Annotated in this window: 96 protein-coding genes and 2 pseudogenes (1 of these 98 cut by a window edge); 48 read left to right on the top strand and 50 right to left on the bottom strand. The window is 62.0% G+C overall.

Annotated elements, in window-relative coordinates; all coding sequences use genetic code 11:
• The 5 genes from trxB to CGLAUT_RS12090 all read right to left on the bottom strand — a co-directional run.
• Positions 1-209: the beginning of a thioredoxin-disulfide reductase gene (trxB, locus tag CGLAUT_RS12110; RefSeq protein WP_290185497.1), read on the bottom strand. The gene continues 814 nt to the left of window position 1, outside the view; 209 of the gene's 1023 nt are visible here — the first part of the coding sequence; it begins with the start codon at positions 207-209; its stop codon lies beyond the left edge, outside the window.
• Between the two features lie 62 nt (positions 210-271).
• Positions 272-823: a sigma-70 family RNA polymerase sigma factor gene (locus CGLAUT_RS12105; protein WP_095660930.1), complete on the bottom strand. Its 552-nt coding sequence runs from the start codon at positions 821-823 to the stop codon at positions 272-274.
• A 112-nt stretch (positions 824-935) separates the two neighbouring features.
• Positions 936-4574, bottom strand: a complete 3639-nt coding sequence (locus CGLAUT_RS12100; RefSeq protein ID WP_290185495.1) for a murein biosynthesis integral membrane protein MurJ — start codon at positions 4572-4574, stop codon at positions 936-938.
• Positions 4575-4601: 27 nt separating this feature from the next.
• Positions 4602-7241, bottom strand: a complete 2640-nt coding sequence (locus CGLAUT_RS12095; protein ID WP_290185493.1) for a hypothetical protein — start codon at positions 7239-7241, stop codon at positions 4602-4604.
• On the bottom strand, positions 7238-8197 hold the full coding sequence (locus CGLAUT_RS12090) for an NUDIX hydrolase (RefSeq protein WP_290185491.1): 960 nt from the start codon (positions 8195-8197) through the stop codon (positions 7238-7240). Before CGLAUT_RS12090 ends, CGLAUT_RS12095 begins: the two co-directional genes overlap by 4 nt.
• Positions 8198-8338: 141 nt before the next feature.
• Between CGLAUT_RS12090 and CGLAUT_RS12085 the strand changes: the two genes are divergently transcribed.
• From CGLAUT_RS12085 to CGLAUT_RS12065, 5 genes are all read left to right on the top strand, one after another.
• Positions 8339-9769, top strand: a complete 1431-nt coding sequence (locus CGLAUT_RS12085; RefSeq protein WP_290187157.1) for a CCA tRNA nucleotidyltransferase — start codon at positions 8339-8341, stop codon at positions 9767-9769.
• The gene (locus tag CGLAUT_RS12080; RefSeq protein WP_290185489.1) at positions 9762-10370 is read left to right on the top strand and encodes a YqgE/AlgH family protein; all 609 of its coding nucleotides are present in this window, start codon (positions 9762-9764) and stop codon (positions 10368-10370) included. The genes CGLAUT_RS12085 and CGLAUT_RS12080 overlap by 8 nt, the downstream gene beginning before the upstream one ends.
• Before the next feature lie 13 nt (positions 10371-10383).
• A complete protein-coding gene (locus tag CGLAUT_RS12075; protein ID WP_290185488.1) occupies positions 10384-11100 on the top strand; it encodes an AzlC family ABC transporter permease in 717 nt (238 codons plus the stop codon).
• A gap of 38 nt (positions 11101-11138) precedes the next feature.
• The gene (locus CGLAUT_RS12070) at positions 11139-11447 is read left to right on the top strand and encodes a branched-chain amino acid transporter permease (protein ID WP_290187155.1); all 309 of its coding nucleotides are present in this window, start codon (positions 11139-11141) and stop codon (positions 11445-11447) included.
• A gap of 130 nt (positions 11448-11577) precedes the next feature.
• Positions 11578-11982 carry a hypothetical protein gene (locus CGLAUT_RS12065; protein WP_290185487.1) on the top strand — a complete coding sequence of 135 codons (405 nt, stop codon included), beginning with the start codon at positions 11578-11580 and terminating at the stop codon, positions 11980-11982.
• A 73-nt stretch (positions 11983-12055) separates the two neighbouring features.
• On the opposite strand, the gene CGLAUT_RS12060 is transcribed toward CGLAUT_RS12065, so the two are convergent.
• The 5 genes from CGLAUT_RS12060 to CGLAUT_RS12040 all read right to left on the bottom strand — a co-directional run bounded on the left by CGLAUT_RS12060 (position 12056) and on the right by CGLAUT_RS12040 (position 16073).
• A protein-coding gene (locus tag CGLAUT_RS12060; RefSeq protein ID WP_290185486.1) for an IS3 family transposase occupies positions 12056-13398 on the bottom strand; the annotation gives its coding sequence in 2 pieces (ribosomal slippage) (positions 12056-12957 and positions 12957-13398; 1344 coding nt in all).
• Between the two features lie 111 nt (positions 13399-13509).
• Entirely contained in the window at positions 13510-13815 is a 306-nt protein-coding gene (locus tag CGLAUT_RS12055; protein ID WP_290185485.1) for a hypothetical protein, read from the bottom strand.
• Between the two features lie 12 nt (positions 13816-13827).
• Positions 13828-14796, bottom strand: a complete 969-nt coding sequence (locus CGLAUT_RS12050) for a bile acid:sodium symporter family protein (protein ID WP_290185483.1) — start codon at positions 14794-14796, stop codon at positions 13828-13830.
• 21 nt (positions 14797-14817) lie between these two features.
• Positions 14818-15489, bottom strand: coding sequence for a VIT1/CCC1 transporter family protein (locus CGLAUT_RS12045; protein WP_290187153.1), 672 nt, complete (start codon positions 15487-15489; stop codon positions 14818-14820).
• Between the two features lie 233 nt (positions 15490-15722).
• A complete protein-coding gene (locus CGLAUT_RS12040) occupies positions 15723-16073 on the bottom strand; it encodes a Rieske (2Fe-2S) protein (RefSeq protein ID WP_343898721.1) in 351 nt (116 codons plus the stop codon).
• Between the two features lie 104 nt (positions 16074-16177).
• Here CGLAUT_RS12040 and CGLAUT_RS12035 point away from each other — a divergent pair, with 104 nt between their 5' ends.
• A complete protein-coding gene (locus CGLAUT_RS12035; RefSeq protein ID WP_290185481.1) occupies positions 16178-17260 on the top strand; it encodes an NADH:flavin oxidoreductase/NADH oxidase in 1083 nt (360 codons plus the stop codon).
• A gap of 8 nt (positions 17261-17268) precedes the next feature.
• Here the strand turns inward: CGLAUT_RS12035 and trpA are convergent, their stop codons facing one another.
• The 7 genes from trpA to CGLAUT_RS12000 form a co-directional block, all read right to left on the bottom strand.
• Positions 17269-18111 (bottom strand): tryptophan synthase subunit alpha, encoded by an 843-nt coding sequence (gene trpA, locus CGLAUT_RS12030; protein WP_290185479.1) that lies wholly within the window; start codon positions 18109-18111, stop codon positions 17269-17271.
• Positions 18112-19419 carry a tryptophan synthase subunit beta gene (gene trpB / locus CGLAUT_RS12025; RefSeq protein ID WP_290185478.1) on the bottom strand — a complete coding sequence of 436 codons (1308 nt, stop codon included), beginning with the start codon at positions 19417-19419 and terminating at the stop codon, positions 18112-18114. It abuts the gene before it with no gap.
• Positions 19420-19430: 11 nt separating this feature from the next.
• On the bottom strand, positions 19431-20855 hold the full coding sequence (gene trpCF, locus CGLAUT_RS12020) for a bifunctional indole-3-glycerol-phosphate synthase TrpC/phosphoribosylanthranilate isomerase TrpF (RefSeq protein ID WP_290185477.1): 1425 nt from the start codon (positions 20853-20855) through the stop codon (positions 19431-19433).
• Positions 20848-21873, bottom strand: coding sequence for an anthranilate phosphoribosyltransferase (trpD, locus tag CGLAUT_RS12015; protein WP_290185475.1), 1026 nt, complete (start codon positions 21871-21873; stop codon positions 20848-20850). Before trpD ends, trpCF begins: the two co-directional genes overlap by 8 nt.
• Positions 21860-22513: a glutamine amidotransferase-related protein gene (locus tag CGLAUT_RS12010; protein ID WP_290185473.1), complete on the bottom strand. Its 654-nt coding sequence runs from the start codon at positions 22511-22513 to the stop codon at positions 21860-21862. The genes trpD and CGLAUT_RS12010 overlap by 14 nt, the downstream gene beginning before the upstream one ends.
• Positions 22510-24078, bottom strand: a complete 1569-nt coding sequence (locus tag CGLAUT_RS12005; RefSeq protein WP_290185471.1) for an anthranilate synthase component 1 — start codon at positions 24076-24078, stop codon at positions 22510-22512. Before CGLAUT_RS12005 ends, CGLAUT_RS12010 begins: the two co-directional genes overlap by 4 nt.
• Positions 24079-24289: 211 nt before the next feature.
• A complete protein-coding gene (locus tag CGLAUT_RS12000; protein WP_290185469.1) occupies positions 24290-24751 on the bottom strand; it encodes an SdpI family protein in 462 nt (153 codons plus the stop codon).
• Positions 24752-24863: 112 nt separating this feature from the next.
• Here CGLAUT_RS12000 and CGLAUT_RS11995 point away from each other — a divergent pair, with 112 nt between their 5' ends.
• Positions 24864-26171 (top strand): dicarboxylate/amino acid:cation symporter, encoded by a 1308-nt coding sequence (locus tag CGLAUT_RS11995; RefSeq protein WP_290185468.1) that lies wholly within the window; start codon positions 24864-24866, stop codon positions 26169-26171.
• Between the two features lie 537 nt (positions 26172-26708).
• Here the strand turns inward: CGLAUT_RS11995 and CGLAUT_RS11990 are convergent.
• The 7 genes from CGLAUT_RS11990 to CGLAUT_RS11960 all read right to left on the bottom strand — a co-directional run bounded on the left by CGLAUT_RS11990 (position 26709) and on the right by CGLAUT_RS11960 (position 34648).
• Entirely contained in the window at positions 26709-27341 is a 633-nt protein-coding gene (locus CGLAUT_RS11990) for a MusI family membrane protein (protein ID WP_290185466.1), read from the bottom strand.
• An 11-nt stretch (positions 27342-27352) separates the two neighbouring features.
• Positions 27353-28291 carry a carbohydrate ABC transporter permease gene (locus CGLAUT_RS11985; RefSeq protein WP_290185464.1) on the bottom strand — a complete coding sequence of 313 codons (939 nt, stop codon included), beginning with the start codon at positions 28289-28291 and terminating at the stop codon, positions 27353-27355.
• Positions 28292-28294: 3 nt separating this feature from the next.
• Positions 28295-29140: a carbohydrate ABC transporter permease gene (locus tag CGLAUT_RS11980; protein WP_290185462.1), complete on the bottom strand. Its 846-nt coding sequence runs from the start codon at positions 29138-29140 to the stop codon at positions 28295-28297.
• 27 nt (positions 29141-29167) lie between these two features.
• Complete coding sequence (locus tag CGLAUT_RS11975; RefSeq protein WP_290185460.1) at positions 29168-30511, bottom strand: ABC transporter substrate-binding protein; 1344 nt, start codon at positions 30509-30511, stop codon at positions 29168-29170.
• Positions 30512-30534: 23 nt separating this feature from the next.
• Positions 30535-31803 carry a DUF4032 domain-containing protein gene (locus CGLAUT_RS11970; protein ID WP_290185458.1) on the bottom strand — a complete coding sequence of 423 codons (1269 nt, stop codon included), beginning with the start codon at positions 31801-31803 and terminating at the stop codon, positions 30535-30537.
• A 133-nt stretch (positions 31804-31936) separates the two neighbouring features.
• Positions 31937-33400 (bottom strand): integrase core domain-containing protein, encoded by a 1464-nt coding sequence (locus tag CGLAUT_RS11965; protein ID WP_290184422.1) that lies wholly within the window; start codon positions 33398-33400, stop codon positions 31937-31939.
• A gap of 114 nt (positions 33401-33514) precedes the next feature.
• Positions 33515-34648: an ABC transporter ATP-binding protein gene (locus tag CGLAUT_RS11960; RefSeq protein ID WP_290185456.1), complete on the bottom strand. Its 1134-nt coding sequence runs from the start codon at positions 34646-34648 to the stop codon at positions 33515-33517.
• A 198-nt stretch (positions 34649-34846) separates the two neighbouring features.
• Between CGLAUT_RS11960 and CGLAUT_RS11955 the strand changes: the two genes are divergently transcribed.
• Positions 34847-35794: a YwqG family protein gene (locus CGLAUT_RS11955; protein ID WP_290185454.1), complete on the top strand. Its 948-nt coding sequence runs from the start codon at positions 34847-34849 to the stop codon at positions 35792-35794.
• Positions 35795-35985: 191 nt separating this feature from the next.
• Positions 35986-37278, top strand: a complete 1293-nt coding sequence (locus tag CGLAUT_RS11950) for a DUF5129 domain-containing protein (RefSeq protein ID WP_290185452.1) — start codon at positions 35986-35988, stop codon at positions 37276-37278.
• A gap of 230 nt (positions 37279-37508) precedes the next feature.
• On the opposite strand, the gene CGLAUT_RS11945 is transcribed toward CGLAUT_RS11950, so the two are convergent.
• Positions 37509-40334: an FAD-binding and (Fe-S)-binding domain-containing protein gene (locus tag CGLAUT_RS11945; RefSeq protein ID WP_290185450.1), complete on the bottom strand. Its 2826-nt coding sequence runs from the start codon at positions 40332-40334 to the stop codon at positions 37509-37511.
• Between the two features lie 11 nt (positions 40335-40345).
• Here CGLAUT_RS11945 and CGLAUT_RS11940 point away from each other — a divergent pair, with 11 nt between their 5' ends.
• Entirely contained in the window at positions 40346-41053 is a 708-nt protein-coding gene (locus CGLAUT_RS11940) for a GntR family transcriptional regulator (RefSeq protein WP_290185448.1), read from the top strand.
• On the opposite strand, the gene CGLAUT_RS11935 is transcribed toward CGLAUT_RS11940, so the two are convergent.
• Together CGLAUT_RS11935 and CGLAUT_RS11930 are read right to left on the bottom strand one after the other, a co-directional pair.
• Entirely contained in the window at positions 41050-41409 is a 360-nt protein-coding gene (locus CGLAUT_RS11935) for a hypothetical protein (RefSeq protein ID WP_290185446.1), read from the bottom strand. The genes CGLAUT_RS11940 and CGLAUT_RS11935 overlap by 4 nt on opposite strands.
• 2 nt (positions 41410-41411) lie before the next feature.
• Positions 41412-42767, bottom strand: coding sequence for a TRAP transporter large permease subunit (locus CGLAUT_RS11930; RefSeq protein WP_290185444.1), 1356 nt, complete (start codon positions 42765-42767; stop codon positions 41412-41414).
• A gap of 185 nt (positions 42768-42952) precedes the next feature.
• On the opposite strand from CGLAUT_RS11930, the gene CGLAUT_RS11925 reads away from it, so the two are divergent.
• The 3 genes from CGLAUT_RS11925 to CGLAUT_RS11915 all read left to right on the top strand — a co-directional run bounded on the left by CGLAUT_RS11925 (position 42953) and on the right by CGLAUT_RS11915 (position 51475).
• Positions 42953-43879: an ornithine cyclodeaminase family protein gene (locus tag CGLAUT_RS11925; RefSeq protein ID WP_290185442.1), complete on the top strand. Its 927-nt coding sequence runs from the start codon at positions 42953-42955 to the stop codon at positions 43877-43879.
• Between the two features lie 183 nt (positions 43880-44062).
• On the top strand, positions 44063-46909 hold the full coding sequence (locus CGLAUT_RS11920; RefSeq protein ID WP_290185440.1) for a DEAD/DEAH box helicase: 2847 nt from the start codon (positions 44063-44065) through the stop codon (positions 46907-46909).
• A 3-nt stretch (positions 46910-46912) separates the two neighbouring features.
• The gene (locus tag CGLAUT_RS11915; RefSeq protein WP_290185438.1) at positions 46913-51475 is read left to right on the top strand and encodes an Eco57I restriction-modification methylase domain-containing protein; all 4563 of its coding nucleotides are present in this window, start codon (positions 46913-46915) and stop codon (positions 51473-51475) included.
• A 33-nt stretch (positions 51476-51508) separates the two neighbouring features.
• On the opposite strand, the gene CGLAUT_RS11910 is transcribed toward CGLAUT_RS11915, so the two are convergent.
• Positions 51509-52543 carry a hypothetical protein gene (locus CGLAUT_RS11910; RefSeq protein ID WP_290185437.1) on the bottom strand — a complete coding sequence of 345 codons (1035 nt, stop codon included), beginning with the start codon at positions 52541-52543 and terminating at the stop codon, positions 51509-51511.
• Positions 52544-52640: 97 nt separating this feature from the next.
• Here CGLAUT_RS11910 and CGLAUT_RS11905 point away from each other — a divergent pair.
• The 4 genes and pseudogenes from CGLAUT_RS11905 to CGLAUT_RS11895 all read left to right on the top strand — a co-directional run.
• A pseudogene (locus tag CGLAUT_RS11905) lies at positions 52641-52997 on the top strand (type II restriction endonuclease subunit M); the annotation flags it as partial.
• 77 nt (positions 52998-53074) lie between these two features.
• Entirely contained in the window at positions 53075-53386 is a 312-nt protein-coding gene (locus CGLAUT_RS11900) for an antitoxin (RefSeq protein ID WP_290185426.1), read from the top strand.
• Complete coding sequence (locus CGLAUT_RS12215) at positions 53386-53802, top strand: type II toxin-antitoxin system VapC family toxin (protein ID WP_353959447.1); 417 nt, start codon at positions 53386-53388, stop codon at positions 53800-53802. The genes CGLAUT_RS11900 and CGLAUT_RS12215 overlap by 1 nt, the downstream gene beginning before the upstream one ends.
• Positions 53803-53827: 25 nt before the next feature.
• A pseudogene (locus CGLAUT_RS11895) lies at positions 53828-54214 on the top strand (type II restriction endonuclease subunit M); the annotation flags it as partial.
• Between the two features lie 208 nt (positions 54215-54422).
• Here CGLAUT_RS11895 and CGLAUT_RS11890 read toward each other — a convergent pair.
• Together CGLAUT_RS11890 and CGLAUT_RS11885 are read right to left on the bottom strand one after the other, a co-directional pair.
• Positions 54423-55292, bottom strand: a complete 870-nt coding sequence (locus CGLAUT_RS11890) for a DNA adenine methylase (protein WP_290185422.1) — start codon at positions 55290-55292, stop codon at positions 54423-54425.
• On the bottom strand, positions 55289-56776 hold the full coding sequence (locus CGLAUT_RS11885; protein ID WP_290185420.1) for a hypothetical protein: 1488 nt from the start codon (positions 56774-56776) through the stop codon (positions 55289-55291). The genes CGLAUT_RS11890 and CGLAUT_RS11885 overlap by 4 nt, the downstream gene beginning before the upstream one ends.
• Positions 56777-57011: 235 nt before the next feature.
• Between CGLAUT_RS11885 and CGLAUT_RS11880 the strand changes: the two genes are divergently transcribed.
• A complete protein-coding gene (locus CGLAUT_RS11880; RefSeq protein ID WP_290185418.1) occupies positions 57012-63368 on the top strand; it encodes a DEAD/DEAH box helicase in 6357 nt (2118 codons plus the stop codon).
• Complete coding sequence (locus CGLAUT_RS11875) at positions 63365-65761, top strand: 3'-5' exonuclease (protein WP_290185416.1); 2397 nt, start codon at positions 63365-63367, stop codon at positions 65759-65761. The genes CGLAUT_RS11880 and CGLAUT_RS11875 overlap by 4 nt, the downstream gene beginning before the upstream one ends.
• A gap of 44 nt (positions 65762-65805) precedes the next feature.
• On the opposite strand, the gene CGLAUT_RS11870 is transcribed toward CGLAUT_RS11875, so the two are convergent.
• On the bottom strand, positions 65806-66792 hold the full coding sequence (locus CGLAUT_RS11870; protein WP_290185414.1) for an FRG domain-containing protein: 987 nt from the start codon (positions 66790-66792) through the stop codon (positions 65806-65808).
• Between the two features lie 346 nt (positions 66793-67138).
• On the opposite strand from CGLAUT_RS11870, the gene CGLAUT_RS11865 reads away from it, so the two are divergent.
• The 4 genes from CGLAUT_RS11865 (at position 67139) to CGLAUT_RS11850 (ending at position 72673) form a co-directional block, all read left to right on the top strand.
• Positions 67139-68548: an aromatic amino acid transport family protein gene (locus CGLAUT_RS11865; protein ID WP_290185412.1), complete on the top strand. Its 1410-nt coding sequence runs from the start codon at positions 67139-67141 to the stop codon at positions 68546-68548.
• A 19-nt stretch (positions 68549-68567) separates the two neighbouring features.
• The gene (locus tag CGLAUT_RS11860) at positions 68568-69098 is read left to right on the top strand and encodes a flavodoxin domain-containing protein (RefSeq protein ID WP_290185411.1); all 531 of its coding nucleotides are present in this window, start codon (positions 68568-68570) and stop codon (positions 69096-69098) included.
• A gap of 91 nt (positions 69099-69189) precedes the next feature.
• A complete protein-coding gene (locus CGLAUT_RS11855; RefSeq protein WP_290185410.1) occupies positions 69190-71355 on the top strand; it encodes a LamG-like jellyroll fold domain-containing protein in 2166 nt (721 codons plus the stop codon).
• Positions 71356-71509: 154 nt separating this feature from the next.
• Entirely contained in the window at positions 71510-72673 is a 1164-nt protein-coding gene (locus CGLAUT_RS11850) for a Fic family protein (RefSeq protein WP_290185409.1), read from the top strand.
• Here the strand turns inward: CGLAUT_RS11850 and CGLAUT_RS11845 are convergent.
• The 3 genes from CGLAUT_RS11845 to CGLAUT_RS11835 form a co-directional block, all read right to left on the bottom strand.
• A complete protein-coding gene (locus CGLAUT_RS11845) occupies positions 72670-72993 on the bottom strand; it encodes a hypothetical protein (protein ID WP_290185408.1) in 324 nt (107 codons plus the stop codon). The two genes, CGLAUT_RS11850 and CGLAUT_RS11845, sit on opposite strands and share 4 nt — an antisense overlap.
• Before the next feature lie 90 nt (positions 72994-73083).
• Positions 73084-74508: a C4-dicarboxylate transporter DcuC gene (dcuC, locus tag CGLAUT_RS11840; protein WP_290185407.1), complete on the bottom strand. Its 1425-nt coding sequence runs from the start codon at positions 74506-74508 to the stop codon at positions 73084-73086.
• A gap of 90 nt (positions 74509-74598) precedes the next feature.
• A complete protein-coding gene (locus CGLAUT_RS11835) occupies positions 74599-74922 on the bottom strand; it encodes a hypothetical protein (RefSeq protein ID WP_290185405.1) in 324 nt (107 codons plus the stop codon).
• 189 nt (positions 74923-75111) lie between these two features.
• Here CGLAUT_RS11835 and leuS point away from each other — a divergent pair, with 189 nt between their 5' ends.
• The 4 genes from leuS to CGLAUT_RS11815 all read left to right on the top strand — a co-directional run bounded on the left by leuS (position 75112) and on the right by CGLAUT_RS11815 (position 80599).
• Positions 75112-77973, top strand: a complete 2862-nt coding sequence (gene leuS, locus CGLAUT_RS11830; protein ID WP_290185403.1) for a leucine--tRNA ligase — start codon at positions 75112-75114, stop codon at positions 77971-77973.
• 13 nt (positions 77974-77986) lie between these two features.
• On the top strand, positions 77987-78826 hold the full coding sequence (locus tag CGLAUT_RS11825; RefSeq protein WP_290185402.1) for a hypothetical protein: 840 nt from the start codon (positions 77987-77989) through the stop codon (positions 78824-78826).
• A gap of 87 nt (positions 78827-78913) precedes the next feature.
• Positions 78914-80077, top strand: a complete 1164-nt coding sequence (locus CGLAUT_RS11820) for a hypothetical protein (protein ID WP_290185400.1) — start codon at positions 78914-78916, stop codon at positions 80075-80077.
• A gap of 66 nt (positions 80078-80143) precedes the next feature.
• Entirely contained in the window at positions 80144-80599 is a 456-nt protein-coding gene (locus CGLAUT_RS11815) for a VanZ family protein (RefSeq protein WP_290185398.1), read from the top strand.
• 18 nt (positions 80600-80617) lie between these two features.
• Here CGLAUT_RS11815 and CGLAUT_RS11810 read toward each other — a convergent pair whose 3' ends face one another.
• Both CGLAUT_RS11810 and CGLAUT_RS11805 read right to left on the bottom strand, forming a co-directional pair.
• Complete coding sequence (locus tag CGLAUT_RS11810) at positions 80618-81943, bottom strand: IS1096 element passenger TnpR family protein (RefSeq protein WP_290185396.1); 1326 nt, start codon at positions 81941-81943, stop codon at positions 80618-80620.
• A gap of 100 nt (positions 81944-82043) precedes the next feature.
• Positions 82044-82748: a pirin family protein gene (locus tag CGLAUT_RS11805; RefSeq protein ID WP_290185394.1), complete on the bottom strand. Its 705-nt coding sequence runs from the start codon at positions 82746-82748 to the stop codon at positions 82044-82046.
• On the opposite strand from CGLAUT_RS11805, the gene CGLAUT_RS11800 reads away from it, so the two are divergent.
• Entirely contained in the window at positions 82743-83921 is a 1179-nt protein-coding gene (locus CGLAUT_RS11800; protein WP_290185393.1) for a Bcr/CflA family efflux MFS transporter, read from the top strand. The two genes, CGLAUT_RS11805 and CGLAUT_RS11800, sit on opposite strands and share 6 nt — an antisense overlap.
• 11 nt (positions 83922-83932) lie before the next feature.
• On the opposite strand, the gene CGLAUT_RS11795 is transcribed toward CGLAUT_RS11800, so the two are convergent.
• Entirely contained in the window at positions 83933-84895 is a 963-nt protein-coding gene (locus tag CGLAUT_RS11795; RefSeq protein WP_290185392.1) for an acrylyl-CoA reductase family protein, read from the bottom strand.
• Between the two features lie 103 nt (positions 84896-84998).
• On the opposite strand from CGLAUT_RS11795, the gene CGLAUT_RS11790 reads away from it, so the two are divergent.
• Positions 84999-86117 (top strand): hypothetical protein, encoded by a 1119-nt coding sequence (locus tag CGLAUT_RS11790; RefSeq protein WP_290185390.1) that lies wholly within the window; start codon positions 84999-85001, stop codon positions 86115-86117.
• A gap of 2 nt (positions 86118-86119) precedes the next feature.
• Here CGLAUT_RS11790 and CGLAUT_RS11785 read toward each other — a convergent pair whose 3' ends face one another.
• Together CGLAUT_RS11785 and CGLAUT_RS11780 are read right to left on the bottom strand one after the other, a co-directional pair.
• Positions 86120-87256: an MFS transporter gene (locus CGLAUT_RS11785; protein WP_290187151.1), complete on the bottom strand. Its 1137-nt coding sequence runs from the start codon at positions 87254-87256 to the stop codon at positions 86120-86122.
• A gap of 356 nt (positions 87257-87612) precedes the next feature.
• A complete protein-coding gene (locus tag CGLAUT_RS11780) occupies positions 87613-89202 on the bottom strand; it encodes a bifunctional ADP-dependent NAD(P)H-hydrate dehydratase/NAD(P)H-hydrate epimerase (protein WP_290185388.1) in 1590 nt (529 codons plus the stop codon).
• A 34-nt stretch (positions 89203-89236) separates the two neighbouring features.
• Here CGLAUT_RS11780 and CGLAUT_RS11775 point away from each other — a divergent pair, with 34 nt between their 5' ends.
• The 3 genes from CGLAUT_RS11775 to trhO all read left to right on the top strand — a co-directional run bounded on the left by CGLAUT_RS11775 (position 89237) and on the right by trhO (position 92177).
• Complete coding sequence (locus tag CGLAUT_RS11775) at positions 89237-90730, top strand: DUF1846 domain-containing protein (RefSeq protein WP_290185386.1); 1494 nt, start codon at positions 89237-89239, stop codon at positions 90728-90730.
• A 162-nt stretch (positions 90731-90892) separates the two neighbouring features.
• Entirely contained in the window at positions 90893-91240 is a 348-nt protein-coding gene (locus CGLAUT_RS11770) for a helix-turn-helix domain-containing protein (protein ID WP_095660889.1), read from the top strand.
• Positions 91241-91283: 43 nt separating this feature from the next.
• Positions 91284-92177 carry an oxygen-dependent tRNA uridine(34) hydroxylase TrhO gene (trhO, locus tag CGLAUT_RS11765; RefSeq protein WP_290185383.1) on the top strand — a complete coding sequence of 298 codons (894 nt, stop codon included), beginning with the start codon at positions 91284-91286 and terminating at the stop codon, positions 92175-92177.
• Here the strand turns inward: trhO and CGLAUT_RS11760 are convergent.
• The 3 genes from CGLAUT_RS11760 to CGLAUT_RS11750 are packed head-to-tail and all read right to left on the bottom strand — an operon-like array spanning position 92174 to position 94214.
• Positions 92174-92656, bottom strand: a complete 483-nt coding sequence (locus tag CGLAUT_RS11760; protein WP_095660887.1) for a hypothetical protein — start codon at positions 92654-92656, stop codon at positions 92174-92176. The genes trhO and CGLAUT_RS11760 overlap by 4 nt on opposite strands.
• A gap of 43 nt (positions 92657-92699) precedes the next feature.
• Positions 92700-93671, bottom strand: a complete 972-nt coding sequence (locus CGLAUT_RS11755) for a universal stress protein (RefSeq protein ID WP_290185381.1) — start codon at positions 93669-93671, stop codon at positions 92700-92702.
• 51 nt (positions 93672-93722) lie between these two features.
• Entirely contained in the window at positions 93723-94214 is a 492-nt protein-coding gene (locus CGLAUT_RS11750; protein WP_095660885.1) for a MarR family winged helix-turn-helix transcriptional regulator, read from the bottom strand.
• A 76-nt stretch (positions 94215-94290) separates the two neighbouring features.
• On the opposite strand from CGLAUT_RS11750, the gene CGLAUT_RS11745 reads away from it, so the two are divergent.
• The 8 genes from CGLAUT_RS11745 to rplI all read left to right on the top strand — a co-directional run bounded on the left by CGLAUT_RS11745 (position 94291) and on the right by rplI (position 100799).
• On the top strand, positions 94291-94653 hold the full coding sequence (locus CGLAUT_RS11745; RefSeq protein WP_198304943.1) for a DUF5318 family protein: 363 nt from the start codon (positions 94291-94293) through the stop codon (positions 94651-94653).
• 61 nt (positions 94654-94714) lie between these two features.
• Positions 94715-97111: a transglycosylase domain-containing protein gene (locus tag CGLAUT_RS11740; protein WP_415877137.1), complete on the top strand. Its 2397-nt coding sequence runs from the start codon at positions 94715-94717 to the stop codon at positions 97109-97111.
• A complete protein-coding gene (locus CGLAUT_RS11735; RefSeq protein ID WP_425551726.1) occupies positions 97095-98633 on the top strand; it encodes a glycosyltransferase family 87 protein in 1539 nt (512 codons plus the stop codon). Before CGLAUT_RS11740 ends, CGLAUT_RS11735 begins: the two co-directional genes overlap by 17 nt.
• On the top strand, positions 98630-98812 hold the full coding sequence (locus CGLAUT_RS11730) for a hypothetical protein (RefSeq protein WP_095660882.1): 183 nt from the start codon (positions 98630-98632) through the stop codon (positions 98810-98812). Before CGLAUT_RS11735 ends, CGLAUT_RS11730 begins: the two co-directional genes overlap by 4 nt.
• A gap of 19 nt (positions 98813-98831) precedes the next feature.
• Positions 98832-99146 (top strand): hypothetical protein, encoded by a 315-nt coding sequence (locus tag CGLAUT_RS11725; RefSeq protein WP_157731388.1) that lies wholly within the window; start codon positions 98832-98834, stop codon positions 99144-99146.
• Between the two features lie 140 nt (positions 99147-99286).
• Positions 99287-99583: a 30S ribosomal protein S6 gene (rpsF, locus tag CGLAUT_RS11720; protein ID WP_095660880.1), complete on the top strand. Its 297-nt coding sequence runs from the start codon at positions 99287-99289 to the stop codon at positions 99581-99583.
• 75 nt (positions 99584-99658) lie between these two features.
• The gene (locus tag CGLAUT_RS11715) at positions 99659-100276 is read left to right on the top strand and encodes a single-stranded DNA-binding protein (protein WP_290185373.1); all 618 of its coding nucleotides are present in this window, start codon (positions 99659-99661) and stop codon (positions 100274-100276) included.
• A gap of 70 nt (positions 100277-100346) precedes the next feature.
• Positions 100347-100799 (top strand): 50S ribosomal protein L9, encoded by a 453-nt coding sequence (rplI, locus tag CGLAUT_RS11710; protein WP_095660878.1) that lies wholly within the window; start codon positions 100347-100349, stop codon positions 100797-100799.
• Positions 100800-100921: 122 nt separating this feature from the next.
• On the opposite strand, the gene CGLAUT_RS11705 is transcribed toward rplI, so the two are convergent.
• Entirely contained in the window at positions 100922-101359 is a 438-nt protein-coding gene (locus tag CGLAUT_RS11705) for a hypothetical protein (protein WP_290185370.1), read from the bottom strand.
• Positions 101360-101557: 198 nt separating this feature from the next.
• Here CGLAUT_RS11705 and CGLAUT_RS11700 point away from each other — a divergent pair, with 198 nt between their 5' ends.
• A complete protein-coding gene (locus tag CGLAUT_RS11700; protein ID WP_290185368.1) occupies positions 101558-101731 on the top strand; it encodes a hypothetical protein in 174 nt (57 codons plus the stop codon).
• Here CGLAUT_RS11700 and CGLAUT_RS11695 read toward each other — a convergent pair.
• On the bottom strand, positions 101700-102434 hold the full coding sequence (locus tag CGLAUT_RS11695) for an AAA family ATPase (protein ID WP_290185367.1): 735 nt from the start codon (positions 102432-102434) through the stop codon (positions 101700-101702). The genes CGLAUT_RS11700 and CGLAUT_RS11695 overlap by 32 nt on opposite strands.
• Positions 102431-103123, bottom strand: coding sequence for an AAA family ATPase (locus CGLAUT_RS11690; protein WP_290185365.1), 693 nt, complete (start codon positions 103121-103123; stop codon positions 102431-102433). Before CGLAUT_RS11690 ends, CGLAUT_RS11695 begins: the two co-directional genes overlap by 4 nt.
• Positions 103124-103499: 376 nt before the next feature.
• On the opposite strand from CGLAUT_RS11690, the gene dnaB reads away from it, so the two are divergent.
• Both dnaB and CGLAUT_RS11680 read left to right on the top strand, forming a co-directional pair.
• Entirely contained in the window at positions 103500-104969 is a 1470-nt protein-coding gene (gene dnaB, locus CGLAUT_RS11685; protein WP_290185363.1) for a replicative DNA helicase, read from the top strand.
• Positions 104970-105109: 140 nt separating this feature from the next.
• Entirely contained in the window at positions 105110-105301 is a 192-nt protein-coding gene (locus CGLAUT_RS11680; RefSeq protein ID WP_095660873.1) for a hypothetical protein, read from the top strand.
• A 22-nt stretch (positions 105302-105323) separates the two neighbouring features.
• On the opposite strand, the gene CGLAUT_RS11675 is transcribed toward CGLAUT_RS11680, so the two are convergent.
• From CGLAUT_RS11675 to CGLAUT_RS11660, 4 genes are all read right to left on the bottom strand, one after another.
• Entirely contained in the window at positions 105324-106670 is a 1347-nt protein-coding gene (locus CGLAUT_RS11675; RefSeq protein WP_290185361.1) for an MFS transporter, read from the bottom strand.
• Complete coding sequence (locus CGLAUT_RS11670; RefSeq protein ID WP_095660872.1) at positions 106667-108907, bottom strand: heavy metal translocating P-type ATPase; 2241 nt, start codon at positions 108905-108907, stop codon at positions 106667-106669. The genes CGLAUT_RS11675 and CGLAUT_RS11670 overlap by 4 nt, the downstream gene beginning before the upstream one ends.
• 78 nt (positions 108908-108985) lie before the next feature.
• A complete protein-coding gene (locus tag CGLAUT_RS11665) occupies positions 108986-109186 on the bottom strand; it encodes a heavy-metal-associated domain-containing protein (protein WP_095660871.1) in 201 nt (66 codons plus the stop codon).
• Between the two features lie 45 nt (positions 109187-109231).
• Positions 109232-109432, bottom strand: a complete 201-nt coding sequence (locus CGLAUT_RS11660; RefSeq protein ID WP_095660870.1) for a transporter — start codon at positions 109430-109432, stop codon at positions 109232-109234.
• Between the two features lie 113 nt (positions 109433-109545).
• On the opposite strand from CGLAUT_RS11660, the gene trxA reads away from it, so the two are divergent.
• Positions 109546-109938, top strand: coding sequence for a thioredoxin (gene trxA / locus CGLAUT_RS11655; protein WP_095660869.1), 393 nt, complete (start codon positions 109546-109548; stop codon positions 109936-109938).
• Between the two features lie 126 nt (positions 109939-110064).
• Entirely contained in the window at positions 110065-111048 is a 984-nt protein-coding gene (locus tag CGLAUT_RS11650; RefSeq protein WP_095660868.1) for a PspA/IM30 family protein, read from the top strand.
• A gap of 36 nt (positions 111049-111084) precedes the next feature.
• On the opposite strand, the gene CGLAUT_RS11645 is transcribed toward CGLAUT_RS11650, so the two are convergent.
• A complete protein-coding gene (locus CGLAUT_RS11645; protein ID WP_095660867.1) occupies positions 111085-112476 on the bottom strand; it encodes an NYN domain-containing protein in 1392 nt (463 codons plus the stop codon).
• A gap of 227 nt (positions 112477-112703) precedes the next feature.
• On the opposite strand from CGLAUT_RS11645, the gene CGLAUT_RS11640 reads away from it, so the two are divergent.
• Genes CGLAUT_RS11640 through CGLAUT_RS11630 form a run of 3 tightly spaced genes read left to right on the top strand, consistent with a single transcriptional unit; the run spans position 112704 to position 114908 of the window.
• A complete protein-coding gene (locus CGLAUT_RS11640) occupies positions 112704-113078 on the top strand; it encodes a GntR family transcriptional regulator (protein WP_290185357.1) in 375 nt (124 codons plus the stop codon).
• Complete coding sequence (locus CGLAUT_RS11635) at positions 113075-113890, top strand: ATP-binding cassette domain-containing protein (protein ID WP_290185356.1); 816 nt, start codon at positions 113075-113077, stop codon at positions 113888-113890. The genes CGLAUT_RS11640 and CGLAUT_RS11635 overlap by 4 nt, the downstream gene beginning before the upstream one ends.
• 1 nt (position 113891) lies before the next feature.
• Positions 113892-114908, top strand: a complete 1017-nt coding sequence (locus CGLAUT_RS11630) for a hypothetical protein (protein WP_290185355.1) — start codon at positions 113892-113894, stop codon at positions 114906-114908.
• Positions 114909-115343 lie beyond the last annotated feature (435 nt).

The raw sequence follows: 115343 nt of genomic DNA, 5'->3' as shown, positions 1-115343 counted from the left end.
TACTCGTAGCCCTCGAACACGAGCGGGTTGAGCTCGGCGCGCGCAGCGTAGATCGCGGCGGTGTAACCGGACGGCCCGGAGCCGATGATGATCAGGTCGTGCACCTTGCCGGTGCCCTCAGCGGCCTTGGTGCTCTCAGTACTCTCGGAATGAGTCTCGGTCGCAGCGTCGCTACCGGTGTTCAAGGTGATAAAGCCGGGGTTAGTCATGATGGGGGGTTCAGCCTGCTTTCGCGTATGGATATCACTTCCAAACGCCCGCAAGTGTAGCGCTATTCCCCGTCAGCCATGGCAGCCGCCACGAACTCGCGCGCACGGTACCGGCGTGACTTCACGGTCCCCGGTCGCACCCCGAGTTCGTCGGCGGCGGAATCAACGCTCATCCCTTGGACGTCGATAAGCTCTAAAGCTCTTCTTTGAGCTGCGGGCAGCTTCGCGACTGCTTGCCGGAGCGCGAGGAACTGCTCGATGGTCGCGGTGGGATCGTGCGCGAGATAGCGGTTGGCGTCCTGCGCGACCACGTCGTCGTCGTAGCTCACCGTCGGCCCGCGCCTGGCCATACGGCGTTGATGGTCCAGCGCCGCATTGGTCACCGTGCGATGCAGCCACGTTGACAGCTGTGCTTCCCCGCGATAGGTGTGCAGGCTGCGGCTCGCGCGAAACAGCGCTTCCTGCACGATGTCCTGAGCGTCTTGCTCATTGCGCGCGTAGTTGCGTGCCACGTAATACATCCGCTGGCGGTGGCGGCGCACAATCAGCTTGAACGCGCGCACATCCCCCGCCACATAGTCCCGCGCCAGCTCACGATCCGTTCGATGCGGCATGCTGTCTCCCCCGATCCCCCGTTCCCCCAATACCTTCCAGGTCAATTGTGCCGGGTAAGGCGCAGCTTGGGAACCCCTCGCGTGCCCACTTCAGTGGGCAAGGGCAGGGTGCTTATCGACGGTCCGTGTACCCAATCACCGAGACTTCCCGCAAGGTGGCGCGGCCGGGGCCAGCGTCATCATCCGCGTCGTCCCGGGGCGGCAGGTAGACCAGCACCGCTTCGAGGCGTGTGGCGGAGAGCTCGTCCGACTTCACGTCGATATTGTTCTGCCCCGTGTGGAAGGTGCCGTCTGCGAGCTGCGGCAGCCCGTCGAAGTCGATCGTGTCCAGGCCGCGGCCCTCGGGTACGCCGTAGACCTCGTAGGGCCCGCCTTCGCTGGCTGCGTTGATAAGCAGGTGTTCAAGGGTGAACGCTCCGGTGTCATCGCTTTCGGGGCGGAGGACGAGCACAGTGTCGCGCTTGGTCACCCAGGTGGTGCTGGTGTCATTGTCGACGGTGTTGGCGACGTCGTTGGGCGGGGTATTGGCTTGATCGGAGTTCCCGTTGCTGAACTCCTCGCTTTTGGGGGCGGGGTCACCGTCCGGTGTCAGTGCCGTGGCGGTCAGCGGACCGATGACCACGGGCAGGCCGGTGGCGCGCTCCGATTCGTCGACAGTTTCGCTCGGTGCTTCGCTGGGGTCTTGCTCACCCTGGATTGACTCCGGGTTCAGTGGCCCGTCCGTCTCGTCGCTGGAGAAGAATCCGACGAGGTATGCGGTGAGGGCAGCAATGGTCACCACCGAGGCCACTGCGGTCGCCATGAGGATGACAACGGCCACCGGGCTGTAGCGTCGCGAGCCGAAGCCCCCGCGCAGCTCGTCCGGATCGTCGTAGACGGTTTCTTGCGGCCCGACCTGGTTGAGGCGTACCGGGTCGTCGGTAGGTGTCGACGCCGGCGCCGAATCCTGCTGCTCCCCACGGGTCGGATGATCGGTGACCGTACCGGGGAGGTTGGCTTCTCTGCGGAGCGCTGCCTGGATGTCTTGGAAGTCGTGGGCTTCGATCGCCTGGGCTTCGACAAGCGCACGGGTGTTTCGGGTCAGCTCCGCCAGCGCGTCGGAGTTGGTGTTCGCCGTGAGTAGCTCTAACCCGGAGGCGAACGCTGCGGCATCGCCCGCTGGGGTGGAATCGGGCAGCACGGCGGGGAATGCGAGGCGGATTTTGCCCTCGGTGTCGATACGCAGGCGCTGTCGGTTGTCTAGGCCAAGCGGTGCGTCTTGGCTCTGCGCGAGTGCCAACAGGCCAGCAAGCGGCGCGAGCGCGTTCGCCACTGCTTCGGTGTGCAGGGTCAGACCGGAGTCGGTGACCGCTTTGACCGAGCTGCCCTCGATCCAGTCCGCGACCACGAGTGCGCCTGTGCGGTACGACAGCACCTCGATGTTGTCTGCGACAGCGGGGTGCTTGAGCTTGGCAATCTTGCTGGTGCGCTGGACCACGCCTCCGGCATTGATCGCAGCGTCGCGGGGGGTTGCCGGTGCCATCGGGGATGCGCCTGTGGTGTCGACGAAGGTGAGGGCCACTTTCCTGCCGGTGGTGACTTCGCGGGCCTGCCAGAAGCGGGCCCCGGTCGTGGCGCCGTGCTCGCGAATGAGGCGGAAGCGGCCGTCGGATACTCGTGCGCCGGGCACCAGTCGTGGGCCGCGCACCACACCTGCGGACATCGGCGGCGGGACCGGAGAGGCGTTAAAGAAATCGGTGGCCAGGAACTGGGTGGAGACGTCGCGCGGATCCACCTGGCCGGTGTCGATTGCGCGCTTCTCGTCCGGGCTGATGAAGCGGGACAGGCCTGGGACCCTGGTGAGCGCGCGGCCGAGGTTCTGCACCTCGGGGAGGCCGGAGCGGGCGAGCACGAGGCCCGTGATCACGAGGAAGACCAGGCCGAGGAGCATGACCTCAATGAGCAGGCCGAGCGACGGCGTGCCGATGAGCGAACCCAAAAAGGCCGGCATGTCCACACCAAAAGCGCCGCGGACGACCCAGCGCAGCACGAAGGTCGCCGCCAAGCCCACGAGTGACGCAGCAAGTGCCCAGGTTGAGGTGTAGAGGATTGTGCCCACCTGTAGTGTGCCCAGTTTGCGTTTGAGTAGCTGCGCACCGATGACCGCGCCGGCGACGAAGCCGAAGCCATTCGCGGCGCCGAGCAGCACCACTACCTGCTCCGGGCTGCTCGCCACCGTGGGCGCCAGGTAAGACAGGAAGATCTTGGTCAGCGTGATGCCGGCGATGATGAGGGTTGGCGTCCACGCTTCTTCGCGTGCGTAGAAGACACGTAGGTGCAGCATTACCAGCGCGTAGGGAATTAATGTGAACGCGGAGAAGCTCACCGTCAGACCGAGGATGTGCGCGGCCTGCGGCGAGAAGTCGCCGTACGCAAAGAGCGCGTTGCCGATCTCGGGGCCGAGACCCGTCATGAAGACGATGATGGGAATCAGCGCGATGAAGGTTAGCTTGGTGCCCAGCGTGAGGTCGCGGACCACAGCCTGGTCGTCTCCATCGGCCGCGTTGCGGCTCATACGCGGCATGATCGCAGTCAGCAGCGTGACGCCGATGATGCCGTAGGGCACCTGCAGCAGCATCCAGTGCTGTTGGTAAATGAACGGCGCGGCTTCCGATGCCATCGACGCGATGCGGGTGGTCACGATGTAGCCGGCCTGGCTGACCGCGACGTAGGCGATGATCGCCAGCGCCATGCCGCCGAATTGCTTGAGCCTGTCGTCGAGACCCCACAGCGGAGTGAGGTTGATGCCCAGCTTGCGCAACGCTGGGAGCATGATGGCGCACTGCACCACCACACCAAGCGTGGTGCCCAGGCCCAGCAGTAGCACGTGAGGGTTGCTGACCGTGGTCGGTGCCGCCGGGTTAAGGCTTCCCGGGATGGCCATGTACATGATGAGCACCGCGATGGACACGACGTTGTTCGCCACTGGGGCCCACGCGCCTGGACGGAAATGCTCCTTCGTGTTCAGGATTGCCATAAACAGCGAGAACATGCCGTAGAAGAAGACTTGCGGCAGCACGAGGTAGGCGAATGAGGTGGCTTGGATGACGTTGACTTTGCCTTCGTCGTCAAGAAACAGCCTTGTGAGCAGCGGCGCTGCGACTACGGTGAGCACGGTTACGGTGACCATCAACGTCAGCGTGAGCGTGAACAGCTGCCGCACGAAGCGCTCACCGCGGTCGGCGTCTTCCTTCTCCGCGCGCACGAGCACTGGTACCACGAGAGCGGTCAACACGGAGCCCAGCACGATTTCCGTGATCAAGTTCGGCAGCTGGTTCGCGGTGTTGAACGCGGAGGCGACTGCCGGCCCGAGGGCCGCACCGATGAGCACGGTGCGGATAAATCCCGTGATGCGTGAGATGAGCGTTGCCACCGCCATCGAACCGGTAGCGCGCACAACGGACTCGTTCGAAGTGCTTGCCCCCTCCTCCCCCGAAGCCTTGGTGGCTACCGCAGATTCGGTGGCGACTCCGGGGGCCTCACCGGCCATCACGCCGCCTGCGGCGGTTTCCGCTGGCGTGGAAGGTGCGATGGTCTCGCCCTTCGGGCTGGTGGTCAGCAGGGAGCGGTCCGGGGCGCCTGTCTCCTCGGCCGGTGTTTGCTTCCGAACGCGAGGGGCGGGAACCGGTGCAGGCGGAGCTGGGGTGACGATGCGGCGGCGCAGGCCAGCATCCGGCTGGGTGCCGTCCTGCTGATTCACGTCGTTGTCCATTGGATTGCTTTTTAGCTACCTTTCTAGCTACTGGGTACTACCGCGTCGTGGTAACTCGTTGTCACGGGGTTCTGGTGGAGGGTTGGGCGGCTTACGCGGTGGAGCCTTCCTCGACGCTATGCGCCAAGGCGGAGATTGCGAGCGCGCCGCCGTGCTGCGCTTTTGCCGCTTCCCCACCGAGTACAGCAAGAGCAGGGCAGCGCCGACTGTGCCGATCGCTAGCAGCACCCAGCCTGGCACCGCAGAACTTGGGGTGCGTACCGAGATTTCCACTGGCTGGGAAATCGCATGGCCCTGCGGCCCGGCGAGGTAGAGCTTCAAGTCGGTGCTGCGTGCTTGGCGCGGCAAGTCTGCGGTCATCTGGAGAGTGACTGAGCCGCGCGCCGGGATGCGCACGCTGTCCGGAACGTTGAGACGAGCGCCGTCGGGGGCGGTGTACAAAATCGCGGTGTCCACCGGCAGCGGCATCCCGTTTTGCGCGACAATGAGCAGCGGACTCGACGGAGAGGTGCGCGTGTAGACGTTGCCCGGCGGGATCAGGTTGACTGCGGAGCGGAGCTCTCCGAGCACACCGCGTGACTCGGTTAACCGGGCGGCGCTCGCCTCCGTCGCGGTGGTGTGCTCCGCCATCGACTGCCTGCGCGTCAGCGAAAACGCGGTGAGAATGTCGCGCCGCAGCGGCAGCGTGAACCCGTAACGGGTAAGCGCGATCGACGGGTCAGGCGCTAACAGCGTCGAGAGGTCGTTAATAAACCGCGTCTGCTGCGTGGCGTTGAGGATTTCGCTGTCGGAAAAGACAGTCGGGTCCGCATACTCGGTGCCCACTCGCTCGGCAGGAGGCACGGCAGTGTCAGCGGGCACCTCGAGGTATGCATCGAACGCTACGGGCGCGGCCGTACCGGAGTGCAGCACGTCGGCAACAGTTCCCAGGAGCACAGCCGCAGCATCGGCATCCCAATGGGCCGGAGCGTTCACTAGTACCGGTTGCGCCGCCGGCTCGCTCTCGAACGACACCGCGTTCTGCAGCGCCAACCGCACCGCAGCCGCGGCGTTGACATTCCGCGCGGCGGGAGAATCCAGCGCGTAGTCGTAGCGCAGAGGCTCGTTGGAGTAACCCACCGTCGCTGGCTGCTGCCCCATTGCGGCCAGCGTCGCGCCCAGCGAATCTTGAAAGCGCACCGCCATCACGCCCGGCGCCATCCACGCAAAACGCTCGTCGCTGCCGCCGGCTGGAACTGCAGTATCCGCGGCGACGAGCACCCGCACCGGCGACACCGGTTCAGGTGCGGCAGCCCAGGCGGGAGTCACCGTATCGAAGCGCTCCAGCGAGCTGCGCGACCCTTCACCCGGAAACAGGGGGCGATCGTTGTCCTGCGGTCCCTCCGCACCAGGGTTGGCGGTGGCGCTCGCTACCGCGCGCTCCCAAGAACCGCTGAGTCCCTCTTCGGGGATGGTGGAACGTGAGTGATCCCCCCACCCGAGCACAGGCACAGCGTCTGCTTCCGTATACCCGGCGGGCGGTACAACCACATTTGTAACGCCGGTAAAGCCCAGCACCCGGCCAAGCACGAACGGGCCTCGCTCGATCGCTTCGCGCACCATCCATGGGTCACCGGTCCGCGCCAACGCGTTGAGGTCCGCATTTGCCCACGGCATCGCCACGGTGCAGCCCGATTCGGCGATCAGCCGCACCTTGGCTAGCCACGCCGCTGCGTCCTCCGCACCTTTGCCGGGGTTGCCGTGCGTCTCGGTGGCTTCATCGCCCCAGCTGTCGCGCAGACGCTTCGGCTCCTCCACTACGGGTGCGCGCTCATCGGCAACGATGTAGCCATCTGCCATGCGGTCCACGGTCTCAATCAGCGCCGGGTCGAGTGCCACGCACGTCGCAGCCTCAACGGCTGGGTCCTTCGCCGCCTCCAGGTACGCGTCTGCGAGTTCGGTCAGTCTCCCGCCCGGCGCGAGCTGGTCGGCGAGGTCCTCGCTCGCCAGAACCAGCTGTGGCGATTCCGGAGCCTCTCCGGTTTCGCCCGCCAGAATGTCCACCTGCGCGGTGATCGGGTACAGCACACTCACTCCCGCTGGTTGCGCACCCTCCGGCAGTTGCCCGGGCACCGTTACGTGAAACCGCTCGGTACTCAATGGCGCGCCCGAGCCATCGTCTAGTTCAAACAGCAGCGGGTACGTGCCCGGAGTGGTCAGCGCAAGTTCATCCGGGTCAATGGAGAGTTCAAACACCACTGATCTACCCGCCTCAATGCCGGTGGGAAGGTCACGGCTGGAGCCGGTCGTCGTATATTCGCTTGTCGACGCCACGCTGGCCACGCGCTGATCACGCACCGAGCCCGTCGCGGGCGCCCGATGCGGTGTGATGGTGAGGTCGCGAAGCTCGGCGTCAGTTCGGTTAATGACGCGAAGTTTCACGTGAAACGGCTCGTTTTCGACCACGGAAGGGGCGTCGACAAGCGAAAGCTCTGCGACCTGCCCCTCCCCTGGCCGAACTGCCGGGTTGGCCCATTCCTCGGCGACCTCGGGATTGGAGGGGTCGAGCGGGACGGCGAGCGCGGAGGCAGCCGGCGCAGTGAGCACCGCAGTGAGCACCGTAGTGAGGCTTGTGGCGGCGCCGGCGGCGAGGGCCCGCACAAATGCGCGCGGCGCGAGGCGGCTCATCGCGGGGTGGCCCTTCCGGCTTCAGCTTCCTTTCTGGCCAGATCGGGCATGCGGTCGACGGCGATGCGGGCGAGTTTGCGCTCGTCAGCGTAGGCGAGGCGCTCGATGAGTTCGTTCATGGGCACCCAGGCGACCTCGGTGACCTCGGGGTCCTCGTCGTTGAACACGCCGTCGACGTAGCGCAGCAGGTTGTGGTGCACGGTCTTGTGGATGCGCACGCCGTCGGACACAAACCAGTAATCGATGGTGCCCAGGGTGTCGAAGGCTTGGCCGTAGATGCCGGTTTCCTCCCACACCTCGCGCTCGGCCGTGCGCCACTGGTGCTCGCCATCTTCCACGTGGCCCTTCGGCATGGACCATAAAAGGCGTCCGCGACGGTCTAACCTGCCGATCAGCGCGGTGTAGATGCGGGAAAGATCGACGTGGCCGTTCGAACCGACCGCCTCGGCCATGCCGGAGACGACGAGGCCGCCGGCGGAAGTCTCGTCACGGGTGTCAATTGCCGAGTCGAAGCGCTGCTGGTATTGCGGCTTGCGGCGCTGCTCATGGCTGCGGTGCTGGTTCGGCCGGTTCGATCCTCCCCTGCCACGGCCGCGGCGACGGCGCTGCTGGCTGGACTTACCCGCACCTTGCTTGCTGGCACCTTGCTTGCCCGCGCCTTGCTTGCTGGCACCTTGCTTGCTTGTGCTCTGCTTGGCTGAGCCCCGCTTGGACTCCCCCGACTTTTCGACGCCGGTCTTCTCGCTGCGGGATTTCTGCGAACCCTGCGAACCCTGCTGACCAGCCTGGCCCGCGGCTTGGGCCGCGCCGCTGCGACCCTTGCCCCGGCCACGTCGACGCCGCCGCTTTGAGCCGCCTGAACCACTCGCCCCCGAGCCCGGCGAGCGCCTCTGCTCGCCCAGGGATGCGTCCCGGGGTGCAGAGGTGCCCGGAACGGGCCGAGTGTTCTCAGTCATTCGTCTCATGGTATCCGCTGTGCAGGCAAATGTGGTACTTCACCGCTGCCGGGTATCGTCTTACGGGTGACAACGCCTGCAACCCCTCCAAATCTATTCGACCTGCCCAACCCGGACGACCCGAATGCGGTCGCGGTGTTGATGGCACGGGTGCAGGGAGTCGTCGATAAGCAAAAGCCCTTGCTTGCACCGCTGGCTGAAGCTTTCGTGGCGCGCGGCGAGTCCTTATATCTTGTGGGCGGGCCGGTGCGCGATGCGATGCTGGGCAAAGTGAGCCATGACCTGGACTTCACCACATCTGCGCGGCCCGAGGTGATCCGGGAGATCCTCGACGCTTGGGGCGAGAAGACCTGGGACACCGGCATTGAGTACGGCACGGTCAGCGCGGTGAAGCACGGCCAGCAGGTTGAGATCACGACGTTTCGCGCGGATCTCTACGACGGCGTGACCCGCAACCCCGAGGTGACCTTCGGCGACACCCTCGATGGCGACCTGGTGCGGCGCGACTTTGCGTGCAATGCGATGGCAGTGGAGCTTTCGCTTATCGACGGCACCTTTGCACCGCAATTCCACGATCCTGTCGATGGCCTTGAGGATGTGCTGCATCGCCGCCTAGATACCCCGCAGGCGCCCGAGGTGAGCTTCCGCGACGACCCGCTGCGGATGCTGCGCGCGGCGCGTTTCGTATCTCAACTGGGATTTTCGGTGGCGCCGCGGGTGTTCGACGCGATGCGCGATATGGCAGACGAGATCAACCGGATCACCGCGGAGCGCGTGCAGGCGGAGCTGGACAAGCTCATGGTCGGTGCACAGCCGTGGGAGGGTATTGATCTGCTGGTGCGAACCGGGTTGGCCGACCACGTGCTGCCCGAGATTCCTGCGCTGCAGCTGGAGCGCGATGAGCACATGCAGCACAAAGACGTCTACCGCCACTCGCTGACCGTGCTGCGCCAGGCCACCGAGCTTGAGGACCCGGAGGAGGAACCGGACCTGAAGCTGCGCTGGGCGGCGTTGTTGCACGACATCGGCAAGCCCGCGACGCGTGCTGTGAAGGAGGGCGGCGGGGTGAGCTTCCACCACCACGAGGTGGTTGGCGCAAAGATGGCGCGCAAGCGGCTCAAGGCGCTGAAGTACCCGAAGCACGTGATCGAGGACGTGGGGCAGTTGGTGTTTCTTCACATGCGCTTCCACGGGTTCGGTGAAGGCCAGTGGACTGATTCGGCGGTGCGCCGCTACGTCACCGACGCCGGTGAGCTGCTGCCGAAGCTGCACAAGCTCGTGCGTGCCGATTCGACCACGCGCAACCCGAAGAAGGCGCGTCGGTTGCAGCGCACATACGACCACCTCGAGGAGCGCATCGCGGAGATCGCTGCCAAGGAGGATCTCGCGCGGGTGCGCCCGGATTTGGATGGCAACGAGATCATGCAAATCCTGGACCTCAATCCGGGCCCCGAGGTGGGCAAGGCGTGGAAGTATATGAAGGAACTGCGCTTGGAGCGCGGTGAACTCGACCACGACGAGGCGGTCGCCGAGCTAAAAGCTTGGTGGGAGCAGGAGCGCAGCAATGCCTGAGTACTTCTACGCGGACCGGTTGTTCAACGCGCTTGAGCGCGAAGACCCGGCGCCCGGTATGCTCCTGGTCGCGGCACCGGGCATGTTCTCCCCCGAGTTTGCGCGCACCGTTGTGCTCGTGCTCGAGCACAATTCGGAACAAACCGTGGGTGTGGTGCTCAACCGCCGCAGCGAGCTTGCCGTGGCCAACATCATGCCCGAGTGGGCGGAGCTCATGGCCGCGCCGCAGGCGGTCTATGTCGGCGGGCCGGTCGAGCCGCAGGCTGGCATCGGTGTCGGCGTGACCAAGAACGGCGTCGAACTCGAGGGGCATCCCTACTTCACTCGGCTGGCCAATAAGCTCGTCCACGTCGATCTTGGGGCGGACCCCGGGGCGCTTGCTGATGAGCTGGAGGGCATGCGGGTCTACGCAGGCTATTCCGGGTGGGAGCAGGGGCAGCTTGACGACGAAATCCAGCGCGGCGACTGGTACATTGCCCCAGCCCTTCCCTCTGATGTGATCGCGCCGGCCGGGATCGATCTGTGGGCGGATGTGCTGCGCCGCCAGCCGATGCCGCTACCGCTGTTCGCCACGTTCCCGGCCAACATCGAGGACAACTGAGGCGTGATCGCAGATGTCCGTTTCACGTGAAACGCGCGAGGAGATCCGGGCTGGACTTCGCGATTCCTGGGTGGTCGGTCTCGGCCTGATTCCGTTGGGTCTGGCCTTCGGCCTCTTAATGACGCAGGCTGGATACGCGTGGTGGTGGACGCCAATCTTCTCGACCGTGATCCTCGCCGGGTCGATGGAGTTCCTGGCCATAGACATGGTGATCACCGGCGTCGGTCCGCTTTCCAGCGCGCTGACCGCGTTCATGGTGAACTTCCGCCACATCTTTTACGGGCTCACTTTTCCGCGCCACATTCTGCACGGCGCCACTTCGAAATGCTACTCCACCTACTCCCTAACGGATGAGGCCTACGCGGTGGTTTCCACCCAACAGGCCAAGGGCGAACTGTCCGCGCCGCGACTGCTCACCATCCAGGGTTTCATCCACTCCATGTGGTTGCTCGCCGGCATTGTCGGTGCAGTGGCTGGTTATGTTCTGCCGCCTGACCTAGAAGGCATGGAGTTTGCTCTTACCGCGCTGTTCGCGGTCCTGGCCAGGGAATCATTCCGCGCCGCACGTGACTATTCGGCGCCGCTCATTGCCGTGGCACTCGCCCTGGTTGCTGCGGTACTTCTGCCCGGGCAGATGCTGATGGTGGCGTTGATCGCGTACTTTTGCGTACTCCTTGCCCGGTTCTGGTCGCCGCGACTGGATGCAGCACTCACGTGGAGGCGGCGCTAGTGGGCAACTACGGCCTCCCACCCGGTGTCTCGCTGGAGATGGCCGCCGCCGTCCTCGTCCCGACTGCGATCGTCACGGTGCTCTTGCGCGCTCTCCCCTTTTCATTGTTGAAGGTGCTGCGAAACAGCCCGTTCATTGAATTCCTCGGCGTTCTCATGCCCGTGGGTGTGATGACGGTGCTCGTCATCTACACGCTTGTGGGTTACTCGGCCGAGCCAGCTCGGTTGGGGGTGGCCGTGGGCTGTCTCGTCTTCACGCTCTTGCTCCAACGCTGGAGGCGGCGCGCTGATCTTTCGATCCTCGGTGGCACCGCGCTCTACATGCTGATCGTGAACCTGCTGCTGTGAACCTAGCAGTTAGATAAGAGAATTTGAATTGGCCTGTAACAAACGGGTAAAGCGATTAGATATAGAAAACTAGAGTCTTACTCTGGCTCTGTTCCAGCCTTTTTGACCAACACATATGAAGGAGCTTCCGATGAAGCGTCTCGCGACCGCAGCTCTCGCTGCCGCAACTGCACTCACGATCTCGACCGTTCCGGCACTCGCTGCGGACGACAAGGAGGGCTCGTCCCTCGCCGACACGACCATCTCCAAGTCCGGTGAGTCCTCCCTCTCCAGCGACGACAAGTCCGGCGAGAAGGGCTCTTCCTCCCTCACCGACAAGTCCGGCGACATCAAGCTCTCCAGCGACGACAAGTCCGGCGAGAAGGGCTCCTCCTCCCTCACCGACGACAAGTCCGGCGACATCAAGCTCTCCAGCGACAACGAGAGCGACAAGGACAGCAACCGTAACCTCCTGATCGGCCTGGGCATCCTCGCTGCACTGATCGGCGCATTCAACTTCGCAATGCAGTCGGGCGTGCTCCCGTTCAAGATCTAGGATTCACTCCCTCCTAGAGAAAGATCCCACCCCGCTCCTTGAACTGGCCCCCGAAAGTTGGACTGGTTTAATTCTAGGCGGTGAGGGGCTCAAGGGTCTGATTCCGATATTGCATCGGGGTCAGGCCCTTGAGTCGTTGTTGGATGCGTTCGGTGTTGTACCACTGGATGTACTCATCGATCGCTTGTTTGAACTCCGCGACAGTGCCGAAAACTTCCCCGTGGTACATCTCTGTTTTCAAGTGCCCAAAGAAGTTCTCCATAACCGCGTTGTCGTAGCAATTGGCCTTACGCGACATGGACTGAACGCCGCCGTTGTCGTGGATCAGATTGCGCCAGCTCGGGTGCTGGTACTGAAAGCCTTGATCGGTATGCATCATCCACCCGGGTTCAGGGTCACACGCCGCGATCGCCTTGGATAAAGAATCGGCGGTAAAGACTGTCGACGGCGATGTGGCTACGGTGTGAGCGACGATTGAGCGGTCGAACAGGTCCATCACCGGTGATAGGTATATCTTGCGGCCTGCGACCCTGAACTCGGTGACGTCGCTGACAAAGACTCTGTTTGGCGTGCCTGGGGTGAACTTGCGTTCAAGCTTGTTGTCAGCAATGTGGCTGATCGTCCCAGCGTAGGAAACATAAGGCCTGCGTCGGCGGACCTTGGCTCGAAGACCCATCTCACGCATGAGTTTGTAGACGAGTTTGTGGTTGACCACCCAGCCCTGGTTACGCAAGTCCAGCAGCACCCGCCGGTAGCCGTAGCGATGCTTGTTACGCTCGAAGCTTTCCCGGATCGCGTCTTTGATCGCAGCGTGCTTATCTGGCTCGCTGAGTCGTTTCTGGTGGTAGAAGAACGTCGACCGTGGGATACCAGCTGCCTCTAGCAGGTACTCCAAGCGGTGGTGCGACTTGAGGATGACGATCGCCTGAACTTTCAGGCGCGTCCCTGCTTCCTCAAGTCCCGCAATTTTTTTAGATACGCGTTTTCCGCTTCCAACCGCGCAATCTGGCGGCGCAGCTTCTCCTCTTCTGTAAGTCGCTTCGGCTCGGCCGAGCCTTTGGGTCTGCCCTTCGGCTTCGGTTTCAACGCCTCATCGCCACCTTTGCGCCATTTCCAGGACCAATCTTTGACAAGCTGGTCTGACGACAGGCCAAACTCACGCGCAAGATCCATCTTGGTCTCGCCGGCAAGGTGGCGCTCGACAACTTCCTTTTTGATCTCGTACGAGTACTGCTGCTTTGTCGGCTTCTCCACAAGACATAGCCTGCCATGCAGCTGAAACCGCCGATAGAGGTTACGCGTGGCACTTATCGAACCCCCGACCATGTTCGCAGCAGCTCTACATCCCATGCCCAGTTCGAAACACTCCACCAACTGTTCGCGCTGATATTCGCTCAGCGAACTTCGTGCTCTCAATGAAAAACTGCTCCCCACTAGTCGGTAACTGATTTCTCAGTCCAACTAATGGGGAGCAGTACACCTTTCGGATGCGAGGTGGGATTCTTCTATTTGGGTGGCTAGGCGCGTCTAGCCCGGGAACTTCGCACGTGCCTCTTCCCACAGGCCCTCAAACGCCTCCTGTGACAGCCGCGTCGCGGTGATCCCCTCGAAGTTGTTGTACGCATCCGGGTGCGGCACGGTGCCCATCGGCTCGTTTGCTTGGCCGATGACGCGACCGTCGATAAAAATGCCCGTGATGGTTTCCGATGGATCGAGCTCGATCATGCGAACCATCGTGCAGGTATCGGCGCTGATTTCTTCCAACTCGGCGATGTTCAGCAGCTCGCCCCCGAGTTCGGGGACCTGGTAGTGGATGCGGACGTAGTGCTTCACGGGATGCCTTTCTCAGGAGGATTGTTCGCTTGCGATGCGCGAGACGTAGGCGGAACAGAGTATCAGCTGCACGAGGTGGTAGATCATCAGCGGGATGATGAGCACCCCGAGCGTAGCCCCGCCGAAGATCACCGAGGCCATGGGAAGCCCGGTCGCCAACGACTTTTGCGTGCCGCACATCTGAATCGCCACCACATCCGGGCGCGGGAATCCGAGCTTTTCCGGAACCACCTTGGTCACCCACAGCATGATCACGACGAGCAGCACAGCGAATACCACCAGGAACATGATCTCCCACAGCGCGATATTGCTCCACACTCCCGAGACCACGCCTTGCGAGAACGCCGAGTAGACCACCATCCAGATCGATCCGCGATCCACAATCTTCGTCGCCTTCGACTTTGCAACCTCGCGGACTTTTGACACGAAGTTGTGCGCCAGCTGCCCCAGGACAAACGGCAGCAGCAGCTGCAGGGAAATGTTGATGAACACCGAGGTATCCACATGGATCCCGTCCCCCGCGCCCATCAAAAGCATCACCAGCAGGGGGGTTAAAAGCACACCGCTTAACGACGACATGCTGGCCGCCACTACCGCCCCCGGGACGTTTCCGCGCGCGATGCCAGTCAGCGCAACCGATGACTGCACGGTGGAGGGAACGAGCGTCATGAACAAGATGCCCTGGTACACCTCGGTGGAAATGAACGCCGTCGTTGGCCGGAGCGCAACTCCGATGAGTGGATAGACCAGGAACGTGAATGCGAGGATGGTGGCGTGCAGGCGCCAGTTGGTCAGGCCTTTGAGAGCTTCCTGGGTGGATAGGCGAGCACCGTAGAGAAAGAACAGCAGCGCGATGGCGAGTTTGGTTGCAACGCCGAAGGCGTCAGCGAAAGTGCCACGCGCTGGGACGATGAAGGCAATGATCGTCGCCGCGATGATGCCAAGTAGCAGCGGGTCGATCTTTTTCAGGAAACCAGGCATGCGCCTTAGTGTAAGCGCACGCTACGCGACGCTGGTTCCCAGCAGGGAGCCTGCTCCGAAGGTCACCGCGAGCGCGAGGGCTCCGCCAACCACCAGTCGCACCACGGCGCGACCGGGCTTGGCGTTGCCCAGCTTTGCTGAGATAAAGCCGGTCACCGCCAGCGCAATCAGCGTCACGATCATGGTTATCAGGGGACGCGCGGAGGCGGGCGCCGCGATGATAGTGACCAGCGGGATGAGAGCGCCGACGAAGAACGCAAGGAAAGAGGCGATGGCCGCGGACCAGGGGCTGACAAGGTCTTCCTCGTCGATGCCGTAGTGCACCTCGAGGTGTGCTGCGAGCGGATCGTTGGCGGTGCGTTCCTGCGCAACCGCGAGTGCAGTTTCCTCGCTCAGGCCGGAGTTCTTGTAGGCCTGCACGAGGTGGTTGAACTCACCTGCGGGGTCGTTGTCGTGCAAGTTGCGCTCCGTACCGATCGCCGCGTTCTCCGCGTCGCGCTGCGAGGAGACAGAGACGTACTCCCCCAGCGCCATAGACACCGCACCACCAACAAGCGCCGCCACACCGGCGGTGATGATTTCGCGCGAACTCGATGTCGCACCCGCAACACCGACGACCACAGCGGCGGTGGAGACAATGCCGTCGTTGGCGCCGAGCACGGCGGCGCGCAGACGGTTGAGCTTCTCCCCCATGCCGTAGGTCTTCACCTCGACCTCGTGGAGGACAACATCATTCTGGGACTTGGAAACCGCGGCTGGGGCAGCGGCTGGGGCAGCGTTGGAAGCAGCCTGGTTTTGACTCATAACTGCTAATACAACTGCATCTTTTACCGGCGCGCAAGCAAGGCAATGCACTCTTATCGCAGTTCAGCCATAATTTATGCAAGCAAGCCTAAGCTCGCTCAGCGAGACAAACCCGCACCGAGCTACATGTTCTGTGCGGAGAGCGAGTCGCCGCCGTCGACAAGCGATGCTTCTTTGAGATCGTCCTTGGCGGGACCGGAGAGTACTTTGCCGTCGGCGATGGAAAAGGTAGAACCGTGCTTCGGGCAGCGCACGATGTCGCCTTGCACTTGGGTGATGCGGGACGACTCGTGTGGGCACACGTTGGAGTATGCGACGAATTCGCCCTCGGTGGGCTGCGCGATGATGAAGCCGTCGAGAATCACGGCGCTGCCCACGGGTACATCGGTTTTGGCAACCTTCTCGTCCACCTCCGTGCCGCAGGCGGCGAGAAACGCGCCGGCGAAGGTGGTCGCGGTGCCCAGGATGAACATCCGGCGGGAGCAGAGCGGCGGGTTGGAACTGGCAGCGGCATCGTCAACAAAGGTCATGGACTCACCGTAATCCGTTCTGGTCAACACTGCTATACCCTGGCCGCATGCGCATAGCTGAGCCCATGACCCTGCGTTCCCTATCCGTCCGCAACCGCATCTGGATGTCGCCTATGTGCCAGTACCGCTGCCGTGGCGGCGACGGTGTTCCGGGCGATTGGCACATGGTGCACTACGGTTCCCGCGCGGCCGGCGGGTTCGGCCTCATCATCGCCGAAGCTAGCGGCATCGCCCCCGAGGGTCGCATCTCCAACTACTGCGCGGGCCTGTGGAGCGACGAGCAGACCGCCGCATGGGCACCGATCGTTGCGTTCGCCCAATCCATGGGAGCCGCGATGGGCATCCAACTCAACCACGCCGGCCGAAAAGCGTCCACCTACCCGATGCTGCCGGGCGTGCAGGGCCGCGGCACCATCCCTGCCACAGAAGGCGGGTGGCAGAGCGTCGGCCCGTCACCGGTAGCTGCAGAGCGCCAGGCTGCACCCCGGGAGCTCACCTTAGAGGAGGTTCGCGGCATACCGGAGCAGTTCGCACAAGCTTGTCGACGCGCTGTTGATGCCGGTTTCGACCTCGTAGAACTCCACGCGGCGCACGGCTACCTGCTGCACCAGTTTCTCTCGCCCTTCTCCAACCAACGCACCGACGACTACGGCGGCTCGTTTGAAAACCGCTCTCGCCTGCTACTCGAAGTCGTGGACGCTGCGCGCAGCGCCATCCCCGAATCGATGCCGCTGCTGGTGCGCCTTTCCGCCACCGAGTGGCTTGATCCGGAGGGTTTCACCCTGGACGAGGCGAGCGAGCTTTCCACGCTGCTCAAGCAGCGCGGAGTGGATCTGATCGACGTCTCCACCTCCGGCAACGTCGCCGCCTCGATCCCGGTGGAGCCGGGCTACCAAGTCCGCTTTGCTAGCGAGCTGCGCCGGGCCAGCGGGCTGCCCACCGCCGCCGTCGGGTTGATCACCTCCGGCAAGCAGGCTGAAGCCGTCTTGAAGGCCGGTGATGCGGACGCGGTGATGATCGGCCGGGCCTCGCTGCGGGACGCCGAGTGGCCCATTAACGCGCTGCGCTCCCTCGGCGCGGGCGCGGACGAGTTGCCGTACCCGGATTCGTATTTTCGCGGGTGGCGCTAAGCCGCGCGTTACGGCCTTTGCGTCGCTGCTTTCATCGCCTGCACGTACTCAGTCAGCTCTGCCTTGAGCGCATCCATGTCCATGATCCGGCCGGGGTTCGGGTGCTCGTGCTCGACGTATTTCGCGATGATGTTTGTGATCGCAGAGCCGGTAATCGCACCCGTCGCCCCCGCCGCAATCGCATCAGCCACGTGCTGCGGCTTGGAGATGCCAAAGCCCAGCAGAACCGGGGCACCGCCGAAGGATCGAACATTATCGACGACCTCACGTAGGCCCTCAACAGTCGCCTCGTTGTCCGCACCCGTGACACCGTCGCGCGAGATCGCGTAGATGTAGCCGCGGGAGCTGGCCGCCACGCCCTCGAGCGTCTCGCGAGATGCCCTCGCCGGTGCGATGTAAATGGGGTCAATGCCCTGTGCCACTGCTGCCTCGCTGAAGGGGGCGGATTCGCGCACCGGGACGTCGGGAAGCAAAATGCTGTCGGCCCCAGCCTCGTGGAACTCGCGGTAGAAGCGCTCGAGTCCGCGCACGTAGGCGACGTTGGCGTAGATGAGCATGCCGATGGGCAGCTCCGGGTAACGCTCGCGGAGCACACGCACCTGGTTCAACGCCTTGTCTACGGTGGAGCCGCCGTCCAGCGCGCGCACGTGCGCGCCTTGGATCGCGGGGCCGTCCGCCACCGGATCTGAGAACGGCACACCGAGCTCCACGGCGTCCGCGCCGGCGTCGACAACAGTGCTGATGATCTCGAGTGCGTCCTCCGGCGTCGGGTCGGAGAGCATGATGAAGGGCACGAAGGCGCCCTCTCCCTTCGCTTCGAGGCGGTCGAATGCAGTTTGGTAGCGGCTCATCTACTTCGCCTCCTCGGCGTGTTCGGGGGAACCGGTGGTCTCTGTGGTATCAGAATTTGCGTGCGCAGCGCCCGGGCCGCCGAGCACCCAGTCGGCGTGCTCATCCAACGTGGCGCGGACGTGGGCGACGTCTTTGTCGCCGCGGCCGGATAGCGCGACCAAGATGTTCAGCGGCTCGGCATCGCGCGGGTGCTCTGCGGCGCGCTGGAGCGCGTAGGCCATCGCGTGCGAAGACTCTAGCGCCGGGATGATGCCCTCGTGCCGCGACAGGAGCTGGAAGGCCCGCAGCGCTTCCTGGTCGGTCACCGGCACGTACTTGGCGCGGCCCGACTTGGCCAGGTATGCGTGCTCCGGGCCCACCGCCGGATAGTCCAGGCCCGCGGAAATGGAGTAGGACTCCTCCACCTGGCCGTCCTCATCGCGCATCAGGTACGAGCGCGTGCCGTGCAGGATACCGATGGTCCCCGCCGCGATCGCCGCGCCGTGCTTGCCTACCCCGTAGCCTTCGCCGCCGGGCTCGGCGCCGATGAGTTCCACGCCTTCTTTGTCAATGAAATCCGCGAACATGCCGATGGCATTCGAGCCGCCACCGACGCACGCCACCACCGCATCCGGCAGCTTCCCGATGCGCTCGAGCATCTGCGCGCGGGCCTCGGTGGAGATTACGCGGTGGAACTCCTTCACTATCTTTGGGAACGGGTGCGGGCCCGCCGCGGTGCCCAGCAGGTAGTGCGACTCGTGGAATGTCGCCGTCCAATCGCGCAGCGCCTCGTTCACCGCGTCCTTGAGCGTGCCGGCGCCGGACTCCACGCCAACCACCTCTGCGCCCATGAGGCGCATGCGGTACACGTTCGGCTCCTGGCGGGCCATGTCCACCTTGCCCATGTAAATCACGCATTCGAGGCCCAGGAGTGCGCACGCGAGCGCGGTCGCGGTGCCGTGCTGTCCCGCACCGGTCTCCGCGATGATCCGCGTCTTGCCCATCTGCTTCGCCAGCAGCGCCTGCCCGATTACCTGGTTCGTCTTGTGCGCGCCGCCGTGCACCAGATCCTCGCGCTTGAGAAAGATCCGCGCGTTCGCGCCGTCGAGCGGCAGGTTGCGGCATTCGGTCAGCGGCGTCGGGCGCCCGAGGTAGTCGCGCAGCAGCGCGCGGTATTCCGCCATGAACTCCTCGTCCTCCATGGCGTCCACAAACGCGCGCTCAAGCTGGTTGAGCGCGGGCATGAGCGATTCGGGCACGAACTGTCCACCGAATTCACCGTAGTAAGCAGGCAGCAGCGTCGAGCCGCCGTGCGCGTTGTCAGTCACAGAAATCGTCCTTAGTAGTGAAAATTGCCAATCAGGTCGAAGGTCGCTTGCAGCGCCGCCGCATTCTTGCGGCCGGCCCACACGCCGGCAGTCTCGGGATACTCCACCCCCGAGTTCAGGTCCACACCAGCACAGCCTACGGCGAGTGCTTCCTCGACGTTCGCAGGGGAAATGCCGCCGGCAAGAAGAGCTTTTTGCTTAACGACGTCCGGAACCGCCCCCCAGTCAAACCTCTCCCCCGAACCACCGTCTCGGGCATCAAGCACCAACATGTCGACGTGGTCGGCAATTGCCTGTGCGGTGGCCGGGCCGTGCTGCTCCGTCATAGAGACGGCGCGCCAGATCTCGAGGCCCTCCCCGATCTCTGAGCGCACACGAGCGATGAGGTCGAGCTCAGCCTCGGTACTCCCCTGGTAGGGCCCATGGATTTGCACGGCGTGGAGGCCCTCTAGGTCAGCGAGTTCGCCCCAGCCCTCGGTGCGGCGGGACACGGCGACGTACCGGAGGCCCGGTTCGTGCGCGATGATGTCTTTCGCCGTTTCACGTGAAACATTGCGCGGGCTCGCTTCCTCGAAGATCAGTCCGCCGTAAACGGCGCCGGAGGCCTTCGCTGCTTGCGCGGCCGAACGTGCGGTCAGCCCGCACACTTTGTTCGGGCCGTAGACCAGCATGCGCACCGCAAGGTCGATGTCCGGCTGGCTCGTGAGTTGTGACCCGACGAGGAACCCGTCGGAGTGCCCGCCGAGGCGCCGCACCGTCTCCACGTCGCGGATTCCCGACTCGGAAACCACTACCGCGTCCGCCGGCGCAAAACGGGCGAGCTGCGCAGAGCGATCCAGGTCGATAGTCAGGTCGTGGAGGTTGCGGTGGTTCACGCCGAAGATCTTCGCCCCGAGGCGTGCAGCGCGCTGGGCCTCTGCCTCGTCGATCACTTCGGTGAGCACGTCGAGGCCAAGATGCTCGGCCAGTGCAGAAAGACGGGTGTACTCCTCGTCGTTCAGCACCGAGAGCATAAGCAGCACCGCATCTGCCCCGTAGTAGCGCGCGGCGTAGAGCTGCACCTCGTCGATGATGAAGTCCTTGCACAGCACGGGCAGGTGCGTCGTTGCGGCGACGGTGGCGAGGTGGTCGTAGTCGCCGCCGAACTTGTCCGGCTCGCACAGTACCGAGATGCCGGCGGCTTTGTACGCCGGGCGGGAGTAGACGGTTGCGATCGCGCCGGGCTCGTAGTGTTCGCGGATCAGCCCGAGTGAAGGGGAGGCCGCCTTGCACTCGAGGATGAACGAGGTGCCGGGGCGGCGCAAGCCGTCGTAAAGCGAGCGCTCCGATTTAGGTAACGTGTCGAAATCTACGTGGGCAACGCGCTTCCGAATTTCGTCAAGGTGACGTTTCCGCCCTTCCACGATTCCCTCGAGGACGGTGGGAAGTTTAGGCACTGTAGTCCGCCTCCTCGTGTTGCTGGAGCCAGCGTTCGACGGTGCCGTCGGCAAGCAGCGTGCGCGCGTGATCGACACCCGCGGCGATGGAACCGGTGGTGCCGTTGAGATAGAACATCGCACCGGCGTTGAGGGAGATAGCGTCACGATGTGCCTCGGGGCCTCGCCCGGCGAAGGTCTCGCGCATCATTGTGGCGTTCTCAGCACCGTCGCCGCCGACGAGCGCTTCCAACGGGTGGCGGGCAACACCGAGCTCCTCCGGGGTGAGCGTGTAGTGCGTGATCTCGCCGTCGCGCAGTTCCCACACGAGCGTGTCGCCGTGAACAGCGATCTCGTCGGTGCCCGCGCCGTGGACGACCAGCGCTCGAGAGCGCCCGAGCTCACGCAGGGTCTCCGCAATAATTTGTCCCAAACCAGGATTAGCAATCCCCATAATTTGGAACTCCGGACGACCTGGCGAGAGCAGTGGGCCCATCGTGTTGAACAGCGTGGGCACGCCAAGCGCCTTGCGCACCGGCTGCACAAAAGCCACTGCCGGGTTGTAGGCGGGCGCGAAGAGGAAGGTGAAGTTCGACGACTCGAACTGGCGCACCGCACGATCCGGGTCGAGGTCGAGCGGAATGTTCAGCGCCTCGAGCACGTCCGCGGAGCCGGACTTTGAACTCACCGAACGGTTGCCGTGCTTGACCATCTTCACCCCACCTGCGGCCGCCACCAACGAGGCCGCGGTGGTGATGTTGATCGTGTTCGCGCCGTCGCCGCCGGTGCCGGCGGAATCCATGATCCCCTCCCCCGTCACCGGGAACGGCCGACCCGCAATCAGGAACGCTTTCGCGGCGCCCGCGATGTCCTCGAAGGTCTCGCCGCGGGTGCGAATCGTGGCCAGCAACGCAGCGATGTGCACGTCGTCGTAGTCGCCGACGGTCAGCGGCGTGAACGCCTCTACCGCCTCGTCGAGAGTCGGCGCCGGGTTGTCCAAGAAGCGCCGCAGGACTTCCAGTGAGCTATCGCTGGCCATCGGTATCGCCTTTCTTCGCTTTCGTCGTCTGGTTGAGGAGCTGCTCCACGCAGCGCTGCAGGATGAGCGGACCCGCAGGAGTCAGGATGGATTCAGGGTGAAATTGCAGACCAATGCTCATGCCGTCGGTGGTCTCCGCGGCCATGATCACATCACCGATCCGCGTCTCCGTCCACGCAAGCGCGCGCATGCCATCCGGCTCGTGCGTTGCGCCGAGCGAGTGGTAGCGCGCCACCGGCACGGAACGGCCCGGTTCGCCGGGCACACCGTCCGTCGTCAAGCCAGCAAAGATCGGCGAGTCCAGGCCGGCATCAGTGAGCATCATGCTTATCGACGACCCGTGCTCCGGCCCGCACGGCTCCACCCGTCCCCCGTGGTGCTCTACCAGGGCTTGGTAGCCAAGGCAGATACCCAGGATCGGGATGCGGCCCTGGGCCCGTTCGATGACCTCCATCATGCAGCCCGCGTCGCCCGGGTACCCGGGACCGGGTGAGAGCACGATGAGGTCTGGATGCGAATCCAGCACCGTGCCGGCGCTGACGGTGTTGCGGTAGACCACTGTGTTCTGGCCCTCTAGACCCGCAAGCGCATCGACGAGGTTGTAGACAAATGAGTCGTGGTTATCCAGCAGTACGATCATTTCGCGACCTCCAATTCAGCGTCCGCGGCCTTAGCCAGGGCGCTCAAGACGGCGTAGGCCTTGTGCAGTGTTTCGTCGGCTTCTGCTTGCGGGTTGGAGTCGCGCACCACGCCGGCGCCCGCCTGAACCACGGCCGTTTCACGTGAAACATATGCCGAACGGATTACGATGCAGGTGTCGAAGTCGCCGGAGCCGGTGAGGTACCCCACCGCCCCGCCGTAGGAACCGCGGCGCACTCCCTCGAGGTCACGCAGCAGCTCCGTCGCGCGCAGTTTGGGGGCGCCGGTGAGCGTGCCCATGTTCATGCACGCGCGGTACGCGTCGAGCGCGTCGAGGTCGTCCGCCAGCGTCGCGGTCACCCGTGAGACCAGGTGCATGACGCGGGAATAGCGGTCCACCTGGAGCAGCTCCGCCACCTCGCGCGTCCCCGGCGCAGCCACCCGAGCCATGTCGTTGCGCGCTAGGTCGACCAGCATCGTGTGCTCCGCGACCTCTTTCGCGTCGGTGCGCAGCTGCAGCTCCATGCGGGTGTCCAGCTCGTGGTTCACGCTGCCGTCGGGGTTGAGACCGCGTGGGCGGGTACCGGCAATCGGGTAGAGCTGCACCTCACGAGTCTCCGCGTCGAACTTCAAGTTCGACTCCGGGGAGGCACCGAAGAGCTCATACGGTTCGCCGTCGCGACCCACCCCGCGCACGTAGAACATGTACGGCGAGGGGTTAGTCTCGCGCAGCGCCCGGTACGCGGCGAACGCGTCGAGACACTGGGCGCTGAAGCTACGCGAGGGCACCACCTGGTAAATATCGCCGCACTCGATGGAACCTTTGAGCTTCTCGACGTCCGCGCCAAACGCCGTATCCCCGACATTCGGCCGGACGTTCAGGGTGTTGGCGGGGTTGGGAGCCGCCGTGTAGGCGTGCTCATCGGCAGGCTCGGCAGCGTCGATCGCGGCGGCGAGCGCGGTGAGGTCGATACCGTCACCAGCTGCGTCGACTCCCGCGAGGTACGCCGTCTTGGATTGGTGGTCGACGCGGAGCAAAACCTCGGCCAGCACGAACTGGTAATCGGGGTAGGTGTTCACGCTTTCGCTGACACGCGGAAGTTCCTCGAAGGTTTCCAAGTAGTCGAAAGCGAAGCCGCCCGCGAGCATCGGGAAGTCTTCGTTGCCGTAGCTGGCGTGGGTGGTTAGTGCCCGCAGCACCTCGACCGAACTGATCGCGGTAAGGCGCTCGCGCTCGTCTGCGGCGGCGGAGGCTGGGAACTCGTAGACCTGCTCCCCCGCGGCGTCGTTAAGCAAATGCTCTGCGAGCTCCGAGCGGACCTGATCGGCGAGCACTTGGCCGGAATCGGTGAGGGGCTCGACCGTGACGCGGGTGCCGTTGCACGTGACGCGCAGCGATGAGGCGAGGACCGCGACAGATTGAAGGCCGGACTTGGTGGTGATGTCGGCCGATTCCAAAAGCACCGCGTCGGTGGTCTCGAGTCCGCCGAGGTGCGCGAAGAGGCTCGAAGCGTCCTCGTGGTAGCGCACCTCGTGGCGGGTGAACCGTGGTGGGGGTTTGCTCATCTGTGGTCCTTGGTCGTATCTGCTTTGCACCGAGGATCTTAAGAGCGAAAAGGCCCGCGGTGCTTGGTTGGGTTCCAAGCCGGCGGGCCGGTGAAATGACTTCTCAAGGCACGCCGTCTACGCGCGCCACCACCAGTTTTGGTTCTCGGAGAAAGTCACGGGATTCAGCGTAGCGCATGGGTGTGAGGTGGGCAACAGCGGGCGCGGTGCGCTAGCGTTCGTCGGCTTTGCCGGCCGCGCGGCGCAGGGCATCCACGTCCACTGCCGGCGTCGGTTTGGATGGCGCGGGTGATTCGGCTTCGGCGGTCAAATGTTCGTCGATAAGCGCAGCTGTTTTGGCTCCGTAATTGCCGCCGATGGAGAGTGCGACGAGTCCAGCGACAAACGCGATGACCGGCGCAACCCACAGCCAGCCGTGCGCGATGAAGCTGAACGCTGCGCCGATGGCCATGGCGACTCCGGCGAGGCTCCAGAAGGGGCCGACGACGCGGTGTGCCTGCACCCAGATCCGTTCTTCCTTGCGCACCTCGGGCACGCGCAGACCGATGGCCTTGTTGCCGGGGAGTTTGCCTGCGGCAGCGACTCCGCCGAGGACCACCAGCACGACCGCGACGATGATGAAGAGGCTGCCAACAGTGATGTTCAGGGTGGTCATGGCTGCAAACGGAGACATGCGTCCAGCTTAAACTCCGCCGGCGCATGCGCCGAATCCGTATCTGGTGTGATGCGTGCGACTCGCCCGCCCCGATTCCGCCAGGAGCACATGGGTGGGCGAGAATAGCGTTATGAGATCAAAAATCCTGCGTTCGTTGCTGCTCTGGGTGGTCGTGGCCATCATCCTGGGCTATCTGTGCAGCCTCTTCTTCCCCGACTGGCTCGCCCGCGTGTTTGTCACGTTCAACGGCCTGTTCTCCAACTTCCTGGGCTTCTTCGTGCCGGTGCTCATCTTCGCGCTGATCACCCCTGCGATTGCGGGCCTGGGCCGCGGCGCCGGTAAGTGGCTGGGCATTACAGCCGGTATCGCCTACGGTTCCACGATCATCTCCGGGTTCATCGCCTGGGGTACCGCGGTGGCGCTGTACCCACGCATGCTTGACGGCCGCAGTTTGGTCACCGGCGTCCAAGATCCGTCGGAAGGCGGCCTCTCCCCTTACTTCGAGGTGGAGATGCCCGCGCCGTTTGAGGTGATGAGTGCGCTGCTGCTGGCTTTTGTCGTCGGCCTGGCCATGACGGCGGTGAAGTCGAACAACCTCTACAACGTGCTCGAGGAGCTGAACGACGTTGTGCTCAAGGTCGTGACCACGTTTGTCATCCCGCTGCTGCCGGTGTTCATCTTCGGCACCTTCCTCAATCTGGGCATGAACGAGAACTTCGGCGACACCATGGCCGCCATGGGCGTGGTGTTGGTCCTCTCCATCGTGATGACCATTGTGATCGTCCTCCTGCAGTACCTTGCCGCCGGCATCATCGCGGGTGTGAACCCGTTCACCGCACTCAAGAACATGCTGCCGGCGTACTTCACGGCGCTGGGCACCTCCTCCTCTGCCGCGACCATCCCGGTCACCCTTAGCTCGACGCTGAAGAACAAGGTGGACGAGGACGTCGCCGGTTTCGTCGTGCCGCTCTGCGCCACGATCCACCTTTCCGGCTCGATGATGAAGATCACGCTCTACGCGCTCTCCATCGTCTACATGGCCAACATGGACATCTCCGGCGGCCAGATCCTCGGCTTCATCTTGCTGCTGGGCATCATGATGATCGCGGCTCCGGGCGTGCCGGGCGGCGCAATCATGGCCGCCGTCGGCCTGCTCCAGGCGAACCTCGGCTTCGACGAGTCCATGATCTCGCTGATGATCGCGTCCTACATCGTGGTCGACAGCTTCGGCACCGCCGCAAACGTCACGGGCGACGGGGCGATTGCGCTCATCGTCAACAAGTTCGCCGCGGGTCGCATCAAGGGGACTTCGCTTAACGACGACAGCGTTGAACCTTCCCACACCGTTTCACGTGAAACGGACGTGTTGGATGAAAGCGGGGCAGTCGTGCCGGATACCACTGTGAATCCGGCCTCGGGTTCGACCGCGGTAAAGTAGCGGCTTCCCGGTAACCGTTCACCCTCAGGCGCCTCCCCCCGCGGGCGGCGCCTTCTTTGTTGCGACCATCAGGGATAGTGAATGACGCATCAGTGAAGCAGAAACAGTGATTGTAGGCCGTCAGTGATGTTAAGAGACGTATCAGTGAAGCTGGAACCTCGATTTCGGGCTATCAGTGATACGAAAACGGCTGTCAGTGAGCTTCAGTTGCATCTGCTCGCCCAGGGAGATAGGAAAAGGTGTGCGCCGGCCGTGTTAGCCACACGTTAACCACTCCTCTGCGGTTTGCGCCGGCTAGTGGCGAGGGCCACCACGATCCGGCTGCCGGTCAAATATCCGCAGCCTCGGGGCGGAATCTGAGGATGACCTAGCGCTAGTTTCACGTGAAACGGCTGCGGCGGTGGTGTCGTCAAGAGAAGTGTGCGCCCTGCGCGCTGTGTCGGCGGCCTCTAGACGACGGAGAATTGAGCGGCGCCGGCCCCTCTTGACGACGTGGACGCGGTTGTCGCCGTGCGGCCGGTCCTCCAAACGGCAGCGCTACTCCCCTAGCCGTTCCCCGAGTCCTCCAGCGACGACGAGTCTGATGAGGTAGATCGTCATGACTGGGATGAAAAAGAAGGTCATTGGCACCGCCCAGCCAAAGGGTAGCCACAGGATGAGGAGCACACCCGCACCTAGAATGGTGACTGCTGCCACCGTACGGCTGAGGTGGGCGAAGGCGGAGACAACCGCTGAGTTGAAGAGTGCAACAAAGCTCGCCGCCGGTCGGGACCGCGCGGAAGCCCAGCCGTAAAACCACACGGTGATCGCGGCGATGACGAACGCTCCCGAGATCGAAAGCGCCTGGATAATGGTGAGCGCGATGCCCTGCACCCCCGCTTGGAACACCACCCACTGCTGGTACGCCAGTAATGCAATGGCGGCAGCCAACAGTAACCAATATGCGGTAGCGGCTTTCCACTCGTTTGCCAGTTCACGCAGAAACCGCATCGCATGCCCAGAGCCGACTCCCTCTACCATGTCGCGCACTACGACGTTCGCGGCGCGGGTAGCAGCGCCTACGGTGAGAATAGGTAGGCAGCTGACGACGAAGAGCATGTTCAAGATGACGATGTCCGCCATCAGCGTGATGGCGGACATGAACTTCGACTCAGGGTGAAACAGCTGCACAGTTTCTTAGGCTAGCCCTTCACAGCGCCCGCAGCGACGCCCTCCACAATATGCTTCTGCGCGGACATGTAGAAGATGATGATCGGGATGATCGCCAAGACCAGCATCGCCATCATGGCACCTAAGTCGCGGTCACCTTGCGATCCGATGAACTGCTGAAGCACGACCGGGATGGTCCGGTAGGGGGTAGACAGGCCGATCACCAGGTACGGGAGCAGGTAGTCGTTCCATACCCACATCGCGTTGAGGATGGCCACGGTAATTGCAGTTGGCTTCAACATTGGCAAGACGACGCGGAAGAAAGTAGTGAGGGAAGAACACCCATCGATGTAGGCGGCTTCCTCGATCTCAAGGGGGATCGATTTAATGAATCCCGCGAACATGAACACGGACAATCCGGCACCGAAACCGAGGTAAAGCACCACCATGCCGAGGGGATTCGCCAACCCCAGTCGGTCTGCGATCACCACGGTTGGGAACATCACCATCTGAAACGGGATCACCATCGAGAATACAAACACGAAGTACAGTGCGGACGTCCACCACGTTTTCACTCGGGTGATGTAGTACGCCGTCATGGAGCTGAAGAAGACGATCGCCGCAACAGAGAGGATTGTGATCACAAACGACCAAACGATTGCCCAGCCGAATCCTTCACCTTGGATGCCGGTGATGTAGTTCGTGAGCCCAGCCCAGAGTTCGCCAACCGGCAGGGCGAATGGATCGTTGGAAATTGCGAACCGTTCCTTGAATGAGTTCATCAGGATGAAGAAGATCGGGCCGAGGAACACCACGGTGAGAAACACCAGCACTGTGTAGATGAGCACCTTGGCTGGACCAGAGACCTTCGCCTCTTCAGGGGCGGTGGCGGAACGCTCAGTAGAGACATTGACCTTGCCCTCGTTGGGGCCCGGCGTGTCATTCATTGATGGATTGATCTGAACAGTCATGGGTTAGGCCTCCACTTCCCTGCTTCGGGTGGCGCGCAGCTGGAACATAGCGATCACCACGACCACGACCACAAAGATCACGGCCTTTGCTTGACCGACGCCTTCAGCGCCGACGCGGTTAAACATCGTGTTCACGATGTTGAGAGCGACCATTTCTGTTTGGCCGCCGGGAGCTCCGTCGGTAAGCGCCAAGTTCTGGTCGTAGATTTTGAACGTGTTGGACAAAGTCAGGAACAGACAAATCGTGATCGAAGGCATCACCATGGGAATGGTGACGTACCGCAGCATCTCCCAACGACTCACACCGTCGATTTCCGCGGCTTCGATCAGCTCGGGCGGAACGTTTTGTAGACCGGCAATGTAGATGATCATCATGTAGCCGATTAACTGCCAGTTCACCAGCATGATCAAACCGGCATAGCCGAACCGCCAATCGGCTGCGATCGTAGTTTCATAGTTGGCCAGCACCGCATTGATCATGGACTGCCACGTATAACCCAAGACGATGCCGCCAATCAGGTTTGGCAGGAAGAACACTGTCCGGAAGAAGTTCGTTCCCTTGAGTTTGCGGGTGAGCGTCCACGCTAGGGCGAACGCGATGATGTTTACTGTGACGATGGACAGTGCTGAGACCGCAACGGTGAACAGCAGTGCAGACACGAAGCCTTCGCGCTCAGTGAACACCCTTTGGTAGTTGCTGAAGCCGACCCAGGTGGCGTCTGTAATCGTGGTGAATTCGGTGAATGACAGTAGGAAACCGACGACGAAAGGAACGAAGAACGCAATGAGAAATGCGATCAGCGTCGGCAAAACGAAAATTGGAAAGTAGTTTTTTAGCGTCTTTTGCATTGTGTGCTCCTCGGGTGCCGCATCTGGTTAATCCATCAGGGCTATCTGGTTCGCCATCTCAAACTCCCAATCGTCCTTCAACTTGGCCACGACGTCTTCCCACGGCATGTTGCCGATGGCGTACTGGGCAAGATTCTGGCCGTAAAGGTCGCGGAACTGCTGGTTCGGGGAGTACTGGAAATCCCACGGAATCGCCTCTTGCTCTTCGTCGGCGAGTGCTTCCTGCACCTGCCGCGCCAACGGATCGTCTGGGACGTCGTCGGGACCATAATTCTCAAAAGGCGCGATGAAGCCGAGCTCGTCCACTACTAATTCCTTGCCACGATCCGAAAGGAACAGCCAGTTCAGAAAATCGCGGGTGGCCTGCTGGTCCTCTTCGCTGGCGCGTGAGTTCACAGAGAGGAAGTTCTCCGTACCCACGTTGAGACCAACGTTCTCTTCATTCGGCAGCCCCATGTACATGGGCATGAACTTGATCTTGTCTTCCTTGATCACGTTCGATGCGTCAGCCGCAATCTGGCCCCATGCCCAGTTGCCGTTTTGCACCATCGCGACTTTGCCAGTCGCGAACTCCGCCATCGAATCAGAAGTGGATCGCGCCGCCGCCAGCGACGGGGAAACTGTGGAGTTTTGCAGGTAGAGGTCGAAAAGCTGTCTGTAATTGTCGCCGTAGGGGAACTCAATTTCAGCCATGTCGGAAAATTCGTGAATGTTGCGGTCCACAATCTCGTAGTGGAGAGGGCCATTCATCAGGTGGTTCGTCCACCTCCACTCTTCGCCCGCGATCAATGACGTCACCGCGAACGCCGCAGAAATGCCTAACTCGTCCTTGCGGGCTTGCATGTCTTCGGTGACCGCCTTGAGCTCGTCGAAAGTGTCGAGCTCCTCCATCGACGCCACTGCAGGGTCCGGCAGAGCGAAGTAGCGATCCATAATTTCCTCGTTATAAAGGATGCCGAAGGCTTCCATCGCAAACGGGAAACCACGGACCGTGCCGTCCTCCGCGGTAATTGGCTGGGCATCCTCGTTGAGCTCCTGAACCACCTCGTAGTCACTGAGATCGGCGAGGTAGTCCTGCCAAATGCCGTAGCCTTCTTGGCCGTTGATCTGGAACAGCGTTGGCGCGTTCGACTTCGCCATTTCGGCCTTGAGCGTCTGCATGTATGAACCAGAAGCTGCGGTGACCACTTTGACGGGGACACCAGTTTCAGCGGTGTATTCTTCCGCGATTGCTTCGAACTGCTTCGCTTGTTCCGGCTTGAAATTCAGGTAGTACACGTTCGGGCCGTTGTTTTGCCCGCAGGCGCTCAGCTGCGCTGCGCACAAGACAGCTGTAGCTGTTATCGCAGCTACCCGTGTGAGTCTATGCATGGGGATCCTTCCAAAATGTGAATTCAGAACTTGTCAAAGTCATCGAAGTTTTTCTCGTCGCGTGCGCCCACAGCTGCACTCGGACCGTAGATGCGGGCTTCGTTCGGTCTGCCAGGTAGGACGGTGTCAAAGTACGATTCCGCCGCTTCCGCCAGCGGCACGTAGCGGTGCTCGTTCTGGGAAATGAACCAGCGGTGGTCCAAGATCTCGTGGAAGATCTGGGCCGGTTCCAGCTTTTCGCGCAACGGTTCTGGAGTTAGAGCGACCACCGGTTCGTAGGTGCGCACCATCCACCGGTGCGCCACTGCCTCTAGGGGGAGCTTGCCGCCGTACTTCATCGCTCGGTAGACCTCCATTTCGCCCAGCAAGCGCTGGGCTTGGCGGTCTTGCACATCCAAACCAGTGAGGCTCTCCAGCTTCTTGCGATAGAATCCGCTAGAGAACACGGCGGGTTCGATGTGCACCCGGTAGGTATCTCCCGAGTGCTCAATTTCGGTTTCGCCCACGTCGAATCCGAGCTCATTGATCCGGGCCACGCGCTCGGCGATCGCGCCAAATGCGTCGCCTTCCACCACCAACTCACCCGTCATCAGATCCCAAAGTTCGAGGTAAACGCGTTCAATGGCGTCACCGAGCGCAATCACGTCAACCTCTTCGTCGATGGCACCCCCAGCTTGCAGGTCCATGAGCTCGCCGATGATGTTCACCCGCGCCACTTCGACGTCGTAAAGCCTCCGCCCCCTCGAAAGTGGCTCGTGGAATTCGCCAGTCTCGGCGTCGACGAGGTACGCGGAGAATTCGTCCGCGTCGCGGCGAAACAGCGTGTTTGAGAGCGAGACGTCACCCCAGTAGAAGTTGAGCAGGTGCAGGCGCACCAAGAGCACTGCGAGAGCGCGAATCAGCTTGCTGACGGTGTCCGGGTGCAACACGCGCGAGAACACGTCCCGGTACGGCAGGGAGAAGGCCAAATGCTGGGTGACCAGGCACGGGGTGAGTTCATCGCCGGTGTCGCTGACACGATGCGTGATCACCGCGACCGGCATCACGCTGGGGGCATTGAGGTCTTGCAGCTGCTTCAGAGTGCGGTACTCGTGGTACGCGACGCGCTCGCCGATCTCTTTGACCGCAACCACCAAGCCTTCGGTTGCAATCAAACGCACGGTGTGGCGGGAGATGCCGCGCGGCAACGCCGCGAGAAGGTCATCCGACCATTCCTCCAGCGGCGTAGACCACGGCAGCTTAAGCAAAGCCGGAGCGAACACCGCGGAGTTCACATTGAGCTTTTCACTCATGGAACCTCCGATCGCGGCTTCGCCGGCTAGGCAGAGCTAGTTTGTAGGTGTTATGTCCATAGAGTTCTTGGACGTGGAGTCCGAGGACTTTTTGGACGTGGAGTCGGTGGGGTTTTTGGACGCGCTTAGCTGATCATCGTTGTGGTCTGCGTTTTGGCCGTGGCTTGGACAGGTTCGGTTGAAGCTGTGGTGGTTGGCGGTGTTTCATTCCTTCGACCAGGTTGATGTTGATTTGCCCGCCGGGTGGCCTGTGGCTCAGCGTGATCGGTAGCGGCACGCTGAAAAGAAATTCACCGTCGTGGGCTGTGAAGAACTCGGCGACGTTGTCGGCTGTGACCGTGGTGTAGAGCAGACGATTTTTGAATCTCAGGCCGATGTAGAGGCCGTGGGCGAGCACGCGGACAACTCCGTCTTTGCTTACTCGGAGTTCGTCTGGGATGCCCCAGCTGTTTGTTGATCGTGTCGTCGGCATCGTTAATGTGGGGGTATCGGTGGGAGGTAAGCCTTGCTGAGCTGCCACGTCATCGGTGCTGGCCTCGGGTGAAGTTGCCGCTTCCTCGGGGCCGTTTATCACTGTGAATGCTGCTTGAGAGTTGTGTGCCTGGTTGAAAGCGACCACACGGGCCCAAACATTTTCAGGATCAAGCGGATGCGTGGGTGGTGCTGCCTTGGGGAAGGTGTCGAAAGCTTGGCGTGGGGTGATATGCATTTTGCCCACCAGCAGTGATTGGTGGCGTCGTCGCTCGTTGTACACCTGACGATATTCAGCGAGATACTTGTTGACCTCGGTGAGGCTTGCTGGGTGGCGTGCGTCCAGGAATTGGGTCAGCGTGCGGTGGGAGCGCTCGTCTTTTCCTTGGGTTGTGGGAGCAAACCCAGCAATAGCAAGAACACCTTCGCTGGCGAGCCACACTTCAGTAGCTGAGAGATGTCCACGGTGATAAGTGGCGAACGCCTCGCCGTTATCGGAGAGGATCTCTTGGGGTTTGCCGTAGACAGCAAATGCCTCGGCTAATGCAGCGCGCGCATCAGTACCGTTTTCCGGCAAAGCGAATGCTTTGGTACCTACATCGAATCTGCTGGCGTCGTCGATGATCTGGTAAATCGTCACGTGCGTGTGCGCATGGTCGAACAGACGGTAGACCAGCCCGTCGATCTGCCACAGCTCACCAACGAAATCGCGGGCGAATCGTTTATACGAGCTGCGTGGGCGTTTACGGGCATTGGCATCGACAAAACCCAGCTCGTGAAGCCACGACGCGATGGTAGAACGCGACGGGGTGCGATCAGCACCGACGGAATCGAACAAGTAGTAATAGATCGACCACGGGCCGTAATCCAACCCCTGTTCCATCAAATGATGTCTAGCGTTAACAACCGCGATTTTGTCGGCGCCATCAAACTTTCTCGCCGGGTTCTTCGGGGCGGTCGAATCCGGCAAAATGCCAGATCGGCCCCTTTGAGATACCCGGTCTTTGATGTTGGCGTACGTCTGACGCGAGATGCCCAATTCTTTGCAAAACTGTGTGATCGTTTTGCCGTCGCGGACCGGATCGAAATCAGCGACCTTTCTACGCTTGTGCAATGAAATAGCCATCGGACTATTCCACCGCCGCACGCGTCCAAAAAGCCTCTAGACATCATGCCCAAAAACCTCCTGGACTCCATGTCCAAGAAGTCCCCAGACATCACAGAGCTAGTTTGTAGGTCTTTAGATCCTGTTTTCAGTGGATTTGGAGAAGGCGTGCAAGCCTCCGTCGACAATGCGGACATGAATGGTGTCGCCTTCGCGGGCGCCTGAAAGTGGCGGGGTCCGCACAACAATCTGGCTGCTGTTGCCTTCATCGCCTTCGACGATGCCTTCATCGCGCCAGCCACCACCAGCGAGGTGGCCATAAACGTACGAGTCGGAGCCGAGCTCTTCGACAAAGTCGACTTCAACCGGGATAGTGTGCTCAACGGTGCTATCCACCAGCTCGAGCGACTCGGGCCTGAAGCCGAGAATGACCTGGCCGTTGTCCTCGGCTGTGATGGCCTCCAACACATGGTCCGGCAGTGGAATGGACGCCTGGTTCAACCGAGCAGTGCGCGAAGCCGGGTCGATGTCAAAAGTGGACAAGTTCATCGCTGGAGAGCCGATGAAGCCGGCGACAAAGACGTTGTCCGGGCGTTCATAGAGCTCCCGCGGAGTGCCCACCTGCTGCAGCACGCCGAAGTTCAGGACGGCGATGCGGTCCCCCATGGTCAGCGCCTCGGTTTGGTCGTGCGTGACGTAAAGGGTGGTCACGCCCATCCGGCGCTGCAGGTTCGCGATCTGCGTACGGGTTTGCACGCGCAGCTTCGCGTCGAGGTTGGAAAGCGGCTCGTCCATCAGGAAGACCTGCGGCTCGCGCACAATCGCACGGCCCATCGCCACGCGCTGACGCTGACCACCGGAAAGCGCCTTCGGCTTTCGATCCAGGTACTCGGTCAGGTCAAGGGTCTTTGCCGCTTCTTCGACGCGGCGGTTCATCTCCGCCTTATCCATGCCGGCGATCTTGAGCGCAAAGCCGATGTTTTCTCGCACCGTCATGTGCGGGTACAGCGCGTAGTTCTGGAACACCATCGCGATGTCGCGTTCTTTCGGGTCAAGCCGGGTGACATCCCGGTCGCCGATCAAGATGCGGCCCTCGTTGGTGTCTTCGAGGCCCGCGAGCATGCGCAATGCGGTGGATTTACCGGATCCGGACGGGCCGACGAGGACCAGGAATTCGCCGTCCGCGATCTCGAGGTTCAGGCGGTCAACGCTGGGTTTAGAGGCGCCGGGGTAAATCCTCGTCGCGTTGTCATAAGTCACTGCTGCCATTTCTCTGCGCTCCTCCATCGGCAGGTACGTGCCGAACGATCCGTTGTGGGGGTTGGTGCTATGTATGTTACGCCGGAGGCGGAGGCCAAGGAGCGCTTTTGGGTCATCCTCGTTGCCTCCGCTCCCGCCGCGCACATCACCCAGAGCAAGTTCAGGGCAAAGAGCTTATCGACGGAGTGTTGTTGGCAGGATGGTGCCATGACTACGTACCAAGCGGCGATGTTCGACTTTGACGTACCGCCGCCCGTTCCCACCATCACCCTCACGCACGACCCAGCGATCCCAGATACGCCCACCGCTACCAAGATTGGCGGGCTTCCCTACCTGCCTGCGCATGTGGAATGGCCGACCTACACCTACGGCCCGATGATGTTCTACGCGCAGTTGAACTTCGAGGAGCTGCCGCCTCTGCCGGGATTCCCGGAGCACGGCATCGTGCAGTTTTTCGGCGGTACGGATGAGATCTTCGGCTCGGACGATGTTGACGGCTGCTTCGTGCGCTGGATTGAAGACACGACTGCGCCTTCGGTGGGCACTCGGCCCGAGGGTGCCTTCTGCGACAATGGGCCGTTCACTAATCAGGACACGGTGCTCCCCTTACGCGGTGTTCTGGAAACCGCCCTCCCTAGTAGCGAGATGTCACGGATCCGAAACTGGGCCGTAGGCGGCCCATACCCTGATGAGAATGACCGCGACATGTTCGCATCACGCACCGAGGTACTTCGGCGGGGAGACGAGCTGACGATCATCAAGGCCCACGGCAGGGAGCTGCACTGGCGCAAAGGCACACCCGGCGGGGAATGGGAGGAACAGATAGAGTTCACCGCGAACAAAACCGACGAGCGTATCGATGAGCTCAAGCAGGAAGCGTTGAACGACGGCTTCGTCGAGTACCCCGAGGCATTCAACCGAGTCGTCACAATCCTCATTGACTTCAATGCCGGGCACCGCGTTGGCGGCTACCCGTTTTTCACGCAGACCGACCCACGGCCTGCGTTCGCCGATTCCATCCAGCTGCTCCAACTCGACACAGAGATGCCCAATGTGATGTGGGGTGATGTCGGCCTCGCCCACTGGTTCATTAGCTCGAAGGATCTCGCGCGCAGGGATTTCAGCAACGTGACCTTCGCCTGGGACTGCTACTAGCCGAGTTTTCGTAGAATCCAACCCATGGCAGATAGAGGAAAAGGCTTCCGCGGGTCAAAGAGCAACTCGTTCAAGGACTGGGCCGCCGTGCTCGGCATTACCGCACTGCTAGGTCTCGGAGGCGGTGCGCTCGGTTATGCCACCACCGAGGCCCCGACGCGGCCGACTCACAGATCGCCACCCAAGCGGAAATGCCCGAGGTCATGATCTCCGACCCCGGCGACGTGCTCACACCTGACGACGAAGCTCGCCTGAAGCGCGATGCGGAACGCCTCAATCGCCCGGATACGGTGAAGACGCTGCACTACATCGCGCTCACTGAGAACCGCGACAACGTCAACGACTCGGTGGAGAACTTCCTCCGCGACAACTTCCCCGACCAGATCGGCAATGAGAAGTACGCCGACGGCGTGCTCATCGTCGGTACGGACGTCGTTGGCCGTCATAACTTCATCGTGGCTGGTGAGGACGTTGCAGACCAGCTCTATATCCGGGACGGCCAGCGCCTCGAAGATGCTCTCGAAGCCATGAAGCCGGGGCTTCGCGACAACAACATTCCGGGCGGTTTCTTCGCCGGTGCAAATGTCGCCACCGACATCGAAGCGGCCCAGAACTACCCGGTCGAGAAGGCTGATTCTGACCGCGGCAGTGCCATGGTCGGCTACGGTGTCGGTGCCGGCGCCGCGGGCCTTGCAGGTGGTTCGATGACCGCCATTCGGCGAAACAAGCGGCGGAAGCAGATTGCTCAGGCTCGAGAGAATCACGCAATCGTCGCAAATGAATTTACTGGCCTGAGCCAGCGACTGGATGAGCTGGACATCCGAGCTAACTCCGTGTCCTCCGCTTTTGCCGACGCCGAGCTGCGCGAGCAGTGGGAGGAGGTGCGCGGGCGCTTCCTGGGGCTGCACGAGGTGACGCAGCTGGGGGTGGACACGGACCGCCAGGCGTGGGAGAACCGCAAGGCGCTGGAGGAGGCCGCCGCAACGGTGACCGACACCGGCCACGCGGAGGAGAACATCAATCGCCTGTTCAACGCGGAGCGGGGCGACATTGCCACCCGCCGCTCGATCCTGCTGGACATCCGCACCGACGCGCAGAACGCGCGCCGCGAGGTGAGGGACAAGGAGATCAAGCGCGACCTGCAGGCGCTCGAGGCCCGCATCGAGGAGCTGGACCGCAACGCCGCCGCGCCGGACTTCATCGACCAGTTTGTGATCCTGCTGCGTGATTACTCCACCCTGCTTGACGAAGTCAAACGCCGCGAATTCTCCGATGTCCCCGAGCACAACCAGCTCGACTCCCCCACTATTACGCAGCCGGGCTTCATCTACGGAACCTACGTGCCGTACGTGCACATGAGTTCCTGGCACAGCTCGAATGTTGAGGCCGAGCAGCAGGCCCAGTCGTCCGCGTCGAGTTCGTCGAGCATCAACACGTCGTACAGCTCGGGGTTCTCGGGTGCAGGTGGCTCCAGCTCCTACTAAGAGCTTTTCGCTTATCGACGCCTCCCCTGCCGGTGCGGGGATAAAGTGAGGCCCCCTCGCGCGCTCGCACTCTAAATGGGGGGGTGGGTGAGTGCTCTACCGGCCTCGGGGGGGATGGGCCGTGGGCGAGGGGACCTACGCGCAGGAGTATACGCGCATTTGTGTGACATGTCTACTGACCGCAATACTCGCAGGTTAATGTGATTGCGGGCGAGGTACTGGCTGATCGGTTAGTCCAATCCAGCCAGCACGTCACGAACAATCTCGGAGAGATGCTGCGCATTCTCATTAGTGCCTTGAAGCACTTGGGTTCGGCAGGAGAAACCGTCGGCTAGCAACGGGCCTCTACCGTTTAGTGCGTGCTCGCGCACGCGTGGGAAGAGCTCCCGTTCACCCAGCTCCATCGACAACTCACCGTGTCCTGCTTCGAAACCCCAGTTGCCAGCGAGACCGCAACAACCCGTCTCAATCTGTTGCTCGTCGTATCCCAGTGCTTCGAGGACCAAGGTGGACTGCTGCGGGTCGCCTAGTGCACGTTCGTGGCAGTGCACTTGAGTCAAAACGCTGCCAACACCGCCAGGGATGACACCGCTCTCTACGAGTTCGCTTAATCGGGGGGCTGCAGCCTCAGCGAAGCTTATGGTTGCACCGGCAAGACGAGCAACCTCCGGGTCGGCGGTCTGCGTTGCAGACTCATGCTGAAGCATGACCTTGCAGGATGGCTCCAGGGCGACCACGGGATAACCTTGGTCTAGGTAAGGCTTGAATATCTTGGCAGAGTGTTCAAGCACTCGCCGTGTCATTTCCAGCTGGCCGGTTGAATGCCAAGTCAGCCCACAGCAGACAAAGTCCTGGGGAATTATGACCTCGTACCCGAGCATCTCCAGAGCTTCCACTGCGGCAACACCTGCAGCGGTAGCGAGGTTGTTGTTAAAAGAATCAGGCCAAAGCACCAGAGTGCCAGCGGCGCTCGAAATCAAAGACTTCTCGGACGACTTTCGCTTACGGGACCAGTCCTGGAGACTTTCCGGGGAAAAGCTGATCAGGGGCCGGTTGGTGTCTACGCCACCGACCTTGGCGACGAAAGTGGAGATCAAGGGCGCATGCATCGCGAAATTTACAACGCGGGGTACACCAGGAAGCTTTTGGGCAATACGGCTGAGCAGGGGCAGCCATCCCATCAGGTAATGCACCCGCGGTCTCACTTTGCCCTGATAATGGTCGTGCAGAAACTCGGACTTGTACGTAGCCATGTCCACGTTCACCGGACACTCCGTTGCGCAGGCTTTACACGACAGGCACAGGTCGAGGGCTTCTTCCACACCTTCCCCATCAATGGTCTCTCCACGGAACAGCTCGGAAAGGATGCGCGCGCGGCCACGAGTGGAGTGCACTTCGTCGCGGGTGATCTGGAAGGAGGGGCACATCCCACCGTCCATAGACCTGCAGGCCGAAACGCCTACACATCGATTTACAGCGTTGGTGAAACTGCCACCGTCGCGGGGAAACAGCTGGATTGGCTCGATCTCGTTGGTGCGCTGAGCGGGCTCCATTCGTAAACCTTCGGTGGTGGCGTCCGCGAAAACTAGGACACCTGGGTTGAAAACGCGTTGAGGGTCGAAGAGGAGCTTGAACTGTTCGAATAGCGCGCGCATCTGAGGGCTGTACATTTTGTACAAGAGAGCGGAGCGAGCGCGGCCGTCTCCGTGCTCGCCTGAAAGTGACCCTCCATGACGTGCGACCAGCTCTGCCGCATCATTCATAAAGGAGTGGAAATTGGCGATGCCGTCGGTTGTGTGGAAGTCGAAACTGATACGCACGTGAACGCAGCCTTCCCCGAAGTGCCCGAACGGGATTCCCTGATATCCGTATTGGTCCATCAGCTCGTAAAGACCACGAAGGTAATCCGCTAGATTCTCGGCAGGGACGGCCGAGTCTTCCCAGCTTGGCCATGCCTCTCCCCCGTCAGGAAGCCTTGTCACAATACCTGCCGACGCCTCGCGAATCCGCCAAAGGGAACGCGCCTCGACGGGATCTGACACCACCACAGCACCTGTGTGCTCAACTGAGTTGGTGAGATCCTCGGCTAGGGAGATAGCACCCTCAACAGTGTCTCCTTGAGTTTCGCAGTACAACCAGCCCCCTGCGTTCGGCTGACCAGGGAGGTTCTCTCCTGCGTTGGCCATACCATTCTTCATTCGGAGGGCGTTGAGCAGGTCGCCGCCCATGCCCTCGATTGTGGCAACTCCTGGCAGACGAAGAATGGGTGCTGCTTTCGCAGCTGCAAAAACGTCTTCAAATGACAGCACAGCCAGCGCGACAGCCTTTGGCATTTCCACAAGACGCACAGTCATCTGGGTGATGATGCCTAGTGTGCCTTCGCTACCCGAAATGGCCTTGGCCATGTCAGAGCCAAGGAAGTGGAGACCATACCCGGATACTTGCCGCGGGAAGCGACCGAGTTCTGACTCGATCAAATCTCGATGATCTCTGTAAAGCGAACGGAGTTCTTGTTCGAGCTCTGGGTCCGAGCACCCATCGCGCGTGAAGGTGACTAGTCGGCCGTCGAAAAGCAAAAGCTCTATGGAGATCAAGTTGTCTGCCGATGTTCCATAAGCTACCGAGTGCGAACCGCATGCATTGTTAGCCACCATGCCGCCAATCGTGCAGCGAGAGTGCGTCGACGGATCCGGACCGTATGTGAGACCGTGCTCAGCCGCCGCAGTGCGGAGGTCATCGCATACAACTCCAGGTTCAATTGTTGCGGTCTTTGCGGTTGGGTCGATCGAGAGAATCTTGTTGAAGTGGCGGGAGGTGTCGATCACTAGGCCATCACCGATTGCATTTCCGGCTACAGATGATCCACCACCTCGAGCTACGATCGGCCATCCTCGCTCACGTGCGTAAGCAACCGCTTCGATGACCTCCTGTTTGGATTCTGGCTCAATAACCGCTGCCGGCACGCGTCGGTAGATGGATGCGTCCGAGCTATAGGCTGCGCGCGTCGGCATGTCCTTGCGGAGTTTGCTGAGGATGGAGTCTGATGCCTGTGACATGATCATTCCTTATGACAAAGATGGCTGACAGCGTGGTGGAATACGTTCGGGATGCCGTCCACTCGGGCACCATGCAGCCGGACGAATGGTACAGCGTGGTTCAGATCGCCAGCGAACTTGGAATGTCGCGTTCCCCCGTGAGGGAAGGGCTGCTGAGATTGCAAGAAGCTGGGTTGATTCGGTTCGTTAAGAACCGTGGTTTCCAGATCATCCGATCGGGGCCTGCAGATGTAGCTGAGATTTTTGCGATCCGATTGGGTATCGAGCCCGCCGCGGCCTACCGCGCGGCAAAGTTCCGCACCAAAGAGGATCTTTCGCTGATTGACGACCGAGTGGCGTCGATGGAGCGCCTCGCGACTTCGGGTGAAGAAGACGAGTTCTTTGTTCACGATCGCGCATTGCATTCGTTGATCCTCGAGACCGGCAATGCTCGCAGAGGGGAGGCCGTTGTGGACCAACTGCGAAACATTACGCGGGTCCTTGGCCACTCCACGGCTGGCAAGTCCCGTTCGTTGTCCGACATTCTGAATGAGCACGGTCCGATAGTGGAGGCGATCCGCAATGGAGATGCGGACCGAGCTCGTCAAGCGATGCATCACCACCTCACCACGACAGGTCTGTTGCTTCTCCAGCAGGCCTGGGATCAACCGACTGATGCAGCCGTTGCAAGGCCGGAGGCGGTTGAACTGTTCTGGGACCGGCACGTTGGAGGTCTCTAGTCGTTGTTTGATCGCCGCCGCTTGAGGCGCCGCTCTTGGAAATCGTGGAACTCGCGGCGTACATCTTCCTCCACATGGGTTCGGTGCTCCTCGTTTTCCCTGCGTTCCTTCTCAATCTGACGCTTGCGGGAAGCCCGTGCTTCCGGGCTGTAACTGAGCACGAATGCGGACATCGCGCAGAGTGTTGCTGCCGCAAAGACCCATGGAGCGAGCGATTTCTTGACTGTCGTGATTAGTCCACCATCCAGCATGAACAATCCGGCAGTCTGCGCCAGCACGATGAGTAGCCCGCCTACGAGGAACGTCACCAGTAGGAAAAGGAAAACGTATTTAAACAGTTTGAAGAAAGCATTCATTGTCAGACTCCTGTAGGAACGTAGACCGGAAGGAAACCCATTCCTACTAGCCAGGCGACCAAAATCATTGGTAGCACGAAGTAGACGATCAGCGGGATGAACATTTTGGTGGGGTTCGCATCTGCCATCGCAGCGGATAGATAGATCGGGGCCCCGACGGGTGGCGAAGCACCCTCCGTGGAGGTGCACAGAAGCACAACCACAATCGCTACCGTTGGGTCAATCCCAACCGCAGTCAATGCAGCGACGGCAGGGGCTCCGATTGCAGCTGCAGTGGCCGTCGAGGACAAGGGTGTAGCCACGATCACAGCAAGAACTCCTACGATCAGGATCATTGCCCATGCCGGGAGATTCATCGCGCTAAGGGTGTTGGAGAGCTGATCCCCCACTCCCAGTTCTTCCATGATGGCCGCGGCAGCGAGCGCCGCAAAGAGCGAGATTCCCACTGTGGCGAAGCTGGGAAGCTCCTTTTCAAGCTTGGCTCTAAACTCTTGTTTGTTTTGGCGCAGACGGTTGAAGCCTTCAATTAACGCAATGAGGGTGATCAACACTGGCACCCAGACGATAATGGAGATGGCTTTCACACCATCCTCTCCAACGCCGGTGGACTCCTTTAGCCAGTTGGCCAATGGGCCAATTGTGATCAACACCGGAATTAAGATGCCCATGAAGATGGACGGGGAGCGCCACCCGGCGGCCCAGGCCTCGTTGAACGGCACAATCTGGTCTTTGGGAGTCTTTGGTATGTTGTCCTTCTTCGTCCAGAACCAGACGACGATGAGACGGTAGAGAACGGCGTAGGCACCAGCACACGCGAGAGCTACGTAGACCTGACTCGCGGAAGATGCTGCTGCTGCGGGCATAGCCAGGATGATGAACATTGTGGAGTTTGGCGGCAATGCAACGCCAAGTCCTGAGTTTCCGGCAATGAGGGTTGCGGCTCGATTGGAGCTAAACCCTGTTTTCTTCATCCAAGGGATAGTGACCGAGCCGACCGTTGCAGAGTTACCCGCCGTAGATCCAGCGATCAAGCCCATCAGTGCAGAAGCGAAAGTGGAAACATAACCTGCGCCACCACGGAGCCTGCCGAAGATCGAGTTCAAGATGGTGATCAGCCTATCGATCAGACCCGTCGCCTGAACGATGACTCCCATGAAGACAAACGCCATGCCAGCAAACGTGACTTCAGACGTGATGGCGGTGGTGATGCCGTGCCACAGTAGCTGCGGGGCATCCGCGCCACCCACCAAAGCGACTCCGATTAGTCCCAGGAGTAGCGCCTCTGCGATATCGCGTTTCAAGAACACGTTGAACACGATCGTGATTGCGATGAAGACAACCAGTGCGACGATTCCCATGTGGCACCCCTTTCATTGTTCAGATGTAGTGATGTCGAACACACTACGGTAGTAACATGTTACGTGTGGCGTTTTCCACGCATTGGTTGAAATTTCGACGACACGCCAACTGAACCTGCCTGTGAGCACAGATCATTCGAGAAGCTGGAAGCACCCATGAATGTTGCTCCCCTACCCTGGCAACCATGCGCTACCTAGACAGCGAGGCAGTCCTCCGGCTCCTCAGCCCCCGTGAGACGGTTGAAGCAATCCGCAGGCCGCTGCTCGAGGGTTTCGACCCAGCCACCGATCCGCACCGCATCAAGGTCGGACTCGACCACGGTGAGATGCACCTGCTGCCCTCATCGGACGGGAGATATGCGGGAGTCAAAATCCTGGGTATCCAGCCCCCGGGCTCAACCGAGCAAGTTCCCTTAGTACAAGGCTCGTACCTACTCATGGGTGGCCGGACGCTCACACCCGAACTGCTTATCGACGCCGCAGCGCTCACCCGGCTCCGCACCCCGGCGGTCGCTGTCGCTGGCGTGCTGGACTTGCTACGGGCTTCCTCGGAACCGTTGGAAGTCGCAATCTTCGGCACCGGCGTGCAAGGACGCGCACATGCCGCAACTATCACCGATGCCCTCCACGGCGTTCGAGAGGTACGTTGCACCTTCATCTCCCGCAGCCAGCCCGCCGACCTGCCGTGGCCTTCGGTTGGCGTTGGCAGTGCGGAGTCTGACCAGATCGTCAGCCGCGCCGGGCTGATGGTCACCGCGACATCCTCCCCGGAACCCATCGTCACATCGGAGCAATTGCTTGACGACGCCATCGTGCTCGCCGTCGGAGCCCATACTGCGGACACACGGGAACTCCACGAGAGCGTGCTCCAGGGCGCCCAGGTGATTGTGGAGGACATTGCCGCTGCCGAGCGCGAAGCTGGCGACGTGGTGCAGGCGATTGAAGCTGCGGCGATTACGACTGCCGATCTGATCCCGATGCGCGATGTGGTTCGCGGCGATGTTGAGCTGGACCCGGCGCGTCGGGTGGTGTTCAAAACGGTCGGTATGCCGTGGGAAGACCTCGCCGTGGCACGCGCGGTGGCAGAGACAGTGGAGCAGAAGGCTCGTTGATCGGAACCCTGCACCACAAATAAGCCCTAGTTCGAATCGAACTGCGGATGCATGTCCAGTCGCTAAGGGTGCGCAGGTGACTTTTCGGATCGGTTTTCACCTACCCGGAAACTCGTCGTAGAAGGCAACAGTAAGTGTGTTTCGAAGGGTATTTCGGCAGGTAAATGGGTTAAGCTCCACTCCATGTCTACTCCCGTGACCTCTTTTATGGACCAGTCCGAGACCCGACCGGCGTACGCCCCTGGCCTTATGGTCAAAGTCCGCGACGAACTCTGGCTGATTACGAGTGTCACACAGTCCGTGGACGGCCAACTGATCAAAGTACGGGGCCTGTCGGAATACGTGCGCGACACCACGGCGAGCTTCTACACCGCCCTAGATAAGATCGAGGTCTTCGACCCAGCAAAGGTCGAGGTAGTCCCCGACCACTCCCCCGGATACCGCACCACGCGCCTATGGCTTGAAACCACGCTGCGCCAAACCCCTGTACCGCTGTACCAGGAGCAGCTCTCTGTGGCAGAGCAGATGCTCATGGATCCGCTGGACTACCAGCTCACCGCTGTGCGCAAGGCGCTTAGCGACGACAACCTGCGCCCCCGCGTCCTCATCGCCGACGCCGTCGGCCTGGGCAAGACCCTGGAGATCGGCATGATCCTCTCGGAGCTGATTCGGCGTGGGCGCGGCGAACGCATCCTGGTGGTCACCCCGAAGCACATCATGGAGCAATTCCAGCAGGAGATGTGGTCGCGCTTCGCCATCCCGCTGGTCCGCCTGGACTCGGCCGGCATCCAACGCGTGCAGCGCATCCTGCCGGCAAGTAGAAACCCGTTCACCTACTTCCCGCGCGTCATCGTGTCCATGGACACACTCAAAAGTGCGAAGTACCGCGCGTACCTGGAGAAGGTGCGGTGGGACGCGGTGGTGATGGATGAGATCCACAACGCCACCAATGTAGGCACCCAGAACAACGAGCTCGCCCGCACCCTCGCACCCACCACCGAGGCGCTCCTGCTCGCCTCCGCTACCCCGCACAACGGCGACCCGGAATCCTTTAAGGAGATCCTGCGCCTCCTCGACCCCACCGCAGTGATGCCGGACGGCACGATCGACCAGCAGGCCGTTTCCAGGCTGCTCATCCGCCGCCACCGCCACAGCGAGGAGGTCGCCAGCGTGGTCGGTGAGCAGTGGGCCGAGCGCAAGGACCCCGTCAACATCCCGGTGGAGGCTTCCAACGAGGAGAACGCCGTCGCTGCGGAGCTCGAGCAGACCTGGATCAACCACAACCCGGCCGCCGACCGCCTCTTCCCGTGGACCCTGATCAAGGCGTTCCTCTCTTCCCCGGCCGCGCTCGAGGAGACGATCCAGAACCGCCTGAAAAACCCCAAGGTCGACACCACCCAACGGGGAGCCCTCGAGCGTCTCCACGAGCTCAACGCAAAGGTCACGCGCCAGAACTCCAACAAATACGCGGCCCTCGTGAACTACCTGCAGGACATCGGCATTGCCAAGAACAGCCCCACCCGCGTGGTGGTGTTCTCCGAGCGCGTGGCCACGTTGCATTGGCTCCAGCAGAACCTGATCACAGACATGAAGCTGACCAAAGACCAGGTCCAGATCATGCACGGCGGCTTGAGCGACGAGGAGCAGATGCGGCTCGTGGACGAATTCAAGCGCGAAGACTCCAAACTCCGCGTGCTGGTCACCGGCGATGTGGCGTCGGAAGGCGTGAACCTGCACACGCTGTGCCACAACCTGGTGCATTACGACATCCCGTGGTCGCTCATCCGCATCCAGCAGCGCAACGGCCGCGTGGACCGCTACGGGCAGACCGAGCCCCCGCAGATCGCAGCGCTCCTGCTGGACACGAAGCAGGGCGGCTACGTCGGCGAACTGCACGTGCTGGCCAAGTTGATCAACCGCGAGAATGAGGCGCACGCGCTGCTCGGTGATGTCGGCTCGCTCATCGGTAAGCACACGGTCACCGGTGAGGAAGAGGAGATCCGCAAGGTGATCCAGAACCAGCTCGCCTTCGACGACGTGGTGAAAACGCCCGAGGAGATCGCCAGCGCGCAAGCGGAAACAGAGGCCGATCTCATCGACTTCTGGATGTCGGGCTTCTTGCTTGACGACGAACTTCCGGCCCCCACCGCCCCCCTCAAACCAGCCGAGACCCAAAGCCTCTACCCCTCCGAGATCGCGTACCTGGAAGATGCCCTGAACGAGGCCTTCCACGCGGCACCGGAGAAACCCCTTTCAGCAGGTGGCGTGCAGTTCCAGCTGCACGACAACGGCGTGGCCGAGCTCGAACCCACGGAGGACCTGCGCCGCCGCTTCGAGGTGCTGCCGCAGGACTTCCTGGCGGACCGCAAGGTGCGCGAACACTTCCAGCTGGCCACCAATCACGCGGTGGGCAACGAGGTCCTGCGCAAGGCACGCACTGGCCATGACGGCTCCACCTGGCCCAAAGCCCACTTCTTGGGTCCCCTGCACCCGGTGACGGACTGGGCAACGGACCGCGCGCTCGCTTCCCTGTCCGCCGGGCAGATCACCGCGATCGAGGGCGACGTGCCCATGCCCACCGTCCTACTCATGGCCACGCTTACCAACAAGCGCGGCCAGGTGGTCTCCCGCGCCTTCGTCACCGTGGCAGGCGGGATGCTCCCGCAGACCATCGAGGACCCCATCGCGTGGCTTCGCGGCATCGGGCTGACCGAACAGGCCATCAACCCCGGCACCCTCACCCTGCCGGAGGACACAAGTGAGCTCATCGCGCAGTCCGTCCAGGCCGCGAGCAACCAGCTCCAACCGATGATGGCCGCCGCCCGCAACCACGCGCACGAGCGCATCGGGCACTGGTCCACGCGCGCCCAGGACTGGGAGGACGCGAAGGCGGGTGTGCAGACCACGGTGCGCGTGGGCCGCTCCGCCAACCTCATCGAACAAGAGAAGTCCCTCATCTCCTCGCTCGAACCGGACCGCGAACTCATTCGCCCCCTCGTCCTCGTCCTTCCAGAAAACCAGGAGCGCTAACCAATGGCTACCTTCGATTCGATCCTTAACGTCGACGAGTGGATCAGTGACCACTACTTCACCACCGACGAAACCAAAGGCGAGTCCTTCACCAAACGCGTGAAAAACCGCACGAAGGAGTGGGAGGCGCTGGAGCAGGAAACGGGCACCCTCTCCCCCATCAAGCGCCTCCAGCAACACCGCGGCGAGCTGCAGACCGCGTTTGCAACCGAGACCGACCTGGACACCACCAATAAGCTGATCCACCAGGCGTTCGGCTTCGGCGCACCGGCGCAGCAGACCTACACCCGCGCCGGGGAGACGTTCACGTACGAGGGCTGGTTGGGCAACGCGGGCACCCTCGCCGTCATCGCCGCGGACGAACCGGCAGAGACCGAGGACGACCTCACGGCACTCCCCGCCACCATCGCCCAAGAAGGCAAGGACCCGCAGACCACGAAGGTGTCCAAACTTGTCGGTGATCTCTTCCTGGCGGCTGAGCCGCCGGAGTTCGTCGTCACGCTTGCTGGGCCCTGGGTGATGCTCGCGGAGCGCGAGTCCTGGCCGCTTGGCCGGTACCTGGCCATCAATCTGCAACTGGCGGTGGAGCGTAACGACACGAAGAAAGCCGGCGAGCTCGAGCGCGTCGCCGTCATCCTGGCGCGGGAGAACCTGGAGCGCGCCGCCGACGGCACCACCTGGTGGGCGCAGACACGCGAGGAGTCGCAGCAGCACGCGGTGAAGGTCTCCGGCGATTTGCGCGACGCGGTGCGCGAATCCATCGAGATCATCGGCAACGACGTGCTGGACCGCCGTCGCGAGAACAACCTGCCAATCGACACCATCGACGGCAACGAGCTGGCGCGTCAATCCCTGCGCTACCTCTACCGCATCCTCTTCCTCCTGTTCGCCGAGGCCTCACCGGAACTGGCCATCCTGCCCACGGGCGCACCGGAGTACGTCGCGGGCTACGGCCTGGACCGCCTGCGCGACCAGATTCTCAACCCACCCGTCACCGACAAGGCCCGCCGCGGCACCCACCTTTACGACTCACTACAGCTCCTGTTCACCCAGGTTAACGAGGGCCACGACCCGCTCGACTCCCCCACCGCCGACCAGGACGCGCAGAACCAGGGCCTCACCTTCCGCAACCTCGAGGCCGACCTGTTCAAGCGCGAGAGCACATCGTTTATCGACGACACCAAGCTGTCCAACGCCGCCCTCACCCAAGTGCTGCAGAACCTGCTCCTGTCCAAAGTCTCCGCAGGCAAAGATCGCGGCTTCATCTCCTATGCCACCCTCGGCGTGACCGAGCTGGGCCAGGTGTACGAGGGACTGATGTCCTACCACGGCTTCATCGCCCAGGAGGACCTGTACGAGGTCGCGCCGAAGGGCGACGCCTCCAAAGGGTCCTGGGTGCTTCCCACCAACCGCGCCGACACCGTCCCCGAAGACAGCTTTGTCATGGAGACGAAGCAGATGGAGGAGGGCGGCACCTCCAAGGTGCGCCGCGAGCACCCGGAGGGTTCCTTCGTGTTCCGCCAATCCAGTCGCGACCGCGAACGTTCCGCGTCCTTCTACACCCCGCAGGTGCTCACGGAGTTCACTGTCGGTCAGGCCATCGAGGTGCTGCAGGAGGAAGGCCGCATCGAAACCTCTGAGGACGTACTCAGCCTGACCATCTGCGAGCCCGCCATGGGCTCCGGCGCCTTCGCCGTGGAGGCCGTACGCCAGCTCGCGGAACTCTACCTCAAGTTCAGGGAACAGGAACTCGACCAGCAAGTCGATCCCGAAACCCGCACCTTGGAACTCCAGAAGGTCAAGGCCCACATCGCCCTGCACCAGGTCTACGGCGTGGACCTGAACCCCACCGCGGTGGAGCTCGCCGAAATCTCCCTGTGGCTGGACACCATGACCAGCCAACTCAAGGCCCCGTGGTTCGGCCTTCACCTGCGCCGCGGCAATTCGCTCATCGGCGCGCTGCGCTCCACGTATTCGACCACGCAGCTGAAGAAGCGCGAGTGGCTCAGCGCCGTCCCGCGCCGGGAGTCCGTCCAGAATCTCGCCGGAGCTATCGACGCCGGCGAGCCTCGCGACATCAACGCCGCCGGCCGCATTCACCAGTTCCTCCTGCCTTCCGCAACCTGGGGCGCCGCAGCGGACGCGAAGGACCTGAAGACCCTGGCCAAGGACGAGATCACCGCGATGAAAGCGTGGCGCAAATCCGTCACCGGCAAGGTGCCCACCAAAGAGCAGGCGAAAAAGCTGACCAACCTCGCCGCCCGCGTGGAGTCCCTCTGGGCCATCACGCTGTCCAAAATGCGCATCGCGGAAGACCAGATCCGCCGCGACATCGACCTTTGGGGCCGCGACACCGAGCACACCGCGAAGAATGTGCACCGCGAGCAAATCGAGCAAGAATTGCTTCACGACACCGATGGTGCCTACCTGCGCCTCCGCCTCGCCATGGACGCGTGGAACGCGCTGACCTTCTGGCCACTAACCGAAGTGGACCAGCTTCCCGACCTCGACGAGTGGCTCGCCACACTTACCGACCTCCTCGGCGTAGACACCCAGGCCCGTGACACCAACCAGATCCGCCTAGCCAGCGCCACTAACTGGGACGAACTGGTGGAGCTGGAACGCACTGAGATCGGCCTCTCCGGCGCTCGCAAGATCGAGACCGTGCTAGCGAACCACCCGTGGTTGCGCGTGGTGCAGTCCGTCGCCGCCGACCAAGGCTTCTTCCACTGGGACCTCGACTTCGCGGCAGTGTTCGCTCGAGGGGGCTTCGACCTGCAGGTGGGCAACCCGCCGTGGGTGCGACCGCGCACCGACCTCGATGCCCTCTACTCCGAGGCAGATCCTTGGTTCTCGTTGGCGCACAAACCCACCCAGGCCGCGAAGAACGAGCGACGTCAGCAGTGGTACAGCAATGAAGCGACCCGTTCAACTGTGTACCGCGGCATCGGTGAATCCGTATCGACGGCCGCGATTCTCTCCGACGTCACCCGATACCCGCACCTCGTCGGCCAACAACCCGATCTCTACCGCGGTTTCATGGAGCGCACGTGGGGCAATGCGTCGGAAGATGGCGTGACCTCACTCATCCATCCCGAGTCCCACTTCACAGAGAAGAAGGCTGCGCCTCTACGCCGGGGTGCATATCTGAGGCTGCGGCGCCACTGGCAGTTCATTAACGAACTAATGCTTTTCGATGTCGACCACCACAATGCCTACGGGATTCACGCATATGGACCCCGGCAGGATGGCCCTGCCTTCAGTCACGCAGCATCCCTTTACCACCCGACAATCGTCGAAGAGTCCTTCTCCCATAATGGGGCCGGAAGCTTGCCTGGTCTGAAGGACGATAACGGAAACTGGGATTTGCGCCCGCACCGTGACCGAATTCAAACGGTTAACGAAGATGTGCTCGGGGTGTGGCACTCGATACTTGAGGATGACTCCGTTCCGGCTATCGAGTCCCGCATGGTCTACACCGTGAACACCGAAGCCGCGGCCGTGCTCGAGAAGCTTGCCGCCGCGCCCCGCATTCGGGAGCTTGGTTTGCAGTTTTCAGCGGGTTGGCACGAAACTGCCGACAAAAAAGCCGGGTACTTCGATACAGCCTGGGCTCATCCCGATTCGTGGGATGATGTCATTCTCCAAGGCCCGCACCTCGGCGTATCGACCCCGATGGTCAAACAACCCAACCCCACGCTGAAGCACAATCAGGACTGGTCAGAGGTGGACCTCGAGGCGATGCCCGCCGACTTCATTCCTGCGACGGCCTACCAGCCGGATCGTGGTACCCAGCCGAATTATGACGGTGACTATGGGAGTTGGCTTGATAGAGCGGAAAAGGTGCCGGTCAGGAATTGTTACCGCATCTGCTGGAGGGCGATGGCAGCAACGACCGGCTTTCGGACGCTCTACCCCTCACTCGTTCCCCCTGGAACTACTCACATTCACGGAGTTCATAGCGGCGCATCGGTGGGCGACGATGAGACGACAGTTGCAGTTGGGGCAACGCTCTCATCGCTCTTGATTGACTATCAACTCCGCGCTACCGGGCTCGCGAATCTCTACGGTCCGACAATTCAATCGTTGGCTAATCCAGAGGCATCTAAATTGAGGGGTTTCTTAATAGGTAACTACCTCCGGCTCAATTGCCTCACCGAAGCGTATGCGCCGTTGTGGGAGGAGTTGATGGGGGAGGCGTGGGACGTCGATAAGCCTTTGCGAAAGGATGAGGAGCGCCGGGCCGCGCAGGTGGAGATTGATGCGATTGTGGCGCTGTCGTTGGGTGTGACGGCTGATGAGTTGTGCATGATTTATCGGACGCAGTTTCCGGTGATGCGCCGTTATGACCAGGAGGATCGGTTTGATGCGAATGGTCGGAAGGTGCCGAGGGATGTGATGAAGTTGCAGGCGAAGTTGCGCGACGGTGAGGAGTTGTCGGTGGCGGATCGGACGTGGGGGCATCCGCAGTCGGGTGTGGAGTACGTCTTTGAGTATCCGTTTAGGCAGTTGGATCGGGAGGCGGATATGCGGGAGGCGTATGCGCGGTTTGAAGGGATAAGTTAGTGAGTTATTAGTGTTGGCCCGAAAATAAAAAGCTCAGCGGTGTGCGTCAGGGTATGGGTATAGACCGTGACTGCGAAGACCGTGGAAATAGGTGAGGATGCGCTCGACATGTTCCTGATCGGGGTTGTGGTCCATTAACATATCGCGGACTTCCCCGCTGTGAAAGTCCATATTTTGAAACTCGAATCCGGCTCCAGCCGTCAACTGCTGAATCAGCAGATCAATTGACTTTTCGTCAGAAATGGGCCGGTCTGAAGAAACTTGGGCAACGCCAAATGTTCCGGGCCGCCCCAGTTTGCCGATGAATGTTTCCAATTTTCGAAACCAAGCTGGCCGCTGTTGAGCTTCGGCAAGAAGAACTGCCTGGACTAGACAGCCAAGATTTCCTGACCGGTCAATATTTCCGCTTCGAATGAAAGCGTAGTCCAGTTGGTCAACGCCGATATCTTCCTTCAGCTCTCGGACAAGTTCTGGGAAGGGCATTTTAACTGCGGTGAGCCACGATCTAGCCCAAATTGCCATCACAGAGGCGAAAGCGCCTGCTAGAATCGCAATTGCGAATTCTTCACCACGGGGAATCCAAGATCCCCACAAGTCATGGCCTATGAGGCCAAACCATGTAAAGAGAACGACTATCAGAGTTTGACCGAAATGGTGCAGAACGATGAATTTGAAGTTAGGGTGCCGGGGTTTCTTCAACACATCGTAAATCGCCCTCCCTGAAGTCAGCAGTAAGTAACTGGCAATCATCCCGGCGGTACCAACAATGGCATCGCCATCCGCTCGGTCAATCATTTCTGAGATGAGCATCACGGTCAGCGCAACGGGTAGGCCGCGAAAACCAACAACTGTCCTCACAGGGTTACTTCTGTACTGATGCTCTACCCGATTGTCCAAGCTGGTATACGATTCCGGCCATTCACTCCGGAAAAAGCCATAGATTGCGTTTAGAAGCACCACGCCGATGATGGCAAACACGACGGTTTCTGTTGTCACATGCACCACGTGGGGTAGACAATCCCACAGTTGTTTTAGCAACCGAGCCGTACGAGTTTCGTAGTGATTCACGCTGGGATCTCCTCTGGCCCGTTTAGTTTCACTAACCAAGTGAGCTCTCGGCCAGCCTACAATCTGTAGCCAGTTTAAGGGGGAGCTTTAGGGCGTCGATAAGCCTTTGCGTAAGGGTGAGGAGCGCCGTGCCTCACAGGCGGAGATTGATGCGATTGTGGCGCTGTCGTTGGGGGTTACGGCGGATGAGTTGTGCATGATTTATCGCACGCAGTTTCCGGTGAGGCGTTATGACCAGGAGGATCGGTTCGATGCGAATGGTCGGAAAGTGCCGAAGGATGTGTTGAAGCTGCAGGATAAGTTGCGCGACGGTGAGGAGTTGACGGTGGCGGATAGGACGTGGGGGCATCCGCAGTCGGGTGTCGAGTACGTCTTTGAGTATCCGTTTAGACAGTTGGACCGGGAGGCGGATATGCGGGAGGCGTACGCGCGGTTTGAGGGGATGGTTCAATAACGATTGCTCACGCGTATCGCCATGTATATCGTTAGCGATATACGCCATGTTTCCTGCACACGAAGGAGGTCGATGACATGACCAAGGCAAAGAAGGGCAAGCGTCTGCGAACTACAGTGTTTAGGTCCGGAAATAGCCAGGCTGTTCGTATTCCCGCTGCGTTCCGTGTTGAAAGTGGCAGTGCAGTAATCGAACAGGTGCCGGAAGGGCTTCTTCTACGTCCGGTCGAGGAAAATTTCGGAGACGTGATCGCACGGTTGAGGGAGTTTGAGAAAGAGCATGGGGTAGACGAAGACCTCATTGATGAACTTGCAGATTTGCCCGTTGATCCGGTGCCTGAGGTTGATCGCCCGGCCACACAAGACGAAGGTAGGGACCGCAACGGCTGATGGGTTACCTACTGGACACCAATGTTTGGATTGATCTTGAACGCGGTCGAGAAGCTCAGGTCTCTGCCGCGGCTTCGTCGTGTTCGAGCAATGAATTATGGCTATCCACAATCGTGATAGGTGAGATCCAGTCGGGGATACAGCGGTCACGCAACCCGGAACTTGCGCGGCGGGTGTATGACCTTCTGTTGCAGGGCCGGCCAAGAGTAGGGGTCGACGAACAGTGCGCGCACGTCTACGGGGAGCTTCGGGCGGGGCTGCTCGATAGCGGCCGAATGATCGGAGGAAACGATCTTTGGATCGCAGCGCAGGCAGTGAGAAACGATCTGACGTTAATCACGGCCAATACTGGAGAGTTTTCCCGCGTCCCGGGTTTGAGGTTGGAGAACTGGCGTGAGGATCGACACTGTAATTGAAGGCCGTGAGTGGTCCCTCTGCTAAGAGTTGATGGGGGAGGAGTGGGGCGTCGATAAGCCTTTGCGAAAAGATGAGGAGCGGAGGGCCGCGCAGGTGGAGATTGATGCGATTGTGGCGCTGTCGTTGGGTGTGACGGCTGATGATTTGTGCATGATTTATCGGACGCAGTTTCCGGTGATGCGCCGTTATGACCAGGAGGATCGGTTTGATGCGAATGGTCGGAAGGTGCCGAAGGATGTGTTGAAGCTGCAGGATAAGTTGCGCGAGGGTGAAGAATTGTCGGTGGCGGATCGGATGTGGGTGCATCCGCAGTCGGGTATGGAGTACGTCTTTGAGTATCCGTTTAGGCAGTTGGATCGGGAGGCGGATATGCGGGAGGCGTACGCGCGGTTTGAGGGGGTGGTTAATTGAAGATAGAAGCTAACGTATCGAAGCGTCAGGATGCCAGGAAGCTGATTCAAAAGGCCCAGGATTCATGGGGCGGAAGCGCGAGGTCTTGCACGGGTCAACGATCTGGCTGACCCCTCAGCGCGCTGGGGACACCGGTCGCCAGAACTTCAAGAGACGATGAGTTGAATTCAATGTTGGTGTGATGGAGCGGCGGTATCGTGTTTCACGATCAGTTTGCCCACAGAGCTTGCCTGCCCGATGTGACCTCGAGATCGGGCAGCGTCAAATCTTCCGAGAAGATTATTGCTTCAGATCCAATGTGTTGTTTGTGGGCAGTATGAGCGATCTGAAAAGTCGCGCAGCGCCCGTCCCGATAAAGAACCTCTGTTATTCGTGGATCATCGTCGTAGGTCAGAAGCCAGGGACTCGAGATGGATTGCAATTTGTTGGCAAGCCCGATGTGGGCCATTTCGTCGAAGGCGTGGAGGTACAAACCATCACCCTGAACCATGTATGGCGGGTCAGCGTAAACAAACAAGTCTTCACCGAAATCGCGTAACCCATCTAGGAAATCGAGGCCATCGAGCTCTGTCACTATGATGTGCTCTCTCATTGTCGCAACAGTTTCGACCCTCTTAACCAAGGTTGCACGATTAAATCTCGCATCGAGTTTCCATTTGCCATGTTGCGCGTGCCCACCGATGGGGCCGGCGTGTAGAATGCCTGATCGATTCGTTCGGTTTAGGTAGAAAGTCGCAAAGCCAAGTTCGACATCGTCCCGCCCGATTGGGTTTCGGTAAATATCGCGTTGCCTCTCCCATTCATTAACATCGAGTGGCGTTGTTTTTATCAGTTGAACAAACGCGCAACATTCATCGAGTATCGCTCTCCACATTGCCGCAATCCCAGGGTTCAAATCATTTAGATGAATTTTGCTGACCACCCCTCTATGAAGTAGCTGTAAGGCCGCTCCTGCGCCTCCCGCGAAAGGTTCCGCGTAGTGGGTTGGTATTGGAAGCTGTGATTCAATAATTCGTTCGAGAAACGGAGCGAGGCGGGCCTTGCCGCCTGGGTATCGCAACGGCGAAAGATATCTCATTCGGTTCCAGCCTCTAGCAGCTTTTGGTTCATCGCCTCGAGCATCGGCTCGTAACGGTCAGCGAGCCGTTTGGTTTCGGCTGCGGTGCTGACAAAAGAGGGGCTGTGAACTGCGAACTGAGCCAATCTCAAATGGTTGGGATCATTTCTGATCGAGTGGAAAAGGGTGTTGAATGGGCGGGCGGTTTCAGCTTGCTTCAATTGCTCCGTCGCGCCCGGGTCAAGAATCTTAAGAACCTCGAGCAGGCGTTTATCAAGCTCGCGAGGCGGATTCCCTTTCCCGAAGCGGTCGAGGAACTGAAACGCGGTCAGATCGAGGATTACACGAAGAAGAATCGAGACAACGTCTGGGTTATTCTCCACGGAAAGGCGGGAAGTGTTCGTGGCTAGGTCGGCAATCTTCTCTGAAAACCCGCTAAGGTCCAGACCCTCAAAAACCCTGGCGTGAGTCTTTCGACGTTGCGGTTTTGGTTCAGGTTTCGGCGGACTCGGTGAGTCGTTGCCCTGGGGGGTGCTAGTTGGCTGCGAATCGGGAGACTGTGGGTAGGATTGTCCAGATGGCTCGGTTTTCGAGTTGTCCCCCGGGGGAACTGTGGCGGCCATTGCTGAAGGAGAGGGTAATTCCTTGTCCGCTAGTTCTCTCAGATAGGCACCGACATCCTCAGAGCTGTGAAGAGAACGACTATCTTGGTTTCTCTTAGCGAGGTCGGCAAGCAAATGGGTTATGAAAGGGCGCATCTCAGAGGCGGATAACTTCATCGTCGTTCGTCCATTGAGATGGTATTGAATACCAATTTCATCCCGCATCACAGAGTTGTCGAGAAGGCGCTTCAAGGTGGTGTATTGCACGTTTATGACTTCGGTCAAATAACGTATCAACATTGGATCATCGCTGTACTCAGCATTTAACAACTCGATAAAGCTGTAGGACGGGCTTCGTTTGTTCGTTCGTCGAAAGCGTCGGCGGTCCTTTTCGAATGAATTCCATTCTACGGTGGATGCGCCACTCTCTTTACCTAGGCCGTGTTTTTTGTCGATCCAAGAATCGGCTTCTTCGAGGGACGTAACGACAACAACATCTAGCGCGTCTGGGGGAGAAAACGGTGACTTCGCAATCACCGATTGGAAACGTTTTTGGTAACGGTCTTTCAAGTCAGCCGGTAGCGAATTGAGAAGTGCAGGGTGCTTCCAGATTTTCAGACAGGTTAGCCGGCGATTGCCCTCTAACATCCGATATCGAGTGCCGTCCACCACCGCAATAGGAAGATCGGAAGGATTTAAATCCCCACGAGTGGTTATGTCTTTAAGAAGACCTAAACACTTCTCGCCGGCTACAGCAAGCATAAACTCAATGGCCTGGTTCTGATCTTTCGCATCGTCTCTGAAACGGGCGTTGGTGAGATCGAGATCAATTTTACTGATGGGGATTGAGCGTCGTTTGCTGGTCCCCACTCCGAATCGCAGTTTCTGGGTTTGAGGGCTCAACTATCCACCTCGATTTCACGCGAGTACACGTTTGCAAAGCACTATCCCGCCAAGTTAAGCAGATCGTTCTGAGATAGATCGGAATAGATCCGCCACAGTGTGGTCTGCTGAATTCTGAGTTCGGCTCTGCCGCCGGGTCCTGGAGTGCCTAATCGTATCGTAAGGCGCTATACCAGGAGGGGAAGTAGTGTAGCTGCCAGCAACAATAGGATCTTCACCCGATAAACTTTCCCTCGTGTCTTCCCTCATCCCCGTCCGCGCATCCGAGTACGTTCTAGGCGGTGTCTCCGAATACCTGGCCACCGCGTTCTCGCTGGCAAACCCGGAGACCTCCAATGCGCTGAAGGCGTTCCTGGAGGACACAGAGCGCGGGATGTTTCACGGGCCGTACGTGCGGGTGCGGCTCCCCTACGCGCGTGCGATCGGGTGGGACGGGATCCTGGACTGGATGCCGTCGTGGTTCACGCCGTACCACCACCAGGCGGAGGCGTTCCGGAGACTCCGCAGCCGCGACGAGCACGGAGAGCGTCGCCCGGATCCGACGCTCGTGATCACCGGTACCGGTTCGGGTAAGACGGAATCTTTCCTCTACCCCGTGCTGGATCACGCGGCACGTGCCCGGGCTGAAGGCCACACTGGTGTGAAGGCGCTGCTGCTGTACCCGATGAACGCGCTGGCGAACGACCAAGGGGATCGCCTGGCTAAACTGATCGCCAATGAGTCGGCGCTGGCGGGGGTCACGGCAGGCATCTACACCGGTGAGGCCAGGGGCAGCGTGAAAAAGGTGACGTCGCAGTCGCTGATCAATGATCGGGACGAAATGCGCCTCAACCCGCCGGACATCCTGCTCACTAACTACAAGATGTTGGATCAGCTGCTCCTTCGTCCGGAGGACCGGGAGATCTGGAGCAAGTCCGCAACATCGCTGCAGTACTTGGTGTTGGACGAGTTCCACACGTACGACGGCGCGCAGGGCACCGACGTCGCGCTCTTGCTGCGCCGTCTTGGGTTGATGCTGAAGCAACACCAGCCGGAGGGCTTCCTGGGCGAGTACGCGGCGAACCCGTTGGGGCGGGTCACGCCGGTGGCCACGTCGGCAACATTGGGCGGCGACGATGACCGCTCGAAGGTGCTCGAGTTCGCGGGCACCATCTTCGGCGAGGCGTTCGAGCCGGAGGCGATGGTTAGCGAAAAGACGCTCACGTATTCCGAGTGGGCCGAGGAGATCGGGCAGACCTTCGGGTACCTCGATACTCCCCTGTCGCCGGACATCGATGGGCTACGCGGGGTCGTGGACGCCATCGCGAACGATACTTCCGGGCGCGACCACGCGGACGTGGTGCTGGACATCTTCCGCACGCGGTTGTGGGGCGTGGATGCGGGCGCGGACCTGGATACAACGATCGCGGCGTACGCGGTGCACCCGATCACCAAAGCGCTGCTGGATGACGACGGGAAGGCCAAACCCCTCATCCAGCGCGAGGGTGAGGACGCGAAGACACTGCCTGCGGCGATGTTCGACCCGATTGTGCTGCGCAGTTTGGGGGAGGACACCGCGAGGGAGTTCGTCACGCACCTGCTCACCGCCGTAGCGCAGCTGCGCGCGCTTGCCGGCGAGGTGTACAAGTTCGAAGGCAAGCGCCTGCCCGGTGTGGAAACGCACCTGTGGGTGCGCGAGGTCTCCCGCATCGAACGCACCGTCACCCCGACCGAGGACGGCCAGGTGTTTCGCTTCGCAGACGACGGCCACATCGATGCCGACGATGCCGCGGTGTGGCTGCCCGCCATCTACTGCCGCGAGTGCGGTCGCGCCGGGTGGATGACCGCACTAGAACCCGGGACTGACGCGGTGGTCTTGGATGGTGGGGAGATCCGGAAGGCGACCGTCGATAAGCCTGAGCTCCCGCGGCCCCTCATCGATGCCACCAACGAGTACCGGCGGGTCGTCGCGGAGGGGATGGAGCCGGGCGCGTTTGACGGCGAGGACGGCAAGCGCGCGCTGATGTGGTTCCACACCTCCACGCGCACGCTGAGCACCAGCGAGCCGAGCGAGGAAGCGCTCGCGGAGGGCAGCTCGGTGCCGGTGCTCACGTACTCGGGCCTGGGCGCAGAGGATTACGCGCGCGAGCAGGTGTGCCCGAACTGCGGGGAGCCGGACGCGGTGCGCTACATCGGCTCGCGTGTGGCCACGCTGCTTTCGGTGGGGCTGTCCAACCTCTTCGGCATGCCGCAGCTGGCGCAGGAGGAGAAGAAAACGCTCGTGTTCGCGGACTCGGTGCAGGACGCGGCGCACCGGGCGGGGTTCGTGCAGTCGCGGGCGCGGGCGTTCGGGATTCGTACGTTGATGAAGAGCGTCGCAGGCACCGAGGAGTTGTCCGTCGCCCAGATGCCGCTGCGGATCCTCGAGCGGGCCGATGGTGCGGAGGACCCGCTGCGCGCGCGGTTTGAGCTGCTGCCGCCGGAGATCGTGGAGGCGCCCACGTTCGTGCCGTTCTGGTCGAAAGATGCAGACGAGAAGGCGCGCCGCGAGGCCACGACTGCCGTGCTGCAGCGCCTCGAGCTGGACGCGGCGTTGGAATTCGGGCAGCGTGCGCACCTGCCGCGCTCGCTGGTGTCCACGGGTGCGCTCGCACCGTCGGTGGCGGTGGACGATGCGGTGCTGCTGGCGGCCGCTGGTGAGGCGCTGAAGAGCATCGACGCCGGGCTGTTCAACGTCGTGGATGCGAGCGCTGAAGAGGTACAGCTGCGGTGGATGCGTGGGTTTCTGGAGCAGGTGCGCGACCGCGGTGGTGTGTACACGCCGATGTTCGCCAGTTACTTGCAGGATGACGCGAACTCGTGGCGGCTGCATAACCGCTACGCCAAGGCACGCGGCATGCGGCGCTTTCCCAAGGGTGGTGCGCCAGAGTTTCCGCGCTCCGGCCCGGCGGTGGACGATAAGGACCGCGGGCTCACCCCGCTGGGCAGCCCGCGTGGGCGCTACGCGCGGTGGACGTCGAAGGTGCTGGGCGTATCCACGCACGACGCCGCGCTGGTGCTGACCAACGTGTTCCGGGAGCTGGCGAACCGGGACGCGGTGATGGCGATTTCTACCGACACCGGCGGCACCATCTACGCCATCGCGCCGGAGCACGTGGTGGTGCGGTGCGAGGAGGAGCCGGCGAGGTTGCAGTGTGGGGTGTGCAATGCGCCCTTGGGCGTCGATAAGCATGTGCGCGACTTGCTCGATGGTGTGCCGTGCCCGACTCCCGGCTGCCCGGGCGCGCTGGGTGCGGAGCGGATCGAGGAGAACTACTACTCGCAGCTGTACTCGTCCACCACCCCGCGCGCGATTGTGGCGCGCGAGCACACCGGGTTGATTCCCAAGGAAGAGCGACTGGCGCTGGAGTGGGCGTTTCGCGGCGGAGAGGAAACGAACGACCCGAGCGCGCCGAACGTGCTGGTGGCCACGCCGACGCTGGAGATGGGTATCGACATCGGTGACCTGTCCACGGTCATGCTCGCCTCTCTGCCTAAGTCCGTGTCCTCGTACGTGCAGCGCGTGGGGCGCGCCGGGCGCCTCACCGGCAACTCGCTGGTGCTCGCGTTCGTGCAGGGGCGCGGCACCACGCTGCCGAAGCTGAACCAGCCGCTGTCCGTGATCGCGGGCACCGTGGTGCCGCCGGCGGCATTCCTCTCCGCCACCGAGATCCTGCGCAGACAGACCACTGCGTACTTGGTGGATACACTGGACTTCAACGCGCACGGGTTGGATGTGCAGAAGGCGCGCGACGTGTTCAGCTTCCGCAAGGTCTCGCTCTTAGACGTGCTGGCGGAGGAGATCGCCGAGGGAGTGGAGTCGCGCGTAGAGGCGTTCCTTGCCACCGTGGCGGGTTCCGTGGACCAGGCGACCGTGGACGGCGTGCACGAGTGGGCGTGCGGTCAGGGGGCCGATTCGCTCATCGGGGAGATGCAGCGCACCCGCACGCTGTGGGATAGCGAGGTCAAGGAGTTCACTGCGCGCCGGGACACGCTGCAGGAGCGTTTGCGCGAACTCGAGGCGAAGGTGGACCCGAACGCGGGCACGGAGAACGCGGACCCGGACTTGGAGCGCGAGAAGCGCAGCACCAAGGCGGCGTTCCGGCGTGTGTCGCGCGACTTGGGCAAGCTGCTTCTCGACGATCACTGGATCTCCGCCATGGAGCGCTACGGCTTGCTGCCCAACTTCACACTGTTGGACGAAGCGGTGGAGCTCGCCGTAGTGGTCTCCCAGCTCAACCCGTCCACGATGCAGATCGACCCGGAGACGTTCGAGCTCTCCCGTGGTGTGTCCTCAGCGCTGAAGGAATTCGCGCCAGGCAACACGTTCTATGCACGCGGCATTGCCGCCACTGTAGACGCGGTCGAGGTTGGCATGAGCGGCGCGGACATCGAACAGTGGCGCCTGTGCCCTGCCTGTTCCTACGGCGAGCGCATGCATTCTTCCGTTGTTCCCGGAGCGTGCCCCGAGTGCGGTGCCGGCGCGTTTGCAGACAAGGGCCAGGTGCTGGACACCGTTCGCATGCGCCGGGTCTCCGCGGAGGTGGACAAGGCCCGCGCGACTATCGACGACTCCCGCGACGACAGGCACGAACTCAGCTACCACACCGCTTTGAGCTTCTCCGTACCTGAGGGCGGACACGGCGGCCGGTGGTTCCTCTCCCAGGGCTTCGGCGCCGAGTACTTGCGGTACGTGAACCTGAGCTGGTTCAACCTAGGACGCGGGCCCGCGACAAAGAGGATGCTCGCGGACCACGAGATCGACGCCCCCTTGTTCACCGTCTGCAATTACTGCGGCCACCTGGATTCGCAGAGGGGAGAGAACTCGAAGTGGGATCACCGCCCATGGTGTCCGAAGCGGACCGCGCGCGAGGAGGAGTCGGTGACGGTGGCGCTGAACCGCACCTTGCAGACCCAGGGCGTGCTGCTACACGTGCCGGTGCAGCTCACCGCCGGCGACAATGCGACCATCCCGAGCCTCACCGCTGCGATCAAGCTCGGGTTCAAGGAGGTCCTTGGCGGGGATCCAGACCACCTCAGCGTAGAGACGGTTCGCGTGCCGGACGGACGCGGCACCACCGTCGAGGCGCTGCTTATGCACGACAACGTCCCCGGCGGCACCGGGTACCTTTCCCAGTTCGCCTCGCCCGAGGACGTTCGAAAGCTCATGGAGCACGCCTTCGAAGCCGTCCAGAAATGCGATTGTAAGGACGACGAGCGACTCGCCTGCCCCGATTGCCTGCTGCCGTACACCCGCATCCAACAGATTGAGAACACCTCCCGCGCAGCTGCGGAACGTGCTCTGCGTTCCATTCTGACGAATCAGGACCACCCATCCCCCGACGAGGATCCGCTCAAGGCCTCGTGGAAGCCACAGACGGAAGCCCCGAAACTGGACCAGGCCTCCGAATTGGAGGTTCGGTTCCGCGAGAAGATCCGTAAGGGCCTCGAGGCGCGCAACGCCACCGTCAAAGACATCCCTAACGCCGGTGGCGTGGAGTGGCTGGTCACATTCCCAAACGGCGAAGAATGGTCGATGAAGGAACAAGTGAAGAAGGGCTACACAACGCCGGACTTCTACTTCTCCCCCAGGCGCCGGCGCGACGTACGCGACGTCGCCGTGTACACCGACGGCGCGGCGTACCATTTCGCAGCTGCGAACTACCGCTTCCCCGGGGATATCGACAAACGCAACCAGCTGCACTACGAGGACAACCAAGTGCTGCCGTGGAACGTCACCGATGCCGGCCTCAAGTGGTTTGACAAGGAGGTAGCGCGCACCGCAGGTGAGCCGGCGTGGGTGACCGAAGAGGGTGAAAAGCTGGCGCGGAAGCTCGGGTCTGTGGACGACGCTGCCATGCGGTTCATGAAAGCCTCCCCCATCACCCAGCTGCTCACTTACCTCGCGGAGCCGGACCGCGCATCCTACTCGGTTCTGGACCAAGCACTCATTGCGCTGCTGCGCAGCTCCGCCTACCCCACCCGGACTGAAACCGGAGTGCGGCTGACATTGCGCAATGAGATCCACATCGACATCGCCCCGACTGGAACCACGATGCTGCCCCACCGTCTCGTCGTCGACGCGGAAGCACCCGGTTCGATCACGGAGGAGAACTGGCGCGACTTCCTTCGCTTCGCCAACATCATCTGGTTGGCCAACAATGCCGTCGTCATCGAGGTCGGCGATGGGAAGACGGATGCGGAACCAGAGGTCGTCAGAAAGCAAGACGCTCAGGAGCCGAGTGCTATGGAAGCCGAGCAGATCTCGGGACTTTGGGCTCAAGCGATTGACGAGTTCGAAGATGAGTCTGGCGTTGTGTCGGCACTGCGGTTACTGGCCGGTGCCGGCGCGGAGGCTACTGAAGAGATTGGTGAGGAGATCGGTTCGCTACCCACCGCGGTCGCGTGGCCGCACCGCAGGATCGCCCTGTTGATGGAGCGCGACGACTCGTACACGGGCGCGGAAGCGAAGCTACGAGATGACGGTTGGGTGTTGCTGTACCCCGATACACTCGACGAACAAACCATCCCGGCGGCATTGCTGGGTGCGGAAGGGGCAGAGGATCCACGATGAACAAACCTATGGTGACGTTCAGCCTGTACAGCGGGCTCAAGCCGGATGGCGCGCTGCTCAAACCTACAATGAACTTTCTGCAGAAGCTCGCCGAGGATCCAACGAACCCGTCGCTGCGAATCAAGCCACTCAACAACGCGGTAGATAAACGCGTGCGCACCGGCCGGGTCAACGATCAGTTCCGCGCCGTGCTGTTCGAGCTCAAGGATGCGAACACGCACCACTTCGTGTTGGTGGACGTCGACTCGCACGATGAAGGCAACGCCAAGGCGGAGCGTCTTGACCCGGCATCAATCCGGTTGACCGTCAACCCAGTCAATGGGTTGACGCAGCTTATCACCGAAACGGCCCAGGTGACTTCCCTCGAGGCGAAGGAGGCCGACTCCGCGCGCAAGGCCAGAGAGGCCGCTGAGGCAGCGCGCGCGCTGGCGGAGGAGCAACACGCCGCCGCGGCTCGTCTCTCGGAGGAGGTGGGGGTGGACGCGGTTGTCGTCGACAAGCGCACACCCGCGCCCCGGGCCGAGATGGAGCGCCGCGGCTACACACCAGCGACCCTCCACGACGAGCTGGGCATCGATCTGTCTCTGGCTGAGGCCGTGTGGACCGCGGAAAGCGAGGAGGAACTACAGGTTCTGCTCGACGACCGACCCGCGTGGGAGCAGGATGCCGTGCTGGGATTGGCCGCCGGCTACTCCGTGGAGGATGTGCGTGAATCGCTGGGCCTGCGCAAACTCGATCCCGAGGCCGCCGAGAGTGAGGGTGCCGAAGACGATGACGCCCGGTTGCTGGCCGGTCTGCGCGAACCAGCCGCCGAGCTGGACTTCGCGTACGTGGACGACGTGGAGACCGAGTCGCTGCGTGCCGTAATCGAAGCCGGCAGCTTCGACCAGTGGCGCGTATACATCCACCCGGAGCAACGCCGCATGGCAGAGGGACCCCGCAGCGGGTCGGCGCGCGTGTTCGGCGGCGCCGGCACGGGCAAGACGGTGGTGGCAGTGCATCGCGCGAATAATCTGGCGATGCGTGCGGTACCGAATCAAGATGCTGGCGACGAGCCCCCGCGGGTGCTGCTGACTACCTTTACAAAGGGCCTGGCGCAGGGGCTGAAATCGCAGCTGAACGCGCTGAACAAGCACTTTCCAGAGGCGGACGATCCTGGGAATCCGGGCATCTGGGTGGACAACGTCGATGCCGTGGTCCGCAAGGTCGTTAGCAACGCGCCGCCAAGTGATGTGGAGGAAGCGACACGGCGCGTACTTGGCGTGAGCGCGTCGAGCGCACGGCCGTACACCGAACGCGACGCCACGCAGGTGTGGGATGCCGCGATCGAAGGCGCCAGCGAGGAGCTGCCGCGCTCGATTGCGAACGCAACGTTCTTGCAGGAAGAGTACGAGGGCGTGGTGCTGGCGAACGCGATCACACAGCAACCCGAGTATCTCAAGGTGGCGCGTACCGGACGCGGCACGCCGCTGAACCGCAAGCAGCGCAAACTGGTCTGGGCGGTGCTGGAATCTGTGATGCAGACGCAAGCGGTTGACGGGCAGCTGTTTTGGCCGACCCTGTCCGCCGTCGGCGCGGAGGTGCTGAACGTGCGGTACGAACGGCTCGGTGGGTCGTTGTTCGATCACGTTGTGGTGGACGAGGCGCAGGATTTCAATGCTGGGCACTGGCGATTCCTGCGTGCGTGCGTTGCCCAGGGGCCAAACGACATCTTCATTGCCGAGGATTCCCACCAGCGTATTTACGGGCAGCCGCTGACGCTGTCGCGATTTGGGATTGCGACGCGCGGCCGGGCGTCGCAAAGACTGACCCTGAATTACAGAACGACCAAGGAGAATCTGGACTACGCACTGCGGATTCTTGTCGGTGACGAGGCCACCGAATACCTCGACGCGGAAGGTCAAGTGGATTCCGTGAGCTACTACCGCTCCGCGCGCACCGGTCCTAAGCCGTACTTTGTTCCCACAGCGTCCGAGGAAGAGGAATTCAACGTTGCGGCGTACTTCATTTCAAGATGGCTGGACAGTGAAGAGGACGCGCACATCGGCGTAATGTGCCGTACCCGCGGCCAACTGTCGCGCGTGGTCGCTGGACTTGCCGACCACGGCATCGATGCGGTGCAAACCAGAAACGCTGAGCTGGCCTCGCACGAGCAGGTTTCCGTTATGACTATGCACGGCGCGAAGGGTATGGAGTTCACCCACGTAATCCTCATGGGTGTGGGCAAGGACATCATGCCGCTGCGGTTCCGGCTCAAAGACCTATCCGACGAGGACGCGCGCGGGGCGCTCCAGCGCGAGCGGTCGCTGCTCTATGTCGCTGCTTCACGCGCGCGCGATGAGCTGGTAATTACCGCAACCGGGGAGCCGTCGGATCTGTTGCCGGAGGGGTGATCCGAACGCGTAGGTGGTAGTGCGTTGATTTGGGTTTCGGCAGGTCAATCAGCATCCGCTTCAGGAGTCAAACGGGTCGCGTACGTCTCTCCGAACGACCCAGTCATGAATCCCTGCTTTACATAGTGAGCTTGGTGTTCAGGCTCAGGAAACAGGGTTGCTTCGTTAACGTTAAGACCGTCTAATTGTCTGAGGATCGCCTTCTTGGCTCCCGCAGGCACTATGAATCGCCGCTCGTGAGTAACCAACTCCCCGTCAGCAGCTTTGGGATCAAATAACTTGGGAGCAAAGCTGAACAACTCACCTTCCTTGGGAGGCTCCGCGTTTTCCGATGACAGATCCACCGGAGACCCATTAAGGATTAGGTTCATCCCAGCGATGAGAAAAGCACCACTTTGAGCTCCTAGTCGGGGGTTCGTGTACGACGGGCGTACCGCTGTAAACGATCGTGTGAGTGCGGCGACAAAAGTTTTGAAACGCCCCAAGTCATTGGGGTTGGCCACATATCTCGCACGTACAATGGCATCCGCCCTCCAGGTTGTCCCCCATGTACCGTTGATTGCCCACGTTGCAGGAAGCTGGACGGCATAGGAGTTCTCGCTCCAAACTTGAGTCCGCGGGAACAAAATGACCTCACCGTCCACCTCCTTTCCGTTGCTGTCGTGAGATTCACCACAGGCAAAGAACAACGCCACGAGCGGGTTAGTCGTAACGTCCAAAAGGCGCGTTGGAGTTCCAATATGCTGCAGCTTCGCAAGGGTCTCTATATCGGTGAGGCCAGTAAACTCCTTCGGCATCAGCCGAATCGTCTCTTCGATCAGTAGCTGCTCTAGTTCGTAAAAATAAGGTCGAGCATCATACTGCCGGTATAACACGGGCTCGATCTTGTAGTTCATGTTGGCGTGCCCTCGAAATAATGTCCAATAAGCTACGCGGCGGTCTCGAAGTTCCGGCCCCTTTTCGATCTCAACCTGGTGAACCGCCCGGATCAAATCCTCTACGCTTTCAATTGCGAGTAGGTCGTAAGCCATGACTGCACTCTACAAAGATGTTTAGAAAGATTGTGCTGCTGAGTGTCTTTGGCTCTTACCGTTATTTCATGTAGAACTCGTTGGCATTAACGCACTGTTTACTCGCAACCATCCACAAACTCTTGCGCTCTTTCCGAAGGGCACCCACCCTCTTGAGGCAGGCTGCAGTCAGGAAGAATCGTCGTGGTAGCGGGACCTTCGGATGGAAATCCCTTCGCACACCGGTCACGCAGCCGTCGTCAAGCATGTCCCTTCCGTGTGTCTAACCGCGGGCAATGCGGCGAACCACCCACCAACTTCCCTACTGTTGAAGTATCCCGTGCCCACTGACGAAAGCAGGCCACCGATGTCCACTGCCTACGGCGGATCCAACTCCAGCAATTCCTCGGGCGGTGGCAACGCCGACGACCTCCCGGAGCTGCACAGCGACGAGCACCTGGAGCAGGCGCGCGACGAGTTCGAGATGGAGCACCTCTCCGACGCGGACCGTGAGCAGATCGAGGAGGAGGCGAAGACGGAGTCCGCACCCGACGGCACGGTGATGTCGTGGGCGATGACGCTCTTCGGTACCGCCGTTGGCGCGGGCATCCTCTTCCTGCCGCTGGATGCCGGCACGTTCGGCTTCTGGCCGCTGATCATCGCCACTTTGTTCATCGGGCCGCTGGTGTTCTTCTCACACCGCACGTACGCGCGCATCGTCTCCGGCTCCCCGATCCCCGGCATGGATGTGCTGCAGGTGGTCACGGCGCTAACCGGGCGCAAGCGCGGCTTTGCCACGGCGCTGGTGTACTGGCTGGCGGTGTATCCGACGGTGCTGATCTACGCAATCTCCATTACCAACACGCTGGAGAGCTTCATCATCAACCAGATTGAAGGCCCGGAGATCAGCCGCTGGATCCTCGCGCCGATCTGCGTCGGCGTGCTCACCGGCGCGTTCGCCCTCGGACAGAAGATCACCCTGGCGATCGCGAACTTCCTGGTCTATCCGCTGATCATCGCGCTGGCCGGAGTGTCCCTGTACCTCATCCCGCGATGGGACATTGAAAGCTTCATGTCGTACGAGGCCGACACCCCAATCTGGCAGTCGCTGCTGCTCATCCTTCCGGTACTGGTGTTTTCCTTCAGCCACATGGCGGCGCTGTCCAAGCTCGCGCTGGACGTGCAGAAGAACCACGATGGCGACGTGGCCGCGACCGAAAAAGACGTGACCAAGATCGAGCTCACCGCGGTGGTCGCGCTGGTGTTGTTCACCATGTTCTTCGTCTGGTCGTGCGCCCTCGCACTCGGCGCCGACGGCCTCGACGAGGCTGCCGAGCAGAACATCCCGGTGCTGTCCTACCTGGCGAACGAGACCGGTACGCCGCTGCTCGCGTGGCTCAGCCCGATCGTGGCAATCTGCGCGATCGCCTCGTCCTACTTCGGCCACATGTTGGGCACCGAGGAGGGCACCACGTACCTCCTGCGCGTCGCTGCACCGAATTTCGCCCAGCGCGTCAACGAGAACGTGCTGCGCTGGATGATCAACATCTTCGTGTTCGTCACTGGAACGGTGATCGCGGTGTTCAATCCGTCGATTATGACCCTGATCTCTGTGGTCGGCGGTGTGTTTGTGGCCTTCCTGGTGTACCTGGTGCCGTCGCTGCTGTTCCGCAAGGCGACTGCGTTCAAGCATTACGCGAACCGCCCGGACACCATCTTTGTGGGCATCATGGGTGTGGTTATCGTGTGCGTCACTATCTGGGACATGGTGCGGTAACAGGTGCCACAATGGCACCATGACCAGCATTTACTACGCCAGCACCTACGGTTCCACCAAGCAGTACGCTGAGGAGTTGGCGCGCCGGGTCGGCGTAGATGCGGTGCCGATCGCCGAGGCCGGGGAGGTCAGCGCCGAGTCCGCCGCGGGTCCGATTGTGGTGCTCGCACCGGCGCACGGCCCGATGCACGAGGGTGTGAAGTTCGTACGCTCGCTGGGCAGTGAGGTGGTGCGCGACCGTCCGGTTGCCATCGCCACCACGGGCATGACTATCGACGACTTCGTGACCGCGACCGACCCCACCGGCGGCCTGCTCGGTGATCTGGCCGATTCCGTCACGCGGTTTTACCTGCCCGGGCGGCTGAATTACTCGGAGCTGTCCGCGGCGCACCGCAACGTCATGCGCGGGTTGATCACCGCGGTGAAGATGAAGCCGCGGAAGAACGAGAACGAGCGCAACATGATCGACATCTACGGCAAGGATGTGGATCGGGTCGATTTCGCCAGGCTGAACCCGGTCGTGGAGTGGGTCGAGACGCAGCAACGCTAGGTTTCACATGAAATTTACGTAAAAGAAACCTTTGAGGGTTAGCGTCGGCGGCGCAACACACCCACCGCACCCGCACCCGCGAAGGACTCTCATGCGTAAACCAGTTGCCGCCCTCACCACGCTTGCCCTGCTCACCCCGCTGACTCAGCTGCCGCTTCCCGTCGCAGCGGCGGATGACCTCGCTTCCCGCTTCACCCTCGGCGTCATGCCGGATACCCAGTTCTACGCTCGCTACGGTACTGATGCCGCGGGCGACATCTTCGGCTCCCGCTACGGTTCCAACCCGTTCGACGTGCAGACGGAGTTCCTCGCCGACAACCATGAGGCGCTGGGCACCGAGTTTGTCACCCACCTCGGTGACCTGGTGGATCAGCCGGAGGACCTCGCAAGCTGGGACATCGCCGACCGTGCCATGGCCGTGCTGGACCAGGCCAACCTGGATTACTCCGTGCTGCCGGGCAACCACGATTACGCAATGCTCGGAGGCGCCTCCGCGTTCGAGACCTACTTCCCCGTCTCCCGCGCAGAGAACCTCTCCACCTTCCAGGGCCGCCACCAGTCCACGGACGTCTACGCAGGCGGCAAGGACTACAAGTTCCCAGGCCAGACCGTCGATTCGGAGTACCACATCTTCGAGGCCGAGGGCCAGGAGTACCTCGTCCTCGCGCTCGGCTTCCGCGCCAACGACGACACGCTTGCATGGGCCCAGGAAGTCATCGACGCTCACCCGACGCTGCCCGTCATCCTCACCGCACACGAGATCACCGGCATCAACGGCGACGGCTCCACCTACTTCACCGAGGAGTACGGCCAGCACCTGTGGGACACGCTGATTCGCAAGAACGACCAGATCTTCCTCACCATCGCCGGCCATCACCACGGTGCCGGCTACCACGTCACCACCAACGACGCTGGCCACGACGTGATCAACATCCTGCAGGACTACCAGATGGCCTACCTCGGCGGTAACGGCCTGATGGGCCTGCTGCAGTTCGACCTGAGCAACAACCAGCTCGAGATGACCGCGTTCTCGCCGTGGGTCCAGCAGAAGAACACCGCCAAGCTCACCGCGTTCGACCACCTCCTCCCAGAGGGCAGCGGCGATTCCTACGCGATCGACATCGACTTCGACGCGCGCTTCGCCGGCTTCAACGAAGCATGGACCAAGGGCGATGAAAACGACCCGAACTACAGCGCCGTCCTGCGCGACACCGTCTCCAAGGGCTACACCCCCTACACCATCACGGAGACCGAGAAGCCTGCCGGTTCGGACGACTATGTCAAGGTCGAGGGCACAGCGGTGCACTGGAGGCCAGGTCGCACCACTTTCGAGGGGCAATTGCTTAACGACGGCCAGGCCGCCCCGGCCGGTTCCGTCATCCCGGACGTCGAAAGCGGCCAGGATATGACCCGTGTGAAGCACCGCGCGGGAGTCTCCGACAACCTGGTCACCTACTCCACCGACACCCACCCGTTGTCCTCCGATGCTGGTTCCCTGAAGTTCGCCGAGCCGAACGCCAAGAGCGCCGTCGCCTGGTTCGAGACCGCCACCGGCGCGAAGATCAACTCGATGAACTTCGAGAACGGCTACACCATGGAGGCCTTCCTCAAGCTGGACAAGGACTTCGACGGCGACGACAACGGTTGGTCCAACGCCCTGATCCGCGACGCTTCCGGCACCAAGGTCAACCCGAAGGACCCGGATGGCGACCCGATCCAGATGCTCGGCGTTTCCAACCTCCGCGAGCTGCGCTGGTACTCGCTCGGTGAGAACGGCAAGGGCTTCTCCAACTGGACCCACGAGGTGCCGAAGGGCGAGTGGATGCACGTCGCAGTGGTAAACGACCCGAAGAACAAGTCGGTAACCATGTACGTCGACGGCTCCCCGATTCTTCGCGACGGCTACGGCCCAATCGGCATGGCGGGCGAGGAGTACAAGTGGCTGCTCGGCACCTCCGCGTGGGAGGACAAGATGGAAGACGGCTGGTTCGGCAGCATCGGTGAGATCCGTATTGTGGACCGCTCCATCGGTGAGGATCAGTGGCTCACCGCCCGCGCGCCGAAGACCACCCCAACCACCGACGCACCCGCTTCGTCCACGCCGTCTGCTTCGTCCGCGCCGGCTGAACCGACTACTACTGCGGGGAGTTCAAAGTTCCTGTCCGGTGTCGGCGCGATCATCTCCCAGATCATTGGGGTCCTCGGTGGTGTTCTCTCTGCACTCGCTGCTCAGCTGCGCAACTTCCTGCGGATCTAGCAAGGGGCGATGAGGGCGATCTGGGGACTGAGTCCGGCGCTCATAAGTTTCGTGTTCAGACTAATGGGCCAAAAATAAGTCCTTAAGTTTGGTCAAGCGATGACTACATCAAACTTAAGGCGTGAACTTTCGCTTTCCCGCTAACGTAGAGGACATGAACTGGCCCAGGATTCAGTACGAAACGCTGCAGTGGAAACCGTCCGCGCAGCCGCTCTCGCGCCGGGCTGCAAAGGCGCAACCTCGTGAGTATGGCGCTGCGAAGGTGGCGTCGATAAGCGAACTGCCCCTTGAATTGTCCCAGGAAACCCTTGCTTTGGTGGAGCGGGCGACCGTTGAGGTAGTGCGCTTCGATGCGACGGAGGCGCATCGCCTGCTGCCGTTTACTCCCCTGCTGTTGCGCAGCGAATCTGTCGCTTCGAGCCGGATTGAGCAGCTGACCTCGTCAGCGCGGAAGGTGCTTGAAGCGGAGATGACCGGTCGCGCCAGCGGAAATGCTGGACTCATTGCGGCCAATACCCGGCAGATGGCGGAGGCGGTGGATCTAGGTGTGCCATCGCTTGAGTCGATACTGGAGATGCACCGCGTGCTGCTGGAGGAGTCTGCTCCGGAGATCGCGGGCAAGTTCCGTGAGCAGCAAGTGTGGATCGGCGGGAGCGATCTGCACCCGGGTGATGCGGATTTCGTACCTCCGCATCACACCCGTCTGGCGGATGCAATGCGCGATCTCGAGCGCTTCATGCAGCGCGATGACCTGCCGGCTTTGGTGCAGGCGGCGGTTGCGCATGCACAGTTTGAGACCATCCACCCGTTTGCCGACGGAAACGGGCGCACCGGCCGCGCGCTGATACATGTGATCCTGCGTGCCCGCGGCATTACTACTTCTGCGGCGCTGCCGATCTCGGTAGGGTTGCTTTCCGATACTGTCGGCTACTTTGACACGCTTAGCGCGTACCGGGAGGGGGACGTTGGGCCGGTGGTGGCGCTATTCGCCCGCAGCGCGCTGGCTGCCGTCGAACGCGGAACATGGCTCGCGAACGAGCTTGTCGACGTGCGCGACGAATGGTCCCACCAGCTTACGGCACGTGCCGACGCACTCGCGTGGCAGGTGCTCGACCTCCTTGTGCAGCGCCCGATTCTCACGGCTGCGGTGGTGGCTGAAGAGTTCGACGCCTCGGTCGAAACCGCCCGAAATGCACTCGAGCGCCTCGAGGCCGACGGCATCGTTATTGGTGGGCAGTTGGATCGGCGGCGGAGGGCTTGGCGCTCCCCCGATGTTCTCGAGCTGCTAGACGAGTTCGCTGCCGTGAGACGGAGTTAGCGTCCCAGCGAGCTCAGCCACGCGATCGGTGCGAGCAGCATCGCGAGGCGGCCGGTGAAAAGCAGGTACCGGGATGATAACGGTTGGATGGCAATCGTCTTTTTCTCTTCTTCGGTGAGGTGCTCAGTCCTGGGGAAGAAGAAGGTGTTGGACGACAGTGGACCCGCATGCTCGTCGAATGGGCTTTTCGTCTCTTTCACGGTGTACGTCGGAGCGGTGTCGTCCGCCGTTGCCGGGGTGGTGGCGGCAATCGAAGTGGCGGTCAGCGTGACGGCGGCGGCAAGAATGCCAACGCGGCGAGCTCGGGTGTTGGTGCGCATGGGGTCTCCTAGGTTCTTCGGGACGGTGACAGTTCTTATATCTCTCATAAGGTAACCCGCTGTTATCAACCCTCGCCCGAGTCAACGCGCTTAACCGATCAACAGGAACGCGAAGATGACTGCGCTGATCGTGCCCACGAGCATGGGCACGAACGTGCGTCGGACCAGTTCAACCGGGTTGATCTTCAGCGCGCCGGAGACGATGAGCACCGCGGCGTTCACTGGCGAGGCCTGACGCATCAAATTCGAAGCGGACCAAATGGACGCGAGCATTTGTGGCGCGTGCACAGCGGATTCTGCAGCCAGGCCCGGCACCATCTCGGAGAACGCGAAGTACGGTGCCACACCGGAGCCGGTGAGCACCGCCATCAGGCCGGTAGCCAGCACGAAAACGATCACCATCAGCGCCGCCGCGCCCGACGACGCCTGCGCAAGATTGGTCAGCGCGTCGATCACGCCCATCTGCGTGATGCCCTCCACCAGAATCGCCGCGGCGACGATCAGCGAGACCACGCCGGCGGCACCTTCGCCCAGACCTTTGAAGAAGTCCTGGAGCGCATCGACCGCTTCTGTGACGTTTCGCAGCCGGATCGCCTCGATGATCATGGTCACCATCAGCGACACCACGGTCACCGGCAGAATGTCGGCCTCGAAACCCACCACGCCCATGCGGTTCAGGATCGCGGAGATGACGATGAGCAAAAGCGGCAGCAGCGGCAGCAGTGCGTAGAACCCGGGCAGGCCCTGGGCGCGTTCCACGGCTTCCTGGATGCGCCTATCGGATTCGCTCTCCTTCGCTTCCTCCACCTCTCCGGCAGTGGTCGCGGCGGTCACCTTCGCCACATCGCGAAGATCGCAACGCCGCTGCCACCACATGTGCGTGAACGCGACGACAATCAGCGCCGGCACCGTCGCGTACGCCACGTTGCCGAAGGTGAACTCCGTCACCGTCATCCCCACCAGGTCGGCACCTTGAATCAGGCCAGCCTCGAGCGGCGAGGGCGCAATGGTCGAGGAGGTCACCACAATCGCGCCCACCGTCAGCGGAGTCAGGCCAGCAGCGATCAGCGCAGGCATCAGGGTCGCCACTAGCAGCAGGGACAGAGCGCTTGCCGACGGCACGACCAAGGACAACAACGTGCCCACCGCAAACCCGACGGGCACCAGCCAGTACGAGCCTTCGAAGCGCCGTAGCGGCTGGGATAGCGCAACCACGGTCTTCGCGTCAGCACCGATGTGGCGCATGTAGCCGACGAAGCCGAAGAGCACCATGATCGCCATGCCGGTGCCGGAGAAGCGGGACTTGAACAGGGACTCGATGATCAGCAGCTCGTCGTAAAACGCGTTGCCGCTGGACTCGATGTCCTGAGTAGAAAGGGTCACGCGGCCGGTCGCCGCGGCGATCATGAGCAGCAGCACGCCCACGGCGAAGATTGCCGATGCCGCGTGCACCTTTTTGTAAATGAAGTAACCGACCGCAGCAATCGCCACGACCGCGAGCAATACATAAAGCATGCTTTAAATATCGCCCGAAGGTTTCATCTATCGCAGCGATTTCGCGGATATGTGAACAATGTCGCCTTCGTGGATCTAGTGCTAGAGCGACTACTTAATGGACGATCCAGTGAGTTCAAAGAGCGCGTAGAACGGCAGGACGAGGTTGACGATGCTCCCCAAAGTCGACGAGAGCAGGCCCGGGTTCCCAGGGGCGCGGTTCTCCGGGCTGGGGAAGAAGTATTCCGACGACCCGAGGGACGAAAGGTCCTTGTACGGCTGGATGAGCGCGGAGCTGAGCTCAACGGCGTTGAGGGAATGCCCGCTGCGGGTTTCGACCTGAAGTTCGACAGCGTTAGCGGCAGGTGCGACGATGGCGGCGCTGGCGGTGACTACTGCAATGCAGGCGGGGGCAAGACGTTTGCGGGTGAACATGAAAACAATGCACTTTCAGTAGAGGACGAATGCTGAGGACGAGTGCTGTGGGCGGTAACGACCCACACCTTCCATATCTCCCCCAGTCGCTCGGGCGTTAGATGGACGCCTCGACGCTGGGAACGAGGCGTCGATAAGCAAAAGCTCCCTGCGACCGTGACAAACGGTGCCCTATTAGACTGTCTAACCATGACTGAAGCGAACTCCGCGACCCCGGCGAACCCGCACCGCTACACGGCTGAGCTGGCCAACGATATCGAAGGCAAATGGCAGGGCTATTGGCGCGAGAACGGCACGTTCAACGCTCCGAACCCGGTGGGTGACCTTGCTCCGCAAGCGTCAGACAGCCAGACGGAGCTGCCCGCCGACAAGCTCAACGTGCAGGACATGTTCCCGTACCCCTCGGGCGCGGGCCTGCATGTGGGTCACCCGTTGAGCTACATCGCGACGGATGTGTACGCGCGCTACAACCGCATGCTGGGCAAGAACGTGCTACACACGCTGGGTTATGACGCATTCGGTCTGCCGGCGGAGCAGTACGCGATTCAAACGGGCACGCACCCGCGCACCACGACTGAGCAAAACATCGCCAACATGCGCCGCCAGCTGTCCATGCTGGGCCTGGGCCATGACCCGCGACGCTCGGTGGCCACGACGGACCCGGAGTTTTACAAGTGGACGCAGTGGATCTTCCTGCAGATTTATAACGCGTGGTTTGACCAGGAGCAGCAGAAAGCCCGCCCGATCGAGGAGCTGGTGCGCGACCTGCTCACCGGCGAGCGTAAGACCAAGGACGGCCGCGACTTCCGCGAGCTGAGCACCGAGGAAAAACACAAGGCGATCGATGAGTTCCGCCTGGTCTACCTCTCCGAATCCATGGTGAACTGGTGCCCCGGCCTAGGCACGGTGCTGGCGAACGAGGAGGTCACCGCGGACGGGCGTTCGGAGCGCGGCAACTTCCCGGTCTTTCGCAAGCGCCTGCGCCAGTGGATGATGCGCATCACCGCCTACTCCGACCGCCTGCTCGACGACCTTGAGCTTTTGGATTGGCCGGAAAAGGTCATCTCGATGCAGCGCAACTGGATCGGCCGTTCGCGCGGCGCGCAGGTTGCTTTCCAGTCCGCCGCCGGTCCGATCGAGGTCTTCACCACCCGCCCGGACACCCTCTTCGGCGCCACCTACATGGTGCTTGCTCCGGAGCATGAGCTTGTCGACGAGCTCATGGCCGACGCTTACCCGGAAGGCACCGACGCGCGCTGGACCAACGGCGCCGCGACCCCGCGCAAGGCGGTCGACGCGTACAAGCGCTCGATTGCGGCGAAGTCCGATGTGGAGCGCCAGGAAAACAAGGAAAAGACCGGCGTGTTCTTGGGCGCGTACGCGACCAACCCGGTCAACGGCGAGCAGGTGCCGGTGTTCATCGCGGACTACGTGCTCACCGGCTACGGCACGGGTGCGATTATGGCGGTGCCGGCGCACGACGAGCGCGACTACGAGTTCGCCACCGTCTTCGGCCTGCCGATTACGGCGGTGCTGGACGGCGACGTCTCCGAGGCTGCGTTTACTGGGGATGCCGCGCACATTAATTCGTCGAATAGCGAAGGCCTGGACCTGAATGGTTTGGGCAAGGCTGAGGCGATCGAGCGAGCGATTGACTGGCTGGTGGCCGGCGGCCACGGCGCCGAGAAGATTCAGTACAAGCTGCGCGACTGGCTGTTTGCCCGCCAGCGCTACTGGGGCGAGCCGTTCCCGATTGTGTACGACGAGAACGGCCAGGCGCACGGCCTGCCGGAGGACATGCTGCCGGTGGAACTGCCGCAGGTTGAGGACTACAACCCGGTCGCTTTCGACCCGGACGACGCCGAATCCGAGCCCGCTCCTCCGCTGGCGAAGGCCACCGACTGGGTCGAGGTGGAGCTGGATCTGGGCCACGGCACGCAGAAGTACTACCGCGACACCAACGTGATGCCGCAGTGGGCCGGTTCCTCCTGGTACCAGCTGCGCTACATTGACCCGACGAACAACGACGAGTTTTGCAACATCGAAAACGAGCGCTACTGGACGGGCCCGCGCCCCGAGGAGCACGGCGCAAACGACCCGGGTGGCGTGGACCTGTACGTGGGCGGTGTGGAGCATGCGGTGCTGCACCTGCTCTACGCCCGCTTCTGGCACAAGGTGCTCTATGACCTTGGTTTTGTCACCTCGCAGGAGCCGTACCGCCGCCTGTACAACCAGGGCTACATCCAGGCGTACGCCTACACCGACTCCCGCGGTGTGTACGTGCCGGCGGCCGAGGTGGAAGAGCGCGACGGCAAGTACTTCTATGGCGGCGAGGAGGTCAACCGCGAGTACGGCAAGATGGGCAAGTCGCTGAAGAACTCCGTCGCGCCGGATGATGTGGTGAGCACGTACGGCGCGGACACCCTGCGCGTGTACGAGATGTCGATGGGCCCGTTGGACACCTCGCGCCCCTGGGCGACGAAGGACGTTGTCGGCGCGCACCGCTTCCTGCAGCGCCTGTGGCGCCTCGCACTGAACGAGGAAACGGGCGAACTCGCAGTCACCGACGCGGATCTGACCACCGACGACGCCAAGCAGCTTCACCGCACCATCGCCGGCGTGCGCGAGGACTACGAGGCACTGCGTCTGAACACCGTCGCCGCGAAGCTGATCGAGTACGTTAACTACCTGACCAAGACCTACCCGTCCGGCGCCCCGCGCGACGCCGTCACCCCGCTGGTACAAATGGTCTCCCCGCTCGCCCCGCACCTCGCGGAGGAGCTCTGGGCCAAGCTCGGCCACGAGGGCACCATCACGTTCGAGCCGTTCCCCACCTTTGATGAGCAATTGCTTGTCGACGACACCGTTGAACTGCCTGTCCAAATCAACGGCAAAGTCAAAGCGCGCGTCGACGTACCGGCCGAGGCCAGCCAGGACGAGATCGAGGCGGTGGCGTTGGCCGACCCGCGCGTGGCAGAACTTACCGAGGGCAAGACCGTGGTGAAGACCATCGTCGTACCGGGGCGCATGGTGAACCTCGTGGTGAAGTAGAAGGCAAGGCACAATGAGCACCACGAATCCCGGCGGCTACTCGCCCTCCGGTGGTGATCCACAGGGCAACGGCTGGAGCCACACGAAGGGCACCGGCAAACTGCGCCCCGGTCAGGCGATCGCGTGGGGGTTCAAGGCGATTACGACTAATCCTGGCCCGATGCTGCTGATCGGTCTCGTGATGGCTGTGCTCAATGAAATGACGGTGCTGCCGTGGGTTGGACCGCTCGCCGCGATCGGCTCGCTGCTGATCATTCCGGTGATCCTCTCTGTCGCGTTGCAGCAGACGCTGAAGGCCAGGTTTCAGCATGTTCAGGCTCCCGCTTACGGCAAAGCATTAGGGATGCTTGGCGTATTCATCGCAGTGTCCTTCGGCATCGTGCTCTTGCTGACGTTCATCGCACTGGTGTTTGCGGTCGCTGGGATGGACCTCAGCCTTATCCTCACCGACCCTGAGGCGGCGGTGGATCATCCGTCGACGCTGCGCGGGCTGATGATCCTTGTGGTTTTGTTGGTGGTGATGTGCCTGCTCATAGCGCCGTTCTTCGTCTTTCCCGCCTATTTCGCAGCAGACGACAACGGCAGTTTCGGCAACGCGCTCCGCGCGGGTCTCAGCGCGGCTGCGCGCAACTATCTGTCGACGCTGGCCACTGCTGTGTTCATCATCGTGCTCGGTATCATCGCGCAGCTCCCGGCATACTTGGCAAGCGAAGGGATGCTCAACGGTTTAGTCGGCACGTTGCTGACCATCGCGCTTTCCCTGTTGATCACGCCGTACAGCTACCTGGTTGGCGCACACGCGTACCGCCAGGTTTCCGGCGGCCCGGTACCCCACGAGGCCGCGGAGAACTAGCCCCCGAGTGGTTGAGAGTGCGCCGACGGTGGCCTTCTATGTAAAATTTCAGGTGTTTTTGCCTCCGACTCTTTGAAGGAAGACACCATGAGCACCCCGAACAACGGCGGCTACCCGCCCTACGGCAACGACCCTGAGGGCTACGGCAACCAAGGCGGTGACCCGAACCAGCCGTATGGCCAGCAGTCGTATGGCAACTACCCGTCGTATGGCCAGAACCAGTATGGCCAGGATCAGTACGGTCAGGATCAGTACGGTCAGCAGGCTTATGATCAGCAACCGTATGGCCAGCAGGCCTACGGCCAGCCGGGCGACTACTCCCAGTTCGACGTCAACTCCGCTGCCGGCGCTGCCGGGGGCGACGCGATGCGTTTCCACGGCTCCCAGCTGACCGACGGCACCTTTGGCGACGGCACCCAGCCTCACCCGATCAACAACCCGGCCGCCAACGGCTGGCGCCACACAAAGGGCACCGGCAAGCTCCGCCTTGGCGAGGCGATTTCGTGGGGTTTCAAGGGCCTCATGGCAAACCCGGGCAAGATGCTGCTCATCGGCGTTTCCTCAGCAGTGCTTACCGCGGTGTCGAACTCTGAGTTCGTGGTTCTCGGTCTCCTCGCCCTCGTTGCGCTGTTCCTGCTCGCGCCGCTCTTCGCCTCCGGTGTGCTGCAGCAGACCCTGGTGAAGAAGTTCCAAAAGTGGCAGGCCCCGGCTTACGGCAAGACGCTGGGAGTTGCGGCCATCCTCGTGGTCATCGTCGTCGTTGGAATTATCATTCTGAGCATCATTGCGGGAATCATCACGGCCGCAACCGGCCTCATCGACGAGAACATCGCGATGTACGCAGATTCGCCGGAGGCGCTGCTTTCGGATCCCAATGTGATGAAGGCAGGGGGGATATTCTTGGCAAGCCTCTTCATTCCGGTACTCCTCCTGGCACCGTTCTTCCTGTTCATCATCTACTACGCGGCTGACAACAACGGCTCGTTCGGCAACGCTTTCGGTGGTGCGATGCGCAGCGGCGCACGAAACTACTTCCCGGTACTTCTGCTGATCCTGTTCCTTGCCATCGTGAACATGGCTGTGTCGGCCCCCGCACTCTTCCTCAGCTCCGGCGAAGGCATGGCGGCGGTCGGTGCTATCATCACCATCATTCTGACCGTCTTTGTCACGCCGTACACCTACCTCGTGCAGGCGCACGCGTACCGCCAGATTTCCGGCGGTCCGGTTCCTCACGAGGCCGCTGCGGCCTAATCCGTAAGCACTTTCTCCACTTTGACACTCCCCCAACACCGAGCAGCACCGACACTTCTGAAACTTGTGGCGGCGCTGCTCGTTGCCACTTTGGTGGTGCTCGTGACATTCGGCAAGGCCTACATTGAGCTGCCCGGAGTGTGGGAGTCGGCGGTGCACCAACGCCGCCAGATTCGCATCAACCCGTTGCAAACGTTCCACACTGGAGCGGCCTGGTGGGCCCCGTGGGTCAACCTGATTGGCAACATGGCGCTTTTCGCGCCCATCGGGTTCATCGCTTACCGCGACTCCATCCTGCGCGCCACGGCCATCGGTTTCGCGCTCAGCCTGGGCATCGAGACCACCCAGTTCGTCTTCGCGGCCGGATTCTCCGACCTGGACGACATCATCTCGAACACCCTCGGCGCGCTCGTCGGGGCAGCTCTCGCCAGCCGCTGGCGGCCCTACGAATCGTACTGGGTCATCGCAGCAGGCAGTGCCATTGTGCTCACAATCTTCGCAGCATTAACGACGATTGCGTGATCCCAGCCCGCGCCAAACCTAGCTCTCGTAGCCGTAGTGCCGCAGGATGTATCGCAAAAGTGCCTCGCCGCTCTGCGTTGGCACAGGACCCTCAGGGCCGGTGTAGAACCCGCCGATTTGCCTGATGAACATCACTACGTCGCGGAAACTCTCCGGTACTGCGTGCCAACCTGGCTCAAGGTCGCGGATGCCGGCGAAGTCCGCCAGGTGCTCGATGTTCTTCGCGAACTCTGCTTTGCCGAAGACGGCTTCGAAGCCAACGAGAAGCTCCGTGTGGAAATCCGCGATCGGATCCTCCGACTGGAGGAAGAACCTGCCGCGTTCAGAGACCTGGAGTGCCTCGTCGCCTAACGCGATGAGGCCCGCGCCTTCCAAGAACTGCCGCAGTTGGCGCACCTCAGGGAAGGTATTTTCCCGCGGCTGCCCGCCCGTGTGCTTCCTTCCTAACAGCTCCGCCAGCATGCGCACTGCCGCGACCGGGAGGTTGCCAGTTTTGGTCAGCACCACCGGCTCGCTGAAGAGGTCGACGGCGTCGTACAAGACGTTGGCAAGCTCGAGCGGCTCGGCAGCTGTCCCCCGGTACATGGCGCTGCCGTCCGGACCCAGCTTGTCTTCGAAGAATTCCGCCACTGCAGAAAGCAGCGTCGGGTTCAGATCCGGGTTTGGATCGTTCTGCATGATCTGGCGCAGCTCCGGGCGCGAATCCAAAAAGTCCTCGAATTCGTCGGCGAGATCCGGGGCGTCCACGTCCGGCATGCCGGGGATTGGCTGGTCGAAGTAGATTTCCTCGGCCACAAACCCGATGCGGGTGGCCACCGAGACCGGGTCCGCGACGGTAAGGCGCTGCAACATCCGCTCCGGCGACATCACGGGCAGGAAGCTCAACAGCAGCGGGGTGACTTCCATATCTGGCGGCAGACCCGCGGCGATGCGGCGTGCTTCGTTGCGGAACTTCGTCATCAACTCTGGGCCGTTGGCGGATTCGACGATGTCGGGCCCGCAAGCGTCGATAAGCAATGGTGTGGGACCGTCAAGCTGGGACTCGCCGAGGACCGCGACCTGCACCGTCCAGTTCGCGGTGGGGTCGTAGATATAGGTGATTTCGGAGATTCTGGCGACGGTGAGTTCGGTCTCGTCGGATTCGCCGGCGCTGGGGATTTCGGCGAAGATGTGGCGGAACTCGCCCGAGCCGGTGGCGTACAGGTGCGTCGCGGCGCCGGAGAAGCCGAAGGCGGCATCGATGACCTGCGACAGTTCGCCGAGGTCCATGGAGTCGTCCACGTTGACGCAGCGCGAAATTTCGGGCAGGGAGCCTTCCAACGTCATAAGCAGCGTCACGATCATGCCAGACACAATACGGCTGATCGCCGCGCCGGGTTGGGTAACGGGTGCGCACTAAAATCTGCACGCGCGGCGTAACGCGGGCGTGCGGAGGGTGGGGGCGCTAGTTCGCGAGCGGTTCGCCGCCGAAGAGCACGGCGCGCGCCGGGGTGCTGGAGGTGTTCTTTATGCCCCAGGTTTTGTTGCCGGTGCCGGTGTATCCGACCTCGCCGCGCGGGACCGCAACGCGCTGCACCTCGATGCCATCTGTGACGGCGAGCAGGCCATATTCAAACGCCTCGTTGAGCACCAGCGCCACTTCCGCGCCGGGTTCGAGCCGCAGCTCCCCGGCCACGAGTGGCGTGTGTGTTTCCACCGGAGACGACTGGCCGAACAGCTCGCCGACGAAGACCCGCGCCTCGCCGGAGACGGCGGTGGTGACGCTGCGCAGCGTGAACACCGCCGGCGCGTACACCTCGAGCCGGCCGCTTGCGCCCTGCGGCACCGCCGCGTCCAGGCACACGCCCACGGCGCCACTGCCAGCAGTAGTGCGAAGCGCCGAACCGCTGGCAGGCGACGTCGCCACACTGGCTGCGCCCGCGCCGACGCGCTCCTCCAACCCGTGAGGGCCTGCGTGGCGCACCTCGCCGTCAATGACCCACACCACGGTCTGGTGCCCGGCGCGCGGCGCGACGCGGGCACCATCGCCGTCATCATCACTGCCGAAGACCGCGGCGAAATCCCAGGCGCCGATCCGCCCCTGCTCGCTGCGGCGGTTCTCGGTCGAGTTCAAGCGGTTATCCATGTGCGTTATGGTACCTGCGTGCAACAACTTTCAGCCGGGCTGCTGTTCGCGCTGGCCTTCTTTTCCGCGGCCGCGCCACTGTCCATCGACCTCTATCTGCCCGGCATTCCGGAACTCCAAGCCGAGCTGGCCACCTCGCCCGCCGCGGCGCAGGCGACCATCTCAGGGTTCATGGTGGGGATGGCCATCGGCAACCTCATTTTCGGGCCGATCTCGGACGCCACGGGCCGCAAACGCCCCATCATTGTCGCTGCGACTGTGCTGCTCGTCGCCTCGGTGCTGTGCGCTATCGCCCCGTCGATCCACCTGCTCATCGCCGCCCGCGCGATCCAGGGCCTCGCCGGCGGGTGCGTGGTCGTGGTCTCGCGCTCGGTCGTCCCGGACCTCGCACGTGGCGCACAAGCTGCCCGCGGATTTTCTGCACTCATGGCGCTCACCGGTTTCATGCCAGCGGTTGCGCCGGCCCTCGGTGGCATTCTGCTCCCGCTCGTCGGATGGAGGGGCCTCTTCTGGTTCATCGCCACCATCAACCTGATCCAAGTAGTTCTCTCCCTGCGCCTGCCGGAATCCCTCCCGCCGGAGAAGCGCACTTCAGGCGCGCTGAGCAGCCTCTTCCCACGCATCGGGCGATGCCTGCGCCGCCCGGCATACGTCGGCTATATGCTCGCCGGAGCGCTCGGCTTCGGCGCGCTGTTCGCCTACATCGCGGCTTCCCCGCTCGTCCTCCAGCGCCAGCTCGGCTTCTCCCCCACCGCATTCGCCTTCACATTCGGCGCAATCTCGCTGCTCATCCCGCTCTCCAACGTGCTCAACATGCGGCTGGTCAAGCACGTTCCGCCCCGCAGGTTGCTTCGCAGGGCTTTGCTTATCGACGCCCTCATAGCCGCCATCGTCCTCACCCTCTCCGTCACCGGCCCCACCCGCATCATCCTTCCGTTCCTGGCGGGCCTGGTCGTCATGGCCGGCTTCGTCGGCGCGAACGCGAACGCGCTGGCGGTGGAGGAAGTCCGCGACATCGGTGCCGGTGCGGGCTCAGGCGCCATGGGCTTCTTGCAGTTCGTCGTCGCTGCTGCCGTCGCCCCGGTGGCGGGCCTGGGCAGCAATCACGCCCTCGCCATGGCGGCAGCGTCACTCACGTGCGCGGCGTTTGCGCTGGCTGCGGTGGTGGCGCTGACGACGAAGCCGTCGACAAGCTAGAGCCTCACAAGCTAAAGCTCGACGACGGTGCGGCCGCTGCGCTTGCCGTCCAGCAGCTCCGCGCCAGCTTCGATGACCTCGTCAAGGCCGACGGTCTCGGTGCGGATCGCGTCGGTGCCCACGGATTCGGCGAGTAGCGCCCACGCCTGCTCGCGCAGATCGCGCGGGGTATCCACCGAGTTGATGCCAAGCAGGCGCACGCCGCGCAGGATGAACGGCATCACGGTTGCGGGCAGGTCGGCGCCGGCCGCCATGCCGCACGCGGTGACGCTGCCGCCCCACTCGATCTGCGAGAGCACATTGGCCAGCACCTGCGAACCAACCGTGTCCACCGCGCCCGCGAAGCGAGCCTTGGCCAGCGGTTTTCCTTCGCCCTCGAACTCGGCGCGATCGATCACGTCCGCCGCCCCAAGCTCGCGCAGCCACGCACCGTGTTCTTCGACTCGGCCCGTCACCGCGACGACTTCGTAGCCGCGAGCAGCGAGCAGCTGCACCGCGATCGAGCCCACCCCGCCGGTCGCTCCAGTCACCAGCACAGGGCCAGCTTGCTTATCGACGCCCTCTTCCAACGCCGCTACTGAAAGCGCCGCCGTGTATCCAGCAGTTCCGATGGCGGCCGCCTCGGCGGCACTGAAGCGCTCCGGGACCTTTGTGATCAGGGAACCGTCAATGCGCATGTGCGGCGTGTACCCGCCGTGCCTGCGCTCGCCGATGCCGTGGCCGTTGACGGTGACCAGCGTGCCGTCGTCAAGCGTGCCCACTGCGTCGATGCCTGGCACGAGCGGGAAGGTCCGCACCACCCCGCGATTTCCTGCGAGCGCCATTGCGTCTTTGTAGTTAATCGATGAGTGGCTGATGTGAATGTCGGTGTCGCCTTCGCCGGCGAATTCCTCGCGGGTTTCGACGAGCTGGGCGCCGTCCTCGGTGACGAGGATGGAGTTTTCGTTCTGTTTGCCGAGGTCAGTGTTGTCCATACCGCTCCAGCATAGGGCGAGCTGGCGTCAATAACCACGATGGTTTAACCTAAGAGCCTGCTAAGAGAAGTTGTAGACGTGGCATAAAACTCGCCTCTGGACCGTGGAGCACATCCAAATGAAACTGAGCAGGCCAATTGCACTTGGCACCGCAGCGGCGCTCACCATGACCGCTATTCACGCACCCGTGTACTCGTTCGCCGCTGAGCAGGGCGCGTTCACCGCCTCGAACGGCGTGACCATTCAGTACGTCAAAGGCTCCGAGGGCGACAACGGCGCCTACGTATTCCTGGGCGGCGATGGCACGGTCGCGCAGATGAAGCCGGGCAGCCCGTTCACCACCACGATGTCTTCCGTCACCGAGCGTCACGATGTCAGTGGCTACTTCCTGGTCCCGCCGAACAAGGACCACAGCTGGTGGCAGGGCAAATCCTTTGACACGCTCGAGACGTGGTGTGTGGCCGTGCGCGAGTTCATCAACTCGCTAGAGACCGACAATGTGGAAGTGATGGGCTACTCCGGCGGTGCTGAGTTCATAGGGCGCCACCTGCTGCGCACCAACACCGGCTGGACGCCGGAGAACTTCTCCGCTTCGATGGTGGGCGGCGGCGGCACCTCCGGCAACCCAGTGACCCCGCCGGCGGCAGGCAAAGAGACAACCCCGCTGCTGTGGATTGTGGGCGAGCGGGACACGTACAGTCTCCTGTACCCCACCTGGTCCGCGCTCGAGTCCTCGAAAGAATCGCGCACCGAGTACGAAAACGCTGGCTTCACCGATTCCCGCATTCGCGTGCTGCCCAATACCGACCACTACCAGTACGACTTCCCCGCGTTGCTGGATGAGCGCCTGAATGCCATGAGTTCGTCGGCCCCGGCACCTGCACCGGCGCCTGCACCGGCGCCTGCGCCGATCTCTGCACCGACCCCTGCTCCGGTGCCGCCCCTGCCCGTAGAAAGTGGCGCGCCTGTGTCGCCTGCCCCGGCACCGTCTGCGCCAGGTGCGCCAGGTGCGCCAGGTGCGCCGTCACCGGAGCCGAAGCTGCCAGCCGGAGAGTCGTCGGCACCCGCCGCGCAGCCCAAGCGCCCGAGTTCTGCCCCCGCTACGGATGAGCCCGCCTCGGATCGCCCCAGGCAGTCCTCGCGCGGCAACGCCTTGCTGGCTCAGCTGCGCCGCATGATCCTGAACTTCATCATTTCCCACTACCTCACGCGCGGCCAATAACGTCAGCGCAGCAGCGGGCGGGAAAAGCCCGCAAGCGCAACCAGTGCGGCCGCACCGAGTACGAGCGTGATTATTAGGGTGCCGGGGAGGTATCCGGCATCGACTGTTGCAGCGCCCAGCGCTGATCCGGACGCGATACCGACCTGGAACGTGACCACGTAGATGGAGCTCGCGAGATCCTGGTTGCGTTGGCCGGCGTGCAGAAAGATCGTGGTTCCGGCGGTGGGAAGCGCACCGGCGGCCGTGCCAAGCACTGCCACCGCGATAAGCGTGATCCAGCTGGATCCCGTCTGCAGCGCCAGAAGCCCAATCATGGCCGCGACCATGAGCAGGACCGTGTCGAGGCCGTTAACGCGGATCATTCGCTGATCCACGCGACGACCAGCGATGACCACACCAACAAGGCCGAAGAAGCCGTATAGCGACAGGCCGATTGGCACCCAGTTTCGCCCCGCTGTCGTTTCGATGATCAGCGCGAGGTACGTGAACGTCGCAAATACAGCGGTCACGGCGAACGTGAGGTAGAAAACCAGCGATGGGATCGCCGATTTCGCCTTGCGCTTCACCCCAACCTCAGCTGCGGGGCGGGCTGGTAGCGACGGCAGGGTGCGCAGCAGAAGCAGCAACGCGATGACAGTGGCGGCGCCGAGTACCCACGTTGCGTCCCGCCAGCCGATTTGGTTACCCAGGGCGGTGGTCAGCGGAGCGCCAATCACGGTGGACATAGTGGCCCCGAGCGAGACGGTGGCAACGGCTCGGCCCATCTGGCCGGGTGGGGCAAGCCGCCCAGCCATCGGGTTGATCAGGGACCAGAACAGCCCGTGTGTAACCGCCGCTGTAACGCGGCCCGCGACCAGTACGGCGTAGTTCGACGCGCTGGCTTGGAGCACAATGCCGGTGAGCAAGAACCCGAGGGTGGCGATGAACACCGGCCGCCGGTCCATGTGTCGAGTCGCTGACATCAGCGGGATCGTCACAAGGGCGACAAGTCCGGCGTAGACCGTCATCAGCAAGCCGATCAGGCCCTCGGACACGCCGAGGTCCTGGGCCATCGGCGAGATGAGGCCGACCGAAAACATCTCAAAATTGACGTAGACGAAGGCCGCGAAACTCATCGCCGCCAACGGCACCATCTGCATGCTCTTGGGCTGGACTTGTCGCGTTTCAGTCACGCGAGCACCATACGGCACCCGTGGATTAAGTGCGCGATCGCGATGCGGGATTGTGACGCACGGGTCTTTGTAGACGTCAGCCGCCATGGCGCCACACTAGTCACACGCGACCTGGGCAAATGCGGAGCCTTGGTCGCTGATGTCTACATCTGCACCGGATGCTCTGGCATCTAGATCAGGTTGAAGTACTTCGCCCAGTCAAGGAAGCGGAGCACGGAGCGAGAGAGGTTATCCAGGGCGATGATCGCGGCAGGGATCGAGGACAGGAAAGAGGAAAGCGACATGCGCCCAAAGATAGCAGGGCAATTGACCACCAGGAATTCCTAGATAGCCCCGGACCGCGCCGTGGCTTCGCGCACAAAGCTCGCAATGCGGCTAGCCGGCGCCGTCGCGTCGCCGAACGGGGTGGCAGCCGCGAGCTTCGCAGCGGAGGCGTGCACCGCCACCGCCTGTGCCAACAAGAACTGCAGTGCGTGCGACTCGGGATCGCTCGCCAGGTGCGCGCCCACAACCCCGGCCAGCACGTCCCCCGAACCCGGTGTGGCCGCCCAGGAGTGCCCAGCGTCCACGGCGGCCACCGGTTCCAGCAGCTCCTCCGTCGCGATCAGCGTGATGCGCCCCTTGCGCACAATGGCGCACTGCAGCTCGCTCGCGAGTGCACGGGTTTCCTGCCATCGCGACCCTTCCGGCAGCCCGACCGCCTCCCGCAGCCGAGTGAATTCCCCATCGTGCGGGGTGAGCACGGTATGCGCCTCGCGCTTTACCACCAGCTCCCGCAGGTCCTCGTGGGTGGCCAACAACGTGAGGCCGGTGGCGTCGATAAGCACGGGCTCCTGCCGCTCCAGCACCCAGCGCAGTTGATCAGCCGTGTCCAGGCCTGGGTCTGCGCCGGGGCCGAAGACCCAGGCCTGGACGCGGCCGGCATCGGCAAGTGACTCGGTGACCACCACCTCCGGGTGCGCGCGCACCACTTCGAGCGCTTGCGGTCCGGCGTAGCGCACCATCGCCGGGGTGGCGTTCACGGCGCCTGCGGTGCACAGGATCGCTGCGCCGGGGTACGTACCGCTGCCCGCGAAAATGCCGGCGACGCCACCTGAGTACTTGTCGTCTGCCGCGCCGGGTTCGACATCCAAGCGCCAGCCAGGGGGCATGGTAGTGATTCCCTCCGGAAGCGCGAGATCCGGGACGACGGCGCGGGCGCTGACGACCAGCGGCGGACCATCGGCGGCCCACTCGGGCAGGGTATCGATCAGCAGGGTGTGCAGCGGACGGCCGGGTAGGCCGACATCCGCGAGCAATTGCAGCCCGCAGTCCGGGGAAAGGGCGTGTGCGCGGCGCCACCCGCCGAAAGTCACCGTCACATCGGCGGGGATGTATAGGTCTCCGGCTTCCCCGGTGTCTGCGTCGACACCAGATGGCACGTCCACCGCCAGGATCTGCGTGTCTAGCCGGGCCCGACTGCGGCAGAACTCCACCACTTCCGCCAGTTCCGCGCGCAGACCAGCACCGCCGCCTAAGCCGACAATGCCGTCGATGATCAGGCGGTGCGACCACAGGTACTCAGGCAGCTCTTCCAACACCGTCCCGCCCGCGTTGCGAAACGCAGTGAGCGCCCGCTCGTGCACCTCGTCGGCCACCAGCACCGCATCCACGCCGTGACCCGCCAACGCCAATTCCGCGCCCGCGTACAGCGCATCGCCCCCATTGCCCCCGCCCCCGGCAAGCACCAGCACCCGGTCCTCAGCCTCGCCTGCATCCCCTGCATCCCCTGTGTCCCCGCGCAGCCACGCGTCTGCCGCCTGATACACCGCATGGGCTGCGGATTGCATGAGTTGGTCGGGGACGGATTCGTCGTCAAGCAATACTGCTTCTGCCTGGCGGATTTGGCTGGCGGTAAAGGTTGTGGCGAACATGGCGCACCAGCGTACGCCGGTATGGTTAAGGGACATGCCGTACAAAATCGGATTCGACCGCGAGAAATACATCGACATGCAGTCGGAGCACATCACGGCCCGGCGTGCGGAGATCGGCGGCAAGCTCTACCTCGAGATGGGTGGCAAGCTTTTCGACGACCACCACGCCTCCCGCGTCCTGCCGGGGTTTACCCCGGACAACAAGATCGCCATGCTGGACCGGATCAAAGACGACATTGAGATTGTCATCTGTTTCTCGGCGCTGGACTTGGTGCGGCAAAAGGTGCGCGCGGATCTCGGCATCACCTACGAGGACGACGTGCTGCGGCTTGTCGACGTCTTCCGTGACCGCGGATTCTTAGTGGAAAACGTGGTGTGCACGCAGATCGAGGGTCACAATCCACTGGTGGAGACGTTTTTGGAGCGGCTCGCACGCCTCGGGCTAAAGGTGTCGAGGCATTACATGATTCCGGGGTATCCGCACGATACTTCCGCTGTGGTGAGTGAGAACGGCTTCGGGCGCAACGACTATGTAGAGACGTCGCGGGATCTGATTGTGCTGACCGCGCCGGGTCCGGGCTCCGGCAAGCTGGCGACGTGCATGTCGCAGGTGTACCACGACAACCAGCGCGGCATTCCCGCAGGATATGCGAAGTTTGAGACGTTTCCGATCTGGAACCTGCCGCTGTCGCACCCGGTGAACTTGGCGTACGAAGCGGCGACGGCGGATCTCGATGACATCAACGTGATCGACCAGTACCACCTCGACGCGTACGGCGAGCAAGTGACCAGCTACAACCGGGATATTGATGTCTTTCCGCTGCTGCGCTCACTGTTGAAAGAGGTCACGGGCACGGAGCCGTACAAGTCGCCGACGGATATGGGTGTGAACATGGTCGGCCACTGCATCTCCGATGACGCAGCGTGCCGATACGCCGCGGAGCAGGAGATCATCCGCCGGTACTTCCACGCGTTGGTGGCGGAGCGGCGCACCGATGCGGATTCGACGGTGTCTGATCGTGTAGCCAACGTGATGCGCAAAGCAAACGTAACCGTGACCGATCGTGCGGTGGTCGCGCCGGCGCTTGCGATTGCGGAGCAGACTGGCAACCCGGGTGCGGCGCTGGAACTGCCGAGCGGGCAGATAGTCACCGGCAAGACGTCGGACCTGCTCGGGCCGTCGGCGGCGGTGCTACTCAACGCGCTGAAGGCACTCGCGGAGATTCCCGATGACGTGCACTTGCTCTCCCCTGCCTCGATTGAGCCGATTCAGTCGCTGAAGACCCGGCACCTGGGTTCGGTGAACCCGCGCCTGCACACTGATGAGGTGCTCATCGCGCTGTCTGTGTCCGCGTCGTCGGACCCGCAGGCTGCGACCGCGCTGGATCACCTGAAGTACCTGCGCGGCTGCGACGCGCACGTGACCACCATCTTGGGTTCGGTGGATGAGGGCATCTTCCGGTCCCTCGGCGTGCTTGCCACCACCGAGCCGCAGTACTGGCGCAAGGCGCTGTACCACAAGCGTTAGAACAGCGCCGCCACGAGATCCATCGGCTCGACTCGCCGCGTGTGCCAGGGATCGAGCCTGGAGGTCTGTGTCGTTTGTGCAGCTAGCTCAGTCAAAAGTCATCCTCTCTTCGTTTAATTCATCTATTGCGCTCGTTGCGGATGCTTCCTACACTGCACCATTATGGACAGCAAGTCGCAGCTCTCGCCGGTGGAACAAGCCCTCTCAGCCTTGAACGACAACCTCGCAAGCGCGCGCACCGAAGCGAAAGACTCGGTCACGGTGCCGAAAGAAACAGCCATCTGGATCCGCAATGTGCTCGAGGATATCGCCGAAGGCCGCCTCGTGCGCTCGCCTGAACCCGAAGACGAGATGACCACCCAGCAGGTAGCCAACCTCCTTGGTGTCTCGCGACCGTTCGTGGTCAAGCTCATTGACGACGGCCGCTTGCCGGGCCACAAGGTGGGCACTCACCGCCGCGTGTACACGCGCGACGCGATCGACTTCAAAACTCGCATGGACCGTTCCTAGCCGAGCTTTTGTCCCGGCACGCAGCGGCAATACAATCCGAGCTATGACCGGAAAAATCCTGCTCTACTACAAGTTTCAGCCCATCGCGGACCCAGACGCCGTGCGCCTGTGGCAGCGCGACCTGTGTGAGTCGCTGGGACTGACCGGCAGGATTCTCATCTCCCCACACGGCATCAACGGCACCGTCGGCGGGGACATTCAAGCTTGCAAGACCTACGCCCGCAAAACCAAGGAATACTTCCGCGGCATCGAGTTCAAGTGGTCCGACGGCTCCGCAGAGGATTTCCCGAAGCTCAGTGTGAAAGCGCGCGACGAAATCGTCGCATTCGGTGCGCCAGATGAGCTCGAAGTCGACGAGCGAGGCGTGGTCGGCGGAGGCGCTCACTTGACCCCCGAGCAGGTGAATGAGCTCGTCGAAAAGCGAAGCGACGTGGTGTTTTTCGACGGCCGCAATGCCCGCGAAGCCGAGATCGGGCGCTTCAAAGGCGCCGTCGTGCCGGATGTGGAAACCACCCACGACTTCATCGCCGAGATTGAAAGCGGCAAGTACGACTGGATGAAAGATAGACCGGTTGTAGCGTACTGCACCGGCGGGATCCGCTGCGAGATTCTGACTCCGTTGATGAAGAACCGCGGGTTCGAAGAGGTATACCAGATTGACGGCGGCATCGTCCGCTACGGAGAGAAGTACGGCAACTCGGGGCTGTGGGAAGGCTCCTTGTACGTCTTTGACAAGCGAATGCACACCGAGTTCGGCGCGCCGGGAGATCCCGACTTTGTGCAGCTCGGCCACTGCGTGCACTGCGATGCGCCGACGAACCAGTTCTACAACTGCGCGAACGAGCCGGAATGCCGCCACCAGTACTTGAGCTGCGAGGACTGCCGGCAGGCGAAGCCGTACTGCGCCGATTGCGCCACTGCGCAGATCTCCGGCTAGCCGCTCACACCCTCTGTCGCGTCGAACGCGAGGATGCCCACCGTGATAATTAGCCAAATCATGGTGAACGGCACGATGGGCAGCCAGAACACGCCCATCCAGGGCATCCACCGCTCGTAGCGGTTGAGTTTGCGCACCATGATTACTGCGCAGCCGATCAACATGGCGACCGGCGGGATGGAAGTGAGGATCGCCCACCAGGTCCGCCATTGCGGGGTGCACAGCCAAGTCGCGCCGTCGTCGCAAAGCGGGCCGCCCTGCAACCTCGAGATGAGTGCGAGCACGAACCCGAACCCGACGGTAATACCCACCGTAGCCACGGCATACCAGATTGCCTGGCGCGTGGATTGACGGTTGCGCTCGGCGGTGACCAGCGGATCCGGCTCATCGGCGAGCTCGTCGAAGGTTTGCGGCTCCGGCCGGACGCGGCTGAACCTGTCCGCGCCGGAGTGGAGGTCGTTTTCCGGATGGTCGCGCATGGTTCTCACCCTATCCCGGCTCCGTGCAATGCCACTAGGCCGCTTAGTTGGTGCCGCGCGGGTAGATGATTACGGGCACTGGCGCGAAGCGGATGAACTCGCCCTCGCGCGTGCCCACAAACACCCGCTTCAGGTTGTCAGACGGCTGCGACCCGATGCACATCACGTCGCCTTTCTTCCACTTCACCGAATCGATGGAGCGCTTCCACCCCTTGCCCGAGGCGACGAAGCTTTCTACGTCAAAGGTGTCGGCAAACCGCGGGTCGATAGCGGTGGCCACGCCAAACGCCTGGTCACGGGCGCGATCGAGCAATCCCAGCGTGGTTTCGTTCCACTCCGCAGCCGCATCCGAAATATCGGTAACCTGCTCAGACGGTGAGAACGCGATGATGCGCAGCGGCACGCCCAGCACGCACGCCAACGTCGTCGCGTACGGCAACCCGGAGAATCCACCCGCGCCCTTCGGTGCCGCAGATTTCGACGATTCCACCAGCGCATACGTCACCCGCGTAATGCCCTTGCGTGACAAGCTCACCCCTTTCGGCGCCAGTCCAAGCGGCACCGGCGAGGAGTGCATCAGCGCATCAGCCACCGACGATGGCCGGAATCGGTTCTTGGCGGTCTTCGCGCGCGAACCCAGCACAATCAGATCCGCGGTGAATTCCTCTGCGGATTGGTACAACGATCCCGCGACATCGGCGCGGTCGGTCAGGCACGAAGCGTCTTTCGCCCACTGCGCCTTCGGCACGTACTCTTTGAGCACCTTGCGAGCTTGGTGGTCAAACTCCGTTGCGCGCTCCTTGAACCATTTCCGGTACTTCTTCTCCGAAAGCGGCTTCTTCCAGTTGCTTTCCACAGCGGAAACCACTTGGACCTTGACCGGCAGCGAGCGTCCAAGCCACGCCGCAAACTCCACCGCTTCGGTGTTCAGCGAATCCCAGCCGACAATAACGCGCAGAGCACGCCCGCTATCGGGTAGCTCTGCGAGGTCGCTAGTAAACGAACGGTGAACCATCGGCAAACAGTTTACGCACCCTGTTCACCGAACACCGAATTATTGCTAGACCTATTCCCCCACCTGACCAGCATTCCGCCTCGCGGAACCGCTGGTTGCCTTTTCCGGTTCCGCATACGCCTCCGCCAGCGCCATGATGGCGTTCGCTGCTTCGGCGAGTTGGCCCAGGTTGCCGTCGTCAAGCGAGTCCAGCATCTCCGCAAGGAATTGCGTGCGCTCCTCGCCTACCCGCTCAAGGGTCAGCTCCCCGAGTTCGGTGAGCTCCACCGTTACGCCGCGTCGATCTTCGTTCGCGCGCAGCCTCCTGACCAGCCCTTGCTTCTCCAGCTGGTTGATGGTGTTAGATGCGGTGGGCATGCGCACGCCCTCGGCGTCGGCAAGCTGGCGCACCCGGCTCGGTCCGTGATCCTGAATTCGATGCATGATGGAAAGCTGCGGCCCCGTCAGTTCGGACTGATCCGCAGTCCGAAAATACGTGACGTAGAGTTTGGTCATCGCCGGCCGGATCTGCCGGGCTAACTCAAGTGGATCGGGGCGTGCCATGAGACGGTCTTTCCTTGTCGCCTGTCGATTGATAGTTTGAACTGCCTAAAAAACCACTTTACTCATATTTGCTGACATGATCGCATACACACACGAGGTTTCACACGAGTGGCAGCGCCGCGTCACCGTCCGCGAGTTTCACCAGGGCAGTTTGCTTATCGACGACCTGTGCGACGCCGATTTCCTCCTCCGGGCGGCCGCGACGCACCACGGTGAAGACGCGCAATACCCCTGCCCCATCTGTGGCGGCTCCCTGCGCGTCGTCAAGTGGGTGCACAGCGAAAAACTCGGGCGGCGCAGCAATACCGCGCGTTCGGAGGATGAGATCGAACAGCTCGTGGGCGAGGTCGGTCCAATCACCGTGCACTTCGTAGAGGTCTGCCCAGTGTGCAAGTGGAATTTTTTGCTTAAAGAAGTCACAGCTGCACCAGTAGTGTGAACAAGCCCCGCCAAGGTAGGGTGTCCACTTGTACAAGTGTCGGTACGAGCAGGACAAGCGTGTGACAGAGAGTAATAACAGCCGCCGTGAACCGAAGTCGGCGAGGTCTACAAAGCCGTCGACAAGGCCCACTGAGTCGACTCGCGCGACCCGTTCAACTCCTTCGACCCGTGCGGCGCGCGCAGCCGGGTCCGAAAGTTCCGAACGATCCGACCGGACCAAACGGACGGAGCGGACCGAGCGGACCGAGCGGACCGAGCGACCTGCCCAGAGCGGCCGGGCCGCAGCTGGAAGCAGTGCGGTAGCGAAAAAGCGGAAGCGTCGCTGGGCCCAGTGGCTTCTGGCGTTCGCGTTGTTTCTCCTGCTGCTCGCGGCTATCCCCTTGACCTGGTTCTTCTACAGCTACTCTCAGGCCAAAGTGCCGCAGCCGGACGAGATTGAAACGGCGCAGATCTCCAACATCTACTCCAACGACGGCGCAACCGAGCTCGCCCGCATCGTGCCCCCGGAGGGTAACCGCGTCCAAGTCGAACTCGAACGCGTGCCTCCTGCAGTCCAAAACGCAGTGCTTGCGGCGGAGGATCGCGACTTCTGGAACAACTCCGGTTTCTCCTTCACCGGCTTTATCCGCGCGGCGCTTGGACAGGTCACTGGCAATACGTCCGCCGGCGGTGGCTCGACCATCACCCAGCAGTACGTGAAGAACGCCATCGTGGGCAACGAGCACTCCTACGAGCGCAAGGCCCGTGAGCTGGTCTACTCGGTCAAAATGACCAACGAGTGGAGCAAGGAAGAAATCCTCACCGCCTACTTGAATACGGTGTACTTCGGACGCAACGCCTACGGTGTCGAAGCTGCAGCGCACGCATTCTTCGGCAAGTCCGCCGACCAGCTCACAGTTGAAGAAGGCGGTGTGCTCGCTGCTTCCATTCAGCTGCCAAGCCAGCTCGATCCATGGACTAACCCGGAAGGCGCGCACCAGCGCTGGGATTACGTCATGGACGGCATGGTGGAAATGGGCGAGATCACCGAAGCCGAGCGCGCCGCGCTGGTCTACCCGGAAACGCGCGACCCGGCGTCTTACTCCGCCTACACCGAAGCCACCGGACCGAACGGCCTGATCAAGAACCAGGTCATGACGGAGCTCGAGGCCCTCGGCATTACCGAGGGTGATCTGACCAACCGCGGCCTGCAAATCACCACCACGATCGATCCGAACATGCAGGCTGAGGTGGAGCGAATCTCGAAAGAACAGCTCACTCCCCTGCAGGACGATGCCCGCACCAGCGTTGTGGCCATCGACCCGGCCACCGGCGCGGTGCGCGCCTACTACGGCGGCGACGATGCCAGCGGCTGGGACTACGCCAACGCCGGCCTACAGACCGGGTCGACGTTCAAGATCTTTGCTCTCGCTGCGGCGCTGCAGCAGGGCATCCCGTTGACCGCGATGTTCGACTCATCGCCGGTGACTTTGCCGGGTAACCACGTTGTGACCAACTGGGACGGCGGCGGTGGCGGCATGTTGTCCATGGCGGAAGCCACCCGCACCTCGTCCAACACCGCGTTCATGCGCATCCAGGACGATCTGGACAACACCACCCAGGACACGGCCGATATGGCGCACGCACTCGGCGTGGCGCGCCACATCCCGGGCGTGCCAGGCGTGACTCTGCGCGAAAACGGCGGCCAGCCCTACGAAGGCATCGTGCTCGGCCAGTATCAATCGCGCGTGCTCGACATGGCCACCGCGGCGGCGACTCTAATCGACCGCGGTGTGTACCACCCGACCCACTTCGTCGAGCGCGTCGTCGATGCCAACGGTGAGGTTCTTTACGCCGTCGACAGCGAGTATTCCGAGCGTCGCGTGTCCGAGCAGGTTGCCGACAACGTCATTCAGGCGATGCAGCCCGTGGTCGCCTACTCCAACGCGACGCTGGCCGGCGGACGCCCCGCAGCTGCAAAGACTGGTACCGCGCAGATGGGCGACACCGGCCAGAACAAAGACGCTTGGATGGTCGGCGGCACCCCGCAGCTCGCGGTTGCCGTGTGGGTGGGAACTGCTGACAACACCTCCCCGATCTTCAACGAGTGGGGCGGCAACATGTACGGCTCCAACACTCCGTCGAAGATCTGGAAGAACGTGCTTGACACCGTCCTGGAGAATCAGGAGGCGGAGGCATTCCCCGCCGCCTCTCCCGTGTTCTGGGGCGTGAACGCGTACTCCGGTGGAACGAGCCTCGGCGGCTCTGCATCGGCACCGACGTACGGTTACCAGCAGACGTATGCCCCGGCACCGAGTCCGGCCGACCCGGCCAACAAGCCAGCACCGGAGCCTGAGCAGCAACCGGCCCCGGCTCCCACCCCCGAGCCGGTCCCGGCGCCTGCACCTGCACCTGATCCGGAGATCCAGGACACCATTGATGAATTCCTGGAAGGCATCAATGAAGCGTTCCAATAGCGAGGGTGAAACCGTGACGCAAGCTACCAAGCCGACTACCTGGTCCGATCCTGCTAAGCGGGTGCAGCCGGGCCGCACCGAACCCGTCGCGCAAGGGTGGGTGAACTTCCTCGGTGGCCCGATGGGGCGCTTCGCCCAGGTCGGTCGCGCGGCGTTTTGGACACCGCTGCGCGCGATCATCGCCGTGGCCTACGTGTTCCTCTCCCTCGGTTACCTGTCCAAGGCCAACTGCACCATGGGCAAACCAGACGACAATGGCGTCTTGCAGCTGAACTGGGGCGGGTCCCGGCAGTACACGTCGTTCTGTTACAACGACATCGTCCCGCTCTACGGCGCACGCGGTCTCGACTCCCCCGGGTTCGTCTACGACTACTCCTGGGTGGAAGACGGGCTGACCCGCTACATGGAATACCCGGTACTTGCTGGCCTGTTCCAACAGTTCTCGGCCACGATTTCGCGCAACACCTACTTCCTGGCGGACCGGTTCCTGCCCGAAGTTGGTTGGTATTTCGCCGTCACCGCGCTGCTGATGTCTATCCTCTGGGTCTGCACTGCGCGCATGGTTGCTGAACTCGCCGGCAACCGCATCTGGGACACCCTCTTGGTGGTCGGCTCTCCCCTGCTCATCATGCATGCCTTCACCAACTGGGACATCCCGTCGATCTTCTTCCTCGTCGCTGCGATGCTCGCGGCGCGCAACAAGAAATTCTGGCTCGCGGGCATTCTCATCGGCGCAGGCACCGCGTTCAAGCTTTGGCCGCTGTTCGTGCTCGGCGCGTACCTCACCATCGCGATCCGCAAGCGCAACCTCGTGCCTTTCTTCAAGATGACGGTTGCTGCGGCAGTCACGTGGGTCGCCGTCAACGCGCCGGTGTACCTCCGCAACCCCGAGGCCTGGTCCGAGTTCAACCGCCTGAACACCGACCGCGGCTGGGAGTGGACCACCATTTACGCCGTGATCTCGCGCGCCACCGGCTGGGCCGGCTTCGATGATGGCTCCGGCGCCCCGGTCATCTTGAACACCGTCACGTTCGTGCTTTTCGCCCTCGGGTGCCTCGCGGTGCTCATCCTGGGCCTTCGCGCACCCAAGGAGCCGCGCGTCGCGGAGCTGCTCACCCTCATCGTCGGCTTTTTCCTGCTGTTCAACAAGGTGTGGAGCCCGCAGTACTCCATCTGGCTCATCGTGCCCGCCGTGCTCGCCGCGCCATATTGGCGCCTCCTGCTGAGCTGGATGACGGTGGACATGATGGTGTGGCCGATCCTGATGTGGCACATGCACGGCGTGCAGAACCTCGGCCTGCCCGGCGGCGCACTCAACCTCATCGTCATCGCGCGCGACGTGCTCATCATCGCGATCATGGTCGTGGTCGTCCGCCAAATGTTCGGCAAAACCCCGGACAAAGTCGCCGCTGCTCACAACGGCCACGACCCGCTCCTCACCACTCCAGACCAGTGGCTCACAAAGCTTGACGACGGCACGCCCAGCCCAACCGACCCAGTCCCGGCACCAACAACGCCATGACCACGCTGCTCGGCATCGTCTCGATAGCGATCGGCTTCAGCCTCGTCGGGGCCGCGGCTATCGCCCTGTGGAAGGACCGTTACCGGCTGGCGATCGGGTTCGGCATCGCTGCGTCTACATTCTGTACCCTATTGCCGGTCATCCTGGCGGTTTTCTTCGCGGTGCCAAATCCCTCGTAAACCACGTAACATCGTGGACATGCGTAACTCAAAGCCGTTTGTTCTGACTGCCGACAGGGAGGCCGCTTCTTCGGCCCCGGCGGCACCGGTCGCGGGTGCTTCCAGCGAACACGAGATTCCGGAAGCCGTCACTGGTTACTCCGACGAAGCCCGTGAAGATATGGCGGATGACGGCATCAGCGAAGCGGACGTTGAACGTGTGCTCACCGCCGCGCGGAACCAGGAAGCCGGAGTTGAAGTCGAGTGGGAGGACGATGGCTACTGGGAGATCGAGTTCCAAGACATTGATATTGACATCACGCCGGAGGGCATGGTGCTTGAGGCGGATCGGTAGGACGTAGCCGTCGATAAGCAAAAAGCTCAATTTCTTGCAGCGGAGCTGCTGCGGTACGCTGGTCGAGTTGCTTGACGCCAAGCGACCCTCCTGCCATCACCACGAGGGTGATGGCCGAACCAAACAGACCATAGGAGGTGATGAGGTCCGTGCGTCACTACGAAGTAATGATCATTCTTGATCCCCAGCAGGATGAGCGCACCGTTGCCCCGTCCCTGGATAATTTCCTGGAAATTGTCCGCAAGGATAACGGCAAGGTGGAGAAGGTTGATGTGTGGGGCAAGCAGCGCCTTGCGTACCCGATCAACAAGAAGGACGAAGGCATCTACGCCGTTGTCAACCTCGAGTGCGAGTCTGACACGGTCAATGAGCTGGATCGCGTGATGAACCTCAACGAGAACGTACTGCGCACCAAGGTGCTGCGTACCGACAAGTAGAACCAGCTAGGCTCAAACCTGAAACGATTGTTGTTCAGCAGGTATCTGTAGGTACACGTAGGTAAAGGAACGCTCATGGCTCAAGGCGATACTCCCATCACCGTTGTTGGCAACCTGGTTGCTGACCCGGAACTGCGGTTCATCCCGAGCGGTGCGGCCGTTGCGAACTTCCGCATCGCGTCCACCCCGCGCACGTTCAACCGCGAGACGAACCAGTGGGAAGATGGCGAGGCTCTGTTCCTGACCTGCAACTGCTGGCGCCAGATGGCCGAGAACGTCGCAGAATCCCTGACCAAGGGGATGCGCGTGATTGTCAACGGCCGCTTGAAGCAGCGCTCCTACCAGACCCGCGAAGGCGAAAGCCGCACCGTGTTCGAGGTTGAGGTCGACGAGGTCGGCCCGTCCTTGAAGTACGCCACCGCAAATGTGAACCGCACGCCGCGCGACGGCGGCGGGAACTTTGGCGGCGGCAACCAGGGTGGCGGTTTCGGCGGCGGCCAGGGCCAAGGCGGCCAGAACCAGGGCGGTTTTGGCGGCGGAGCTGCTGGCGCGGCCGGTGGTTTCGGCGCAGGTGCTGGCGCTGGCCAGGGCCAAGGCGGCCAGAACAGCCAGAACCAGCCTGACAACGATCCGTGGAATTCCGCTCCGTCCTCCGAAGGTTTCGGGGGCATGGACGACGAGCCTCCGTTCTAAACGTTGAGCTAGCTACACAGCTACAACCCACACTCAAACTTTTCACAAACGAAGGAAGGTAAGGATTCAAATGAAGCTGATCCTCACCGCTGCCGTTGAGAACCTTGGAGAGCCCGGCGACGTCGTCGAGGTCAAGGACGGCTACGGACGTAACCTTCTCCTCCCGCGCGGCCTTGCTATCCCGGCTACCCGCGGCGCAGAGAAGCAGATTGAAGACATCAAGCGCGCTCAGGCCGACCGCCAGGTCCGCGACCTTGAGCACGCAAAGGAGCTGCGTGACCAGCTCGACCAGCTCACCGGCGTCAAGGTTGCAGTGCGCACCTCTGACAGCGGCAAGCTGTTCGGCTCCGTCACCGCTGCGGACATCGCCGACGCGGTCAAGACCGCTGGCGGCCCGAACCTGGACAAGCGTCGCATCACCGTGCCCAAGGGCCTGGTGACCAAGACCGGTGGCTACCAGGTCAAGGTCAACCTTCACGACGACGTGGAGGGCAAAGTGAACTTCGAGGTCGTCGGAGCTTAATTCGCTTCACGACGATTGCGTGCACCCTTAGCACCGCAATCCAACGACAACAGCGCTTTTGAGGAAACGGCGCGGGTCACCCTACGAGCTTGTGAGGAGCTCTTGAGGCCCGCGCCGTTTCCTTATGCCTTTGCTGCGTCCTTGGGTGTGACCTTGGGCGCAGCCTTGGGTGCAGTGAGCGCGGCCATGAGCAACAGCACCTGGCCGATTGGGATGAGCAGCGTCCAGATGGTGAACAGCGACACCTCTCCCCCTTCGCCGACACCACGCTGGGCCAGCGCGAGCTGCGCCGTGGTGAGCCACCCGAAGGTGAGCAACAGCGAGCCCGTAATGCCGTAGCCCACGGCAGCGTCGTGGGTGGTTGTGCGCGCTTCGCCGGCACAGAACACTGCGCCGAAGATCGCGTTGAGGGCTGTCACACCGAAAAGGGTGGCCAGCACAATCCTGCCAGCTCCATACGGGGCGCCAAATACAGTCATGAGCTGGGCGGTAACCACCGCCACGATCGGAATCGCGGTGGTGGAGAGCACGACGCTAAGCAGCAACTGGCGCAACTTCATGTGGCGAGTGTACGTCGCCCACAGCGGCTTGACGACAGCGTGCTTGTTTTGAGACGGCGTTCCACATTGTAGGAGTTTCGTGGGCGTCATTCGCGACCTGGGGTTTTGGGTCGCACCCCCCGCCGAAATGTAAATTCCTACAGAGTGAGATGCGTTTGAGACGGTGCCGAACATAAGAGTTCCCTAAACTGAGCACTCATGAATACGAACACGACCGGTAAGCAGGACATCATCCTGGGAGTCATCGTTTTTCTCGCGGGGTTCCTCGCGCTCGGCTTTGCCACCAGCTCGCTTTCGCTCATCACCGCAGTGGTGAGCTGGATCGCGGGCATCTACATGATCATTCGAGGTGTGAGGAAGAACCGCGTGTAACCTCGAGCATGTACTGCGCGATACCATCCGGATCCGCCAGGTAGTCCCGCATCGCTCGAAACGCCGTTGTCTCCTCAACGTCGAGGCCGCGAGAGTAACCGTCTTCGTCGATCTCAATGAGCTCCGCACCCGGAATGGCCAGCAGGATCGGGGAGTGGGTGACCATGATGATCTGAGCCCCGGCAGCGGCCAGGTCGTGGAGCAGCACCAGTAGCGCCATTTGGCGCACGGCGGACAACCCGGATTCAGGCTCGTCGAGGAAGTAGATCCCATCGGGCGGAAAGTGTTCGACCAGCATCATTACCGATTCGCCGTGGCTCATCGCGTGCAGGTGATGCGCGCTCGGGCCAGCCGCACCCATCTTGCGTCCAGCTTCAAAGTGCGCATCGCCGCGCAGGAAGTACCCCCGCTTCGCCTCACGTCCTTCAACCACGGCAAGCAGCGGAGACAGGGGATCGAGCGGCCCCGCGGGCGGGTCGTAGACACCGCCGTCGATGGGGAAGCCGAAAGCACGGGCGATGCCGGTGAGCAACGTGGATTTACCCACGCCGTTGTCCCCGGTGAACACCGTAATCGGGGCCGTAAATTCAATGCGATCCAGATTCCGCACTGCAGCCACATCGAGCACCCACGGCTCCACGCTGCCGGCACCCCCAGCCCCAGAGCCCGGCCGCCGTTCAACAGATCGGATGAATCGCGTCATTGCACCAGGAAATTCGCAGTCGCGGTCGGGTTGGCAATGAACTCGCGATGCGCAGTCACCGCTTCACACTCCTCAAAACAGATCGGATGGATCCCGTCCTCGCTGACCTCAAGCAGTGCGGCATCCGGAATTCCTAGCAGCACAGGGGAATGGGTCGCCATGATGATCTGCGACCCCGCATCCGCCAGGTGCCAAAGAATCCCCATCAGCTCGAGCTGGGCAAACACTGACAGGCCGTCCTCGGGCTCGTCGAGAAGCAATAGTGCCCCCTGCCCGAATCGCTCGCGGAAGATGCGCATGAGCCCCTGCCCGTGGCTAAGTTCAACCAGGTCAGAAAGCGGATTGACCCCCATCGACCGGTAGTACTCGCTAAGCCCCAGGTACGTCTCACCCCGCAGGAAGAACACGTCGCTCGGGTTCTCGCTGCGCGTGATCGTCAGCGCTTCCCACAGGGCGGACACAGACTTTGTCGTTGCGAAGCGCGCATTGCGGGACCCACTCTCAGCATTCGCGCCCCGCGCCACAGCGATCGCCTCAATCAGGGTGGACTTGCCGGAGCCATTGTCGCCAGTGAATACGGTCACCTGAGAAGTCAAGGTCAGAGGGGAAGAAGCAAGATGCTTGACGACGTCTAACCCCGCAGCGTACCCCCGCACCTCCGCATCAATGCGCACCCGATCAACAAACATGAAGTCCAGTATGCATGAACCTTAATCTGTGACAACCCTGTGCATAAGTATGGGATAAGAATGCCAGTTCGCGGTTTGAGAATGGCCGGTTTATAGCCCAAAGCGAACTGTGTCAACTCAAAATACGATGAGATATCCCCAGCATTTTAGAAGCCGGAGGAGTGTGAATATTAGTGCCACTAACTGGTGGATTGTGGGATTTCGCAGGGCATTCCTTGGGACCGTTCCACAAGTTCTCCACAAGGTGGGGTAGGTCGCTGTGGAGAACTCGTCGATAAGCATCGTCCTTTTCCACAACCCCTGTGGATACCTTCTTTCTGAACTCTTTTTGTGATGGGGTCTCGCGGTATGGTGAGCGGGGCTGAAAGGGGACCTCATGAGTGCCGACGAGAGCTTTGACGATTACGTGCTGCCGCCCGAACCGGCGGAGCTGAGCTTCGGTGACCGCCCGGAGAGCGGCGGTTCGACCCGGTTCGAGCGCGGGGGCCGCTCGAACTTCAACCGGGGGCGCGACGACCTGAGTGAGTACCGCACGCCGCCGCACGACGAGCGGGCGGAGCGCAGTGTACTCGGCGCGATGCTGCTCAACCAGGACGTGGTGGTGGACATCGTGGACCGCCTGCACGCGGAGGACTTCTACTTCCCTGCGCATCAGCTGATCTTCCGGGCGATTGTGGATCTGTACTCCGACGCGAGCGAGATCGATGTGCTGATCGTCTCCGGACGCTTGGACCGGCTGAACCAGCTCGAGCGAGTTGGTGGGGCACCGTACCTGCACACGCTGATCTCAGAGGTGCCGACCGCCGCAAACGCGCAATACTACGCGCAGATCGTCGAGGAGAAGTCGATCCTGCGCCAACTGGTCAACGCCGGCACGCACGTGGCACAGCTTGGCTACGAGGGCGAAGACGGTATGGAGGTCGAGGCGCTGGTTGATATGGCGCAGCAGGAAGTCTTCGGGATTACGAAGAACGACCGCGGCCAGGATTACCAGTCCTTGTCCGACCTGTTGAAGCCGACGATTGATGAGCTGACGCAAATTGCCGCCGGCGGCGCACTGGATCAAGGTGTGCCCACGGGCTTTATCGACCTGGACAACCTGACCAACGGCCTGCATGCGGGTCAGATGGTGATTATCGCGGCGCGTCCGGGCGTGGGTAAGTCGACGCTGGCGCTGGACTTCATGCGCTCCTGCTCGATTCACAACAACAAAACGTCGGTGATCTTCTCGCTGGAAATGAGTGCGTCCGAGATCATCATGCGTTTGCTCTCGGCGGAGACGGAGATCAAGCTCTCCGCGATGCGCTCCGGACAGATGGAGGAGCGGGACTGGGAGAAGCTCACCCAGCGCCTCACCGACATTCAGGACGCGCCGCTGTTTATCGACGACTCGCCGAACCTGACCATGATGGAGATCCGCTCCAAAGCGCGGGCGCTGAAACGCCAGCACGGTTTGGATTTGGTGGTGCTGGACTACCTGCAGCTGATGAGCTCCGGCAAAAAGGTGGAGTCGCGCCAGCAGGAGGTCTCGGAATTCTCGCGTCACCTGAAGCTGCTGGCGAAGGAGCTTGAGGTGCCGGTGATCGCGATTTCCCAGCTGAACCGTGGCCCAGAAGCGCGTACGGATAAGCGTCCGCAGCTTGCTGACCTGCGTGAATCAGGATCGCTGGAGCAAGACGCGGACATGGTCTTCCTGCTCTACCGGCCAGATTCGCAAGACCGTGACGACGAACGCGCGGGCGAGGCCGACATCATCGTGGCGAAGCACCGCGGCGGCCCGATTGACACCATTCCGGTGGCGCACCAGCTGCACTACTCGCGCTTTGTGAACATGGCGCACGGGTAGTTTTGGATCCAGTTAGGTTTGCCAGACCACTGTTAGGAGTGGCTTTCCATCGGTGACACGCTGGTCAATGGCGTTTATGATCAGTCAGCAACACAGTTCAATCCGCTTGAACCCGCTGTCAGTGACCGAAGGAGTAAGCCATGACCGTGCGTTCCATCAACGCCTCCGCCGCGTGCGCCAACACCGTGGCGAAGCTCGACCCCAGCATTACCGTCGCGCGTACCGGCGAATCGACGATGCTGCTGAACCTGCCGCGCGACATCGCTGAGATTGAAAAGGCCGCAGAAGCGCCCAAGGGCTTCGGCACCCGTCTGCGCGAGCTCTTCGCATAAGCGTGCCTAGCGACGGCAGCGCTTAAGCCAGCGCGACGCCCTTTTGCTCCGGCAGGGTGAAAGCAGCGATGCACGCCACCGCGAACGCGGCGGCGAAGACGCTGAACACCGCGATGTTGCCGCCGAAGGCGAGCACCGGCGGAACAATCAGTGGCGCGAGAATCGATCCGATGCGGCCGAAGGACGCGCCCGCGCCTGTACCGGTGGCGCGGATGTGGGTGGGGTATAGTTCCGGGCCAATCGCGTAAAGCGCGCCCCACGCGCCAAGGTTGAAGAAGGACAGCAGGCAGCCGGCCGCGATGATCTGCCACTCCGCCGCTGCCATTCCGTACAACAGGGCGGAGGCTGCTGAGCCTCCGAGGAAGACCGACAGGGTCATACGGCGCCCCCAGACCTCGATGAGCCAGGCAGCCACGGCGTAGCCCGGCAGCTGGGCCAAGGTGATGATCAGCGTGAAGCTGAACGAGCGCACGAGCGTGAAACCTTGGCCGACCAGCAGCGACGGGATCCAGGTGAAGGCACCGTAGTAGGAGAGCGAGACGCAGAACCACACGATCCAGAACGCGGCGGTGCGCTTGCGCAGGTCGGGGCCCCAGATGCCGCCGCGGATTGGCGTCTCCTCTGGCGGAGTAGACTTGTCGTACTCGGACGGGTCGGCCTCCGCCTCGAACTCGCGGACAATCTGCTCGGCTTCCTCATGGCGACCCTTGGATTCGAGGAAGCGCACCGACTCAGGAAGGCCCATGCGCACGTAGATCGCGTACAGCGCGGGCACCGCGCCGAGCGCGAGACCCCAGCGCCAGCCGTTTTCGCTCTGCGCAACAACAAAGGTGCCGATGATTGCGGCCAGGATCCATCCCACGGCCCAGAACGCCTCGAGGATGACTACCATTCGGCCGCGCACGCGGCGGGGTGAGAACTCGCTGACCAGCGTGGAGGCCACGGGCAGCTCGCCACCGAGGCCGAGACCCACGATGAAGCGGAACACCATGAGCATGCCCACGGAGGAGGCGAGCGCCGAAGCGCCGGTGGCGATGCCGTAGATCAGTAGCGTCGCCGCGAACACCTGGCGGCGGCCGATCTTGTCCGCCAGCAGGCCTGCGAGAGACGCGCCAATGGCCATGCCGATGAAGCCGACGGAGGCGATCCAAGAGGTCGTGGACTTGCCCAGCTCCCAGTGGACGGCAAGTGCGGCGATGATGAAGGACACCAGGCCGATGTCCATCGCGTCCAGCGCCCAGCCGAGACCGGATCCGAGGAGAAGGCGCTTGTGTTTAGGTGTTACGGGCAGCCGGTCGAGGCGCTCGGTGCGGGTCAGCGCGCGGCCATCGGCCGCGGCAGCTGACAGGTGTTGCTCAGGGTTTGTCACCCGCCAAATTCTGCCTTAAAGCCCCGCAACCGGAGGGAGTTTGTGACGACGAACACAGACGAGAACGCCATCGCAATCCCGGCCAGCATCGGATTCAGGAACCCGAGCGCGGCAACCGGGATGAGCAGCACGTTGTAGGCAAAGGCCCAGAACAGGTTGCCCTTGATAGTCTGCAGCGTCTTGCGTGACAGACGGATACCGTCAACCGCCGAGCCGAGCGAGTCGCGCATGAGCGTGATGTCGGATGCCTCAATAGCAACGTCCGAACCGGCACCCATTGCAAGGCCGAGATCGGCGGTCGCGAGGGCAGCGGCATCGTTCACGCCATCGCCGACCATCGCAACGTTGTGGCCCTTGTCTTGCAACCCGCGCACAACGTCGACCTTGTCGGACGGCATTACACCTGCCGTCACGTCTGCGGCGTCGATGCCCACTTCGCGGGCGACCGCCAGTGCGGCGCCCTCGTTATCGCCAGTGAGTAGGTGCGGGGTAAGCCCCAGCTCGCGTAGCCGCGAGATGGCCGCAGCGGAATCGCGCTTCACCGTGTCGCGTACCGCAATCACGCCGGCCACCTCGCCATCCACCTCCACGGCAACGGCAGTACCGCCGGCGGTCTCCGCGTCCTCGAATGCGCCGCGCAGGGAACCCAGATCCGCCTGGGGGCGGCCGACGCGGACCAAAGTGCCGTCGACAAGCGCCTTGGCCCCAACACCTGGCTCGTTTTCGAAACCTAAAGCCTCGGGTGCCGCGACACCCGCCGCGATGGCTTGGGCAATCGGGTGTTCCGACTGTGCCTCGACGCCCGCGGCGAGACGGTGCACCGCTTCAGCGGTCCAGCCGGAAGCCGGCACGACATCGGTCACCTGCATCTCCCCGCTGGTCACGGTGCCGGTCTTGTCTAGCACGATCGTGTCAGCCTCGCGGGTGGATTCGAGCACTTCGGGGCCTTTGATCAGAAGCCCCAACTGCGCGCCGCGACCGGTGCCCACCAGAATCGCGGTCGGCGTGGCCAGACCCAACGCGCACGGGCAGGCGATGATCAGCACCGCCACCGCCGCGGTGAACGCGTGCGCCGTGCTGTGGCCGGCCAACAGGTGGCCCACCAGCGCAAGCAGCGAAATTGCGATCACCGTCGGCACGAAGATCTGCGAAATCCGGTCCACCAGCCGCTGCACCGGAGCCTGACCGGACTGGGCGTCCTTGACCAGTTGGCCCATCTGCGCCAGCGTGGTGTCCGAACCCACGCGCGTCGCCTCGACCACCAGGCGACCCGACGTATTCAGCGTCGCGCCGGTGACCAGCGAGCCCTCCGCCACCTCGGCGGGCACCGATTCGCCGGTGAGCATCGACTCGTCGATCGCCGAGTGCCCGGACACCACGCGCCCGTCTGTGGCAATCTTCTCGCCTGGACGCACCACGAACTGCTCACCCACAGCCAGCTGCCCAATGGGCACGCGCACCTCTTTGCCGTCGCGCAGCACCGCCGCGTCCTTTGCGCCCATGTCCAGCAGCGAGCGCAGCGCCTCCGAGCTCTGCCCCTTCGCCTTCACCTCAAACCAACGCCCGAGCAGCAGGAACGTGATCACCACGCACACTGTCTCAAGGTAGATCTCGTTCATGTGCGTGTCCTCGGGCAGGATCGCCATCTCCATGGTCATGCCCGGCTCGCCGGCGCCGCCGAAAAACAGCGCGTAAATCGACCACAGGTACGCCGCGGTCGTGCCCAGCGACACCAGCGTGTCCATCGTAAAGCTGCCGTGGCGCAGATTCAGCAGCGCCGAACGGTGAAACACCGACCCAGCCGCGAAATACACCAAAGTCGTTGCCGCGAACACCGCCCATTGCCAGTACGTGAACTGCAGCGCCGGAATCATCGACACCAGCATCACCGGCACAGCAACCAGCGCCGACCAAATTATGGTTCGCTTCAAGCTTTCAGCTTCGTTGTCTCGAGCTTCATCGCTTATCGACGCCTCGTTGCCAGCGTCCATCTCAGGCTTCGGCGTCATGTCGTACGCGTCGTAGCCGGACTGGCGCACGACCTCGATCAGTTCGTCCGGGGATGTCTTGCCCGGGTCGTAATCAATGGTGGCGGTCTCGGTGGAGTAGTTCACCGTGGCATCGACACCGTCAACTTTGTTCAGTTTGCGCTGCACACGCGACGAGCAGGACGTGCAGGTCATACCCGTCACGCCCAGCTCGATGTGCTGGAGCGCTGTGCTCTCGGGTGTGGTCATATTCCCACCATATGCCCGCAAAATTATATGAACAAGGCCCGTTCGCGCTGAGCGAAACGGGCCTTCGGCGGGGAATCACTACGCGAGCTTGTAGCCAGCCTCTTCGACGGCTGCAGCGATCTGCTCGTCGGTGTAGCCCTCGCCTGTCACCTCGACGTTGCCGGAAGCGTGGTCAGCCTTGACGCCGGTCACGCCAGCGATCTCGGAGATCTCCTCCTGAACACTCAGCTCGCAGTGGCCACAGGTCATGCCTTCAACGTTGTAGGTCTGGGTAGCCATTAGTGATCCTCCTCGTAGTCGTCGTGAAGCAATCTGCTCCCGATGCTACTCGGCGAGTGCGAACCCTGCGTTTTTCGCAGCCTGCGCGATTTCCTCGCTGGAGAAGTCCTCGCCCATCACGGTCATGACCCCGCGGTCAGTGTCGACATCGACGGTGTGGGTGCCTTCGATGAGCGTGACCTCGTCGATGAGCGAATCGACAGCGGCTTCGGTCGACGGACCTGTGATGCGGTAGTTCTTGGTCACTGCAACTGCGTCCTCTCTGGTAAAGGGCGGAAAATGCCCGGCGGGGAATCTCTTCGCCCCTGGTACCGTTTAAGTAGTTGGCACGATAACAAATAGACGCGAAGGAGAATAAGTTGAGCACGGTTGACGTGAACGAAAACACCTTTGAGCAGGCAGTGGGTGCCGACGGCATCGTTATGGTCGACGCATGGGCATCCTGGTGCGGCCCCTGCCGCCAGTTTGCTCCGGTTTACGAGAAGGTCTCTGAGGCGCACCCTGACGTAACCTTTGCGAAGCTTGATACCGAGGCGAACCAGGGGCTCGCCGCGGCCCTGGAGATTCAGGCGATTCCGACACTGATGGCCTTCCGCGACGGCATCCTGGTGTTCCGCAACGCCGGTTCGCTACCGGAAGCCGCGCTGGAAGACTTGGTGCAGCAGGTGAAGGGCTTGGATATGGACGATGTCCGCCGCCAGGTCGAGGCACAGCAGGCCGGAGACGACAATGACGACGAAGCTGTGCAGTAAACGCCAGTACTACGTCGATTTGACCTAGCAAAGCCCCGCTGCTTGCGGGGCTTTTTGCATGCTGTAGCCAGGAAGTGGTGCGTACACTGGGTCGCAATCTTTTGACGAGTGGAAGGACTTAGACCAATGGCGAATCCGTTTTCCAAGGGCTGGAAGTACCTCATGGCCAACTTCGAGCACCAGATCGATCAGAACGCTGACCCGAGGGTGCAGATCCAGCAGGCGGTCGCGGCTGCGAAGAAGAATCACCAGGAGATTTCCCAGCACGCTGCGTCGATTGTGGGTAACCGCAACCAGCTGGAGATGAAGTTGGAGCGCCTGATCAAGCAGCAGGAAGATCTACAGAACAAGGCCCGCACTGCGCTGCAGGCGGCCGATAAAGCGACGAGCTCGGGTGACGCGGACAAGGCGCAGCAGTTCAACGCGACCGCAGAGGTGCTCGCTTCCCAGCTCGTGGCTGTTGAGCAGGAACTGGCGCAGACTCGCGAGGCTCATACCGCGGCGGACCAGGCGGCACGCGAGGCAGTGGCCCAGCAGCAGCAGTCCGAGGCACGTCTGCAAGAGCAGCTGTCCCAGGTCAGCCAGCTCGAGTCCCAGCTGAACCAGGCACAGATGCAGGAGCAGACCACCCGTACGATGGACTCCATCAACCAGTTCGGTGGCGACGACAGTGTGCCGACCCTGGACGGAGTGCGTGACAAGATCGAGCGCCGCTACGCCGACGCTCTTGGCGCCCAGGACATTGCGAAGAACTCCATGAGCGACCGGATGGCGGAGATCGAGACGGCTGGCACCGACGTCGCAGCGTCCAGCCGTTTGGAGGAGATCCGTGCTTCAATGGCCGGTGAGCTGGAGTCTGGCTCTACCAAGGTGGTGTCCCAGGGTGCGATCGAGACCGGTGACGACGCGGAGGCGGCGCAGGCAGGCCAGGCCGCTCAGCAGGGCAGCCCGGATCAGAACGCGACGCTTTCTGAGGCGGAGGCGTACCTGTCCGGCGACAGCAAGCCAGCCAGCTCCCAGGAAGCGGGCTCCGAAGCTAACGATGCCGAGGTCGTAGACGCTCAGCCGGTGGCCGACGAAGACAATCGCTCCGACCGCGACAACCGCTAGGACGCGTTAGCCACGTCAGCCATTTCGGCCGCGTGGTTAGCCACGCTGGATGTTGATAAGCACTCCGCGGATGCCGGAGTGGAATCCGTCGCGCAGGTTCACCCGCTGAGTTTCGCTCAGCGTGTATTCGTGGAGCGTTTCGCAGGCGAACTGCAGCAGCGGGCGATCAATCTCCGGCGGTAAGCCGCCACCGGAAAGCATGTGCGCTTTGTCGCGCTGCTCCGAAGTGGCGGCATTTTCGTACCACCACGTGGCGTACTGTTGCCCCACGTCGTAGGGGGTTTGAAACCCGGCTGAGCTCCAGACCTCTTCCGGCAGCGGAACGTAGCGCGAGCGTAGTTTCCTCCGTGGGGCCATCATGGACGGCTTGGGTGCCGGTTTGGGGCCCGGCTTGGGTCGATCTGCCGTTTCCGGGTTGGTCAGCGATTGGTTGCCTGGCTGGTTGGTCTCATTGTTCGCTTCAACCTGCGCCTCGGTGGGTTCGTTGGACTCTGGCTCAGCCGGCGGATGCGTGCGCTGATCCGACGGCTTCGTACCGGTAATCGGGGCAGCTTCGGAGCGACGCGCGGCTTCAGCGACGGTGGCAGGGGAGGGGTGAGCGGAAGCGCTGTCCGCCGCCTGTTGTGCCGGCGACTCTGACTCGCCGCAATCGCCGTCATCGGGTCTTGCGTGCATGGCGCGATCAATGTTGCGCTGACTCGGGGCGAGATCGCGCGGCATTTGTTGACTAGCCGCGTCATCCCCACTAGCTCGGTCAGAACCCGTCTCGGGCGCTCGCAATGGGTCCGGGCCGTACCCGGGAACCGCAGTCGGACCTTGGTCCTGGTCCACCGGCTCAGCGTCGTTCAGCGGGCGCTCCCGGATCGTTGGCGGCAGCGGGCCCTCGAGTACCTGGAGTTGCATCGCATCGGTGAAGTCTTCGCGCGGATCGATGATCGTGGTGGTGTCACAGGCGTGGCGCAATGCCGAGGACATTGAGTCCCAGCCGAATCCGTACAAGTGGACGCGTACGCCCATGTCTGCGGCTTCCTGCACGCCGGGAATCATGTCGGCGTCGCCGGAGACCAGCACGAAGTCGCTGAACTGCTCGCGCGTTGCATTAAGTACCAGGTCAGCGACCAGGCGTGTGTCCACGCCTTTCTGGGTGCGTCGCTCGCCCCACTCAATGAGCTGGCCGGTACGCAGCTGCACGCCTGCGCAGGCGCGCAATGCCCGCTGGTAACGGTGTGGGCCGGAGTCCGGGATACCGTCGTACCAATACTGTCTGTGGACAGGCTGGTTGAGTTGTTGGGTGATCATGGTTCCAAGGCAAGCGACCACCTCGGGAAGGTCAATTTCTAACTGTGCGCGGGCACCGATCTCCCACGAGTTGTAAAAACTCGCGAGCAGGTACGACGTGTCCACGAACACCAGTGTTCGTTCAAGCATGGCTCCTAAATTCCGATTCTTTTCGTTTCTAATTTCGTATTTCTGGGCCCGGACGTGGGTCTAGATACCCCCAGTCTGCCTGAATCTCCCATGAGGTTCCACGTCGATTTCGAAACGAAACGCTGAAAACCCTCTTGCAATGCACCTACCGGATTGCTATATAGTTAGTTACTGCAGTAACTAACCAACCAACAGAAATCCTGAGGACCCAGCGGAAGGGGAAATCTATGAACAGTGAGGCTGAACCGCTGTTCGTCCAGGTCGCCCGATTCGTTGAAGACCTCGTCGTTGATGGCACCCTCCAGCCGGGTCAACAGGCACCCTCGATGAACCAGCTTGCGGAGTTCCACGAGATTAACCCGGCTACCGCGCGCAAGGGCTTGAGCCTTCTGGTCGACGCAGGCGTGCTGGAAAAGCGTCGTGGCCTGGGCATGTTTGTCACAGATGGGGCTCGGGAACGCATTATGAAGAGCCGTCGAGAAGCATTTGCCGGCGAATTCATTGCGCCGCTTATCGACGAAGCCGTGCACCTCGGCTACTCCCGCTCCGACCTCCACCAACTCATCGACCGCGTCGCAGAAAGCAGAGGACTGTACCAGTGAACCCCACTCCAAACGCCGTCGTTCACACGCGCGAGCTCACGCGCAGCTTCGGCAAGAAACCAGTACTCAACGGCATTGATCTCAACTTCGGTCCCGGCATCCACGGTCTGCTCGGCCGCAACGGCGTCGGGAAATCGACGCTGCTCTCCATCATCGGCGGCCAACTCAAACCCTCCGGCGGTCAGGTCGAGGTTTTCGGCGAAACCCCATTCGACAACGCGCGGGTGATGGACCGCACCGCGCTTCCGGGCGTCGACACTTCGTACCCCACATGGTCGGTGGCCAACGTGTTCAAGGGCGCGGCGCTGCGCTACCCGCATTGGAACCAAGCAATTGCAGACACCCTCATCGCCGACTTCTCCCTCGACGGCGCACTGAGCACCCCATTCGGCGGACTCTCCCGCGGGCAGCGTGCGATGGTGGCCATCATCGTCGGCTTGGCTTCGGGCACGGAGCTTTTGCTTCTCGACGAACCCTATGTCGGCCTAGACCTGCACAACACCGACGTCTTTTACCGGCACCTGTTGGAACAGGCGGATTCGGCGCGGACGATCATCATGGCCACCCACCACATCGAGGACGCCGCAAAGGTGCTCGACACCGCTGCCATCCTTGGCCGCGACGGACAGATCGCCGCGCACGTGAGCGCAACCGACACCGATGAGTATGTCCTGGTCGCCAGCGCAAGCGAAGGTTCGGTGTTCTCTCGCGAGCTGATGACCTATGCGGATGCCGAGAAACTCCGCTCGAGCTCCCGCGTCACCGCCGCTGGGTTCGACGACCTCATCGAGCACTACCTGGAGGTGTCCTAGCATGCAGTTCTTCTGGCTCCAATTCCGCGCCGGGCCTTGGCTCCGCTTCATCCCGCTCCCGGTATTCGCCGCCTATTTGTTCATAAACGTGACGCAAAGCAGGCCAATCGTGGCAGTGGTGACCGCTGCTGTGGCAGCTCCAGCAGTGTTCATCGCCTTCTACCCGGAGATGGACATGGCGCAGTCATTCGGGATGACGCGCGCGCAAGCGGCAAAAGTGATCATCTGGCCCGTGCTGTTCACAGCAGCCATCTGCGGTGCAATTGCCCTGTCCCAACGCGCTGATGTGGTCGGTATTGTCTGCGCGGCGACCAGCCTTGCGTTGAGCATCTTTATGGGCCTGGTGTGCTTGCCCAATGGCGAGCGTTCTGATTCCTCTGAGAGCGCTCCGCTTCTGGCGGGCGCACCATCCTCTGGCGGCTCGTTTGAGTGGGCGGTCATATGGCGGCCCGTACTCACCCGCGCAGCGGGGTTCGGCCTTGTCAGCATCCTGATCGGCTGGCTTGCCACGTTCATTGGCCACGACACGGTTCGCCAGTTCGTCGCCGTCATCCCGATCCTGGTCACGTGGTACTCCATCATTGCGTGCCCGGGCTTGCTCCCGACCACCGCTTCCAGCTTCGGGCTAACCAGGAGAACATGGGCCATCCGCGCCCTAGTGGTTGCGGTTGTCGCTAACGCAGTGTTCGCTCTGGTCACGGTCGGCATCGCATTGCTTATCGACGCCCCGGCCAGCGCCTACCTCGCCGCCTCCGTAATCGGCGTCGCGGTGTGTGCCATCGCGTTGAGCCTCACACCGCGCACGGAGTACTTCGCGTTCATGGTGCCGTTCCTGTTCGTGCTTCCACTTCGGGAACTCATGGACACCCGCAATCTCGCATTCGATCCGGATGTGATTCGCGGCGTCGAGATCATCGCCGCCGTTGGCGGAGTCGCTGCAGTAGTTTCTCTGCTGCTGTACCTGACCGGCAGGGCGGACATTTCCTCTGGCTCCCGACGCTTCTTCGGGGTCGAATAGCCCGCAGACCACATCATCTATAGATGCCCCAAAACCCGGAATGTGCTGGGGGTTTGTGTTGTTGTGGTGGTGTGTGTAGGTTTATGTGAGTCAGCGCGACCGACAACGCCCCGCCTGGATGTGGTTTCAGGATTGTGTGAGCGGTAGGAAAACGAGCGCTAACGGCTAAGAATCTTACGTCTCCTTCTGGATGATCTGCTTTGTTGTGGGTTGTTTGGGGGGTGTGCGTGTGTTGTTTGAGAACTCGATAGTGTGCCAATGCATTTTTTGTTTGTGAACTTTTGCGTTGTGTGGTGTGTTTGTGGTTGGTGCTTGCTGCCCTGTTTTTGTGGGGTGGTTGGTGTGTGCCGGTCACTGTGGGTCTTGAACCAATGATTGGGGCTTGTGGTGTGCTGGTGAGACGCTACACAGCTTCATGCGTGTGATGGTTTCACG

Origin of the sequence: Corynebacterium glaucum (assembly GCF_030408855.1) — a bacterium.
Taxonomy (GTDB): domain Bacteria; phylum Actinomycetota; class Actinomycetes; order Mycobacteriales; family Mycobacteriaceae; genus Corynebacterium; species Corynebacterium glaucum.
This window is presented reverse-complemented; position numbering and strand designations above follow the sequence as displayed.

Bases quoted from the DNA above. Each gene is read 5' to 3' on its own strand.
- CGLAUT_RS12105 (WP_095660930.1), bottom strand. From the start codon at position 823: ATGCCGCATCGAACGGATCGTGAGCTGGCGCGGGACTATGTGGCGGGG.
- CGLAUT_RS12100 (WP_290185495.1), bottom strand. From the start codon at position 4,574: ATGGACAACGACGTGAATCAGCAGGACGGCACCCAGCCGGATGCTGGC.
- CGLAUT_RS12095 (WP_290185493.1), bottom strand. From the start codon at position 7,241: ATGAGCCGCCTCGCGCCGCGCGCATTTGTGCGGGCCCTCGCCGCCGGC.
- CGLAUT_RS12090 (WP_290185491.1), bottom strand. From the start codon at position 8,197: ATGACTGAGAACACTCGGCCCGTTCCGGGCACCTCTGCACCCCGGGAC.
- CGLAUT_RS12085 (WP_290187157.1), top strand. From the start codon at position 8,339: ATGGCACGGGTGCAGGGAGTCGTCGATAAGCAAAAGCCCTTGCTTGCA.
- CGLAUT_RS12080 (WP_290185489.1), top strand. From the start codon at position 9,762: ATGCCTGAGTACTTCTACGCGGACCGGTTGTTCAACGCGCTTGAGCGC.
- CGLAUT_RS12075 (WP_290185488.1), top strand. From the start codon at position 10,384: ATGTCCGTTTCACGTGAAACGCGCGAGGAGATCCGGGCTGGACTTCGC.
- CGLAUT_RS12070 (WP_290187155.1), top strand. From the start codon at position 11,139: ATGGCCGCCGCCGTCCTCGTCCCGACTGCGATCGTCACGGTGCTCTTG.
- CGLAUT_RS12065 (WP_290185487.1), top strand. From the start codon at position 11,578: ATGAAGCGTCTCGCGACCGCAGCTCTCGCTGCCGCAACTGCACTCACG.
- CGLAUT_RS12050 (WP_290185483.1), bottom strand. From the start codon at position 14,796: ATGCCTGGTTTCCTGAAAAAGATCGACCCGCTGCTACTTGGCATCATC.
- CGLAUT_RS12045 (WP_290187153.1), bottom strand. From the start codon at position 15,489: ATGGGGGAGAAGCTCAACCGTCTGCGCGCCGCCGTGCTCGGCGCCAAC.
- CGLAUT_RS12040 (WP_343898721.1), bottom strand. From the start codon at position 16,073: ATGTTCATCCTGGGCACCGCGACCACCTTCGCCGGCGCGTTTCTCGCC.
- CGLAUT_RS12035 (WP_290185481.1), top strand. From the start codon at position 16,178: ATGCGCATAGCTGAGCCCATGACCCTGCGTTCCCTATCCGTCCGCAAC.
- trpA (WP_290185479.1), bottom strand. From the start codon at position 18,111: ATGAGCCGCTACCAAACTGCATTCGACCGCCTCGAAGCGAAGGGAGAG.
- trpD (WP_290185475.1), bottom strand. From the start codon at position 21,873: ATGGCCAGCGATAGCTCACTGGAAGTCCTGCGGCGCTTCTTGGACAAC.
- CGLAUT_RS12010 (WP_290185473.1), bottom strand. From the start codon at position 22,513: ATGATCGTACTGCTGGATAACCACGACTCATTTGTCTACAACCTCGTC.
- CGLAUT_RS12005 (WP_290185471.1), bottom strand. From the start codon at position 24,078: ATGAGCAAACCCCCACCACGGTTCACCCGCCACGAGGTGCGCTACCAC.
- CGLAUT_RS12000 (WP_290185469.1), bottom strand. From the start codon at position 24,751: ATGTCTCCGTTTGCAGCCATGACCACCCTGAACATCACTGTTGGCAGC.
- CGLAUT_RS11995 (WP_290185468.1), top strand. From the start codon at position 24,864: ATGAGATCAAAAATCCTGCGTTCGTTGCTGCTCTGGGTGGTCGTGGCC.
- CGLAUT_RS11985 (WP_290185464.1), bottom strand. From the start codon at position 28,291: ATGACTGTTCAGATCAATCCATCAATGAATGACACGCCGGGCCCCAAC.
- CGLAUT_RS11980 (WP_290185462.1), bottom strand. From the start codon at position 29,140: ATGCAAAAGACGCTAAAAAACTACTTTCCAATTTTCGTTTTGCCGACG.
- CGLAUT_RS11975 (WP_290185460.1), bottom strand. From the start codon at position 30,511: ATGCATAGACTCACACGGGTAGCTGCGATAACAGCTACAGCTGTCTTG.
- CGLAUT_RS11970 (WP_290185458.1), bottom strand. From the start codon at position 31,803: ATGAGTGAAAAGCTCAATGTGAACTCCGCGGTGTTCGCTCCGGCTTTG.
- CGLAUT_RS11965 (WP_290184422.1), bottom strand. From the start codon at position 33,400: ATGGCTATTTCATTGCACAAGCGTAGAAAGGTCGCTGATTTCGATCCG.
- CGLAUT_RS11960 (WP_290185456.1), bottom strand. From the start codon at position 34,648: ATGGCAGCAGTGACTTATGACAACGCGACGAGGATTTACCCCGGCGCC.
- CGLAUT_RS11955 (WP_290185454.1), top strand. From the start codon at position 34,847: ATGACTACGTACCAAGCGGCGATGTTCGACTTTGACGTACCGCCGCCC.
- CGLAUT_RS11950 (WP_290185452.1), top strand. From the start codon at position 35,986: ATGCCCGAGGTCATGATCTCCGACCCCGGCGACGTGCTCACACCTGAC.
- CGLAUT_RS11945 (WP_290185450.1), bottom strand. From the start codon at position 40,334: ATGTCACAGGCATCAGACTCCATCCTCAGCAAACTCCGCAAGGACATG.
- CGLAUT_RS11940 (WP_290185448.1), top strand. From the start codon at position 40,346: ATGACAAAGATGGCTGACAGCGTGGTGGAATACGTTCGGGATGCCGTC.
- CGLAUT_RS11935 (WP_290185446.1), bottom strand. From the start codon at position 41,409: ATGAATGCTTTCTTCAAACTGTTTAAATACGTTTTCCTTTTCCTACTG.
- CGLAUT_RS11930 (WP_290185444.1), bottom strand. From the start codon at position 42,767: ATGGGAATCGTCGCACTGGTTGTCTTCATCGCAATCACGATCGTGTTC.
- CGLAUT_RS11925 (WP_290185442.1), top strand. From the start codon at position 42,953: ATGCGCTACCTAGACAGCGAGGCAGTCCTCCGGCTCCTCAGCCCCCGT.
- CGLAUT_RS11920 (WP_290185440.1), top strand. From the start codon at position 44,063: ATGTCTACTCCCGTGACCTCTTTTATGGACCAGTCCGAGACCCGACCG.
- CGLAUT_RS11915 (WP_290185438.1), top strand. From the start codon at position 46,913: ATGGCTACCTTCGATTCGATCCTTAACGTCGACGAGTGGATCAGTGAC.
- CGLAUT_RS11900 (WP_290185426.1), top strand. From the start codon at position 53,075: ATGACCAAGGCAAAGAAGGGCAAGCGTCTGCGAACTACAGTGTTTAGG.
- CGLAUT_RS12215 (WP_353959447.1), top strand. From the start codon at position 53,386: ATGGGTTACCTACTGGACACCAATGTTTGGATTGATCTTGAACGCGGT.
- CGLAUT_RS11890 (WP_290185422.1), bottom strand. From the start codon at position 55,292: ATGAGATATCTTTCGCCGTTGCGATACCCAGGCGGCAAGGCCCGCCTC.
- CGLAUT_RS11875 (WP_290185416.1), top strand. From the start codon at position 63,365: ATGAACAAACCTATGGTGACGTTCAGCCTGTACAGCGGGCTCAAGCCG.
- CGLAUT_RS11870 (WP_290185414.1), bottom strand. From the start codon at position 66,792: ATGGCTTACGACCTACTCGCAATTGAAAGCGTAGAGGATTTGATCCGG.
- CGLAUT_RS11865 (WP_290185412.1), top strand. From the start codon at position 67,139: ATGTCCACTGCCTACGGCGGATCCAACTCCAGCAATTCCTCGGGCGGT.
- CGLAUT_RS11860 (WP_290185411.1), top strand. From the start codon at position 68,568: ATGACCAGCATTTACTACGCCAGCACCTACGGTTCCACCAAGCAGTAC.
- CGLAUT_RS11855 (WP_290185410.1), top strand. From the start codon at position 69,190: ATGCGTAAACCAGTTGCCGCCCTCACCACGCTTGCCCTGCTCACCCCG.
- CGLAUT_RS11850 (WP_290185409.1), top strand. From the start codon at position 71,510: ATGAACTGGCCCAGGATTCAGTACGAAACGCTGCAGTGGAAACCGTCC.
- CGLAUT_RS11845 (WP_290185408.1), bottom strand. From the start codon at position 72,993: ATGCGCACCAACACCCGAGCTCGCCGCGTTGGCATTCTTGCCGCCGCC.
- dcuC (WP_290185407.1), bottom strand. From the start codon at position 74,508: ATGCTTTATGTATTGCTCGCGGTCGTGGCGATTGCTGCGGTCGGTTAC.
- CGLAUT_RS11835 (WP_290185405.1), bottom strand. From the start codon at position 74,922: ATGTTCACCCGCAAACGTCTTGCCCCCGCCTGCATTGCAGTAGTCACC.
- leuS (WP_290185403.1), top strand. From the start codon at position 75,112: ATGACTGAAGCGAACTCCGCGACCCCGGCGAACCCGCACCGCTACACG.
- CGLAUT_RS11825 (WP_290185402.1), top strand. From the start codon at position 77,987: ATGAGCACCACGAATCCCGGCGGCTACTCGCCCTCCGGTGGTGATCCA.
- CGLAUT_RS11820 (WP_290185400.1), top strand. From the start codon at position 78,914: ATGAGCACCCCGAACAACGGCGGCTACCCGCCCTACGGCAACGACCCT.
- CGLAUT_RS11810 (WP_290185396.1), bottom strand. From the start codon at position 81,943: ATGATCGTGACGCTGCTTATGACGTTGGAAGGCTCCCTGCCCGAAATT.
- CGLAUT_RS11795 (WP_290185392.1), bottom strand. From the start codon at position 84,895: ATGGACAACACTGACCTCGGCAAACAGAACGAAAACTCCATCCTCGTC.
- CGLAUT_RS11785 (WP_290187151.1), bottom strand. From the start codon at position 87,256: ATGCAGATGGTGCCGTTGGCGGCGATGAGTTTCGCGGCCTTCGTCTAC.
- CGLAUT_RS11780 (WP_290185388.1), bottom strand. From the start codon at position 89,202: ATGTTCGCCACAACCTTTACCGCCAGCCAAATCCGCCAGGCAGAAGCA.
- CGLAUT_RS11775 (WP_290185386.1), top strand. From the start codon at position 89,237: ATGCCGTACAAAATCGGATTCGACCGCGAGAAATACATCGACATGCAG.
- CGLAUT_RS11770 (WP_095660889.1), top strand. From the start codon at position 90,893: ATGGACAGCAAGTCGCAGCTCTCGCCGGTGGAACAAGCCCTCTCAGCC.
- trhO (WP_290185383.1), top strand. From the start codon at position 91,284: ATGACCGGAAAAATCCTGCTCTACTACAAGTTTCAGCCCATCGCGGAC.
- CGLAUT_RS11760 (WP_095660887.1), bottom strand. From the start codon at position 92,656: ATGCGCGACCATCCGGAAAACGACCTCCACTCCGGCGCGGACAGGTTC.
- CGLAUT_RS11755 (WP_290185381.1), bottom strand. From the start codon at position 93,671: ATGGTTCACCGTTCGTTTACTAGCGACCTCGCAGAGCTACCCGATAGC.
- CGLAUT_RS11750 (WP_095660885.1), bottom strand. From the start codon at position 94,214: ATGGCACGCCCCGATCCACTTGAGTTAGCCCGGCAGATCCGGCCGGCG.
- CGLAUT_RS11745 (WP_198304943.1), top strand. From the start codon at position 94,291: ATGATCGCATACACACACGAGGTTTCACACGAGTGGCAGCGCCGCGTC.
- CGLAUT_RS11735 (WP_425551726.1), top strand. From the start codon at position 97,095: ATGAAGCGTTCCAATAGCGAGGGTGAAACCGTGACGCAAGCTACCAAG.
- CGLAUT_RS11730 (WP_095660882.1), top strand. From the start codon at position 98,630: ATGACCACGCTGCTCGGCATCGTCTCGATAGCGATCGGCTTCAGCCTC.
- CGLAUT_RS11725 (WP_157731388.1), top strand. From the start codon at position 98,832: ATGCGTAACTCAAAGCCGTTTGTTCTGACTGCCGACAGGGAGGCCGCT.
- rpsF (WP_095660880.1), top strand. From the start codon at position 99,287: ATGAGGTCCGTGCGTCACTACGAAGTAATGATCATTCTTGATCCCCAG.
- CGLAUT_RS11715 (WP_290185373.1), top strand. From the start codon at position 99,659: ATGGCTCAAGGCGATACTCCCATCACCGTTGTTGGCAACCTGGTTGCT.
- rplI (WP_095660878.1), top strand. From the start codon at position 100,347: ATGAAGCTGATCCTCACCGCTGCCGTTGAGAACCTTGGAGAGCCCGGC.
- CGLAUT_RS11705 (WP_290185370.1), bottom strand. From the start codon at position 101,359: ATGAAGTTGCGCCAGTTGCTGCTTAGCGTCGTGCTCTCCACCACCGCG.
- CGLAUT_RS11700 (WP_290185368.1), top strand. From the start codon at position 101,558: ATGAATACGAACACGACCGGTAAGCAGGACATCATCCTGGGAGTCATC.
- CGLAUT_RS11695 (WP_290185367.1), bottom strand. From the start codon at position 102,434: ATGACGCGATTCATCCGATCTGTTGAACGGCGGCCGGGCTCTGGGGCT.
- CGLAUT_RS11690 (WP_290185365.1), bottom strand. From the start codon at position 103,123: ATGTTTGTTGATCGGGTGCGCATTGATGCGGAGGTGCGGGGGTACGCT.
- dnaB (WP_290185363.1), top strand. From the start codon at position 103,500: ATGAGTGCCGACGAGAGCTTTGACGATTACGTGCTGCCGCCCGAACCG.
- CGLAUT_RS11680 (WP_095660873.1), top strand. From the start codon at position 105,110: ATGACCGTGCGTTCCATCAACGCCTCCGCCGCGTGCGCCAACACCGTG.
- CGLAUT_RS11670 (WP_095660872.1), bottom strand. From the start codon at position 108,907: ATGACCACACCCGAGAGCACAGCGCTCCAGCACATCGAGCTGGGCGTG.
- CGLAUT_RS11665 (WP_095660871.1), bottom strand. From the start codon at position 109,186: ATGGCTACCCAGACCTACAACGTTGAAGGCATGACCTGTGGCCACTGC.
- CGLAUT_RS11650 (WP_095660868.1), top strand. From the start codon at position 110,065: ATGGCGAATCCGTTTTCCAAGGGCTGGAAGTACCTCATGGCCAACTTC.
- CGLAUT_RS11645 (WP_095660867.1), bottom strand. From the start codon at position 112,476: ATGCTTGAACGAACACTGGTGTTCGTGGACACGTCGTACCTGCTCGCG.
- CGLAUT_RS11640 (WP_290185357.1), top strand. From the start codon at position 112,704: ATGAACAGTGAGGCTGAACCGCTGTTCGTCCAGGTCGCCCGATTCGTT.
- CGLAUT_RS11630 (WP_290185355.1), top strand. From the start codon at position 113,892: ATGCAGTTCTTCTGGCTCCAATTCCGCGCCGGGCCTTGGCTCCGCTTC.